The organism is Ectorhizobium quercum, from assembly GCF_026552795.1.
GTDB lineage: Bacteria > Pseudomonadota > Alphaproteobacteria > Rhizobiales > Rhizobiaceae > Ectorhizobium > Ectorhizobium quercum.
In genome coordinates, this window is record NZ_JANFPI010000003.1 from 569,587 (window position 1) to 682,303 (window position 112,717).

Consider the following 112,717-nt stretch of genomic DNA (forward strand, 5'->3'; position numbering starts at 1 on the left):
CGGAAACGGAAAAGCCGGCGACCTCCGGCTTCGCCCGCGTGCTGGACGAAGAAATGAAAGCGCCCCTGCGTGACGCTCCGCGTCCCGTTCCCGCCGCGATCCAGCAGATGCCGCTGCGCACGCCCCGCCCTGCCCCGGCCGAGAAGCCGCCGGAGGAGGAAGCCGATATTCAGGACGAGATCGCCCGCATTTTCGGCGAAAAGCGCTAAGCCGGGAAATCCCATGCACGAAAAAGGGCTGCGGCAACACCGCAGCCCCTTGTTTCAAACATGACGGCCGGAACGGAACACTTGGTCCCGGCTCCGTCCAAGCTTCTTCACTCGTCGCGATAAACCTTCTCGCGCCGCTCGTGACGCTCCTGCGCCTCGATGGAGAGCGTGGCGATCGGGCGGGCGTCGAGACGGCGCAGGCCGATCGGCTCGCCGGTCTCCTCGCAATAGCCGTAGGTTCCGTCCTCGATCCGCTGAAGGGCGGCATCGATTTTCGAAATCAGCTTGCGCTGGCGGTCGCGGGCCCGAAGCTCGATGGCGCGATCCGTCTCGGACGAGGCGCGGTCAGCCAGATCGGGATGGTTGGCGCTTTCCTCGGCAAGATGTTCGAGCGTTTCGCGTGCTTCGCGCAGGATGTCATTCTTCCAGGCGATCAGCTTCGCACGAAAATAGGCACGCTGTTTGGGATTCATGAACTCGTCGTCTTCCGAGAGCACGAAGCCGTCAAGATTGATGTTCTCACTCAACGCGATTCTCCTGAAGCACTACCTCACTGGCCGGCTGTATATCCCAACAGGGATGCTAGGTTCAAGCCTCGTGATGTATTTGAAGGCATTTTTAAATCTGTCGTAAATTTAGGCTAAGTGACTATTTTTGCACCTCTATTTAGTGCTGCATTGCAGTATTTCGCTGCGCCGCATTGCAACTTCGCCGCGACGGACGCCTCCCGGGACGAAATGTGGCAGGACGACGTCGGCCTCACCCGTTGACGGCATCGGTCCGAAAAAGATAGAGGCATTGGCTAGCCGCAACGGGAAAGAGACGGATGACCGCCGCCAGCCTGCCGCTCCAAAGAATTTTTCTGCTCCGGCACGCCCAGGCAGCATGGCCTGCGCCGGGGGAGAGCGATTTCGACCGCGCGCTCGACGATCGCGGCCGCGCGGAGGCCTCCGTCATCGCCGGCCTCATTGCCGGAAAAGGGTACCTCGCCGACCGCGTCGTGTGTTCCGCCGCGCGCCGCTGCCGGGAAACCGCCGAAACCGTCTGCCGCGCCTTCGGGCGCGATTTTCCGATCCGCATCGTAAACGAACTCTATCATGGCGTGACGGACAGCTATCTTGCCGTGATCGATGCCGAAACGGATGCGGCAACGTTGATGATCGTCGGGCACAACCCGACCATAGAAGAGCTTCTGGAAACGCTGGTCGGTTCCGACACCGCATGGGCGGTCATGCCCGGCGGTTATCCGACGGCGGGATTTTGCGTGATCGAGCGCAACCTCGCCTGCGAAACCGGCTGGGCGCTGAGCGATTTCCTGACCCCCTGACCTCTTCCGCCGCCCGGAAGGGCACAATCGACATCGACGGCTTTTCAAGGGCATGCGCGCTTCCTATATCTTGGAAAACGAACCGCAGGAACCTGTTGAAGCGTGCCTTCTCCCTTCTCCACGATTGCCGATAGCGCCCTCATTGCCCTGGATAGCCTGACGGATCGGGCCGCCGGGCTGGTCAATCCCTCGATCCGCCTCGGCGTCACCGGACTGTCCCGGGCGGGCAAGACGGTTTTCATCTCCTCGCTGGTGCATAATCTGCTGCATGGCGGACGCCTGCCGCTGTTCGAACCGCTGCACTCGGGCCGGGTCTCGAACGTCCGCCTCGAACCGCAGCCGGACGACGCCATTCCGCGTTTCCAGTACGAGGACCATATCGACTCGCTGATCCGCGAGCGCATCTGGCCGGATTCCACCCGCGCCATATCCGAGCTTCGCCTGACCCTCGATTACCAGAGCGCGAGCGGCTGGAGCCGTCTCCTGTCGCCGGGCAGGCTTTCCATCGACATCGTGGATTATCCCGGCGAATGGCTGCTGGATCTGCCGCTCCTGCAACAGGATTACCGGACGTTCAGCCAGCGCACCGTCGATCTCGCGCGCACCGGCATCCGCGCCGATCTGTCGCGCGAATGGCTGGCTCTTGCCGAAGCGACCGACATGGACGCCCCGGCCGACGAAATGACCGCACGGCGCCTGTTCGAGGTGTTCACCAGCTATCTGCGCGCCTGCAAGGCGGACGAGCGCTCCCTCTCCACCCTGCCCCCGGGCCGGTTCCTCATGCCGGGCGATCTGGAAGGATCGCCTGCCCTGACCTTCGCCCCCCTTCCCGAAATTCCCGAAACGCCGGCCACGCCCGGCTCCCTGCGGGCGATGATGGAGCGCCGCTACGATGCTTATAAAAGCGTGGTGGTGAAGCCGTTCTTCCGGGAGCATTTCGCTCGCCTCGACCGGCAGATCGTGCTGGTCGATGCCCTTCAGGCCATCAGCCGCGGAGCGGAGGCGGTAGCCGATCTGGAACGCGCCATGCAGGACGTGCTGGAATGCTTCCGCCCGGGCTCGGGCAGCCTGCTGTCGGCGCTGGCCGGGCGGCGCATCGACAGGGTTCTGGTCGCCGCCACCAAGGCGGACCACCTGCATCATGAAGGCCACGACAGGCTCGAAGCCGTCACCCGCCGCCTGGTGGAACGCGCCGTCACCCGCGCCGGACTTGCCGGCGCCGGTATCGACGTCATGGCCATCGCCTCCATCCGCGCGACCCGCGAAGCGACGGTGAAGCAGAATGGCGAGACGCTTCCGGTGATCGTCGGTACGCCGATCGCGGGCGAGACCATTGCCGGAGAAATTTTTGACGGAAACAGGAAAACAGCAGTATTTCCCGGTGACTTACCGGAAAATCCTGAAGCTGTTTTTGAGGACCTGAAACAAGGGTCTCAACCGCGTGTGAACGCGGTCCGCTTCCGGCCGCCCGCAATTCCCGAGGTCAACGGCGTCCGCGTTGCCATCCCCCATATCCGTCTGGACCGCGCCCTTCAATTTCTGCTGGGAGACCGGCTGCAATGAGTGACGACCGCAAGCCCCGCGCCTTTTCCGTCGATGATCCCGCGCCCGCAGCCGAGGAGAAGGCGGCGAGAACCGAACCGCGCCCGCCGCAGAGTTTCGAGGACGGCATCGTCATCACGCCCGAGGCGGAAGATCCCTTCCTCGCCGAAGACCTGCCGCCCCTGCCGGTTGCCGAACCGCGCCGGAGACGCTTCTCCTTCGGCAAGCTGGCGCTCGGCGCCTTCGGCATATTGCTCTCGCTCGCGCTCGGCCTGTGGGCGGATCGTCTGGTCCGGGACCTTTTCGCCCGCTACGAGGCGCTCGGCTACGTCGCGCTTGCCGCCCTCGTCATCGGCCTGATCGGCCTGGCCGTCGTGGTCATACGGGAAATCACCGGCATCATGCGGCTTTCCGCCGTGCAATCGCTCAAGGAGGAGGCCGAGAAGGCGATGACGGAGCGGCGGGCGGAACCGGCCCGCGCCGTGATCGCCCGTCTGGACAGCCTCCTGTCGGCCCGTGCCGACACCGCCCGCGCCCGCGCGCGCCTGAAGGAAACGGACGAGGATATCATCGACGGCCCGCATCTGGTCGAACTCGCCGAGCGGGAACTGATGTCGCCGCTCGACCGACAGGCGCGGGCCCTGATCCTGAACGCCTCGAAGCGCGTTTCCATCGTCACCGCCGTTTCGCCGCGCGCCATCGTCGATCTCGCCTATGTCCTTTTCGAAGTCGTCCGCCTCGTCCGGGCAATGGCCGATCTTTACGGCGGCAGGCCCGGCTCGCTCGGCATGATAAGGCTGACGCGCGACGTGATCGCCCACCTCGCCGTCACCGGCTCGATTGCCGTCGGCGACGGGCTGGCCCAGCAGGTGCTCGGCCACGGCCTCGCCTCGAAGCTCTCTACCCGGCTGGGCGAAGGCGTCATCAACGGTTTGATGACGGCCCGGATCGGCATCGCCGCGATGGACCTTTGCCGGCCGCTGCCGTTCAAGGCGCTGAGGCGTCCGGGTATCGGCGACTTCATCGGCGACATCACGCCCCGGATGAGTGGCGGCAAGGCCCGGGATTGACGCAGCGCGTCCGGACAGTCCTACCCGGACAGTGACGGCGATCAATATTACCAACTATTCACTTCAAAGCCGGGCGCCGTTGTGTCAACACGCAATCTTAAAGTGTTTCGCTTCCGTGAAGACGGCGAAAGAGGGTAAGGCATGAGTTCGACAGACGACAACAGGAACGAAGGCACGACGCCGGACATTGCGGCGGTTCTGGCGGCAGCCGGCGGTTCCGCCCGGCAATCGCGCCGGGGCAAGTATGTGGCCGCATCCCTGTTGGCGCTGGTCCTGGCCGGCGGCGCCTATGCCTGGTACGCAAGCAGTTCGTCGTCGAGCTATCGTTATACGACCGTGCCGGTCGAACGCGGCGACCTCAACGTCATCGTGACGGCCACGGGCTCGGTCCAGCCCACCACCCAGGTCGATATCTCCTCCGAGCTTTCCGGCATCATCCGGTCGGTGAACGTCACCTACAACAGCCCGGTCAAGACCAACGACGTGCTGGCCGAACTCGATACCAACAAGCTGGAGGCGGATGTGCAGAGCGCCCGTGCCAAGCTTGCCTCCGCCAAGGCCAACGTTCTCAAGGCCGATGCGGAACTGAGTGCCGCGAAGGTCAAGCTCGACCGCCTGCGCAGCCTGGTCGACAGCCGCGTTTCCAGCCAGCAGGATCTGGACGCTGCCCAATATGCCTATGACGCTGCACTCGCCACCAGGCAGATCAACGAGGCGACTGTGCTGTCGTCGGAAGCCGATCTCAAGCTTGCCGAAGTCGATCTGGGCAAGGCGAAAATCGTTTCGCCCATTGACGGCGTCGTGCTGACGCGCGATGTCGATCCCGGTGCCACCGTGGCCTCATCCTTTTCCGCGCCCGTTCTCTTCACCATCGCCGGCGATCTTCGGCAGATGGAATTGCAGGTCGCGGTCGACGAGGCCGATGTCGGCCAGGTCGAGGCGGGGCAGAAAGCCACGTTCAATGTCGATGCCTATCCGGACAGAAGCTTTCCGGCCGAAATCGAAACCGTTCGCTTCGCTTCGGAAACCACTTCCAACGTCATCACCTACAAGGCGATCCTGTCGGTCGACAACGAGGACATGCTGCTGCGCCCGGGCATGACTGCCACGGCGGACATAACGGTTCAATCGGTCGAGGACGTTCTTCTCATTCCGAATGCGGCGCTCCGCTATTCGCCGCCGGCAGTGTCGTCCTCGTCCGGCATCAGCCTCAATGCCCTGTTTCGTCCGCCGCGCCCGTCGCGCGCGGGGCGCTCGGCGCAATCGGGCGCGGGATCGGCCGACGAACGCACGGTCTGGGTCATGCGCGGCAATCAGCCCGAGCCGGTGGACGTCCAGACCGGCCCGACGGATGGCCGCAACACCGTATTGCGTTCCGGCGATCTGAAGGAAGGCGACCTGCTCATCACGGATGCCACGGCGGTTTCCAGCTGAGGAAAGGATGTGCCATGATCAGCCCTCCCCTGATCGAATTCCGCCAGGTTTCGAAGATCTACGGCCGGGGTGAGGCCGAGATCCGCGCTCTCGACCGCGTGGACCTCACCATCCGTCAGCATGAATTCGTCGCGATCATGGGACCGTCCGGCTCCGGCAAGTCGACGTCGATGAACATCATCGGCTGCCTCGACGTTCCGAGCGAGGGCGAATATCTGTTCCAGGGCATTCCGACCAGCGGCTTCGACCGCACCCAGCACACGCTGTTGCGTCGGCACATGCTGGGCTTCGTCTTCCAGGGGTTCAACCTCCTGCCGCGCACCTCGGCGATCGAGAATGTCGAACTGCCGCTCGTCTACCGCGGAGTCGAATCCGCGACACGCCGGCGGCTTGCGCGGGAGGCTCTCGCCCATGTCGGCCTTTCGGGCCGCGAGGACCACACGACGCAGGAGCTTTCCGGTGGCCAGCAGCAGCGCGTCGCCATCGCCCGGGCCATCGTGACACGGCCCGCCGTTCTGCTCGCCGACGAGCCGACCGGCAATCTCGACACAAGGACCAGCGTCGAGATCATGGACCTCGTGACCTCGCTCAACCGCGATCAGGGCATCACCGTCATCATGGTGACGCATGAAAACGACATCGCGGACTATGCGCGGCGCGTCATCCGTTTCGTCGATGGCAGGATCGAGTCCGATCATCCGAACGCGGAAAGAGAGGCGGCCCATGTTTCTTGAGACGATCAAGCTCGCCCTGCGCGCCATTCGCCGCAACATCCTGCGCTCGTTCCTGACGGTGCTGGGGATCGTCATCGGCGTGGCGGCGGTGATCGCGATGGTGACGATCGGCAATGGCACGACGGCGCAGGTCACGGCCGAGCTGTCGAGGCTCGGAACGAACATGCTGTTCGTCAGGCCCGGCCAGTTCGGCCCCGGCCGCCCGAGCACGAGCGCACGCGACTTCACCGAGCGCGACCTGGATGCCATCCGCGACCAGATTTCCGGCCTGCGGGCCGTGGCCCCCACCAACAGAAGCACCGTCACGGCGATCTATGGCGGCCAGAACTACTCGACCAGCGTCACCGGCACGACGAACGACTATTTCACGGCCCAGGACTGGCAGATCGTCTCCGGCCGCGACTTCCAGCCCGCCGAGGAGCGCGGCGCGCAGGCCGCCTGCGTGATCGGCCAGACCGTGCGCAGGCAACTGTTCGGCTCGACCGACCCCGTCGGCTCGAAAATCAGGATCGGCTCCGTCTCCTGCCCGGTGGTCGGCCTGCTGGAAGCGAAAGGCGAGTCCGGCATGGGCAGCGACCAGGACGATACGATCATCATGCCGTTCAAGGTCTATCAGCGGCGGATCGGCGGTTCGACCGGCATTTCCTCCATCTCCCTGTCGGCGATGGACGGCGTGTCCACCGCGAAGATCCAGTCCGACGTCGAGAACCTGCTGCGCGAACGCCGCAAGATACAGGCCGGGCGGGACGACGATTTTTCCGTCAACGACATGACCCAGATGGCTGCGGCCATGACTGGCACCACGACACTGCTGACCGGCCTTCTCGGCGCGGTGGCGGCGGTGAGCCTGCTCGTCGGCGGCATCGGCATCATGAACATCATGCTGGTGTCCGTGACCGAGCGCACGCGCGAAATCGGCATCAGGCTCGCCATCGGAGCGCTGGAAACGCAGGTTCTCACCCAGTTCCTGGTCGAGGCGGTCACGCTGTCGGTGCTGGGCGGCATCGCCGGCATTCTGCTCGGCCTCGGCCTCGCCTGGGTCGGCGTCACGCTGATGAGCCTGCCCTTCGTCACCAGCCCGTCGATCATTCTGATCGCCTTCGCCTTTTCGGCCATCATCGGCATGGTGTTCGGCTATTTTCCGGCCCGCCGCGCTGCCCGGCTGAACCCCATCGAGGCACTGCGGCACGAGTGAGAAAACCGGCGGGCGGCGGCCTCGCGCCGTCGCCTGCATCGTTGAACGACTTCTGCGGTCAGGTCTGCTTTACCAGTTCCGCAAGCTGCGTCATCACCACCGCCGCGGCGGCGAGCCGCTTTTCTGCCGTGGGCAGATCGCGCGCCAGATAGACGCTGTGGTCCGGCCTGATCTTCGCCATCGTGCCCTGCCGGGAAATATAGGCGACCAGTCCCGCCGGATTGGGGAATTCCCGGTTGCGGAACTGGATGACGATGCCCTTCGGCCCGGTTTCCAGCTTTTCGACATTGGCGACGCGGCAGAGCGACTTGATGTAGACGACCTTCAGCAGGTGCTGCAATTCGATCGGCATGGGGCCGAAGCGGTCGATCATCTCCGCCCCGAACGCGTCGATCTCCTTGAGTTCGGTGATCTCCCCGAGACGGCGATAGAGGCCCATGCGCAGGTGCAGGTCCGGCACGTAATTTTCCGGAATCATCACCGATGTGCCGACCGAAATCTGCGGCGACCAGCCCCGCTCGGCGAAATCCTCGTCGCCCTTCACCTCCGCCACGGCCTCCTCCAGCATCTGCTGGTAGAGTTCGAAACCGACTTCCTTGATGTGACCCGACTGCTCCTCGCCAAGCAGGTTGCCGGCGCCGCGAATGTCGAGATCGTGGCTTGCGAGCTGGAAACCTGCCCCCAGCGTGTCCAGCGATTGCAGCACCTTGAGGCGCCGGTCGGCGCCGGGCGTCAGGACCTTGTTGACGGGCAGCGTGAACAGCGCGAAGGCACGCACCTTCGAGCGGCCGACGCGGCCGCGGATCTGGTAGAGCTGCGCCAGTCCGAACATATCGGCGCGGTGCACGATCAGCGTGTTGGCCGACGGCACGTCGAGGCCGGATTCGACGATGGTGGTCGACAAAAGAACGTCGTACTTGCCCTCGTAGAAGGCGGTCATGATGTCTTCCAGCTCGCTTGCCGCCATCTGCCCGTGGGCGATGGCGACCTTCAGCTCGGGCACGTCCGACTCCAGGAAGGCGCGGATGTCGGCCAGATCGGCAAGGCGCGGGCAGACATAGAAGCTCTGGCCGCCGCGATAATGCTCGCGCATCAGCGTTTCGCGGATCACCAGCGGATCGAAAGGCGAAATGAAGGTTCTGACCGCCATGCGATCGACCGGCGGCGTCGTGATGAGCGACAGTTCGCGAACCCCGGTCATGGCAAGCTGGAGCGTGCGCGGAATGGGCGTTGCCGAAAGCGTCAGCACATGGACGTCCGACTTCAGTTCCTTCAGCCGCTCCTTGTGCTTGACGCCGAAATGCTGCTCCTCGTCGATGATGAGCAGGCCCAGATTGGCGAACTTGATGCCCTGCCCCAGAAGCGCATGCGTGCCGACGACGATATCCGTCCTGCCTTCCGAGACGTTCTTCTTGACCTGCGCCAGTTCCTTGGGGCCGACGAGGCGCGAGGCCTGCTCGACGCGGACCGGCAGGCCGCGGAACCGTTCGGAAAAGGTCTTGAAATGCTGGCGGGCAAGCAGGGTCGTCGGAACGACGACGGCGACCTGAACGCCGTTCATGGCTGCGGCGAAGGCGGCGCGCAGCGCCACTTCCGTCTTGCCGAAACCGACATCGCCGCAGACCAGCCGATCCATCGGCCGCCCGGCGGCCAGATCCTCGCGCACGGACTCGATGGCGTTCGACTGGTCCTCGGTTTCCTCATAGGGGAAACGGGCGGCAAATTCGTCGTAGAGGCCCTCCGGCGTCGAAAGCACGGGCGCGTGGCGGACAAGACGTTCCGCCGCCACCTTGATGAGACCGCCGGCCATGTCGAGAAGACGCTTCTTGAGCTTGGCCTTGCGCATCTGCCAGGCGCCGCCGCCCAGCCTGTCGAGCTGCGCGTCCGAGGCTTCCGAGCCGTAGCGGGACAGGAGGTCGATGTTCTCGACGGGGAGGAACAGCTTGGCGTCGTCGGCATATTGCAGTTCGAGGCAGGCATGTTCGGCGCCGGCCACCTGAAGCGTGCGCAGGCCGACGAAGCGGCCGATGCCGTGCTCGGCATGGACGACGATGGAGCCCTCGTCCAGCCCGGCGACTTCCGCGATGAAATCGGCTGCGCGCTTGCGTTTGCGGGTGCGGCGCACCATGCGGTCGCCGAGAATGTCCTGCTCGCCGACGACCACGAAATCGCTGGCCTCGAAACCGTTCTCGATGCTGAGCACGGCGGCGCCCGCCTCGCCCCTGCCGAGCTTGGCCAGTTCCGGCCAGGAAGAGACCGGCTCGACCCGTTCGAGGCCGTGTTCGTTCAGCACCTGGAGCAGACGGTCGAGCGAGCCTTCTGACCAGCCGGCGACCAGCACCCTGGCGCCGCCGGCCCGTTTTTCGGCGATGTGCCTGACGGCGAGGTCGAAGACGTTGATGCGCTCGCCCTCGCCCGCCTCCGATACCAGCGGCGCGAAACGGCGGCCGGCGCGGGCGTCGAGTTCCAGAACCCGCGTCGCGCCGGTTTCCGCCTCGTTGAACGGCGTGAGCCGGATGGCGTTGCGCTCGTCGAGCCGCTGGATGAGCTGTTCCGCATTGAGATAGAGTTGACCGGGCGGCACGGGCTTGTAGGGCGCCCCTTGCGCGCCTGCATGCCCCTTGCCGGGCGTGGCGCTGTCGAGGCGCGCCTGATAGTAATCCTGAACCAGCCGGGACCGTTCCGCCGCCGCCTCCCGGGCCGTGTGGTCGGTCACGATGCGGAAACCCTCGAGATAGTCGAAGACCGTTTCGAGCGTCTCGTGGAACAGCGGCAGCCAGTGTTCCATGCCGGCATAGCGGCGGCCTTCGGAAACGGCGACATAAAGCGCATCGTCGCGGGTCGTCGCGCCGAACAGGCTCAGATAGTTCTTTCGGAAACGGCTGATCGCATCCGGCGTCAGCGTGACCTCGCTCATCGGATTGAGGTCGAGGGCGCGGGCCTGTCCGGTCGTGCGCTGGCTGGCCGGGTCGAAAGTGCGGATCGATTCCAGCGTATCGCCGAAGAAGTCGAGCCGCACGGGCTCTTCCGCGCCCGGCACGAAGACATCGAGAATGCCGCCGCGCACCGCGAATTCCCCCACCTCGCGCACGGCGGGCACGCGGTCGAAACCGTTCTTCTCAAGCCGGGCGGCGATGTCCTCCATGCGGATCTGGTTGCCCGGCCGCGCGGAAAAGCCGGATGCCTCGACGACCGCGCGCGGCGCGACCTTCTGGAGCATGGCGTTCACCGTCACGATGACGATGGCGGGATGCGGCTTGCTGGCGTGCCGGGCCAGCCCGCTGAGCGCGGCAAGCCGCCGCGCCGACGTGTCGGCGCTCGGCGACACGCGGTCATAGGGCAGGCAGTCCCATGCCGGAAGCGTCAGCACCGGAATGTCGGGGGCAGCGAAGGACAGCATCTGCTGGAGGTCGGCCAGCCGCTGGCCATCGGAAATGACATAGGCAATCGGCTGGCCGGCGCGCGCCAGCTCCGCCAGCAGGAAAGGTTCCATGCCGGGCGGCACATGCCCGATGGTCAGCGCTTCCTGCGATGCGCCGATCCGCTTTGCGTCGAATCCGGGAATCATCACCGTGCGCCGAGGCTTTCCATCGTCACGACGTCGAACCGGGGTCGTGTCGCCGCGATCCGCCGGAACATCGGCGTGTCCATCCGTTCCGGCACGGGCCTGGAACCGTTGATCCAGCTGATGAGGTCCTGATCCTCCTCGCGCATGACCTCTTCGAGCGCATCCAGCTCTTCCTCACCGAAACCCGCGATCTCCACCTCGGCGAACTGCCCGAGAATCAGGTCCATTTCGCGAATGCCCCGGTGCCAGCAGCGATAGAGAATACGGCGTCGGCGCTCGTCGAGATCGGCGCTGGAGCGGGTCAGTCCTGTCATCGTGTCTACCTTGGGCTTTCGTCGTTGCGCGCGCCGCGCAGAGCCGCTTCACGCTTTCGCGCCATATGCGCGGTTGATACCGGCCTCTATAACCCCTAATTTCGCCCCTGTCAGCCGTTCGCGGCCTCGCTTTTCACGAGAGTTTCCCACCGTCATGCGCCCCGCCCTGCTCGATCCCCTGTTCGCTTCCGTCACGTCGCTGGCCGGCGTCGGGCCGAAGCTCGGCGGCATTCTGGCAAAGCTCACCGGACAGGACGAGGGCGAGGAAGCCCGAGTCGTGGACCTGCTCTTTCTGCCGCCGCATTCGCTGATCGACAGGCGCAACCGGCCGGAGATCGCCTTCGCGCCGGAGGGGACGGTCGTCACCATCGCCGCCCGCGTCGACCGCCACCAGCTGCCGCCGCGCGGCAACCGCGCAGCACCCTATCGCGTCTTCCTCCGGGACGGCACGGGAGAACTGGCGCTGACCTTTTTTCATGCGAAGGGCGACTGGCTGGAAAAGGCCCTGCCCATCGATGAGGATGTGATGGTCAGCGGCAAGGTCGACTGGTTTAACGGCCGCGCCTCGATGGTCCATCCCGATTACATCGTCAAGGCGAGCGAGGCGGCGGACCTGCCTGCGGTCGAGCCTGTCTACCCGCTGACAGCGGGCCTCTCGCCGAAAGTGTTGCGCCGCACTGTCGATGCCGCCGTTGCCCGCCTGCCCGACCTGCCGGAATGGCTGGACGAGGCGCTGGCGCGCAAGCAGGGATTCCCGACTACGACCGAAGCCTTCCACCGCCTGCATGATCCGCGCGACACCGCCGACATGGACCCGCAGGCACCGGCACGGCGGCGGCTCGCCTATGACGAGTTTCTGGCCGGTCAGGTGTCGCTGGCCCTCGTCCGCCGCAACGTCCGGCGTGTGAAGGGCCGTCCGGTGCGTTCGGAAGGGGAGCTCGCCCGGCAGATCCTCGCCAACCTGCCGTTCTCGCCCACCGGCAGCCAGCAGGAAGCCGTCGCCTATATCCTGAAGGATATGGCCGGCGAGGAGCGCATGCTGAGGCTCATTCAGGGCGATGTCGGCTCCGGCAAGACGCTGGTCGCCCTGCTGTCGATGGCCGCGGCAGTCGAGGCCGGCGGCCAGGCCGTGCTGATGGCGCCGACGGAGATTCTCGCGCGCCAGCATCACGCAACGCTCTCACGCTTTCTCAAAAAAACAAATATTTCCGTCGAACTTCTGACAGGAAAGATGAAGGCGAGCGAGCGCAATGCCGCGCTGGCGCGCATCGCATCCGGCGAGGCGCAGGTCGTCGTCGGCACCCACGCCCTGTTTCAGGAGGGCGTGAATTATGCCGACCTGATGCTGGCCGTCGTCGACGAACAGCACCGTTTCGGCGTTCACCAGCGCCTGCGCCTGACGGCCAAGGGGCTCGCGCCGCATATGCTGGTGATGACGGCGACGCCCATTCCCCGCACGCTGGTGCTGGCCGCTTTCGGCGACATGGATGTATCGAAGCTCACGGAAAAGCCGGCCGGCCGCAAGCCGATCCAGACCGTGACTGTTCCCTCCGAACGTCTGGACGAAATCGTTCATCGGCTTCAGAAAGCAGTTGAAGATGGGAAAAAAGCCTATTGGATATGCCCACTTGTGGAAGAATCCGAAGATAGTGATTTAACGTCCGTCGAAGAGCGCCATGCCGTCCTTCGGCAATTCTTCGGCGACCGCGCCGGGCTGATCCACGGCAGGATGAGCGTCGCCGAGAAGGAAGCGGCCATGAGCGCGTTCAGGGACGGCATGACGCGCATTCTGGTCGCGACGACCGTCGTGGAGGTGGGCGTCGACGTGCCGGATGCGACGATCATGGTCATCGAGCACGCGGAACGGTTCGGGCTGGCGCAGCTTCATCAGCTCCGGGGCCGGGTCGGGCGCGGTGACGGCGCCTCGTCCTGCATCCTGCTTTACAAGGGGCCGCTGTCGGAAAACGGCAAGGCGCGGCTCAACATCTTGCGGGAAAGCGAGGACGGCTTCCTGATCGCGGAGGAGGACCTGAAGCTGCGCGGCGAAGGCGAGCTGCTCGGCACGCGCCAGTCCGGCACGCCGGGCTTCAGGATCGCCAGCCTGGAAGCGCATGGCGACCTGCTGGAGATTGCCCGCAAGGACGCCGCCTATCTCATCGAGCGCGATCCGGAATTGCGCAGCGAGCGCGGAGAGGCGATCCGCACCCTGCTCTACCTCTACCGGCGCGACGAGGCGATCCGCTTCCTGCGCGCCGGATGAGCGGCTTAGAGTTTGTCAGGGAAAAGTGAGAACCGGTTTTCCCGAAAAGACAAACGAAACAAAGAATCCTAGAATCCGTCAGGTTCATTCTGAACCTGACGGATTCTAGGGCTTGGCGTCTTTCTCGTCCTTCGCTCCGATCAGCCTGTCCTTGACCTCCGGGTTCACAAGCCCGCCGGAAATCAGCAGCTTGGCCGCGTCCTCCGGTGACATGTCGAGGATGATGACTTTCTCCCGGGGAACGAAAAGGAGGAATCCGGCGGTCGGCACCGGGGTCGGCGGCAGGAAGACGGCGATCATCTCCTGCCCCAGCTCGTTGAAGCGGACGGCCAGCTCCCCCTTGGCCTCCGCCGAGATGAACACGAGCGCATAGGTGCCGGGGCCGGGAAACTCGATCAGGCCCACCGTGCGGAAGGATTGGGTGTTTTCCTTGAGAACCGTTTCGAAGATCTGCTTCACGCCCTTGTAGATCGGGCGCACGAGCGGCGTGCGGTTGAGGATCGATTCCGTGAACGTCACGACCCATTGCCCGAACAGGTTCGAACCGAGCAGACCGATGAGCGTGATGAACACCACCGCGATCAGCAGACCCAGGCCGGGAATGGCAAACTGGAAATATTCCTCTGGATTGTAGTGAAGCGGAATATACGGCTTCACCCAACTGTCCGCCCAGTGGATGAACGTCCAGATCAGCCAGCTCGTGATCACCACGGGCGCACAGATGATGAGCCCGGTGAGGAAGTTGTTCCTTAAACGGGCCGCGAGGGAAATTCTGTCTGGAGTGCCGCTCATGCGTTGTCAGTCGTTCTTGCCGTGAAATAACGGATGGTATGAGACAATGCCGGACGGCACGGGTCCACACAAGGGCGGGCTTCGGAAAAGCTCAGGAGGAACGTGCGACAGAACAAGCGCTTCCCGCGAGACGGCTGCCTCGTCTGCCGCCCTCGCGCGCCGGAGGATCATTCCACCGTGACCGACTTCGCAAGATTGCGCGGCTGGTCGACATCCGTCCCCATGAAGACGGCGGTATGATAGGCGAGAAGCTGGATCGGCAGCGCGAAGACCATCGGCGTGATGATTTCGTCGACGGTGGGAAGAACGATCGTCGCCAGCGTTTCGAGCCTGGAGGCTGCCGCCCCCTTCTCGTCGGTGATGAAGATGATCTTGCCGCCGCGGGCCGCGACCTCCTGCATGTTGGAAACCGTCTTCTCGAAGAAACGGTCGTGGGGAGCGATGACGATCACCGGCATGTTCTCGTCGATCAGCGCGATCGGCCCGTGCTTCAGCTCGCCGGCGGCGTAGCCTTCAGCGTGGATATAGGAGATTTCCTTGAGCTTCAGTGCGCCTTCCAGCGCCAGCGGATAACTCGTGCCCCGGCCGAGATAGAGAACATCCTTGTAGCGCGACAGCTCGCGCGAAAGGTTCTCGATCTGCGGCTGGACCGTATTCAGCACCCGGTTCATGATGCGCGGCATCTCGATCAGCGACCGGACCAGCGCGATCTCCTCCGCTTCGGAAACGGTGCCCCGGGCGCGGCCCGCGGCGATGGACAGTGCGGCCAGAACCGCGAGCTGGCAGGTGAAGGCCTTGGTGGAAGCGACACCGATTTCAGGGCCGGCGAGAATGGGGAAGACCGCATCGGATTCCCGGGCAATGGTCGATTCCCGGACATTGACGACAGCGCCGATCTTCAGCCCTTCCGCCTTGCAGTAACGCAGCGATGCCAGCGTATCGGCGGTTTCGCCGGATTGCGAGATGAAGAGCGCGGCCTGATCCGGCGACAGCGGCATCTCGCGATAGCGGAATTCGGATGCAACGTCGATCTCGACCGGCAGGCGCGCATAACGCTCGAACCAGTATTTGCCGGTCAGTCCGGCGAGATAGGCGGTACCGCAGGCAGAGATGGCGAGGCTGCGCACCTCGGAGAAATCGATGCCCGGCTGGGCGATCACCTTGTTGGAGGTGAAATCCACGTAATGGCTGAGCGCATGCGAGATCACCTCCGGCTGTTCATGGATTTCCTTCTCCATGAAGTGGCGATGATTGCCCTTGTCGACCAGAAAGGCCGCGGCCTGGGTGATCTGGCGCGGACGCTCGACCTCCCGACCGGCGTGATCGATGATTTCCGCGCCGTCTCTGTGCAGGATCGCGCAATCGCCATCGACGAGATAGCTGATCTCGTTGGTGAAGGGCGCAAGCGCAATCGCGTCCGAGCCGATGAACATTTCGCCCTTGCCCCAGCCGATGGCGAGCGGCGGGCCGAACAGGGCACCCATGAGGGTGTCGGGATCGTCCGCGAACATCACCACCAGCGCATAGGCGCCGGTGATGCGGTTGAGCATCCTCAGCATGGCATCGCGATGCGAGAACCCCTCGCGGGTGTATTTCGCCAGAAGCTGCGCGACGACCTCGGTGTCCGTCTGGCTGGTGAAGGTCGCGCCTTCGGCGACCAGTTCGTCGCGGATTTCGGAGAAATTCTCGATGATGCCGTTGTGAACGACGGCCACGCCGTCCACGAAATGCGGGTGGGCGTTGGTTTCGTTCGGCACGCCATGCGTCGCCCATCGGGTATGGGCAATGCCCGTCGTGCCCGGAAGCGGATGTTCGGACAGCTTCTGCTCCAGATTGAAGAGCTTGCCCTCGGCCCTGCGGCGATCCATCGAGCCGTTGTCGATTGTCGCGACGCCGGCGGAATCATAACCGCGATATTCGAGACGTTTCAGAGCATCGACGAGTCGGCCGGCGACCGGCTGCGTGCCTACGATTCCAACAATGCCGCACATGCTGTTTCTTCCATGATCCAGAGGTTGCAGGGCAAAGCCCGCCTTTCTCCGCAATTGCTTTAACGATTGGACCTTAAAGAGCAATCACCGCTCCGGTCACTTTCGGTTTCGATCCGTAACGCGCCCGGTCAGCCCTTTTTCCTGGCCGCCTTGATCGCAAGGTTGCGCTCGCGGATGACGAGCGCTCGGCCCGGCTTCATCTCCTGCCGGGCGCGGCCGAGCGCCAGCGCTCCATCGGGCACGTCCGCCGTGATCACGCTGCCCGAGGCGACCAGCGCATCGTTGCCGACCGTCACGGGCGCGACGAGCGACGAATTGGAGCCGATGAAGGCACGCTCGCCGATCCGGGTCTCGTGCTTGTTCACGCCGTCGTAATTGCAAGTGATCGTACCCGCGCCGATATTGGCCTCCGCTCCGATGAACGCGTCGCCGATGTAGGTCAAGTGGTTCACCTTCGCGCCTGCTCCGATCTCGGCCTTCTTGACCTCGCAGAAATTGCCGACCTTCGAGCCTTCCGCCAGACGCGCGCCGGGACGCAGCCGGGCGAAGGGACCGACCGTGGCACCCGGGGCGATATGGGCGCCCTCGATATGGCAGAAGGCATGGATGACGGCGCCGCCTTCCACCGTGACGCCCGGCCCGAACACGACGTTCGGCTCGATCAGGACGTCCTGGCCGATCACCGTGTCATGCGACAGGAACACGGTTTCGGGTGCGATCATGGTGACGCCCGAGAGCATGATGTCTTCGCGCCTGCGCCTTTGCCACAGGTTTTCGAGAACGGCCAGTTCGGCACGCGTGTTGCAGCCGGTCATTTCCTCCTCCGAGGCCGCGACCATGACGGCATTCCCGCCCGTCAGGCGCACGATCTCGACGAGATCGGTCAGATAATATTCGCCCTTGGCGTTGTTGTTGCCGATGCGCTGCAACAGGTCGAGCGCCTTGCGCCCGTTGATCGCCATGATGCCGCTGTTGCACCATTTGACGGCCCGCTCTTCATCGGTCGCGTCCTTTTCCTCGCGGATGGCGTAAAGGCGGCCGTTTTCGGTCAGCAGGCGGCCGTAGCCGGTCGGCTTTTCCGTATGGAAACCGATGACAGCGACATCGTTGCCCTCCGCCAGCTTGCGGCGCGCCTCGATCAGCGGTCCGGGCGTGATGAGCGGCACGTCGCCATAGACGACGATCACGTCGTCGTATTCGCGGGAGATGGCCTCGCGCGCCGTCAGGACGGCGTGTCCCGTGCCCAGACGCTGTTCCTGGAAGAAGGAAAGGACGGGCAGCCCCTCGCCCGACGCGGCAGCCGTGACCTTCTCCGCATCGCGGCCGACGACGAGCGCGGCATCCTGAACGCCAGCGGCGGCGACCGCGCGCACCACGTGGGAGATCATCGGCAGGCCGGCCACAGGATGCAGGACCTTCGAAAGACCGGATTTCATCCGGGTGCTGTCGCCAGCGGCAAGAATGACGGCCAGACAAGTGCGAGCCATGAAACGTTTCCTTCCCTGCATGCGAGCGCCGCGCCGGAAATCCGGGGCGCTGTTCGGGCTGTTTTCTACCGGGGAAGGCGATTCCCCTGCCCCTTTCTATCAGCAGGTCGGGCAGAGACAAAGACCGTGCGCGGGAGCGCTCAGGGCGGTGGAAAGCCGGAATGCAGGACCGCTTCCATCGCGGCGAAGGCAGCGGGAGCATCGCGCTCGCGGATGGAGCAGGCAAGGTCGCGGTAGGCCCCGGCGGCGCGTTCGGCGATTTTCTCCACGAACGCGGCGTCATAGTGGAAATGACCGACCAGCGCGGCTTTCAACAGGGATTCCGCCGACTGGATGAACACATTGGCCGAGGCGTCGGCGATGGCGGCGTGAACCTCCATCAGCGTCGAAACGACATCCGGCGGGGACAGCGTGCCGGAGAGGAAGGAATGGATCCGGTCCGTGATCGCCTGCACATGCGCGTCGCTGGCATTCGCTGCGGCGAGCGCCGCCGCACGTGGCTCGAAGGCAAGGCGGATTTCCTGTATCTGCCCCAGAAGGCGGGCATCGATGCCGGATTCGATATACCAGAGCAGGACTTCGGGATCGAAATGGTTCCAGTCGCGGCGGCAGCGCACGCTTGTTCCGATCCGCACCCGCGGGCTGATCAGCCCCTTGGCGTCCAGCGTCTTGAGCGCTTCGCGCAGCACCGTGCGCGAGACCTGAAACCGTTGCGCGAGTTCGGCGTCGCCCGGCAGCAGTCCACCGGCCGGAAAGTGGCCGGACACGATATCCTTTCCCAACTGCTGGACGACGCGGGCGTGATTCGTGCCAGCCCGCCGCCCCTTCAGCGCCGCGTCCGGTGTTGGCTTGCGCACGTGATGATCATCCCCTCATATGAATTTCGGATGGCAGGATAACGCATGCGACATGGTTGCAATTTAAAATCGTACTGCGAATAATGACCTGTATCTTATTGTCTTTCGGCGCCAGACGCACGCAAAAACAGGCCCCGCGCCGGAAGACCGGCGCGGGTTCACAGCAAAGGCTAGGCCGGCCGGATCAGTTCGGCAGCGTGTCGTCGACGCCGGCGACGTAGAAGTTCATGCCGAGCAGAACGCCGTCCTCGGCCTTTTCGCCTTCCTTGAGCCATTCGGAACCGTCCTGCTTGTTGATCGGGCCGGTGAACGGATGCAACTCTCCGGACTTGATCTTGGCTTCGGTGTCCTCGGCCAGCGTCTTCACGTCGTCAGGCATGTTGGTATAGGGAGCCATCGTCAGGATGCCGTCCTTCAGGCCGTCCCAGACCGACTCGGTTTTCCACGTGCCGTCGATCAGGGCGTTGACGCGCTTGATGTAATAGGCGCCCCAGGTGTCGACGATGGCGGTCAGCTGCGTGGTCGGCCCGGCCGCGATCATGTCGGACGCCTGGCCGAACGCCTTGATGCCGCGCTCGGCCGCGACCTGCATCGGCGCGGTCGTGTCGGTGTGCTGTGTCAGGATATCGACGCCCTGGTCGATCAGGGCCTTGGCGGCGTCGGCTTCCTTGCCCGGGTCGAACCAGGTGTTGGCCCACACGACCTTGACCTTGAAGTCCGGGTTGACCGACTGCGCGCCGAGCAGGAAGGCGTTGATGCCCATCACGACTTCCGGGATCGGGAAGGAGGCGATGTAACCGGCCACGCCCTTTTCGGAGAGCTTGGCGGCGATCTGGCCCTGAATGTAACGACCTTCGTAGAAACGCGAATTGTAGGTCGCGACATTCTCGGCCGATTTGTAGCCGGTCGCGTGTTCGAACTTCACGTCCGGGAACTTCTCGGCCACTTTCACCGTGGCGTCCATGAAGCCGAAGGAGGTGGTGAAGACAAGATTGCAGCCCGAGCGGGCCATGCGCTCGATGGCGCGTTCGGCGTCGGGGCCTTCTGGAATGTTTTCCAGATAGGACGTCTCGATCTTGTCGCCGAGAGCCTTTTCCAGCTCCAGGCGGCCGATGTCGTGGGCCTGGGTCCAGCCGCCGTCGGTCTTGGAACCGACATAGACGAAGCAGATCTTCTGCTTGTCCTCAGCCGAAGCGGTGGTGGCGAGACCGCCGAGAAGCGCCGCCGATGCGGCCAGGGTAATGAACAGTTTCTTCATGATGACCTCTGCTGGAAGTTGATGACCTGTATGGTTTCGGTGAACCGGCCCGCCGTCAGCGGTCCGGGACGAAGGATTTGCCGAGCGACGCCGGCGTATTGATGAGCGTCATGCGTCGATTATGCGAGATCAGGATCAGGACTACAACCGTTGCGACATAAGGCAATGCCGACAGGAACTGCGACGGAATGCCCAGGCCCAGGGCCTGCGCGTGAAGCTGGCCGATCGTCACCGCGCCGAAGAGATAGCCGCCTGCCAGAACCCGCCACGGACGCCAGGATGCGAAGACGACCAGCGCCAGCGCGATCCAGCCGCGCCCGGCCGTCATGTTCTCGGTCCATTGCGGCGTATAGATCAGCGAAAGCTGCGCTCCGGCCAGACCGGCGCAGGCGCCGCCGAACATCACGGCGAGATAGCGCAGCCTGATGACGTTGATGCCGAGCGCATGCGCCGAGGCATGGCTGTCGCCCACGGCGCGCAGCTTGAGGCCGGCCCGGCTGCTGAAGAGAAACCAGTTCACGCCGATGACCAGCGCGATCGACAGATAGAAGATCAGGTCCTGCCGGAAGAGCAGCGGCCCGACGACCGGGATGTCGCTCAGCAGCGGGATGGCGATCTGCGGCAGCTTGATGCCCGGCTGCCCGACGAAAGGCTCGCCCGCCATGCCGGATACACCAAGCCCGAGGATCGTCAGGGCAAGGCCGGTGGCGACCTGATTGGCGACGAGCGTCAGCGTCAGGAAACCGAAAAGCAGCGAGAACAGCCCCCCCGAAACGATGCCGGCGATCACGCCGAGATAGGGCGAGCCGGTGAGCGCCGTCGCGGCAAATGCCGCCACCGCGCCCATCACCATCATGCCTTCGACCCCGAGGTTGAGCACGCCGGCTCTTTCCGTCACCAGTTCGCCCAGCGAGGCGAGCACGAGCGGCGTGGCGGCGGTGATGACGGTGAGAAGGATGGCTTCGACGATCATTGGGAACCTCCCGCCGCCGCGCTCCGCCCGCGGAAGACGAGCCTGATGCGATAAAGGATGAGCGTGTCGCAGGACAGTACGAAGAACAGCAGCAATCCCTGGAACACGCGCGTCACCTTGTCCGATACGCCGATCGAAAGCTGCGCCGCCTCGCCGCCCAGATAGGTCAGGGCGAGGACGAGACCGGCGGCGACGATTCCGAAGGGGTTCAGACGGCCGAGGAACGCGACGATGATGGCCGTGAAGCCGTAGCCGGGGGAGATGACCGGGCGCAGCTGGCCGATGGCTCCCGATACTTCGGAAATGCCGGCGAGCCCGGCAAGCGCGCCGGAAAACAGCATCGAGAACCAGATCATGCCGCGGGCGGAGAAGCCGGCGAAGCGCCCTGCCCGCTCGGACTGGCCGAGAACGGAGACCTGAAAGCCCTTCAGCGTGTATTTCATCATGAAGGCGACGGCGACGGCGGCGATGATCGCAAAGCCGAAGCCCCAATGGGCGCGGCCGGAGGCGAACATTTCCGGCAGAACCGCGACCTGCGCGAATTGCCGCGTTTCCGGGAAATTGAAGCCGGCCGGGTTGCGCCACGGACCACGCACCAGCCAGTCGAGGAAAAGCTGTGCGACATAGACCAGCATCAGGCTTGTCAGGATTTCGTTGGTGTTGAAATGCGCCTTCAGAAGGGCAGGAATCGCGGCGAACAGCGCACCGCCGATCACCCCCATGACCAGCATGGGCACGAGAAGCCATTCCGGCTGCCAGCCATGCACGACGACCGGAAGGAACGACCCGGCGATCGCCCCGGCGATGAACTGGCCTTCGGCGCCGATGTTCCAGTTGTTGGAGCGATAACAGATCGACAAGCCGACGGCGATCAGGATCAGCGGCGCCGCCTTGATCGCCAGTTCGTGAAGCGACCAGACCTCCAGCAGCGGCTCGATGAAGAACGCATAGAGCGCATCGACCGGGCTCTTGCCGAGCGCTACGAACATGACGGCGCCGGCGACGATCGTCAGCACAAACGCCAGCAGCGGCGAAACCACCATGAAGAATTTCGAAAGGCGCGGCCTTTTTTCCAGCTCAATGCGCATGGGCGCTCTCCGCTTTGCCGCTGTCTTCGTGCATGCCGCCCATCAGGAGACCGATCTTTTCCAGGCTCATCTCGCCCGCCGGGCGGGGTTCCGAAAGCCGCCCCTCGGAAATGACGGCGATCCGGCTGGCCACCTCGAAAATCTCGTCGAGATCCTGGCTGATGACGACCACGGCGGAGCCGCTGCGGGCCAGATCGACGAGCGCCTGACGGATGCGGCTTGCCGCGCCGGCATCCACGCCCCAGGTCGGCTGGTTCACGATCAGCACGGAGGGCTGGCGATCGAGTTCGCGGCCGACGATGAATTTCTGGAGATTGCCGCCCGAGAGCGATCCGGCCGGCGGATCCTCGCTCGCCTTGCGCACGTCCATTTCCTCGCTGATGCGTCTGGAGGCCGCTGCAAGGGTGCCGTGACGGATCACGCCGAGCGGCCCGCCGCCGAGAAAGGCGCGGCGGTCCGACTGGTTTCGCGCCAGAAGCAGGTTCTCTGACAGCGTCATGGCGGCGACGGCGGCATGGCCTTGACGCTCCTCGGGAACGAATCCGGCACCGAGCAGGCGGCGGCGTGTGATGCCGAGATTGCCCGCCGCCCTGCCGCACAGGAAGACCGCTTCATTGTCGGCCTGCGGATATTCGCCGGACAGCGCGTCGAACAACTCGCCCTGGCCGTTGCCCGCCACGCCCGCAATCGCCAGCACCTCGCCGGCGCGCACCGTGAACGAGATGTCCCGGAGCGACACGGCAAAAGGCGTGCGGGCGGGAACGGAAAGGTGGCGCACGTCGAGCTTCACCTCGCCCGGCGCACCGCCTTCGTCACGCTCGACGCTCGCCACCTCGGCGCCGACCATCATGCGGGCCAGCGAAGCCGGTGTTTCGTTCTTCGGATCGCAGGCGCCGTTGACTTTGCCGTGGCGCAGCACCGTCGCGCGGTCGCAGATGCGCTGCACCTCCTCCAGCCGATGGCTGATATAGAGGACGGAACGGCCCTCGGCCTTCAGTTTTTCCAGCGTTTCGAAAAGCCTGTCGGCTTCCTGCGGCGTGAGGACCGACGTCGGCTCGTCGAGAATGATGAGGCGCGGGTTCTGGAGAAGCGCCCGGACGATCTCGATGCGCTGGCGCTCGCCGACCGAAAGATCGGCCACATGGGCGGAGGGATCGAGCGGCAGGCCATATTGCCTCGACAGGGCGGCGGCCTGCTCGGCGATCTTCTGCAACGGAACGGCATCGTCCAGCGAAAGCGCGATATTTTCCGCGACGGTCAGCGCTTCGAAAAGGGAGAAATGCTGGAAGACCATGCCGATGCCCAGACGGCGCGCTTCGCCGGGGGACCCGATGGACACGGCTTTTCCGTTCCAGACGATCTCGCCGGAACTGGGGCTGAGAACGCCAAAAAGCATCTTGACGAGCGTGGACTTCCCGGCGCCGTTCTCGCCGAGAAGCGCGTGGATTTCCCCTGGCTTGATTTCGAGGTCGATACCGTTACACGCGGCGAAAGTGCCGAAAAGCTTCGTCAGCTTGCGAACGGACAACAGCGGGACAGCGGCCGCTTCTGGCATACCTTATCTTTTCCCCTCGGCCGTGGCTGATGAACTCTTGCAGGTTCCTCTTTAAGCGCCGGCATCAATTTGTCCCTTGGAACCTGCCATTATTGACCATTCGGACAAAACTTATGCAAGCCTTTTTTTTAATCACACACCGCATGGACACGTCGGCGCCGACACCGTTCATTTGCGGCCAAGAGCCGGGAAAAGCTGAAGGACCGCTCCGATTCCGTAAAGGTACAGACCACTTGCCGCAATGCCCGCCTTCAACCAGAAGGGGGTCTGGAAACCTGCAAGCAGCGCATAGACGCCAAGTCCCGCCCAGATGAAGAAGACCGTCAGGTTCAGCGCCCGCAGCCGCCTGACGCGGACCGGATGCAGGAAATGGATTGGCAGGAACGTCAGAACCACCGAAAACACCACCACCAGGCTCGCCGTCACCATGTCGGCCTCGACGACGAACAAGGTGAAGATCACCATGTTCCACACGACGGGAAATCCGGAAAAGAAGTATTCGTCGGTCTTCATGCCCATATCGGCATAATAGATGGCGCTGGAGACGACGATGGCGCCGCCGGCGAAAAACGACCAGGGTTCACCGATCATGCCGCTCTGGTAGAGCGCGAAGGCGGGCAGCAGGACATAGGTCACATAGTCGATGATATTGTCCAGCGTATCGCCCGACCAGTTCGGCAGCACTTCCTTGACCCGCACCCGGCGCGCGATCGGCCCGTCGATTCCATCGACGAAGAGTGCGGCCGCCAACCACCAGAACATGGAAACGAAATCCTTCTCCGCCGCGGCGAGAACGCCGAGAAACGCCAGAAACGAACCCGATGCCGTCAGGATGTGAACGGAAAACGCGCGGATCTCCGCATAGGGTACCCGCCTGTAATTGAATATTCTCATGCCTGCCGCCCTTTGAGACGCTGCCCGCCGCGTGTTCCATCTGCTTCTAGAACGAAATCGTCAGGATAGGAAAGGCGCATTGCCGTTTTTCAGCAGGCCCGTACAGGTTGAAAAGTGCGCCGATGCGCGTTTGCCGCATGGAAATTCACCGTCAGGGCGCATAGACTGACTCCTAACGAAACGGTTTGGGAGAGCTAACATGGCGAAGTTCGAAACGGCGGTCGCGGGCGGCGGGCTCGCAGGCTTCATTGCTGCGCTGGCGCTGGCCCGTTCGGGCCGTTCGGTGGCGTTGATCGCGCCGGCCCCCTCGGTCGAGGATCATCGCACCACCGCGCTGATGGACCAGTCGGTCCGCTTCATGGAACGGCTTGGCCTCTGGGACCGCGTCTCGCCGGATGCGGCGGCGCTGTCCACCATGCAGATCATCGACGGCACGTCGCGCCTGATCCGCGCTCCCATCGCCCGGTTCCGCTCGTCCGACATCGGCATTGCCGCCTTCGGCTACAATTTCGTCAACATCAGCCTGCTGAAGGCGCTGGCCGATGCGGTGGCCGCCGAGCCGAACATCGCCCGCCGTACGGCGTTCGTCGAAACGGTGTCGCTCGAACGCGATGCGGTGCATCTGTCGCTGTCCGACGGAGACACCATCGAGGCCGCGTTCGTCGTTGGGGCCGATGGCCGCAAGTCGGCGATTCGGGAGGCCGCCGGCATCGGCGTCAGGACCTGGGCCTATCCGCAGACGGCAGTCGTGCTGAATTTCGCCCACACCCTTCCCCACGGCAACACCTCCACCGAATTTCATACCGAAACCGGGCCGTTCACGCAGGTGCCGCTGCCCGGCAACCGGTCGAGCCTCGTCTGGGTCGTTCGCCCGCAGGAGGCCGAGGAACTCTGCGCGCTGCCCGCCGATGAACTGAGCCGCAGGGTCGAGGCGCGGATGCAGTCCATGCTGGGCAAGGTTTCCGTCGAGGACGGCGTGCAGGCATGGCCGCTTTCGAGCCTCGTCGCCAAGCGCTTCGGCAAGGGCCGAATCGCGCTGGTCGGCGAGGCCGCCCACGCTTTTCCGCCGATCGGTGCCCAGGGGCTCAACCTGTCGCTGCGCGACATCATGACGCTGAGCGAAATTCTCGGCACGGTTCGCGAGCGCCCGGTTCCCGCCGATGCGGGCGACCGCTTCGACCGCCGCCGCCGCCTGGACGTTCTGAGCCGGACCTACAGCGTCGATATCCTGAACCGTTCGCTGCTCTCCGGCTTCCTGCCGGTTCAGATGGTGCGCGCCGCCGGTCTGCACCTGTTGTCCGGCTTCACGCCGCTACGCAACATGCTGATGCGCGAAGGCGTCGAGCCGGGCCGCGGTTTCCGCGCCCTGCCCTCCCTTCTCAAGGAAGCCGTGACCCGGCGCTGATATGCACCTGCCCGCCGGTTCGAAGCCGGCCGGCGTGGAGGAAACCCGATGGCGTCGGGCCGAAAAAGGACATGAGCATCCCGGCGATTCCTGCCATGCACGGCGTTTCCGATTCGGGCCTGCCGCGTTCAGCCGATCCGCATCAGGATCGGGAAGGTCTGCTGAAACCATATGGCGGCATCGGAAACGAAGCCGAAGATGAAGGCCAGGCCGGTGAGAATCAGCAGCACGCCCATCAGCTTTTCCACCACGCCCAGATGTTTGCGGAACCGCACGAGGAAGCGCATGAAGGCGCCGGAAAAGCCGGCGGCGATCCAGAACGGAACCGCCAGGCCGAGGGAATAGATCGCCAGAAGCAGCGCGCCGTCGCCCACTGTTTCCCGGGAGGCGGCAACCCCCAGAATGGCGCCCAGCACGGGCCCGATGCACGGTGTCCAGCCGAATGCGAAGGCGAGCCCCATGATGTAGGCGCCGGATAGCGTTGCCGGGCGCCCGCCCGCCTGGAACCGCGCCTCGCGCGACAGTAATCCGATCCTGAACACGCCAAGGAAGTTGAGTCCCATGACGATGATGATCAGGCCACCGATCTTCGCCAGAATGTCGATGTGCTGGCGCAGCAGGACACCGATGCTCGAGGCGCCGGCGCCGAGCGCCACGAAGACCGTCGCGAAGCCAAGCGTGAACAGAAAGGCCGTCAGCAGAACGGCGCGGCGCGTCGTGCTGGCGGTTGCGACCGCCTCGCCCCCCTCGCCCCGGAACTGGTCGAGAGAGATGCCGGCCATGTAACAGAGGTAGGGCGGCACGAGCGGCAGAACGCAGGGCGACAGGAACGACAGCGCACCGGCCACCAGCGCGCTCAGAAAAGATATGTCCGCGATCATTGCTTCGGAACGCCCCGCACCCTTCGAAAACCGCGCCTTCCTAACGCCCGAATGCCCGAAAATGCAATTCACCTTTTCGCGCCCGCGACTTGAAACCGCAGGAAAGAACCGAAACCGGCGATTTTTCGGTTGACCGCAAACAGGCTCCTGCATATGTTCCGCGCACTTTCGACAGGCGCGCAAACGCCCGACGGGAGAGCGTAGCTCAGCCGGTAGAGCAACTGACTTTTAATCAGTAGGTCCAGGGTTCGAACCCCTGCGCTCTCACCAATAAATTCAAGTCATAGTCCCTCATTGGCGTTACCGGTCTACAAGTCGACACGTATGTGGGACGCCGACTGTGTCCGCATTCCTACAAGAACCTCCACGAAAAATTCGCCTTGCGGAACACAAGCCGAACATATAGTGTCTGTTCTGGATTTGTTTCGAACATCTGGGGTGATCTATGCTGACGCGCAAGCAACAGGAATTGCTGCTTTTCATTCATGAGCGAATGAAGGAATCCGGCGTGCCGCCGTCATTCGATGAAATGAAGGATGCGCTCGACCTCGCGTCCAAGTCGGGCATTCACCGCCTCATCACGGCGCTGGAGGAACGCGGCTTCATTCGCCGCCTGCCGAACCGCGCCCGGGCTCTCGAGGTCATCAAGCTGCCCGAAGCCTATACCCCCTCTCCCCAGCCGCGACGCGGTTTCTCGCCGAGCGTCATCGAAGGCAGCCTGGGCAAGCCCCAGCCCGCCGTTGTCCAGAAGCCGGCGAGCGAAAGCGAAGCCGTTCCGGTTCCCGTGATGGGGCGCATCGCCGCCGGAGTTCCGATTTCCGCCATCCAGCACAACACCCACGAGATCGTCGTTCCCGCCGACATGCTCGGCTCCGGCGAACATTATGCGCTGGAAGTGAAAGGCGATTCGATGATCGAGGCCGGCATTTTCGACGGCGACACGGTCATCATTCGCAATATCAGCAATGCCAATCCCGGCGATATCGTCGTGGCCCTGGTGGACGATGAGGAAGCGACGCTGAAGCGCTTCCGCCGCAAGGGCGCCTCCATTGCCCTCGAAGCCGCCAATCCGGCCTATGAGACGCGGATATTCTCCGCCGACCGCGTCAAGGTTCAGGGCAAGCTCGTCGGTCTCATTCGCCGCTATCACTAATGTCCAGCGACATGGACGCCTCGGCATCGTCGAGGAACCTGTCGCTGCGCCAGTCGTAAAGCCGGTGCAGGTTCCAGGGGCGTTCCGATCCGTTGCGTGCAGTTTCGATCTTCGCTCGCCCTTGGAAGCCGTTTTCAAATCGAATGGCGATCGAGCCGTGTCTGGCTAGTGAAACGCCCGTGAAAAGACGGGGTCGGTTGGCGACACCCGCACCGGTGAGGCTGTCGTCCGCTGCGCCTCTGACAACGGGATCGATTAACGCATCGCCGTTGCCGGTTGAGACCGGATTGAATGGACAGGCCGAACGCCTCAGGCGAACGGGCGTGACGATGATATCGGCGCTCATGCAGGCGGATTCCACAAAGGCCGCATCTTCCACGACGGCGATTTTGATGTCGTCCGTCATGGTCTCTCCGTAACGCGCGATGCACCATAGCCTTTTCAGGCAGGTGAACCGACCGGCTTCTCCCGCGGCAAGCGCGCCCGCCATTGCATGTCGGGCGGCTTCCGCTTCCTCTGCGGTCAGCTCCCGGCGGCGCGGCTGGCTTTCCGCCCGCTTTCCAGCGCCATCCGGCATCATGACCGGCTTGATATGATCCGGACCGTCGAGCGCTCTTCGCCATTGGGAAAAGATGAAGGAGGGCGGATTTTCGCGATTGGTCGCAACGGTGTTCGCACCGACGATACCGACGAGGTCGCCGCTTTCGGAGATGACGATCGATGGCGGCGAACGGTCCTCGACGAGGAAAGTGGCGGCAAAGGTTGCCGCGATGAGGGCCGCACCGATGAAACGCAACTCCGTTTTCAGGATCACCAAAAGAAGAAAGCCGGTCACAACCAGCGGAAAGACGAAAGGCGGAAGGAGACCCGAGGCGCCTTCGCCTCCCCAGGACGAAATTTCCCTGGCGATATCGATCACCAGATCAAGGCCGAATCCCATCACCCGCAGCGGCCAGGCGTCGAGGCCGAACGGCATGAGCAGCATGGCGATGAGGCCCGCCGGCATGACGATGAAGGAAACGACAGGCATGGCCGCCAGATTTGCGGGCAGTCCCCACACGGCAAGCTGCTGGAAATGAGCCACGGAGAATATGGCGGTCGAGACACCGCCGATGATGGAGGTCAACGCGATTCCCCAGAAGAACCGCCAGCTTTTTGTCACAAACGCAACGGACGGCAAGGCGGAAATCTGCCGGTCGTCCTCCTTCCGCTCCCGAAAGAGCGCGTAGCCCGCAACCAGTGCCGCCGTGGCGGCGAAGGACATCTGGAAGCTCGCGCCCATCACGTCCGACGGCGCCATGACGAGAATGACGAGGGCGGAAATCGCCACGTTGCGGATGCTGATCGATGGCCTGCCGATCAGGACGGCGATGAGCATGATGGACATCATCAGCCAGGCGCGCTCGGCGGAGACGGCGGACCCGGACAGCAGATAATAGGCGGTGACGCCTGCCAGCGCGCCGACGGCGGCCAGCTTCTTGATCGGGACGGCTTGCGCGAGGCCTTGATGGAGGCTGAGAAGCATGCGGAAGCCGACGAAGAAGATGCCGGCCGACAGCGCCATGTTGAGACCGGAAATGGCGATGATGTGCGCAAGCCCCGAGAGCCGCAGCGCTTCGGCCGTCTCCCGCGTCATCGCCCGCCTTTCGTCCGTCACCATCGCGGTGGCGAACGCCCCGGCGTCTCCCGGAATGATCGAACGGATCCGCTCGCCGATCACGATGCGAAGATGACCGATCCACGCATAGGCCGATGCAAGCAGCCCCTTGGCCGCGGCTTCCGGCAGGACCGCAGGGCGCGGCGCTCCATAGAAGAATCCGATCGCGCCGATCTCCTGGAAATAGGAGGAGAAGGCGAAGTCCGTCAGCCCCGGCATGGCCGGTCCCGAAGGCGGCGAAAGCCGGGCGCGGCCCACGATCCCCTGCCCGTCCGCGAAGGCCTCGTGAGGGCCCCGCGCGATGAGCGCGACCCGTTCGGGCGGCCGTTTCAGGACCGGTCTCTCGGTCGAAACAACATCGACCGTGTAGCGCCACCCGCCGCCCGTCACCGCTTCGCGCGACACAACGCGGCCGGTCAGGTCGACGGTCACGGGCCCGTCGAGAATGACGGTCGCCTTGCGGGCCGTCTCGCCGGCGGCCAGCCACATGCCGGCGGCGACGAGGGCCGCGGCCGCGGCGGAAAATGCAAGCACGCGGCTGCGGTGACGCAGCAGAACCGCAAGAACAAGGCTGACGAAAAGGCAGGTCTGGTAGATGGCGGGACGCGGCGTTTCATATGCCGAAAACCACAGCACCGAGCCCAGCCCGAGAAAGACGGGCGCGAAGAGAAAGGCGCGGCCGTGGGCGAGTTCGCTCTCCACAAGCGTTACGAATCGCCTTGCGGCGACGCTCGGGTCGAAGCGGGGCCGGTCCTCGGGCCGTGCCGCCGCAACGGTCGTATCCGTGGCGGAAACATCGCCCCGCGACGCTGACGCAGGCAGGTGTGCATCCGGTGGATCAACCCGGAATTCAAGGGCTCCCTCGTCAACCGCCGCCTTCGGCATCCCTTCTCCCCGGAGCCGACGTACTCCTTCGTTTTGATGAATTTGACAGTCCGTCACTCTGTTTCCAGCTTGCCGTGGCCACCGCAAAAGAGCAATATGTCGCAGAGCCGAACAGAAGACGACGGAACGTTGCGGTCGGCTCGCTCCCCGTCCGAAAGCATCGCAATGCCACTTCTCGCACAACCAGCTAAGACACTGTTTACCCAGAAGCAACGGCAACATTTGCCCTTTGGCTAGGTTGGCATGAGGCTTACGATCATATAGCTAACGTCACGGACGCTTAAACCTGCGGCGCCCTGAATGTGCCGTAATCGCACTTGGAGGATCAGCATGACGGATAAATCAACTCTGACACTGGGCGAGAAGACGGTCGATTTCGCCGTTCGCCACGGCACGATCGGTCCTGACGTGATCGATATTGGCGCGCTTTACAAGAATACCGGCGCGTTCACCTATGATCCGGGGTTCACCTCCACGGCGTCGTGCGAATCCAAGATCACCTATATCGATGGCGACATCGGCATGCTGCTGCACCGCGGCTATCCGATCGAGCAACTGGCCGAACAGGGCGACTTCCTCGAAACCTGCTACCTCCTTCTCTACGGCGAGCTTCCGACCGCAGCCCAGAAGAAGGACTTCGACAATCGCGTCACGCGCCACACGATGGTCCACGAGCAGATGACGAAGTTCTTCACGGGCTTCCGCCGCGACGCGCACCCGATGGCCGTCATGGTCGGCACCGTCGGCGCGATGGCTGCGTTCTACCACGATTCCACCGACATCGCCGATCCGCACCAGCGCATGGTGGCGTCCATGCGCCTCATCGCCAAGATGCCGACGATCGCGGCCATGACCTACAAGTACCATGTCGGCCAGCCGTTCGTTTATCCGAAGAACGATCTCGACTACGCGGCCAACTTCCTGCGCATGTGCTTTGCCGTTCCCTGCGAGGAGTATCAGGTGAACCCGGTTCTCGCCCGTGCGATGGACCGCATCTTCATCCTGCATGCCGATCACGAGCAGAATGCGTCGACCTCGACCGTGCGCCTCGCCGGCTCGTCCGGCGCCAACCCGTTCGCCTGCATCGCGGCCGGCATCGCCTGCCTGTGGGGTCCGGCTCACGGCGGCGCGAACGAAGCCTGCCTCAACATGCTCGAGGAGATCGGCACGCCGGACCGCATTCCGGAATACATCGCCAAGGCCAAGGACAAGAACGACCCGTTCCGCCTGATGGGCTTCGGCCACCGCGTCTACAAGAACTACGACCCGCGCGCCAAGATCATGCAGAAGACGATGTATGAGGTGCTGGAAGCGACAGGTCACGCCGACGATCCGCTGATGCAGGTGGCGCTGGAACTCGAAAAGCACGCGCTGTCCGACGATTACTTCATCGAGAAGAAGCTCTACCCGAACGTCGACTTCTACTCCGGCATCACGCTGCGTGCGCTGGGCTTCCCCACCACCATGTTCACGGTGCTGTTCGCCCTTGCCCGCACCGTCGGCTGGATTGCCCAGTGGAAGGAAATGGTCGAAGATCCCCAGCAGCGCATCGGCCGCCCGCGCCAGCTTTATACTGGTGCGGAAAAGCGCGATTACGTGGACATCTCCGGGCGCTGATCGCCGGACCTGTCCCCATTATCGAAAGCCCGGTCGACCGCCGGGCTTTCTTTTTGCGCGCGGCAAGGAACAAAAAAAGACCCCCGGCCTGACGACCGGGGGTTCGTTGTTTCCGAAGGATCGGGTTTAGCCAGTCAGGGCGCCTTGACGGCCTTCTGGGCTTCCTCGAGCTTCTTGCGGGCTTCCTCTGCCTTCTTCTGCATGCTGTCCTGAAGGTTGCGCTGGCTTTCAGCCAGTTCCGACTGCGAGATCGGGGCGCCGTCGAGGGCGGCGGAGAAGCCGCCGAGGCTGATCTTGATCGGGTTCGGAGCGCGGCGGAAGTTGATGGAGGTGAAGACGACCTCGTTACCGCGCTTCAGGCTGTTGACCAGAGCGTCGGTCAGCGGCAGTTCGGCGGTGCATTTGTCGGGAAGGCAAACGGCATAATCGAGCTTCTGGCCCTTGCCGCCATCCACCTGCATGACGATGCCCGGCTGGATCAGGCGGGCGGACGGCACGGACACCTGAAGGAGCCGGCGGTTGACCTTGCCTTCGACGGTAATGATGCCGGCGGCGGTGATGAGCTGGCCGTTCTGCGCGAGAACGACGTTCTGCACGACGCAAACGTCGCTGTCTTCCTGCTTGGCGCAGGTCTTGTACCAGCCGAGCGGCGGCGTTGCGCCACCTTGCGGGGCAGCAGCTTCCTGGGCCATCGCGGCCGGCGCTGCGAGGGCAGCAGAGGAAAGAACAAGCGCGGACATGGCCGTCCGCATGGTTTTCGCTGGCATGAACGTCATAACGTTTCCGTCTCCTGAAATCCGCTCCCGGAGCAGCTTGCGTCGCTCCCTTTGTCGAGGTGGCCTGACCGTGACCTGCGGTGCAAATGAGGCAAATACATGACCCCCCGGCTTCCGGCACCCCTGTTACACGGGCGGGAAAGCAATATCCAGCCTTACTTTGGCTTTTAACCGTGTCGTGAAGCCCGTGTGCCAACAAAATATTGGCATGAAGGCCTCTTATGTTAGCCTCTGGCGATTCGCCCGCCCCGTTTGTCCGGAGAAAATTGGAATGCGCCGTCTCATCGCCTGCCTGGCCTTTTCGCTGGTTTCCGGTCTGGCCGTTGCCCAGCCCGTTCACGGCATCGCCATGCATGGAGAACCCGCCCTTCCGCCGGATTTCAAGCATTTTCCCTATGTGAACCCGGATGTGAAGAAAGGCGGCCGCATCTCCTACGGCGTGGTCGGCACCTTCGACAATCTCAATCCCTTCATCCTGAAAAGCATGCGCACGACGGCGCGGGGAATGTGGGATCCACAATTCGGCAATCTGGTCGTCGAATCGCTCATGATGCGCTCGCAGGACGAGCCTTTCACGCTTTACGGGCTGCTAGCGGAAAGCGTCGAATGGGACGACGACCGCAGCTTCATCCAGTTCAACCTCAATCCGAAAGCCAAATGGGCCGACGGGCAGCCGGTCACGGCGGATGACGTGATCTTTACCTTCGAACTCCTGCGCGACAAGGGGCGCCTGCCGTTCAGCCGCCGGCTCGAATTCGTCTCGAAGATGGAAAAGGTGGCGGAGCGCAGCGTGCGCTTCACCTTCAACGACAAGGCCGACCGCGAAACGCCACTGATCATCGCCTTCGGCACGCCAATCCTGCCGAAGCACGCGACCGACGTCGACAGCTTCGACCAGACGACATTGACACCACCGCTCGGCTCCGGGCCGTACAAGATCAAATCCGTCCGGCCGGGCGAGCGCATCGTCTATGAACGCAACCCCGATTACTGGGCCAGGGATCTGCCGTCCAAGGTCGGTTTCGACAATTACGACGAGATCGCCATCGAGTATTTCCTTCAGGATGCGACGCTGTTCGAGGCATTCAAGAAGGGGGCCGTCGATATCTATCCGGACGGCGACCCCGTCCACTGGGCCCGTGCCTACGACTTTCCCGCCGTCGCCTCCGGTGCGGCCGTGAAGGAAACCTTCAGGCCCGCCGTTCCCTCCGGCATGCTCGGATTCGTGTTCAACACGCGGCGCGGCCAGTTTGCGGACAGGAACGTGCGCGAGGGTCTTTCGACGGCGTTCGATTTCGAATGGGCGAATCGCAGCCTTTACGAGGGCGCCTACACCCGCACGCAGAGCTTCTGGCAGAATTCCGAGCTTTCCAGTTTCGCCATCCCGGCCAGCGCGCGGGAACTGGAACTGCTCGGACCGGCAAAGGACAAGCTGCCGCCCGAATATCTCGACGGCACCTATCGCGTGCCGGCAAGCGATGGAACCGGCCGCGACCGCACCCAGCTTCGCAAGGCGGTCGATCTCCTGAAGCTCGGCGGATACACGATCCGCAACGGCAGGATGTCCGACGCCTCGGGCCGCCAGCTTTCATTCGAGATCATGACGCAGACGCCGGATCAGGAGAAGCTGGCGATTGCCTGGCAGCGCTCGTTGCGGCCGCTCGGAATCGCCGTCTCGATCCGCACCGTCGACGATTCCCAGTTCCAGAGCCGCACCATCGCCTTCGACTACGATGTCATCATCAAGGCTTTCACCTCCTCGCTGTCGCCCGGCTTGGAGCAGGTCAGCCGCTGGGGCAGCGATGCGCGCGACCGCCAGGGCAGCGAGAATTTCGCCGGCGTCGCCGATCCGGATATCGACCGCATGATCTCGGAGATCCTCAACGCGCGTACGCAGGAAGACTTCCGTGCCGCCGTCCGCGCCTATGACAGGTTGCTGATGGCCGGGCACTATGTCGTGCCGCTCTATCACATCGGCGCCCAGTGGGTGGCCCGCAGAGCCGAGATAGAGCGTCCGGAAAAGGTGCCGCTCTACGGTTATCAGCTGCCGGTCTGGTGGGACAGGCGCGTCCAGTAACCCGAACCGGAAAGGGTTTTATCATGGCCTCCATCCGTATCGACGTCGTATCCGATGTAGTCTGCCCCTGGTGCTATCTCGGCAAGGCGCGGCTCGAACTGGCCGTCGCCGAAATCCAGGACGACATCTCGGCGGAAATCCACTGGCAGCCCTATCAGCTCAATCCCGACTATCCGCCGGAGGGCGTCGATCACCAGAAGACGCTCGCCGACAAGCTGGGCGGCGCCGAAAATGTCGGCCGCATCCACGAGAACCTCAGGGCGCTGGGCCGCGAGGTCGGCATCGTCTATGATTTCGAGGCCATCAAAATCGGCCCCAACACGCTCGACGCCCATCGCCTGATTCACTGGGCGGGAATCGAGGGCCCGGAAATCCAGGATGCCGTGGTCACGGCCCTCTTCCGCGCCAATTTCGAGGAAGGCCGAAATGTCGGCGATCCTGCCGTGCTGGTCGGGATCGCCGCCGCCGCCGGCATGGGTGAAAAGGTGATCGCCGCCCTTCTGGCGTCCGACGCCGACAAAGACGTCGTCAGGCAGCACATCGCCGCCGCCCGCCACATGGGCGTATCCGGCGTTCCCTTCTTCATCATCGATGGCAAATATGCCATCAGCGGCGCCCAGACGCCCGACGTTCTCGCCGACGCCTTCCGGCAGATCGCAGCCGACAAGGACGGAAACCGCAAGGACCTGAATTGAGGCAGGAGCCGGCCGACCGGTTCCCCTGAGGCAAGGCAGCCTGCGGCGAAGAACGGTCATGCGCGGGACGTTGTGCCCTGTCTGAATATAGGGTACCCTCCTATACCATGTCGCACACCACGAAGAACAAGACCAGGCTTCTCGCCCGGGTCCGCCGCCTGAAAGGGCAGATGGAAGCCATTGAACGGTCGCTGGAAAACGAGGCGCCATGCGGAGAGGTCCTGAACCTCGTCGCCTCGGTGCGCGGTGCGGTGAACGGCCTGACCGTCGAACTGATCGAGGACCATATCCGGGAACATGTTTCCAACCCCGACAGCGACGACGATGCCGATCGCGCCCAGGGCGCGGCCGAACTGATCGACGTCGTAAGGACCTATCTGAAATGACTGCCGGAACCACCCGCTTCACCACGCCCCACGACCACGTCTTCCTTGGTGACGACCATGATCGCAACGAACGCCGCACATGGCTCGTGATCGCGATCACCCTGACCATGATGGTCGTCGAGATCGCGGCCGGAACCATGTTCGGCTCGATGGCGCTCGTCGCCGACGGCTGGCATATGTCCACCCACGCCACCGCGATGCTGATTGCCGCGCTGGCCTATCGCTACGCCAGAAAGAATGCGCGAAACCCGCACTTCACCTTCGGTACCGGCAAGCTGGGCGACCTCGCCGGTTTCGCAAGCGCGGTCGTGCTGGCGCTCGTCGCGCTGCTGATCGGCTGGGAAAGCATCTCCCGGCTCTACAGTCCGACGTCCATCAACTTCCCCGAGGCGATTGCCGTAGCGGTCGTCGGTCTTGCCGTGAACCTGCTTTGCGCGTGGCTGCTGAATGACGGCCATCACCATCATGGCCATCACGGGCATTCGCACGGCCACACGCACGGCGACCATCATCACCACCACGATCATCACGGCAAGGACAACAATCTCAGGGCCGCCTATCTTCACGTTCTGGCCGACGCGCTGACATCGGTTCTGGCGATCGTCGCCCTGCTTTTCGGCGCCTTCTACGGCTGGAACTGGATGGACCCGATGATGGGCATCGTCGGCGGATGCGTCATCGCCCGCTGGTCGTGGGGCCTCGTCCGCGACTCCGGTCGGGTCTTGCTCGACTATATCCCCGATGGCGAGGACCTGCCGGATGAAATCCGCCGGGCCATCGAGGACGAAGGCGACCGGATCACCGACCTGCATATCTGGCAGCTCGGGCCTGGCCATCACGGGGCGATCGTGGCAATTCGCACGGCCCGGCCACAGGAACCATCCACCTACCGGCAGAAGCTCGCCCACATACACGATCTCTCGCATGTGACCATCGAAGTAGAGAGAGCCGGATGAACCAACGTCACGACCGTCCAATTGTATGACTATTCATTCGAATAAATCCCTCGGCCATGCGCCCGGCCTCTTCAGGTAGGCACGCGGGGATTTGCCGAGCATCCGGCGGAACATGGTGGTGAATGCGGCGATGCTTTCATAACCGGTATCCAGCGCGATATTCGTGACGGGTTCGCCTGCCGCCAGCCGCGGCAGCGAGGCGAAGATGCAGGCCTGCTGCCGCCAGGTGGCGAAGCTCACCCCGGTCTCAGTCCGGAAAAGCCGGGTGAAGGAACGGCGGCTGATGCCGAGCGCGCCGGCCCAGTCGTCGATCTCCGTCCGCGCCGCCGGCGTTTTCAGGAAGCGGCGGCACATAGCCGCCAGCCGCCGGTCCTCGGGAAAAGGCAGGCCGAGCGGCCGCTCGGGAAGACAATTGATCTCGTCGAGCAGCAGATCCGTCACCAGCTTTCGGCGGTGATCCGTCGACGGCCGCTCCTGTGCGGAAATCAGATCGCTTATGAGGCCGGCCGCCAGCGCGGTGATCTCGACGACCCGCGGCCCTTCGGCGCGGACGGCGTCGCGCTCCACATAGATGGAGTGCATTTCCACTCTGCTGATCGTCGACGCCGAATGTTCGAGACCGGCCGGGATGATCAGGCCGTGGCCAGGCGGGATCATCCAGCGGCCATCGGCGGTGCTGACCAGCACGACGCCTTCGCGCGCGCACCAGATCTGCGTCCTGTTATGGCTGTGAAGCGGCACCTTGTGGCCGGGCGGATAGATCCGGCAGAGCGCCAGAACGGGGTCTTCGGCGCTATCGATCAGGCCCAGACTGCGATGATGGTCGTTTTCGCTTCGGTTTGCCGGTGCTGCCGGGTCGATCATGCGGATTTGGCCCACTTGCGAAAAAAGTCGACCAAAACACAAAAGCAGGCCAGCGGCAATCCGTGTAGAGGTGATCGCCATAAGAAACAAAACCCGTCCGGTTGCGGGATCTTCGAGAGGAAACACGAATGGCAAACGTCGCCGCCACCGGCGCCAGCGCTGAAAGAACGGCCTTTGCGGTCATCGCCGCTGCCAGCTTCTGTCACATGCTCAACGACATCATGCAGTCGCTGCTGACCTCGCTCTATCCGCTGCTCAAGGACAACTACGCCCTCGATTTCGTCCAGATCGGGCTTCTGACCTTTGCCTTTCAGGTGACGGCCTCGCTGTTGCAGCCGGCCGTCGGCGTCGTGACCGACCGGTGGCCGATGCCCTTTTCCCTGCCGGTCGCAATGCTCTCGACATGCACCGGGCTGATCACCCTCGCCTTCGCGCACAGCTTTCCGGCTCTCGTCCTCGGCGCCTGCCTGATCGGCATCGGATCGGCCATTTTCCATCCCGAAGCCTCGCGCGTTGCGCGTCTCGCATCGGGAGGGCGCCACGGCCTGGCGCAATCCTTCTTTCAGGTCGGCGGGAATACCGGCACGGCCATCGGCCCGCTTCTGGCGGCCTTCATCGTCATTCCGCACGGCCAGCAGAGCCTGAGCTGGTTCTCGCTGATCGCGCTGGTCGGTTTCGCCGTGCTTTCGTGGGTCGGCATATGGTACAGCCGGCATCGTCGCAGTACGGCAGGCCGCGCGCCCGTCAGCCGCACATTGCCGCTTCCGCGCGGCAAGGTCCTGGCCACGCTCGCGGTTCTGGTCGTCCTCACCGCGACGAAGAACGCTTATCTATCGAGCCTGTCGAGCTATTTCACCTTCTTCACCATCGAAAAGTTCGGCATCGGCGTGCAGGATGCGCAAATCCTTCTCTTCCTGTTTCTCGGCGCATCGGCGGCTGGCGTCTTTCTCGGCGGCCCGATCGGCGACCGCTTCGGTTCCCGCGTGGTGATCTGGTTCTCCATCCTCGGCGTCATCCCCTTCGCACTGCTATTGCCCTATGCGAACCTGTTCTGGACCGCCGCCCTGGTAATCGTCATCGGCTTTATCTTCTCGTCCGCTTTCTCGGCCATTGTCGTCTTCGCGCAGGAACTGGTTCCGGGGCGGGTGGGCCTGATCGCCGGCATGTTCTTCGGCTTCGCCTTCGGGTTCGGGGGCATCGGCGCAGCCGTGCTGGGCGTCTTCGCCGATCGCGAGGGAATCGAATTCGTTTACCGGATCTGCTCCTACTTGCCGCTGCTGGGCCTGCTCACCGTTCTCCTGCCCAGATTGCCGGGCCACCGATGAACGCGGGCATCCCGACAGGTATCCCGGCGGCCGCGGGAGCCTTGTCCGTATCCTCGATATTTCTTTCTTTTTCATCGTTGCGCCGGGGCAAGATGGAACCTGAAAGCGCCGTAACCGTTATCCGCGCATGAGACACACGGAACAAACCAAACGGAAAATCAACAAAAGGATGGTCGCGTTCATCGTGGCCCTTCTTGTCGCCGGAGCCATCGTCGCAACGGCCTATCTTCTGCTTGCCACGCCGGGAGAAGTGCCGGTCGTGCAGTAAAGGCGGTCGATCACGTCGCTGGGATAAGCCCGCAATCAGGGTGTCCGTTAACGGCGGATATCTGTGAAGCCATGAAAACAAAAAACCCGGCCTGAGCCGGGTTTTTGGTGCGGTCGAGAAGACTCGAACTTCCACGGGTTGCCCCACAGCGACCTCAACGCTGCGCGTCTACCAATTCCGCCACGACCGCATCGTGGTAGGCGTCGTCTTGCGGCGACGGGGGTGCATGTAGCAAAAGCCTTTGGGGCGCACAAGGGCGTCCGTGAAGATTTTTTGAAGATAATTCCGCGCTGCTGCAAAAGCCCCGGCCGTGCAAGGGTTCCGCGGAAAAACAATAACTTCCGCGGCCCGGGGATATGCCTGTTTTTTGCCGCGGGAGGCTGTATAAGGAGCGTCTGCACCGCGAATCCGACCTGGACGATTTCGTCGCGGCGCGTTCCGGGAAATCTCGCCATGCTTCGCACAGATCTCGTCAACACCATGTTTCCGGCCGACGGTTCTCCACCGGTCCGCTGGCGCATTTCGGACGAGCTGGTGCCCTACCCGCAGGCGCTTGCCGAAATGGAAGAACGGGCGCTTGCCATTGCCGAAGGCCGGGCGGACGAACTCGTATGGCTTCTCGAACATCCGCCCCTCTATACGGCGGGCACCAGCGCCGAAGCGCGCGATCTGTTACAGCCGGACCGGTTTCCCGTCTACGACGCAGGGCGCGGCGGCGAATACACCTATCACGGCCCGGGCCAGCGCGTGGTCTACGTCATGCTCGATCTCAAGCGACGCCGGCAGGACATTCGCGCCTATGTCTCGGCCGTCGAGGACGTCGTCATCCGGACTCTGGACATGATGAATGTCCGGGGCGAACGGCGCGAGGACCGGGTCGGCGTCTGGGTGCGCCGGCCGGAAAGGCCCCTGCTTCCCGACGGCGCGATGGCGGAGGACAAGATCGCGGCCATCGGCATCCGCCTGAAGCGCTGGGTGACGTTCCACGGCTTCTCGCTGAACGTCGAGCCGGATCTCTCCCATTTCAGCGGCATCGTGCCCTGCGGCATCAGCACCTACGGCGTGACGAGCCTCGTCGATCTCGGCCTGCCGGTGATGATGCCCGATGTCGATATCCGCATTCGCGAAGCGTTCGAGCAGGTATTCGGCTCCACCGTGCGGGATCTCTGACACCATGTCCGAGCGGAAAGCCGAAAACCCGGTCAAGGGCATGGCCCTGATGGCGGCCTGCATGCTGGTTCTGCCGGGCATGGATGCTATTGCCAAATACATGGCGGTGAGAAGCGGCATGGCGCCGGCCCAGGTGACGTTCTACCGTTTCCTGTTCCAGTTCCTGTGCTGCATGCCCCTGCTTCTCCATCTGGCCGGAGGCGCCGCGTTTTCCGCCAGGCGCCCGTTCATGAACCTGCTGCGCGGAGCGCTGCACGCCGCCGCCAGCCTGATGTTCTTCACCGCCGTCAAATACATGCCGCTGGCCGATGTGTTCGCCATCTATTTCGTCGAGCCTTTCATGCTGACGGCGATGTCGGCGCTCTTCCTCGGCGAAAAGGTCGGCTGGCGGCGCTGGAGCGCCATCGCGATCGGCTTCGGCGGCGCGCTGATCGTCATCCAGCCGAGCTGGGAGGTCTTTGGCTGGACCGCCCTGCTGCCGGTTGCCTGCGCTTTCCTGTTCACCCTTTATCTGTTCATGAACCGGGCCATCGGAGAAGGCGATTCGCCGCTGGTGATGCAAACCTGGGCCGGCGCCGGCGGCACGCTTTTCATGAGTGCCGCGCTTCTGGCAGGCCATGCCTTCGGCCATGCCGATTTCGCACCGTCGCTGCCGCAATCGCCCGTCGATCTCGGCCTGCTGGTACTGCTCGGCTCGATGTCGGGCTTCCTGCACCTGCTCGTCGTGCGCGCCTTCCGGCTGGCCTCCCTGTCGCTGCTGGCGCCGTTCCAGTATTTCGAGATCATTTCGGCCACCGTCCTCGGCTATGTGTTCTTTTCGGATTTCCCCAACCTTGGAAAATGGATCGGCATCGCCATCATCGTCGGGTCAGGCCTCTATATCATCTGGCGCGAGCGTGTCCTCGCCCGCGCTGCAAAGGCCGTATCGACCGCAGGTCCCGTAACCTGATCGAAGCGGCATGCCCTCGAACCGGAAGGGACAGACCATGATCTATGTCGATGCCGATGCCTGCCCCGTGAAGGCGGAGATTCTCAAGGTCGCGGAACGGCACGGCCTGAAGGTGACGTTCGTCGCCAATTCCGGCCTGCGGCCCTCGCGCGACCCGATGGTGACGAACGTCATCGTTTCCGCCGGGTTCGACGCCGCGGACGACTGGATCGCCGAGCGGGCCGGTCCCGGCGACATCGTCGTCACGGCCGATGTGCCGCTGGCCGGGCGCTGCGTCGCAGCGGGCGCGCTGGTGACGGGCCCTGGCGGGCGGGTTTTCGACCGGACCAACATCGGCATGGCATCCGCCATGCGCGATCTTTCCGCGCATCTGCGCGAAACGGGCGAAAGCAAGGGATACAATGCCGCCTTCTCGCCGCGCGACCGTTCGGCATTTCTGGAAACGATGGAACGGCTGTGCCGCCGCGCCCGGTCTCAGGGCTGAAAGGCCGCCTCCAGCGCCATCGCCACGGACATGCCGCTCGGCGGCGCGAGCGACAGCGCCTTGCCGGCGATCCAGGCCACCTTCTCCGGCAAGGCCCAGCCATTGGTGGAACGCGCCGAATAGACGCCGACGGCGATCACCGACCCGTCCGCCACGGAAGCGACCTTGACCGTGAAGCGAACATGCTGGCGGTGCCCGAACAGGAAGGGCTTGTGCGTCATCTCGTCGACGCGAAGGGAAACGATGACCCGCGGCAGAGGCTCGGTGCGGACGGTGGCGCGGATCGCCGCCTTGAGATGGGATTCGATTTCGCGGCCGAGCACCGGATCGATACCGCCGGCCACGGTGACAAAGGCGCCGCGAACGTCATAAACGGCCGAATCGGACTTGCCGCCGGACGCCGGCAGTCGGAACGACGACAGGGCAACGACGGCGAGCACAAGAAACAGGGCTGATGCGGCTTTCCTGAACATCGGCGGACGACGACTCCTCTCGTGGAGCCATGATCCGCCTCTATGGTTAGGAAAGCGTTACGCCCTTACGGCCTTACGGCATCGAACACCGCGGCCGCGGCCATCATTTCCGATTTCCGCCAGGCGCGCCGCGCCGCCGCTTCCTCGTCCTCGCCCCAATGTTCGATCGTCCAGTCCTCGTCGATATGGGCGAGCGTCCATGCCGTTTCGGCGTCCAGTTCGCCCTCGGCGAACGCAGCGGCCAGCAAGGCCGAGCCCGTCAGCGTGGTGATCGTGTAGAGACAGGCCAGTTCCAGCGCGTTCCGGTATTTCCGTAACGTAACACCAAAGGCGGCAATCGCCTCGCGCGGCTGCTCCCGATGCATGATGCCTTCGATGCAGATAAACCGCGCACCGAGCGACGTGGCCGCCCAGTCGAGCACCGGGTCCCACCCTTCGGCCTGGCGCGAGACCAGTTCCTGGGGCGAATCGGCGCGGTAGCAGAGAAGATCGCTGGAGGAGAAGCGCAGAACGTCTTCCAGCACGGATTGCGTATCCGCTGAAACGCCGTCGAGCGCCGTATTGACGATGCGCGTCACCGGCATCCTTGCCGGATCGATTTCCTTGTCCTGCGCCCGCCATTCGGCAGCCAGCATCTCGCCCAGCGCCGCGGTCGGCACCGTCAGCGCATTGCGTGCGCGGGTCCTCACCGGCTTGCCGTCGAGCAGCACGGAAAAGCCGGTTTCGGCGTCACCGGAAACCGTAACGTCCTTGTAGAACCGCTTCGGCAAGGGCCGCTTCATCTGGATCTGCGCCCGGCGGGCGGGATCGGGATCGCTCAGAACCTCGCCAGCGTGATCGGCTATCTCGTTCAGGAAATCGCGCATGATGTCAGCCTCGCATCAAAAGATCATTTCATGGAGATCGTCGGCCCGGGCGGCGATGCGGTCGGCCCCCGCCTTCCAGAGATCGTCCACCGACGCATATCCCCAGGAGACGCCGATAGCCTTCGCGCCGGCGGCCTTGGCCATCTGCATGTCGTAGACCGCGTCGCCGATGACGACAGTTTCGGCAGGCTTCACGCCGGTCTCGTCACAGCACTCGCTTACCATAGCCGGATGCGGCTTGGAGGGGCAATCGTCCGCCGTTCTCGATACGATGAAATGCGGAGCGAAGCCGTGCGTTTCAAGAACCGCGTTCAGCCCGCGACGCGATTTTCCCGTCACCGCACCGATGAGAACGTCGTCGCGCGCGGCGAGCTTTTCCAGAAGCGGGGCGATGCCGTCGAACAGCGGCTCGTGAAAACCCGGCTCCGACCGCACCTCCAGAAAGATGGATTTGTAATAGGCCATCATGCGAACGGCCTCCTCGTCCGCGTGCTCCTTGCCCTGAATGCGGGCAATGGCGATATCGAGCGTCAGGCCGATGATCGACTTGGTCTGCGCAAGCGTCGGGCGTTCGTAGCCGAACGTCTCGAAGGTGCGCTCCATGACGGCGTGGATGAGATGCGCGCTGTCGACCAGCGTGCCGTCGCAATCGAAGAGAACCAGCTTCATTCGTCGTCGTTCCCCTCGGGATTCTGATCGAAGCCGAGCAGGTTCCAGCTCTGCACCATGTGCGGCGGCAGCGGCGCGGTGACGCGCAGGCGACCGCCGGAGGGATGCGGAATATCGATGTGGCGGGCGTGCAGATGCAGGCGCTTCTGGATGCCGCCCGGAAAATCCCAGTTCGGATCGTCGATGAAATATTTCGGATCGCCGATGATCGGATGGCCGATATGCAGCGCATGGACGCGAAGCTGGTGGGTACGGCCGGTATAGGGTTCCATCTCCAGCCAGGCGAGGCTGTGGGCCGCCGTTTCCAGCACGCGATAGAAGGAAACGGCATGGTCGGCACCGTCCTCGCCGTGTTTGGCGATGCGCATGCGGTCGCCGTCCGGCGTCTGTTCCTTCACCAGCCAGGTGGAAATCTTGTCCTCGCGCTTGCGCGGCACGCCCTTGACCAGCGACCAGTAGGTCTTCTTCGTGTCGCGCTCGCGGAAGGCGGCGGTGAGCTTCTGCGCCGCGCCGCGCGTGCGGGCAACGACGAGGACGCCGGACGTGTCGCGGTCGAGGCGATGCACCAGACGCGGCTTCTCACCCTTCGGGCTGGTCCACGCCTCCAGCATCTTGTCGACATGGCGGGAAACGCCCGAGCCGCCCTGCACGGCAAGGCCGGCCGGCTTGTTCAGCACGAAAACCTTGTCGTCTTCATGCAGCAGCATGCGGGCGAGCAATTCGGCGTCGCCGGAATGCTTCAGGTCCTTGCCGGCGATCGGGCCGGACTTCGGCGCCCTGGCGTCCACGTCCATCGGCGGAATGCGCACCATCTGGCCCGGCTGCACGCGGGTGTCGGACTTCGCTCGGCCGCCATCGACACGCACCTGGCCGGAGCGCAGCAGCTTCTGCAACGGCCCGAAGCCGAGGCCGGGATAATGGATCTTGAACCAGCGGTCGAGCCGCATGCCCGCTTCGTCCGCCTCGACCCGGATATGGTCTATGCCCGCCATGAATGCCTTGTCCTTGTCACCAGAAGGCGTCCGTTTACCGGCTTTTCGCGCGCGAGGAAAGGCGTTTCGCCCGCATTCAGGAGACGAGCCGCACGGTGAGCAGCCCCGCCCCGGTCGCCAGCAGCGAAAGAACGACGGTTGCCGTAAAGTAAAGCATGGCTTCCGTTACGGCACCGCGCTCATAAAGCACCCAGAGATCCAGCGAGAAGGCGGAAAAGGTGGTGAAACCGCCGATCAGGCCCGTCATCAACAGCAGACGCAGGTCGAGCGGCGCCGAGACGCCGCGCACCAGGGCTTCGGCCACGCAGCCGATGAGATAGGAACCGACGATGTTCACCGCCAGCGTCCCCCAGGGAAAACCGGGTCCGACCAGACGCAGGGCCAGCACGCCGGTGAGATAGCGCAGCACGGAACCGACCGCCCCGCCGGCCGCGACAAGCAGGATATTCGACATCATGGCGCCATTCTTAGAGTCCCGTGCGGCGGAGTCCAGTATCGTGTTTCGGGTTCATGGCTCGTATGCCATCGATTTTTCGAGCCAGCCGTCGACGAAAAGCGCCACCTCGCGCCAGTCGGTGAATTCGCGGTCCGCCGTGCCGGCCGCCCCCTCGTTGGCGGGAGCCTTGGCGGCGATCCGGCGCACCATCCAGCGCTTGAAGAAATCGTATTCCGTGAAGCGCAGCGCGCCGGCCACATGGGCGACCTCGCGCGGCGTCCAGCCGGTTTCGGCAACGAGAAGATCGGCGAAATGCCGCGCCTCGTCACGCTCGTCGGTAAAATCGCTGACGATCATCAGCGACACGGACACGAAGGCGGATGGCACCGAATTCAGCCAATCGCGCTCGCCTCGCACGAACTCGAAGAACGGTGCCGGATAGCGTCCGCCGTGGACCGGGGCGCAGAGGATGGCTGCTTCCGGGCGCTCCAGCGCATATTCCGCCATAGACGCCACATCGAACAGGATGGCGCGATGGCCCCGATCCTCGACCTGCTCCGCAATCGCGGACGCAATCTTGCGCGTCTGCCCTTCAATGCTGGTGTAGCCGACCAGAATGATCATCGTTTTTCCTCCGTCCCTCACGGTCGCCCGGCTGGTCCTCCTCGCCGCTCGACAACAGAAGGCAGGGTAAAACAACGTTGACGTAAAAGGAAGAAAAATTGCGCCACCGAACGACAAAGCCGTCCGTGACGTCAGTCGCGGACGGCTTCGCAAACCATGACGGCCGGATCAGACCAGGCGGCTTTGCTCCAGCGCGGCACCGATGAAGCTTGCGAACAGCGGATGCGGGTCGAGCGGCCGGCTCTTCAGTTCCGGATGGTACTGGACACCGATGAACCACGGATGATCCGCATACTCCACCGTTTCCGGCAGGAGACCGTCGGGCGACATGCCGGAAAACACGAGGCCGCAGCTTTCCAGACGGTCCTGATAATCGGCATTCACCTCGTAGCGATGGCGGTGACGCTCGGAAATCTCGGTCGAACCGTAGATTTCGGCAATGCGCGTGCCCTTCTTGAGCGCGGCCCTGTAGGCGCCGAGGCGCATCGTGCCGCCGAGATCGCCGACGGCCGAGCGCTTCTCGAGCTGATTGCCCTTCATCCATTCTGTCATCAGGCCGACGACGGGTTCGTCGGTCGGGCCGAACTCGGTCGAGGACGCATGCTCGATGCCGGCCAGATTGCGCGCCGCTTCGAGAACGGCCATCTGCATGCCGAAGCAGATGCCGAAATACGGCACCTTGCGCTCGCGGGCGAAGCGGGCGGCGTTGATCTTGCCCTGCGCGCCGCGCTCGCCGAAACCGCCCGGCACGAGAATGCCATGCACCTTTTCAAGCCACGGGGCCGGATCCTCCTTTTCGAAGATTTCCGACTCGATCCATTCGAGGCGAACCTTCACCCGGTTGGCGATACCGCCATGATGAAGCGCCTCGATCAGCGATTTGTAGGCGTCCTTGAGGCCGGTATACTTGCCGACGATGGCGATCGTCACCTCGCCTTCCGGCGTGCGGATGCGGCTTGCCACGTTTTCCCACGCGTCAAGGCGCGGACGCGGCGCGGGCTCGATGCCGAAGGCCGCCAGCACTTCCTCGTCCAGCCCCTCCCTGTGATAGGCCATCGGCACGTCGTAGATGTTGGCGACGTCGAGGGCCTGGATGACGGCGGACGGGCGGACATTGCAGAACAGCGACAGCTTGCGGCGTTCCGCATCCGGGATTTCCCGGTCGGCGCGCACGAGCAGGATATCCGGGTGAATGCCGAGCGCCTGAAGCTCCTTGACGGAATGCTGGGTGGGCTTGGTCTTCAGCTCGCCGGCAGCCGGAATATAGGGCATCAGCGTCAGGTGCAGGTAGATCGCCGAGCCGCGCGGCAGGTCGTTGCCGAGCTGGCGGATCGCCTCGATGAAGGGCATCGCCTCGATGTCGCCGACCGTGCCGCCGATCTCGCAGATGACGAAATCGTATTCGTCATTGCCTTCGATGACGAATTCCTTGATCTCGTTGGTGACGTGCGGGATGACCTGGACGGTCGCGCCGAGATAGTCGCCGCGGCGTTCCTTGTCGATGATGTTCTTGTAGATCCGCCCGGTGGTGATGTTGTCGGTCTTGGTCGCCGAACGCCCCGTGAAGCGCTCGTAATGGCCGAGATCGAGGTCCGTCTCGGCACCGTCGTCCGTCACGAACACTTCGCCGTGCTGTGTCGGGCTCATGGTGCCGGGATCGACGTTCAGATAGGGATCGAGCTTACGAAGCCGCACCCGATAACCACGGGCCTGCAACAACGCTCCGAGAGCCGCAGCCGCAATTCCTTTTCCGAGAGAAGAAACCACGCCGCCTGTGATGAATACATATCGCGCCATGGGAGTCACCGGATACCTTTTTAAGAACGATTCCGCCAGTCTAAAAATTCAGGATTGGAATTTTCAGGCGTGGATAATCTGGACATAAGAAAACCGGCAGGAAGAACCTGCCGGCGGATGAGAGCTGGACGTGCCGGTCAGTTGCCGGTCGGAACGCCCGTGTTGTCCTGCGGCGCCGGTGCGTCCGGTGTCGCCGGCGCCTGCGGAGCCGGGCCGAGCGAATCGAGAATGCCGTTGCCGCTGCCTTCTATCGCCGGAATGCGGTCGAGAATATCGGTCGGCCGGGATTCGTAGCGGGCCAGAAGGCCGAGGCCGAGCGACGTAATGAAGAACAGCGTCGCCAGGATCGCCGTGGTGCGGGTCAGGGCGTTGGCCGTGCCGCGCGCCGACATGAAGCCGGAACCGCCACCGATTCCGAGCCCGCCGCCTTCCGACCGCTGGATGAGCACGATGCCGACCAGCGCGATGACGATCATGAGATGGATGACGATCAATACGTTTTGCATTTCCAGCCTGTCCTGCCCCGCAAAAGCGGGCAAAGTCGAAATGGGTTGGCGGCTCTTTACATGAGGACAACCGCCATTCCAAGACCCCTCGAGCCGTTTTCGGCTCGTTCGGGCGCCTCGTCAGGCGAGCAGATCCTCGTAGACGCCATAGATGGCGAGGAAATCCGCCGCTTTCAAGCTCGCGCCGCCGACCAGTGCGCCGTCGACATTCTCCACCGCCATCAGTTCCTTCGCATTGCCCGGCTTCACCGAACCGCCGTAAAGGATACGCACGGACCGGCCCTCGTCGCCGAGATGGCGGGTCAGTTCGTCGCGCATGAAGGCATGGGCGATCCTGACGTCCTCGACGGTCGGGGTCAGGCCCGTGCCGATGGCCCAGACCGGCTCGTAGGCGATGACCGTGTTGGCGGCCGTGGCCGTCGGCGGCACGGAGCCGGCCAGCTGGCGCTTCAGAACGTCGAGGGTCTGGCCGGCCTGGCGCTCCTCGGCGGTTTCGCCGATGCAGATGATGGCGATCAGGGTGGCGGCATGGGCCGCCTCGGCCTTGGCCCGGACCAGATGATCGGTTTCGGCGTAATCGGTCCGGCGCTCGGAGTGACCGACGATGACGTAGGACGCGAAGACATCGGCGATCATGTCGGCCGAGATATCGCCCGTATGGGCGCCGCTGACGTTCTGATGGCAATCCTGGGCGCCGATTTCGAGCGGGCTGTCCTCGACCAGAGCGGTGGCGACGTAAAGCAGCGTCGCCGGCGGGCAGATCAGCGTATCGACCTTTTCGGACAGCGTGTCGTTCACGCCCTCCGCGATCGCCTTGATCTGGTCGAGCGATTCGCGCGTGCCGTTCATTTTCCAGTTACCCGCCACCAGCGGACGAACATTCACAGTCATGGATTATCCAGTCCTTGTCTTGTCCCTGCCCTCGCCCTCCGGCCGGCAAAGGCCGGAGACCCTGAAAAGCATCCGGCCATTCGGCGAATGACCTTCAATGGGTTTGTCGTAAAAGTCGCCGCAGTTCCGCCCCGGTATCCGGCAAAGGAACAGAAAAATCCGGTTCCCGATCCCGTCTGTTGCGTCCTCGGCAAGTTTTCCCTGCTCCGTCCCCAGCCACGAAGACAACATATCAGGGATCAATCCTTCTATGCGCAAACTATAGCAAAATAAAACCGCAAACTCATCCACCATGACGATTTTTTGCGATTGCCGTGCGAAAATTGAGCCCGCAGGCTCCCATCCGATCACTTTGTCGTCAGAATCCAGTTCAAAACGGCTCTCCAGTCCGTCATCCGCACAGGCGTTCCGTGCGAACCGGTCTCGAACAGGGTGTAACGCACCGGCTGGCCGGCGGAGCGCAGCGCGGTGTAAAGCGCCATCTGTTCTTCCGCGCGATAGGTCGTGTCGTTGCCGCCATGCGTGAACCAGACCGGCAGCTTCGCCTTGAAGGCGGCACTTTTCGGATAATCGCGATCGGCCGCGCCGCCGAGGATCGCCATGCCCTTCAGCCTGGCCACGGTCGCGGCGTCGCGGCTGATGCCCCAGCAGAGAAAGCTGCCCATCGATGCACAGGTCAGGATGACGGGCCGCCCGGGTGAACGCGCCTCGATCTCCGCCACCAGCGCCGCGATCGAGGCCACGCCCTTCGCGTCGAAGGTTTTCACGCTCGGGGCGTAGAAGGTGCCGCCGTTGCGGACGGCCAGGTTCTTCAGCCGGTTGAAGTTGCCGCCGAAACGGTAGTCGTTCATGCCGAGCCGCCTGTCGCCATTGCGCCCGTGGATGAAGATGACGGAAAAGGCGCTGCCCTTCCCCGGTCCGGCCCGGCCGAGATCCATCGGACCGGTCGGCAGGGTCCAGGTCTCCAGAGACTCGGCCTTGCGGACGCCGAGATCGACGTAGCGCCGGCGAACGCGCCGCTCCGGCTCCTCGTCGCGCTGGTTGATGTCGCGCAGTTCCCGGTAATCGACGCGCTCGAAGGCACCGCCGTCGCGGCGCTCGACGATATCCGGCGTGAACAGCTCGTCCTTGAACGGCTGGACGGGTGCCTGCTGGGCGAGCGCCTGCGCGCTCAGGAACAGGGCCAGAAGCCCCGGAACGGCGGCTTTTGCGAAATGAACTGTGGACATGCGCGCTTCCATCGGGTTCAAAAGACGGTACGAGCCTTGCCATCCGGCGTCCGGCAAAGCAATCCTCTGGAACAGATCAGGCCCGTGGCCGGGCATTTGCGGCGTTTTGCGCGAACATCACGGCCCTTCCATGACATGCGCGGCGTTTCGCTTTCTGGCAGAATCGCGGTGATTCGGCTGCCCGGCAACGCGCGCCAGAGCATCCTTCGATCAGGCGGAAGCGCCAGATCGAAAATCGGATGCTAATGAGGTAGAGCATTTCCCGCAAAAGTGCGCCGCGGTTTTGCGTTCGGAAATGGGGAATAACGACGAGGTAGAGCGGTCAGGCAATTCCGTGAAGCGCTGAACCGCTCTGAAGCACGAGAACAAGACGACCCGATGAGCGATAACAGCAACGACCTCTTCTCCAGCATGGCCATGCCCGCCCGACCGGTGAAGGCCCCGGTGCCGGCAACGCCGCCCGAGCAGGCTGCCGCCCCCGCGCGCGCCGCGCCGCAGACGTCATCGGCCGAAAACTACGACGCTTCGGCGATCCGGGTTCTGGAAGGTCTGGAGCCGGTTCGCATGCGTCCCGGCATGTATATCGGCGGCACGGACGAAAAGGCGCTGCACCATCTCTTCGCCGAGGTCATCGACAACTCGATGGACGAGGCCGTCGCCGGCCATGCGAACTTCATCGAGGTTCATCTCGACGCCGAGGGCTTCCTGACGGTGACGGATAACGGCCGCGGCATTCCGGTCGAGAACCATCCGCAGGTTCCCGGCAAGTCGACGCTGGAAGTCATCATGACCAAGCTGCATGCCGGCGGCAAGTTCGATGGCAAGGCCTACGAGACCTCCGGCGGCCTGCACGGCGTCGGCGTCTCGGTCGTCAATGCCCTTTCGGATCTTCTGGAAGTCGAGGTGGCGCGCGGCCGGAAGCTCTACCGCCAGCGCTTTTCGCGCGGTGTTCCCCTTGGCGGGCTGGAAGAACTGGGCGATGTTCACAACCGCCGAGGCACCCGCGTCCGTTTCCATCCGGACCCGCAGATCTTCGGCCCGCATGCGAGGTTCGATCCGGGCCGGCTGTACCGCATGGCACGGTCGAAGGCCTATCTGTTCGGCGGCGTCGAAATCCGCTGGAGCTGCGATCCGTCCGTCGTGCCCGCCGGCGGCGAGGTCCAGGAAAAGGCCGTCTTCCACTTCCCCGACGGGCTGAAGGACTATCTCGCCGCGGCGATCGGCAAGGACTACACGGTTACGCGCGAAATCTTCGCCGGCCGCACCGAGAAGACCGGCGGCCATGGCGCCGTCGAATGGGCCGTCGCCTGGTGGGGCGGCGATCAGGAGGTCCATTCCTATTGTAATACTATTCCGACGCCCGAGGGCGGCACGCACGAGGCGGGCCTGCGCATCGCGCTCCTCAAGGGCCTGAAGAACTATGCCGAACTGACGCAGAACAAGCGCGCCGCGCAGATCACCACCGACGACGTGATGATTTCGGCCATCGGCATGCTTTCGGTTTTCATCCGCGAGCCGGAATTTGTCGGCCAGACCAAGGACCGGCTGGCCACGGGCGAGGCGCAGCGCATCGTCGAAAACGCGCTGCGCGACCCGTTCGACCACTATCTCGCGGGAAATCCGAACGAGGCCGCCAAGCTCCTCGACTGGGTGATCGAGCGCTCGGAAGAGCGCCTTCGCCGCCGCAAGGAAAAGGAAGTCAACCGCAAGACGGCGGTGCGCAAGCTGCGCCTGCCCGGCAAGCTCGCCGATTGCTCGCAGAACACGGCCGAAGGCGCGGAAATCTTTCTGGTCGAGGGCGATTCGGCCGGCGGCTCGGCCAAGCAGGCGCGCAACCGCGCCAATCAGGCAATCCTGCCGCTGCGGGGCAAGATCCTCAACGTCGCCAGTGCCGGACGGGAAAAGCTCGTCGCCAACCAGCAGATCGCCGATCTCATTCAGGCGCTCGGCTGCGGCACGCGCTCGAAATACCGCGAGGAGGACCTGCGCTACGAACGGATCGTCATTATGACCGATGCCGATGTCGACGGCGCGCACATCGCCTCGCTGCTCATCACGTTCTTCTATCAGGAAATGCCCGAGCTGATCCGCGGCAATCATCTCTATCTGGCCGTGCCGCCGCTTTACAAGATCACCCAGGGGCAGAAGAGCGCCTATGCGCGCGACGACGCCCACCGGCAGGAACTGATGGAAACGGAGTTCAAGGGACGCGGCAAGGTCGAGATCAGCCGGTTCAAGGGGCTTGGCGAGATGCTGCCGGCCCAGCTCAAGGAAACCACGATGGACCCGAGGCACCGCACCCTGCTGCGCGTCGCCATCGACATGGAGGACTTCGAGGTAACCCGCGACGCCGTGGAAAGCCTCATGGGCACGAAAGCCGAATCCCGCTTCCGCTTCATCCAGGAGCGCGCCGCCTTCGCGGAGAATCTCGACATCTGATCAGGGCGCGGCTGAGGCGGTTTACGTCATCGCAAAAAAGCCGCGCTTTTCTTGCAAGCGTAACATGGATACCCCATAAAGGGATCAATGTGAATCCGACAACAAAAAGCCCTCATCCATTGCGCGCTCAAAACGACAGCAAATCGAAAGGCCAGCCACGCTGGCTCGGCCCCGCCTCCAGTTCCAACCGTGTGCCGATCATTTCTCCCATTGCCGCTGCGCGCTGGCTGCTCGTCTTCGTGGTTCTGGCGGGCATCTATTTCTTTCACGGCTTTCTGGTGCCGATTCTGGCAGCGCTGGTGATCGGTTTCGCAAGCTGGCCGGTCTATCGCGACATCCTCAAGATGACCCGGGGCAACACGGCGATCGGCGCCACGATAGCGCTGCTGCTCATCCTGTTCTTCATCATCGTGCCGATCATGATCGCCGTGACCTACGCCATCGAGGAGGTGAAGGTCTGGTTCGCCTGGTCGCTCGAGGCGAACCGCGTCGGCGCGGAGGTTCCGCAATGGATCGCCGCCGTTCCCGGCATCGGGGAATGGCTGACCCAGCAATGGGACAAGCATATCGGCGCACCCGGCGCCATCGGCACGCTGATTCAGCTCGTCAGCGGTGCCAACATCGGCAACATCTACCGCGCGGTCATGGCAGCCGGCGGCGGCGCGTTTCACCTGCTGCTGACGCTGCTTTTCATGCTGATCGCGCTGTTCTTCGTCTATAAGGACGGCGCCTCCTTCGTAAAGCAGATCGACCTCATCGGCGAACGCATCCTGCCCGGTCGCTGGGAGCGCATTTCCCGCGTCGTCCCGGCGACGATCAGCTCGACCGTCACCGGAATGACGCTGATCGCCATCGGCGAGGGCATCGTGCTCGGTATCGCCTACTGGATTGCGGGCGTTCCCTCCCCGGTCACGTTCGGTGTCATCACCGGCATCATGGCACTCATTCCCGGCGGCGCGCCGCTCTCCTTCACGCTGGTGTCGCTGTATCTGGTCGCCAACGGCCAGCCGGTGCATGGCCTGGCGCTCTTCCTCTGGGGCACGGTGGAACTTTTCATCGTCGACAAGACGCTGCGCCCGAAACTCGTCGGCGGACCGATCAAGCTGCCCTTCCTGCCGACCTTTTTCGGTCTGGTCGGAGGCGTCAAGACGATGGGTTTCCTCGGCCTCTTCATCGGTCCGGTGCTGATGGCGCTGCTCGTCGCGATCTGGCGGGAATGGCTGCGCGAGGTGAAGGACGAGGAAACGCCCGAGATCATCCGCCCCGAGCGGCTGGAACTGGAAGCCAAGGTCGAATAAGGGATGCGGCGGTCACAGCCGTTTTTCCGCTTCAATTGTGTGGTGAATCCGGGCAATATTCCGTTTTGACAAGGGGCTTTCCCATGCAGGCTGCCGTCATCCTGATGACCATCATGGGCTGCGACGACGCCGCGACCATGTGCCACTACGTCGCCACGCCGGAACAACGCTGGCCGACGATCGCTCTTTGCGAGGCGGCTTCGGAGGAGCAGCTCAGCGCCTATGCGAACCGGAGCAATTACCCGGTCCTGATCGCCGCCTGCCAAGTGCCGGCGGAAACCGTTGCCGAAGCTCCGCCCGCAGAACCGCAAACGCAGGCCGCCGACGAATCGGCGACCACCGCCGTGAACGAGCGGGTCGGCCTGACGAGAAAGGCCATCGAGCGCGCCCGCGGATTGCTTCCGAGCGCCGACGGAATGAAGGAACTCGCCGCCAAGCCGGTGCATGTGGTGTCCGACGGCTATGACTGGGTCGTCAGCGTGTTTCGCAAATAGGCCGCTCAGGCCGCCTCCAGGATCATGGAGCCGACATAATCGCGGGCGGCCCGGCGCTGACGGTCGATCTCGGCCCGTTCGACGATATCGAGCAACTCGCCCGCGGTCGAATGCGGCGGCACCCGGTCGCGAAAACGCCTGACCAGTGTGGCCGCGATTTCACTTTCACCCTTGATGTCGTCGGAGCGACCGGCCTCGCGCCAGAGCATCACCGCCTCGACGAACAGGACGCTCACGTCGCGGGCAAGCCCGACCGATTCGAACAGCGCCCGCACGGCATGCATGCGTCCCGTCGCAAGGATTGACCGCACCCGCCGCTCTTCCAGCCCGGACAGGTTGCGGATCGCCTCGGCGAAGAATTCGATGCGCCCAGCGCAAAGGGCCTGCATCAGGAAAGCCGGGGTCAGCCGGCCGCTGGCGCGCATGTGCTCCACCAGTTCCGGAAGCTCGTCGCGGGCAGCGGTTCCGGCGATCACCACCGCCGCCAGCTCGCAGATTTCGCGGGTCAGGCGGCGCATGCGCAGTCCGCCGATCACATTGCGGACCAGATCCAGTTCCGCCAGCGCGTTGCCGAGTTCGGCGACCAGAATATGCCGGGCGTCAGCAGGCAGATCGCCCCGTTCCAAAAGAGCGGCGCGAATAGCGGCCTCCGCTGCGAAACGCTCCGCCATGCGGCGCAGGCTGATGCGGCCGATCCGGGCCGTGCCGTTTTCGAGAAGGACCGATATCACCTCCGGCTCCCCGACTTCCGCGACCGCGGCCGCCACGGGCGCGCTCAGGCCGGTGCGGGCGGCGATGGCCGCGCGGGTACAGACATCGCCCCGGCCGATGAGATCGATCAGGTCGGCATCGAGCAGCACGGGTGAAGAAGCCAGAACCGTCGCCGCAATTTCCGACTGGTCCTGCGCAAGCGACAGGACGATGGCGCGGGGCGCCTCGGCCGAAACGGCGAGCGCTTCGGCAAGCCCAAGGCGCACGACCGGCGAAGGATCGTCCAGAAGATGCGTGATCGCGATCATGGCGGCCTTGCGCTGTTCTCCGAACAGCGTCGATTGAAGATAGGCCCGGACCAGCGCCTTCGCGGCGGCTGCCCTTTCTGCGGCTTTCGCCGTTTCCGCCCACCGAAGAAATGCCTGTACGATCACGGGAAACCTCATCAGGCAGGCGGTGGTTGATGATTCCGCCTGCGCCCGGTTTCACGCTATCGGGGAAAAGTTTATGATTGGTTCACCATACCCCTTAACCATTGCGTCGCATCCATTCGTATGACTTATGAAGCTCTTCCCTTTCCCCGTTCCTGGCTGCCGGTCGATGGCGATCCGGCGAGAGCGCTGGAATCGCAGGCCGATTGCATCCTCCTGTCGCCGGAAAGCCTGAACCGGGCACGGGAAAACCGTTCGCAGAAGCCGCCTCGGCGCTTCCTGCACATCCTGAACGGCGCGGACGAATCCGCCATCCTGCACGAAATGCTCCGCCTCGCCGTCGCTTGCGATCTGGAGGGCATCTTTCTGTCGGGGCGAATGAACGGCGCCGATCTCCAGAGGATCGACGTTCTGCTTTCGGCCTGCGAGGCGACGGAGGGCAGGCAGCCCGGCTGCACCGCCATCGCCGCCATGCCGGCGGAGGATGCGCCATCCGCCATGACGCTGGGCGGCTTTGCCGGAAAATCGCGCCGCCTTGCCGCGCTCGGCGGCGGCGGCGACGGCATCATCCAGTCCCTCGGCCTCAAAACGGGCGATGCGGAGCCGCTGCGGCTGGTGCGCGGAATGACCGTTCTGGCCGCAGCCGGCGCCGGCGTCCCTGCCCTTGCCGGCCCATCGTCGGGATTGTCTCCCGAAGCATTCGCCGCCGCCTGCCGCCGCGACCGCGCGGACGGCTTCGCCGGCAAGCTGGTTTGCACGCCGGACGAAGCGATCATTGCCAACGGAATATTTGCGTAACCCCGGCCTCAGGGTGCCGGAGGGCGCTCGAGGGTGAAGACCTCCGCGCCGCCGTCGGCGTAATCCATATAACCCAGGCGGGCGACGGAGCGCGCAGTCTTCATGTCGAGACGACCGTCCTTGAGAATCGAGTCGTCGATATGGATGCCGACCACCTGGCCGAAAACCACCGTCGCTTCGACCTCGCGGCCCTCGACGTCGTGCGGCTGCATGATCTGGGTGACGCGGCATTCCAGAACGGCCCGGGCCTCGCCCACATAGGGCGCATCGACCAGCCGCGCGGGAACGGGCGTCAGCCCGGCCAGTTCGAACTCGTTGACGCCATAGGCGGCGGGCGCGGAGCTGGCATTCATCGCCCCAACGAGATCCATGCTGACGAGGCTGGCGGTGAACACGCCCGTTTCCATGCAGTTGCGCAGGCTGTCCTTGGCGTTGGTGGAGGAAAACATCACCAGCTTCGGGCGGTAGGACAGCGCGTTGAAGAAGGAATAGGGCGCGAGGTTCAGCGAATCGTCCCGGCCCTTCGTGCCGATCCAGCCGATCGGGCGCGGGGCGACGATGGCGTTGAACGGATCGTGCGGAAGGCCGTGATCGTTCCTGTCGGTCTCGTAAAACATCAGCTCTCCACCCAGCTCGTGATTTCCTGCACGACAGGGCGCCCGCGGTCGCCCGGATGCGTTTCCATCGTGCCGATATGAATGAAACCGGCCACTTTCTCCCCGGACTGGAGCCCCAGCAGCGGGCGGGCACGGTCGTCATAGGCGAACCATTGCGTCAGCCAGGTGGCGGCATATCCGTGTGCATTGGCGGCCAGCAGCAGATTGTAGCAGACCGCGCCGGCGGACAGAACCTGTTCCCATTCCGGTATCTTCGGGTGCGGCGCGGCCCTCGAAACGACGCCGATGACGACCGGCGCCAGCAAGAGACGATTGCGCTCCAGCGTCACGGCGTCGTCGGAAACATCCGGCCGGTCCTGCCTGACCAGTTGCACAAGCGCCTCGCTGATGCGTTCCCTCGCCGCCCGGGAATAGACGACGAACCGCCACGGGGCGAGTTTGCCGTGATCCGGAACGCGGCTTGCAAGCGCCAGGAGCGCCTCGATCTCTTCCCGGCCAGGACCCGGCGAGGTCATCATAGCGGGCGGGACGGAGCGGCGATTTCGAAGGTATTCGATCAGGTTCTGGTTTTCAGGCATGGCAGGACTCTTTTCCGGCGCGGTCTGGTCTTGAAATTGCCACCGCGTTGGTCTTGAAGTGAACATCATGAACATAGAAGTCAACCGGCTGGATACATGACCCTGCATCCCATTCTCCGCCACGCTGCTCTTGCATGCGCGTTTTCAGCCGTGGCAACGTCGCCGCTCCTCGCACAAAGTCCTGCGCAAGAACCGTTTTCGAGCTTCAGGAACATCGATTCGACGATGAAGTCGCCGAAGATGAATGCCTTCGTGGACCCCGCGCTTGGAAACAATGCGTCCGCGAATATCCACGAGGTGTTCATGGAAGCCCGCCTGACGCCCGACGGCGAGCCGGTGCAGGAAGGTCTTGTGTGGCGGGTGTTCAGCCCCGTCTCCGGCGACGACGGCAAGCTGCCGCTTCTGGCCAGCGCCGAAGGCGGTTCGGCGGACTTTCAGCTCGCCCCGGGCGATTACTATGTGAATGTCACCTTCGGACGGGCCGGCGCCACCAAGAAACTGACCGTTGCCCCGACCGGCGACACCGAGCAGCAGGTTCTCGTCCTCGATGCCGGCGGCGTGGTTCTGAACGGCATCGCCGGCAGCGACTCACGCATTCCGCCGGAAAAGATGAGCTTTTCCATCTATTCCTCCGATGTGCAGGACGATGGCGAGCGCGGCCTCGTCGTTGCCAACGTCCGTCCTAACACCATCGTCCGGCTCAACACCGGCACCTATCACATCGTTTCCGAATACGGCAACGTCAACTCCGTCGTCCGCGCCAACATCCAGGTGGAAGCCGGCAAGCTGACGGAAGCCACCCTTCAGCACCGCGCCGCGCAGGTCTCCCTGAAACTGGTGTCCGACGAGGGCGGCGAAGCCATTGCCGACACGGCATGGTCTGTCCTGACATCCGCCGGCGACTCGGTCAGCGAAAGCGTCTCCGCTTTCCCGACCCTGGTTCTGGCCGAGGGCGAATATGTCGCGATCGCCCGTAACAAGGAGCGCATCTACCAGCGCAACTTCACCGTCGAAGCCGGCCGCAACATCGATGTGGAACTGCTGCTCGACAAGCACCAGATGCGCAAGCAGGATGTTTCTTTCGCAGAGGACCTGTAGATCTCTGCCAAGATCAGGTGAACGAGAAAGCCCCGGAAGCGATGCCTCCGGGGCTTTTTATTGGATGAGCGGCGCCGATCAGGCCGCCTTGCGGGCTTGTGCCTTGCGCTTGATGTCCGGCGGCGTCGCTTCCCAGGCGAGGCTGGAAACCGCCTCGTCGACGGACATCGAGGTCTGGGCCTGCGAACCGAGACGGCGGATGTTGACGGAACGCTCCTCGGCTTCCTTGCGGCCGCAGACGATGATCACCGGAACCTTCGTCACCGAATGCTCGCGGATCTTGTAGTTGATCTTCTCGTTGCGCAGATCGGTCTCGACATGCAGGCCGGCATCGCGCAGGGCTTCCGCCACTTCCAGCGCATAACCGTCGGCCTCGGACGTGATCGTCGCGACGACCACCTGGGTCGGTGCGATCCACAGCGGCAGATGACCGGCGAAGTTCTCGATCAGAATGCCGAGGAAACGTTCCATCGAGCCGCAGATGGCACGGTGGATCATGACCGGTTGGGTCTTCTCCGAATTCTGGTCGATGTAGAAGGCGCCGAAGCGTTCCGGCAGGTTGAAATCGACCTGCGTCGTGCCGCATTGCCAGTCGCGGCCAATGGCGTCCTTCAGCGTATATTCGAACTTCGGACCGTAGAACGCGCCCTCGCCCGGCAGGATGCCGGTCTTGATACGGCCTTCGGACTGGTCCTCGATGGTCTTCAGAACCTCCGTCATCACACTTTCGGCGCGATCCCACAGGTCGTCGGAACCGACGCGCTTGTCGGGACGGGTCGAGAGCTTGACGACGATCTCCTGGAAGCCGAAGTCCTCATAGACCGAAAGAATCAGGTCGTTGATCTTCAGGCATTCGGCGGCCATCTGCTCGTCGGTGCAGAAGATGTGTGCGTCGTCCTGCGTGAAGCCGCGCACGCGCATCAGCCCGTGCAACGCGCCGGATGCCTCGTAGCGATGCACCGTGCCGAACTCCGCCAGCCGGATCGGCAGCTCGCGATAGGACTTCAGTCCGTGCTTGAAGATCTGCACATGCCCGGGGCAGTTCATCGGCTTCAGCGCGAAGACGCGGTTGTCCGCTTCCTTGTCCTCCGGATGCGTGAAGGCATAGGCCGATTTCACCGCGAACATGTTTTCCTGATACCAGCCCCAGTGGCCGGAGGTTTCCCACAGCGAGGCGTCGAGCACCTGCGGTGCGTTCACCTCCTCGTAGTCGCCGGCCAGACGACGGCGCATATAGGCGGTCAGGGTCTGGAAAATGCGCCAGCCCTTGCCGTGCCAGAACACCACGCCCGGCCCCTCCTCCTGGAAATGGAACAGGTCCATTTCGCGGCCGAGGCGGCGATGGTCGCGCTTTTCGGCTTCGGCGAGGATGTGCAGGTAGGTGTCCAGCTCCTCCTGCGTCGCCCAGGCGGTGCCGTAGATGCGGGTCAGCATGGCGTTGTTCGAATCGCCGCGCCAGTAGGCTCCGGCCACCTTCATCAGCTTGAAGGCCGTGCCGATCTGGCCGGTCGAGGCCATGTGCGGCCCACGGCAGAGGTCGAACCATTCGCCCTGATGATAGATCTTCAGGTCCTGTCCTTCGGGGATCGCATCAACCAGTTCCACCTTGTAGTTCTCGCCCTTGGCGGCGAAAACCTTCTTGGCCTTGTCGCGCGACCACACCTCGCGCGTGAACGGCGCGTTGCGGGCGATGATTTCCTTCATCTTCGCCTCGATTTTCGGCAGGTCGTCGGGCGTGAAGGGCTCGTTGCGGGCGAAATCGTAATAGAAACCGTTCTCGATCACCGGGCCGATGGTGACCTGTGTGCCGGGCCACAGTTCCTGCACGGCCTCGGCCATCACATGCGCGGCGTCGTGGCGGATCAGTTCCAGCGCACGCGGATCGGTACGGGTGACGATTTCGATGGAAGCGCCATCGGCAACCGGCGCAGAAAGGTCGGCCAGCTCGCCATTGAGGGCGACGGCGACGGCCTTCTTGGCCAGCGACTTCGAGATCGATTCGGCCACGTCCTTGCCGGTCGTGCCGGCGGGAAAGGCGCGAACGGAACCATCGGGAAATTGAAGGGAAATATCGGTCATTGCTGTCTCCTATCCAGTCCCGCCAACCAATGCGGGTGGTCTTGAAAGGCGCGCGAAAGGGAATGCGGCCTGAACAGGCGGCGTGATAGTGCTTTTCGACGCCTGAGTAAAGACGCGGGCCGTGCCGCTCAGCGATCCGCGATCACGAAGCAGTCGACGTCCTGCCGTTTCAGGCTGGCACAGGCGCTTTCCGCCGCGCTGCCGCTGCCGAACCCGGAAAACTGCACCCGGTAGAAGCTGCTGACGCTGCCCTGGAAAAGCTCGATGAGGCCCTGCGCAGCGGGCGTAGAGGCCCGAACGGCAGGGGCAAGGCGCGCCTGAAGGCGGTCGGCGGACGCCTTGTCGGGCAGAGACCCGACCTGGATGCGCCATTCGCCGCCCAGCGACGCGACGGGATAGCCGCCATCGCCCTGCTCGATCTGTTCCTGCTGCGGAATGAGCGCGGCGATGGCATCCTCGGATGCCGGCCGCTCGCGTGGGACCGGAACCATTGCGGCTTGCAGGCGGGACTGGCTGGAGACGGAAACCTGGGGTTTGGCCGGCACCGCCTTGGCGACGAGCGTTCCCCCGGTCGAAAAGCGCGTCAGCAGGGAGGCCATCAGATCGTCCCGCTTGCGGGCCGACTGGCCGCCGAGCACCGCGCCTACAAGCCTTTGCCCGCCGGAATTCAGCGAGGAAACGAGATTATAGCCCGATGCCCTGGTGTAACCCGTCTTGATTCCGTCCACGCCGTCATAGCGGTACATCAGATTGTTGTGCCCCTTCTTCACCTTGCCGCGGAAGGTGAAGGAAGGCTGGGAAAAAAGCGCGAACTCGCGCGGGAAATTGCGCTGGAGGGCAAGGCCGAGAATGGCCATGTCGCGCGCGGTCGTCACCTGTGTGTCGCGGTCCGTCAGGCCCGAAGGATTCGCGAAAACCGTGTCCCGCATGCCGAGCTGGCGCGCCTTCTGCGTCATGACGCGCGCGAACGCGGCTTCGGAACCGGCCAGATGCTCGCCGACCGCCGCCGCGGTGTCGTTGGCCGACAGGACGACCATGCTGTCCACCGCCTCGCGGACGGTAATCGAATCGCCCGGCCGGACGCCGAGTTTCATCGGAATTTTCGAAGAGGCGTTCGCGGAAAAGGCAATCCGGTCGTTCCATTTCAGCCGTCCCGACTTCAACGCCTCGAAGGTGACGTAGATCGTCATCATCTTGGCAAGCGAGGCGGGCGGATGCAGGCGCTGGCCGCCGTCCTCGCCGACGAAGCGGCCGGTTCTGGCATCGAGCATCGCCCAGGACGTGGCTGCGAAAGCAGCGGACGAACCGGCCAGAACGGCAAGGGAAGTTGCCACCACGAGGCCAAGCCGCCCGCCACGTCCGCTACCGAAATTCATGATGCGCCTCCAGCCGATTCCACCAGTCGACCGGCAAAAATGCCGGACATCGTGTTCTTAATGCGACGATCCACGGCATTCCACCGCGACTTTCACCGATATTACCACTGCAAGCTTAACCGGCGCTTTCCGTCCGCCGGCCCGCCAGCCGATAACGCCAGGGTTTCCACCAGACCAGATCGTCCGGCAATGCCTCCGGCACAGGATCGATACCCCAGCTTCCCCCCGGTCCGCAACGCCCGAGGCGAAAAAGCGTCATAAAGCCGCCGGCCCATAGCCCGTGCCGCGCGATGGCCTCGTAGCCATATTCGGAACAGGTGGGCATATGGCGGCAATGATTGCCGATCAGGCTGGACAGCGTAAGCTGGTAGCCGCGGATCAGCGCCATGCCGGCCAGGCGGTCCGGCGTCTTCCTGAACGGCCCCTGCCAGTTGCGCGAGCGGCGGGGCGTCACAGCCGGATCGTCTCCCTTGCAGGCCCCGCACATCCCGTCACGCTCCGGTGGCGAGAGACCGCCCCGCCCGCGCCGCTTCGATGGCGCCGAGCGTTGCCTCGAACGTCAGCATGGTCGAGGCGTGACGCGCCTTGTAATCGCGAACCGGCTTCAGGAACCGCATGTCCGCGAACCGGCCCTCCGGCCCCTCGCCGCCTTCCTTCAGCATGGACAGCATCGCGTCGCGGGCGGCAGCGATCTCGGCGACGGTCGCGCCGATCACCTGCCGGGCCATGATCGATGCCGATGCCTGTCCGAGCGCGCAGGCCTTCACCTCGTGCGAAAACCCGGTCACGGTATCGCCGTCGAGCCGGACGTGAACGCGGATGCGCGACCCGCAAAGCTTCGACTGCCGCTCGGCGCTGCCGTCCGCATCGGGCAGCACGCCAATCAGGGGCAAATTGCCCGCAAATTCGAGGATTTTGGCGTTGTAGATTTCATCCATGACCGAAATTGTTCCGATTTTCCCCTTATCGGGAAACAGTCCGTCACGATGGCGACGGGTTTCTTCGTTTGTCCTTACATGATATGGAGCCTCCACGCTAGGAAGGTAAAGCTTTCGTCAGCCCTTCGCAGTTTGAAACAGAATGCCTTGAAAATCTTGTGATCCGGGGCCAGATACGCGGGCGTAATGGCCGTCTGGGACGGCTGTGCCCTGATCCAATGCCGCCCGGACCCGGAGACTGAATATGGATGCCGTCGTGAAGAACCTGAAAAGCCTTGCCGCCCATTCGGCACGTCCGACCCGTGAGGAAGCGGAAGAGGCCGTTCGCGTTCTGCTGCGCTGGGCGGGCGACGACCCGACCCGCGAAGGCCTGCTCGATACGCCCAAGCGCGTGATCGATGCCTATGGCGAACTGTTCGCCGGCTACAAGGCCGATCCGGCGGAAGCGCTCGGCCGCACCTTCGACGAGGTGGCGGGTTACGACGACATGGTGCTCGTGCGCGACATCCCCTTCTTCTCGCATTGCGAACACCACATGGTTCCGATCATCGGCAAGGCCCATATCGCCTACCGGCCGGATGGCCGCGTCCTCGGCCTGTCCAAGCTCGCGCGCGTCGTCGAGGTCTACGCACGCCGCCTCCAGACGCAGGAAACCATGACGGCGCAGATCGCAACTGCCATCTCCGAGAACCTGAATCCCAAGGGCGTCGCCGTCCTCATCGAGGCCGAGCATATGTGCATGTCCATGCGCGGCGTGCAGAAGCAGGGTTCGACAACGCTGACGAGCGCCTTCACCGGCATCTACAAGACCGACGCCGCCGAACAGGCCCGCTTCATGATGGCGCTGCGCGGCATTCGATAACCGCCGGCTTCCCGACCGGCACCGGAAGAAACGAATGACCGTGAGCTTTCCCCCTCCGCCCGCGTCCAAAAGCGAACTCGAAGGCGCCGGCGCCTTTACGCCGAAGTTCGACGATAACGGCCTCGTCACCGCCGTTGTGACCGATGCGCATGACGGCGAATTGCTGATGGTGGCGCACATGAACGCCGAGGCGCTGGCGCTGACCATCGAAACGGGCGTGGCCCATTATTACAGCCGCTCCCGCGGCAGGCTCTGGAAAAAGGGCGAGACCTCGGGCAATCTCCAGACGGTCACGGAAATCCGCACCGATTGCGATCAGGACGCCGTGTGGCTCAAGGTCAGCGTGGCCGGTCACGACGCGACATGCCACACCGGACGTCGCTCGTGTTTCTATCGGACCGTGGGATTGCGGGACGGCTCGGCGACCGTCGAGATAACCGACGATCACCGCCATTTCGATCCCGACACGGTCTATACGACGAAAAGCTGAGGACGTTTCGTTCCGGAACGCCGCCGTTCGGTCTCAAAGCGTCCTTAAACCGATTGTCAACGTTGGTCTGCGCTATATATGCAGTAAACGGGTGAACGTTAGCAGCCGGAGGGAAGCGACACATGCTGTTGAGCTGGCCGAGGCCTCGCCAAAATTCGCAGCCGGCAGAAAGACAACACGGGCAGGCGCCCGGACCGGACATGCCGAAGCTCCCCCCGCAGCCCGTCCGCAAAACCCCTATCGCGCTCGCCCTCGGCGGCGGCGCTTCCCGCGGCTGGGCCCATATCGGCGTGTTGCGGGCACTCGACGAAGCGGGCATCGAGGTCGGCATGATCGCCGGAACCTCCATCGGCGCTCTGGTCGGGGGCTGCTATTTCGCCGGAAAGCTCGACCAACTGGAAGAATTCGCCCGCTCGCTCACCGTGCGCCGGATCGCCGGGCTGCTCGACCTGACGATCGGCGGCGGCGGCCTGCTGGGCGGCATGCGCCTGACGCGCCGCATGCAGGAACATCTGGAAGGCCTGCGCATTGAGGATCTCGACCGCCGTTTCGTCGCCGTCGCCACCGAACTGTCGACCGGCCACGAGGTCTGGATCGATTCCGGCTCGCTGATCACCGCGCTCAGGGCCTCCTATGCCCTGCCGGGCATTTTCGAACCGGTTCACTGCAACAACCGCACGCTGGTCGACGGCGCGCTCGTCAATCCGGTGCCGGTCAGCGTCTGCCGGGCGCATGAACAGCTTCTCGTCGCCGCCGTCAACCTGCATTACGATTCCTACGGCCGTTCCGCCGTCATCAAGCATACGGCCGCCATTCCGGACACCGAGGAACACCGCAGGACCAGCAAGCGCGAGCGTCTCGGCCTGACCGGCGTGATGGTGCAGTCCTACAATATCATTCAGGATCGCATTTCCCGCGCGCGGCTGGCCGGCGATCCGCCGGATCTGGCGCTCCAGCCCCGCGTCAGCGATATCGGCCTGTCCGAATTCCACCGCGCCGCCGAAACGATCGACCGCGGCTATCAGGAAGCGCAGATGCGCATCGGCGAACTCAGGCGATTGCAGGAAGTCCTGGCCCGATAGCCCTTACCGGGCGGGTTTTTCCCACGGGTCGAACAGGGCGAAACAGAAAAAGCCGAAGGCGAAGCCGCCGAGATGGGCGTCCCAGGCGATCGCTCCGCCGAGATCGCCGAAAAGCGGAATGCCCAGACCGATCACCAGATTGCCGAACAGCCAGATCGCGATGAAAATCGCGACCGTGCGGTTGCCGAAGGCGGACAGGATGGACTGGCGAGGATAAAGATGCCCGAACTGCGGATTATAAGCGCGACCGGAGGCGGGAAAGGCGAAGCGGCACGCCGCCCCCATCAGCCCGGAAATCACGCCGGAGGCGCCGATCAGCAACGTCACCTCGCCCCAGTTCAGCACCGCGTGCAGGATCGCCGCCGCCACCGCCGAAACGATCCAGAACAGGACAAAGCGGGTTGTCCCGATTCGGCGCACCACAGGTGTGCCAAAAGCGGCCAGCCAGAGTGCATTGAACAGAAGGTGTTCCCATCCGCCGTGCAGGAGCGAATACGTCACCGGCGTCCACAGCCATTCGAGATTCTGGCCCGTTAACGGATATACATAGCGCACGGGGCTGAAGGCGAGGCTGATGACGAAGGCCTCGCTCAGATCGGCAGGCAGCAGATAGGCCGGCAGGACATAGAGCCCGATGATGAGGAGGATCGAAAGGGTGATCGGCGCCGGAAAGTTGAAAACCGGCTCTCGGGGCTGCGGCGGTTCACCTGAATGCTCTGAAAGAACAGGGGGTTCTGTCGCCATCGCCTAAAACTCCGTTGCCACCGCAAAAGCCTTACAGGAGCGCGCCCGGAAAAAAAAGCCGCCAGGCGAAGACCGGGCGGCTTTGGCGAAAATGTGAGATATCGCTACAAGTCGTGTGCTGAAGGCGGGGCCTTCGAAGAGATGACCGAACATGCCACGGCCCGCCGCATCGCCGCAACGTAAACCGATCCTTAACCTTAACGATGGAACGCGCCCGGCGGCGCCTGCGATCTGGCACGCTTTTCGCTGCTCCCTCTGCACACAAGCCGGAAATGCGGCCAGTCACGAGAAACGGAAGCCCACATGTATCAGCATATGGAATGTCATGAGATCTATGCCTACTGGGACAAGTTGCGCGGCGACGCGGGCGCACCGGTGCGCAACCTGATCGAGCCGGCGGCATTGCGATCCGTTCTTCCGGATATCTTCATGCTCCAGATGGCGGAGGACGGCGACCTGACGTTCCGGCTGGCCGGCACGAGAATGTGCGCGCGCTTCGGACGCGAGCTGCGCGGCTGCCCGTTCGAGATGCTGTGGGCCAACGGCCGCCGATGCAACGCGGTGGAAATCGCCCAGGCGGCGGTTCTCTACGAAAACCCGGTCCTCATGAATCTGGTCGGCTTCTTCGAGGACGACGAAACGCGCCGTTTCGACATGCTGCTCCTGCCGCTGCGCTCTCCGGAAGGACGCTGCGACCGCCTGCTCGGCGCCCTCCTGCCGCCGCGCGGTGAAGACCGGCCGGGCCTTCCGTGGACGTTGAAGTATCTAGTCATGGATCGCTCCCGGCCGCTGAAGGGCCATGCAGAAGACGCCTTTCCGGCGGCCTTCCGCGCCGCGGGCCGCTCGGCATCGCCGCTTATCTGACCGCAGCCGCTGCACCGGTCATCCTGTGCGGAAACGGAATGCCCGGCGCTTACTTCCGATGTTGCTTGAGAAACGGCTTCTTAACACCTGACAACTAATTTGCCGCACAGGTCTCTCTGTCGGGAAATTGTTTGGAATGCTTGTGCATCAGCCTGTCCGTGCCGTTTTTGCGAAACGCCCGGAGGTCCAGGAGGTCTTTCACCGGGTCTCGGTGAACCTGCCCGGGCGGATGATGCTGGCCGACCGGACGGAATACGACTGTCTGGCCATCGACATGTCGCCCGGCGATGTGGTCATCGGCTCGGACGCCCTGCCCCGGATGGGAGAGCGCGTGATCGCCTATATCGATCACCTCGGCCGTCTGGAAGGCCAGACCAAGGCCGTTCTGGACCGCGCCTTCATCATGACGATCAACGCCACGGAAAGAAAGCGCGAGAAGCTCGCCGCCCAGCTGACGTGGATCGCCAATCGCCATGAACTCGGCCTGCCGGAAGACCGCCGCCATACCCGCCTGACGCCGCGTACCAGCCTGACAAGACTGACGCTCGAAGACGGCCGCACGATCGCCTGCCGCCTCATCGACCTGTCCCTTTCCGGCGCGGCCATCGATCTCGACGGCCGCCTGCCCATCGGAACGCCGGTCCGCCTCGGCAGCATACGCGCACGGGTGGTCCGCCACTTCGCCGAAGGCATCGCGCTCGAGTTCAGCTCGGTGCAGTCGCGCGAGACGCTGGCGGAATTCCTGTAATCCCCCTAATATCCCGAGGGCAGTAATCCCGAACGCCTCCGATCCTGCGGAGGCGTTTTCGTTTTCGAGGCCATTGCGACCAATTTTTCGGGGTTCCGCCGCTTTTTTTGATGGCGACTTTTACGCTGCAACCCCCGCGGAAATTCCGTCTCCCGCCCGCAAAACCCCGGCGACACGAAGCTTTCAGGCAAAACAACCGAACGGGCGAACCGGTATTGCAGACCCCTCGCCTGCGGAGAAAATCCCTTTTATTTCATGTAAATATCGGAATATCGCTCATATTTTCATTCAATTTTACCGGTATTTTCTACAAATTTTCCTAAAAATTTAATACAATAAAATTCAAATTTATACTCAATTATCTGCGTGTTTTATTTCGTTTTGATCTTAATTTTACTTCGGTATTTTGCGCAACATAAAAGCGCGTCTGCCATCGTCTCACCAAGAAACGGGGAGACGACGCATGAAAAAGACCACCGCATTCCTGAGCGCAGGTCTTCTGGCCGCCTGCATGAACATCGTGCTGCCGCAGCCGGCGGCCGCCATTCCGCCGATCATGCGCATTGCCGGCCTCACCAACCCGCCGATCGGGCATTACGAGTTCTGCAAGGCCAACCCTTCGGAATGCAAGCCGAACGGCGCGGATGCGGGACCGATGACGCTCACCGAACAGCGCTGGCGCAGCATTCTCGACGTCAACTATACGGTCAACGCCGAAATCACGCCGATGACGGACATGGAAATCTACGGCGTTGAGGAATACTGGACCTATCCCACGACGGCAGGCGACTGCGAGGACTTCGTTCTGGAAAAGCGCAAGCGCCTGATCGAGCGCGGCTTCTCCCCGAGCAACCTGCTGATCACGGTCGTCCTCCAGCCGAACGGCGACGGCCACGCCGTCCTGACCGTTCGTACGGATCGCGGCGATTTCGTCCTCGACAACATGCGCAACAAGGTCATGCTCTGGTCGGAGACCGAATATACCTATCTCAAGCGCCAGGCGAGCAACAATCCCGCCCGCTGGATGAAGATCCAGGATGGCCGCACCGTCGCGGTCGGCAGCGTCGGACAGTAAACGTTCCGTCTCACCGGCATCCATCGGATGCCGGTGTTTGAAAAGCCGGCTCCCCCGTGTCCCCGGGAGCCGGCTTTTTACATGCCGGAAGACGGAATTAACGCTCCGTTAAGCACGATGGTCAAACGTCTTCGCCGAGAGACGATCCTGAATCGGGCACGCCCGGCCGGACCGTCGCCGGCAGGACGCAACGACCATGACCACCGATACGCCCGAGGAAGCCCCGCTCTTGTCGAACCGCACCCTGCGGCGCGCAACGGCGGCCGTCGTGCTTCTGGTCGCACTCATGGCCGCCGTCAACCTGGCCGGACACTGGGCCGGGGAGCGCATCGCGCTGGCCGGACACACGGACAGCACCGAAATATTCGCCATAACCGTCGGCCAGGACCGGCTGGAACTGCCCGCCAACGTCATCCGCTTCCCGCAGGCGCGGGTCAGCGGCCCCGCCGACAGGATCGACCTCTATCTGGCATGGCCGGATATGACGGGCTACGGCACGAACAACAGCGCCACCTTCAACGAAACCGACCGGCCCGGCCGCATCATCTTCCTGCACCTCAGCCAGAGCACGATGTCGCGGGACATGTCCGGCCGTCTGGACCCGATCTACAGGGGCCTTTTCGAAGGACAGCCGACCACCTTCGACGCAGGGCTTTCCCTCCACCGGCTGCGGCTGGATAGCGGCTACAACGGCGAGGTCATGCTGACCGGCAAGCGCGACGGCGAGGCCGATTACGCGGTGAGATGTATCCTTGCGACGGAGTATCGCCCCGCCTCCAACGCCGATTGCCAGCGCGACATCTTCGTCGGGCGCGATCTTTCCGTGCTCTACCGCTTTTCGAGCACGCTGCTGCCCGAATGGCGCGAAATCGATGAGGCGGTGCGCCGTTACGTCGAGCAACGGCTTGCGCGGCAATAGCCGGCCGGCACCTCTTCGAATGCGAGGAAAAATCGAAACTTTTTCTTCATCATAAACCAGTTGGTAACGCCGGCCCCACTATTCTCTCTGGAACGGCCGGTGGGGCAGGCCGGAAACATGCGAAACAGTAAATGAGTATGGTAGTGTTCAAAGCTGCATCGAGCGAAACCGCTGGCAGGCGTCTTCATGTAGTTGTGGCGAAATTCGCGGGTATGGCGGCGGCGACGCTCCTCGCGATTTCGTTCATTGCATCCCCCGCCAAGGCCGACCCCAAATATGCAGGCATCGTCGTCGATGCCCGCACCGGCAAGGTTCTCTACAGTGACGACGCCGATACGTTACGGTATCCGGCATCGCTCACCAAGATGATGACCCTTTATCTGACGTTCGAGGCGCTGGAGGCCAAGCGGATCACGCTCGACACGCCTGTTCCCGTCTCCAAGAACGCGGCGGCGGAACCTCCGTCGAAGCTCGGCGTCCGCGCCGGCGGCTCCCTTACCGTCGAACAGGCCATCATGGCGCTGATCACCCGTTCGGCCAATGATATCGCGACCGCGCTCGGCGAATTCATCGGCGGCTCGGAAGCCCGTTTCGCCCAGATGATGACGAACAAGGCCCACGCGCTCGGCATGACGCGCACGACCTATCGCAACGCCCACGGCCTGCCCAATACGGCGCAGATGACCACGGCGCGCGACCAGGCCCGCCTCGGCATGGCCCTTCGCCAGCATTTCCCGCAATATTACGGCTATTTCTCCACCCGCAGCTTCAATTTCGGCAAGCAGGTCATCGGCAATCACAACCGTCTTCTCGGCAATGTCCGTGGGGTCGACGGCATCAAGACGGGCTACACCCGCGCGGCCGGTTTCAACCTCGTCACCTCCGCGCAGGCCGATGGCCGCTCCGTCGTGGGCGTCGTCATGGGCGGCAAGAGTGGCGCCAGCCGCGACCAGCAGATGCGCAAGCTCATCGCCACCTATATGCCGCAGGCCTCGCAGGGGCCCCTCAACGCCAGCGACCAGATCGCCGCGCTGCGTCCCGCCACGCCGCCGAAAAAGGCACCCGTGCCCGTTCCTGCCCCGCTTCCGACCGTCGCCGCTCCGTCGGTGGCCAAGGTGGCCGCCTCTACCGCTGCTGCTCCCCTTCCCGTCGCCTCCATTCCGGTTCCGGAAAGCCGCTACGGCGACGAGAGCATGAAATCGGCCTATGCGGCGCCGCAGAGCCAGGCGCAGATCAAGGCCGCCGCGCCAGTGGCAGCCCTCATGGCGCCGGCGGCACGCGCGCCCGCACAGCTTCCGGCCGTCTCGTCGGCAGGCGAGGTCCCCGGCATCGACCGTACGACGACCGCATCGACCAAACCGGTGGCCGCGAGCAGCGAAAGCGGCTGGGTCATCCAGATCGGCGCAGCCCCCAACGAGAGCTCCGCCATGACCCTCCTCCAGGCTGCGCAGGAAAAGGGTGGACAGGTACTGCGTTCCGCCAAGCCCTTTACCGCGGCGTTCAATGCCAACGGCTCCGAGATCTACCGGGCGCGCTTCGCCGGGTTCGGCGATCAGAAGGCCGCGGTCAACGCCTGCAACGCGTTGAAGAAGAAGGGCATGAACTGCTGGGCGTCGCTGCAATAAGGCGGCGTCCCATGAAAGATCAAGGCGGGTCCGCCGGGCCGTCGATCAACCCGGCATCCGCCCTGATAACCCTCGATCAGTATTGCGTAAACGAGGCATGCAATGGCGAATAACGAAAGCGTTCTGGACAGCAGCCGCCCCCATTCCGGCGGCAGTTTCTCCCTGCACCCCCTTCACGAGGCGGCATTGCGGATTGCGGAATTCGGGCTGGCGAAACCGCGGGCGCGCACCCGGGATCTGGTTGCCCTCCTGGTCAGCCACGGCGCGCGCGCCTGGCGCAGCGGCCAACCGCAGGTGCAGGTGCATCTGCATGTCGCCATCCAGGCCGGGCGTCGCCCGGTCCACCTGCGGCTCCGCTGAGCCCCGCCCTCAGAGCAGGCCGAGTTCGGCCAGTTCCCTGCGCAGGTCCTCGGGCATATCGGCCTCGCCGCTTTGCGATCCGAGATCGCGGGGAACATCCTCCGGCCTGTAATAGCGCCAGCCCTGAAAAGGCCGCTTCGGCTGCGGCGCAGTCTCGATCACGGCAGGCGCCAGAACGATGTCGCAATAGGAAATGCCATCCGCGCTTTTCACCGCCTCGAGCCCCAGTATCTGCTGGCGCGCCGCGACCTGTCCCTTGATGACCCAGTAAAGCGATCCGCCGTCCAGAATCTCCGGTACGCGCTTGGGCATCATGCGGGTCCGGTGGCGGCTATGCGGCTCCTGCCCGGCGGCCATTGCCGTCAGCGCGCGTTCGGCCACCCATTCCTTCAGGTCGGCGACGCTTTCCGCCCCGACGCATAGTTTGATCATGTGAAGGCTCATGGAAACTTTGAAGTCCTTTTCCGCATGGCGGTCAAGTCCGGCCCGACAACGCTCCACAGCGGCCTGCCCCTAGCATTCGACCACATTGACCGCGAGGCCGCCGGTCGCGGTCTCCTTGTAGCGCTCGCTCATGTCGATACCCGTCTGCCGCATGGTCTCGATACAGGCATCGAGCGGCACAAAATGCGAGCCGTCGCCCTTCAGCGCCAGCGAGGCCGCCGTCACCGCCTTTACCGCCCCCATCGCGTTGCGCTCGATGCACGGCACCTGCACGAGCCCGGCCACGGGATCGCATGTCATGCCGAGGTGATGTTCCAGCGCGATCTCGGCGGCGTTCTCCACCTGCGCCGGCGTGCCGCCCAGAACGGCGACAAGACCGGCCGCGGCCATCGCCGCCGCCGAGCCGACCTCCCCCTGACAGCCGACCTCGGCCCCCGAGATGGAGGCGTTGTGCTTGATAATGCCGCCGATGGCCGCCGCGGTCAGCAGAAAATCATGCACCTCGCGCTGTCCCGCCTCGGGGTGGAAACGCAGGAAGTAGCGAAGCGTCGCGGGAACGACGCCGGCCGCACCGTTCGTCGGCGCGGTGACAACACGCCCGCCGGAAGCGTTCTCCTCGTTCACCGCCATCGCATAGACGCTCAGCCAGTCATTCGCCAGCAACGGATTGGGACGGTTGTTGCGCCATTCGGTCTCGAGGCGTTCGAGCATGTCCCGGGCGCGGCGGCGCACCTTCAGCCCGCCGGGCATGATGCCGCCTTCGCGCAAGCCCCGCTCGATGCAGGCGCTCATCGCAGCCCATACGGCATCGAGCCGCCGGTCGAGTTCCGCCGGACTCATGCGACATTCCTCGTTCGCCCGCTTCATGGCGGCGATGCTATGGCCCGAGGCGGCCGACATGGCGAGCATCTCCCGCGCATTGGCGAAGGGAAACGGCACGGAATCGGCAGGCGCCTTGCCGCTTTCGCTGCGCCAGATCTCAAGCTCCTCTTCCGTCAGGACGAAGCCGCCGCCGATGGAATAATAGACCCTCCGCAACAGGTCCGCGCCGGATGCGTCGCGGGCGATGAACGTCATGCCGTTCGCATGGCCTTCGAGCGTCACATGCCGGTCGTAGATGAGATCGCGCGACGGATCGAAGCGGTAGCGGCCATGTCCCGGCGGCTCGACGCATTTGCGGTCCTCGACGGCGGCGACGATGGCGTCCATCGCATCGGGATCGACCGTATCCGGAGCGGCGCCGGTCAGGCCCAGGATGACCGCCCTGCCCGTTCCATGCCCGACGCCCGTATAGGCCAGCGAGCCGTGCAGGCTGACGAAAAGACAGTCGGCCGCGTCCTTCGCTCCGATGCGAACCAGATCGTCGAGAAATCGGTTGGCAGCGGTCATCGGCCCCATCGTATGGGAACTCGACGGGCCGATCCCGATCTTGAAAACATCGAAGACAGAAAGAAACATGCGGGAAGACGCCATCCGGACCGGAATTCGAACGCTTATTCTGCATCAAACACGCCGCCCCTGAAAGCCCCGAAGCGGAGGCAACCGCCGAATGCAAAATGGCGCGGCCACACGGGCCACGCCATCGGGAATTCCTGCTATACCGAAAACTCAGATGCCGCCGAACAGGAACGCGACGGCCATGACGAGCATAAACGCGATCAGGGCGCGGATCGTCACGCCCCAGCAGGATTTCTGTACGGTGTCTTCCATGATGACTCCAGATTCGTAAACGGGCGTCCACACGGAACGCCCTGCGCATCTGACTATTCAAAAAGCATGGCGCTGACAACTGGCGAAAAAGGCAGAACTGTGGCCGATTTTGCGGCCCAGCCATGCGCCTGCTGCATGCTTGCATGACAAAACAAGGGCTTGGCGTTTATATCTCATATTGCTGAAATACCGGCCGCCGCCCCGTTCCGGCCGGAATATTGGCGACGGCGAGGCCTTGCCGGATCGGCACGCCTGCTTCATATCTTGCGATGTCATACATGGGGGGAGGCATGACCACACTCGATTTCGTCGCGCTCGGATTTTTCTTCCTGCTCTGGACCGGATATTCCTGGCTGACGGCCGCGGAGCGGGTTCTGCCGCGGACGAGCCTGACACATGCCATGATCGAGCATCGGCGCGCATGGTTACGCAACGCACTGCGGCGCGACCTGCGCATGATCGACACGCAAATTCTCGCGGGATTGCAGAACGGCACGGCCTTCTTTGCCTCAACGTCGATCTTCGCCATCGGCGGCTGCTTCGCGCTTCTCGGCGCCACCCAGCAGGTCGAGGTCGTGTTCAAGGACCTGCCCTTCGTCAGCTATGCCGGGCGCACGGCCTTCGAACTGAAGGTCATTGGCCTGACCGCCCTGTTCGGCTATTCCTTCTTCAAGTTCGGCTGGTCCTACCGGCTGTTCAACTATTGCACCATTCTCTTCGGCGGCCTGCCCATGACCAGGGACGTGGATAACGACCTGAACGCGGCCGAGGATGCTGTGGAGCGCGCGGTGCAGATGAACATCATCGCCGCCGGCCACTTCAATGCGGGTCTGAGGGCGCTTTTTCTCTCCATCGGCTATCTCGGCTGGTTCATAGGACCGGCTGTCTTCATGGTCTCGACGGCCTTCATCATCGGCGTTCTCGTCAGGCGCCAGTTCTTCTCCCGGGCGCGGCTCGCGCTCTTGAATTGAGGCGTTTCGGAACATTTCGACGGAAAGCGCCGCGCATCGCAGCGGTGCCATGAAATTGCCGCGGTCTCGCCCTTTGAGGGTGCTGCCTGCACTGGCGGGAAACGGGAGCGACCGGGACGCCGCATAAAGGGCACGCGGCTTGCGCGATGCCCATCGGAAGCTCGGGAGGACCCTGCATGACCGGCATGAAGACGACGATATCGCCGAAACGGATTCCTCTGCCCGACGCCGCGCGCGGCCTGGCCCTGCTGGCGATGGCCTCCTATCATTTCACCTGGGATCTCGAATTCTTCGGCTATCTGGCGCCGGGCACCGCCACCCAGGGCCTCTGGAAGCTCTATGCCCGCGGCATCGCATCGTCCTTCCTGTTTCTGGTCGGCTTCAGCCTCGTCCTCGCGCATGTTCACGGCATCCGGTGGAAACCGTTCGGCAAAAGGCTGGCGATGGTCGCCGCATCCGCCGCGGCGATCACCGTGGCGACGCTGTTCGCCTTTCCCGCTACGGCCATCTATTTCGGCATCCTGCATGCGATCGCCGCCGCGAGCGTGATCGGGCTTCTGTTCCTGCGCCTGCCCGTTGCGGTCACGCTGCTGGCCGCCGCCGCCGTGCTCGCCGCGCCGCATTACCTGCATTCCCCGGCCTTCGATTCCTTCTGGCTGCTGTGGCTCGGGCTTGGCGAAACGCCGCCGCGGTCGAACGATTACGTGCCGCTGCTGCCCTGGCTGGCGCCGGTTCTCATCGGCATTGCCGCCGGCCGCCTGAGCATCCGCTTCGGCTTTCTCGAAAAAATGGCGAAGTGGCGCAACATGCCCCGCGTGCTGGTGCTGGCCGGGCAGCACAGTCTTCTCTTCTACCTGCTGCATCAGCCAATACTGATCGGTATCGTCTACCTGGCCTCGCTGGTCTATCCGCCGCCGGCAGCCGATCCCTCGCAATCCTACATCGGTTCCTGCGAAACATCCTGTACCGATGGCGGCAACGAGCCGGGCTTCTGCACGCGCTTCTGCGCATGCACGCTCGACCGCCTCCGCCAGCAGGAACTTCTGTCTCCATTCCTTGCCGGACAGATCAATCCGGGCGAAGACGAGCGTATTGGCGCAATCGCCGAATCGTGTTCTCTTATCGAAGAATAAAGAGGATACGCCAAATGAAAATGGCAGTTGACGCTTATCATATTCGGCCGCAAACCTTCCCTTGGCCGCCCGTTCATTTCGCAACGGCGATCATTGCGGCATTTATTCTTCGACAGGTCGCGCCGCTCGGGCTGACCGGCGGTGTCATGGCCGGCATTACAGGGACAATTCTTCTCTGCCTCAGCCTGTTTCTGGTCTTGTCTGCGGCAATCACTCTTCGCAACGGCGGCATGACCGTTCTGCCCCCGAAGGCCCCGCGCCACCTGATCACGCGCGGGCCGTTCCGCTACACGCGCAATCCCATCTATCTCGGCTATATCATGACGCTCGCCGCCTTCGGGCTGCTGGCGGCTGATGCCTGGTTCTTCATCGCGGCGATCGCTGCGGCTGTGGTGATGACCTTCGCCTCGATCCATCGCGAGGAAATCCATCTCCTCGCCCGCTTCGGCTCGGAATTCGAGCGCTATTGCCGCCGGACGCCGCGCTGGCTCTGAGCCGGTGCGCGGCGAAGGGTACAGGTCAGGTGCCGACGCCGATCTCGGCCATGCGGGTCAGACAGGCTTCCTCGACATTATCCAGTTCCGCCAGCGTTTCCTCGATATCCTTGCGCTTCTGGCGCAGTTCGGCACGTTTCTCGTCGACCTTCTTCATCAGGAGCTTGAGCTGGCCGACCTCGCCCGGAGGCTCCCTGTAAACCTGCACGATCTCGCGGATCTCCGCGACCGTGAAGCCGATACGGCGGCCGCGCAGGATTTCCATGAGCAGGCGGCGGTCGGCGGCACGGTAAAGCCGTGTTCGGCCGCGCCGTTCCGGGTGGATCAACCCCTCGTCCTCGTAGAAACGAAGCGTGCGGGTGGAAACCCCGAACTCTTTCGTCAGTTCGCTGATGCTGTAATATTTGTTCACGACCATGTATTCATCCCGAGCTGCCGTCCGGCCGGAATGCCCGGACCCTGCGGCGCCTGCGGTCAGGGCCGATGACCCGACCGTCGTTTTCAATGACGGGATAATACATTGACTTTTACGTAACAGTCAATTTCCGCAAGCGGCTCTTCAGCTGATGCCGAACCACCAGGTCGCAAGCCCGAGGAAGGCGAAAAAGCCGACGCAATCGGTGATCATCGTCACGAACACCGAAGAGGCAATCGCCGGGTCGGCCCGCAGCTTGTCGAGAAGCAGGGGAACGAGGATTCCGCCGAGCGCGGCAGCCATCATATTGACGATCATCGCGGCGCCGATGACGCCGCCGAGTTGCAGGCTCTGGAACCACAAGGCAGCGACCGCGCCAAGAAGTACGGCGAAAACCGATCCGTTCATCAGGCCGACGCCGGCCTCCCTGCGAATGATGCGGGAGGCGTTGTAGATATCGAGATCCTTCGTGGCCAGCGCCCGCACCGTCACCGTCATCGTCTGCGTGGCGGCATTGCCACCCATCGAGGCGACGATCGGCATGAGCACGGCAAGGGCGATCATCTTTTCGATGGACTCGTCGAAAAGCCCGATGATGCTGGCGGAAAAGAACGCCGTTCCCAGGTTGATCAGCAGCCAGGGCACGCGCGACCGCACCGTCGACAGGGCGCTGTCGGACAGTTCCTCGTCGCCCACACCGGCCAGGCGGCGGATATCCTCGTCGGCCTCCTCGGTGATCACGTCGACCACGTCGTCGATGGTCAGCACGCCGACCAGACGTCCGTTCTCGTCGACGACGGCGGCGGACAGAAGGTCATATTGCTCGAAGATCTGCGCCGCCTCCTCCTGATCCATCGAGGCCGCAATGGAATGCGTCGTCTCGTGCATGATATCCTCGATCCGCACCTGGCGCTTGGTCCGCAGGATACGGTCGAGATCGACGGAGCCGAGCAGCTTGAAGGTGGGGTCGATGACGAAGATCTGCGTGAAGCGCTCCGGCAGATCCTCGTCCTCGCGCATGTAGTCGATCGTCTGGCCCACCGTCCAGAACGGCGGCACGGCCACGAACTCGGTCTGCATGCGGCGGCCGGCGGAGCTTTCGGGATAGTCGAGGGCGCGACGCAGGCGAACGCGTTCGGTGAACGGCAATTGCGCCAGAATGTCTTCCCGATCCTCGTGGTCGAGGTCCTCGAGGATGTAGACCGCATCGTCCGAATCCAGGTCGCCGATGGCGGCTGCGATCCGGGCGTTGGGAAGCTGGTCGACGATCTCAAGGCGAATTGCCTCGTCGACCTCGGTCAGCGCCGTCAGGTCGAAATCGTCGCCCAGCAGATGAACCAGGGCAAGGCGCTGGTCCGGCAACAGGGCCTCGAGCAGATCGCCAAGCTCCGACTCGTGCAACCGGGCGACTTTCTGGCGCAGGAACAGGATATCCCGGTCGGCGATCGCCGCCCCGACGAGCGTCAGGAAATCCTGACGGAGCGAACCGTCTTCGGCATAGATATCGTTGGCCGCCGGCTCCGGCGCGGGCGAGCGCTCGGTCTCTTTCGCGGTTTCCGTCATCAGCCGCCCTTCCCGTTTGCATTCCCTGGACAGGTCCGCCGCCTGCGGACGTGTGGAGAATGGCGTCAAAAAGCATATTGTCAACAACCGGATAGCAAGAAACCCGGGATCGCCCGCGATGTTTGGCGAAAGGCTTGTGCGGCGCAGCGGAATCCGGCAGAACATCGGGCCGAAAGGGAGGTTTTCATGACGGTCCGCCCCATCCTGCGCTATCCCGATCCCGGCCTCGGCCGAGTCTGCTCTCCCGTCACCGCCTTTGATTCCTCCCTGCGCGCGCTCGCCGAAGATCTCGCAGACACGATGCGCGCCGCCCCCGGCGTCGGGATCACCGCGGCCCATATCGGCGTCGATCAGCGACTTTTCGTGCTGGAGCTTTCGAAGGACGACGGGTTGCGGATCTACGTGAACCCGGAAATCCTCGAATTTTCCACAACGACCATGCGCCATGTCGAAGGCAGCGTCTCGATGCCCGGAGCGACGGAGGAAGTCGAGCGCCCCGATGCCGTCATCGTCCGCTATCAGGACCTCGACGGTCGTGCCCTCGAAGAACGCGCCGAGGGTTTCCTCGCCGTCTGCATCCAGCATGAGATCGATCAGCTCGACGGCATTTTCTGGTTGCAGCGCCTGTCCCGCCTGAAGCGGGAACGTCTCTTCACAAGGTGGAAGAAGGCCCGGCGCTGACGGCAAGAAGCGGAAACGCAAAAGGGCGGCACAGCCGCCGCCCCTGTCGCGTCATGTCTCCGAAGGAGGGCGAACGATATTCAGCCGACGAAAGCGCGTTCGATGACGAATTCGGCCGGGTTGTTGTTCGCCCCTTCCGTCAGTCCCGCCTTTTCCAGCAGGGCGGCGGTATCGCGGATCATCGTCATGGAACCGCAGATCATGGCGCGGTCCACCGCCGGATCGAGCGGCGGCACGCCGAGATCGGCAAACAGCTTGCCGCTTTCGATCAGGTCGGTGATGCGTCCCTTGAACGGGTAGTCCTCGCGCGTCACGGTCGCATAATGCTTCAGCTTGTCGCCGACGATCTCGTTCAGCATCTCGTCGGCGCGGATTTCCTCGACCAGATCGAAGCCGTATTTCAGTTCGGCGACTTCGCGGCACGTATGGGTCAGGATGACTTCCTCGTACTTCTCATAGGTTTCCGGATCGCGGATCAGGCTGGCGAAGGGAGCGATGCCGGTGCCGGTCGAGAACATGTAGAGCCGCTTGCCGGGGACCAGCGCATCGAGGACGAGCGTGCCGGTCGGCTTCTTGCGCATCAGTACCTTGTCGCCCGGCTTGATCTTCTGAAGATGCTGGGTCAGCGGGCCGTCCGGCACCTTGATCGAGAAGAACTCCAGTTCCTCCGACCAGGCCGGGCTGGCGATCGAATAGGCGCGGTAGATCGGCTTGTCGCCCACCACCAGCCCGATCATGGCGAACTCGCCCGAGCGGAAGCGGAAGCCGGCGGGCCGGGTCATGGTGAAACGGAACAGGTAATCGGTATAATGCGTCACGCTCAACACGGTCTCGGCATAAACGCCGGCAGGCAGATTGGTGGCGAATTCTTCGGTCTTGGCGGGAGCATTCATAGAAGTCCGGTCCTGTTCGTCTTGGCTTTCCGCCGCCTTTCGGCGGCCGTGATGGGAATGCGTCTGCTCTGATCGTGTTGCAAGAACCCGTTGCGACTACGGAGGTCCCATACAAAACCGGCATGAAAAGGTCAACAAATCTGTCGTTTCCGCCCCGGAAGGCGGTGCGACAAATCGGCAGGACGGCCTGCCGTCCCCTGCCCGTCGCTGATGGCCGTGCCGGACGTCCTGCCGCGTCCGTCCTTACCCCTTGCGGCGCCAGCTATAGCCGGCGCCCGCCGCCTCGTGTTTCACCGACGGCTGGTAATGCTCGGCGATGCCCGGCAGCGTTCCGGCCTCGAGACGGGCGATCGCAACCGGATTGGTGACGGCGAGGCTGGAAAAGCCGGTGCGCAGCATGTGGGGGATCTGGTCGAGCAGAACGTCGCCGACGGCGCGCAACTCTCCCTTGTAGCCGAGCCGGTCGCGCAGCAGGGCCGCCTGGCTGAAGCCGCGCCCGTCGCTGAACGCCGGGAACGTCACCGCCACGAAGGCGATCCGGTCCAGATAGGGCTCCAGCGCCCGCACGTCGTCGGCAGGCTTGAGCACGACCGCGAGATTGGCCTCGTTGCTTTCCGATGCGTGCGCGATGAAATCCTCCAGCCCGAGCACGGCAGTCTCTCCGTCTCCGGCCTTGCGTTCCTCGGTTTCGATCACAAAACGGTCGCTGTCGGCAAAGCCGTCCCGTTCGCTCCAGATGCGTGTCATGCTTTTTCCTTACGCGGCTTCGGCGGACGAGCCGCCATAGAGCGCTTCCTTGAACGGCTTCGGGCCGACGCGGCGGTACGCTTCGAGGAAGGTTTCCGAGGCATTCTGGCGAAGGCCGAGATAGGTGTTGACGATGGTCTCCACCGCGTCCGTGACCTTCTCCGGCTCGAAGCCCCGGCCGATGATCTCGCCGACCGAACTGTGCTCGTCCGCCGAACCGCCGAGTGTGATCTGGTAGAGCTCCGCCCCTTTCTTCTCCACGCCCAGCAGGCCGATATGACCGGCATGATGATGACCGCAGGCGTTGATGCAGCCGGAAATCTTGATCTTGAGATCGCCGATCTCCTTCTGCCGTTCCGCAGCCCCGAAACGTTCGGAAATCTCCTGCGCCAGCGGAATGGAGCGTGCATTCGCGAGCGCGCAGTAATCGAGGCCCGGGCAGGCGATGATATCGGTGATGAGGCCGGCATTGGCCGTCGCCAGCCCCGCGGGCTGAAGGGCACGGTAGACCGGCTCCAGATCGGCGAGCGCCACATGCGGCAGAACGAGGTTCTGCTCATGGGTCACGCGGATTTCATCGAAGGCGTATTCCTCGGCAATCGCCGCCACCGCATCCATCTGCGCATCCGAGGCATCGCCCGGAATGCCGCCGATCGGCTTCAGCGAGATGGTCACGGATGCGTAGTCCGGGTTCTTGTGCGGACGGACGTTGCGGTCCACCCAGCAGGCGAAGCCCTCATCCGCCTTTTTCCAACGGGCAAGGCTTTCCCAGCCTTCCGGGCGCTCGACGAGGGCCGGCGGCGCGAAATAGGCGGTGATGGCGGCGATATCGGCATCCGGCAGCTTCAGTTCGCCGTCCTTCAATGCAGCGAATTCGGCTTCGATCTGGCGCGTCAGTTCCTCGACGCCCGTTTCATGCACGAGGATCTTGATGCGCGCCTTGTATTTGTTGTCGCGGCGGCCGTGCAGGTTGTAAACGCGCAGGATCGCGGTCGTATAGGCCAGAAGATCGGCCTCGGGAACGAAATCGTTGATCTTCTTCGCCACCAGCGGCGTGCGGCCTTGCCCCCCGCCGATATAGAACGCGAAACCGAGTTCACCCCGGTCGTTCTTCTTCAGGTGCAGGCCGATATCATGGAACTGGATGGCGGCGCGGTCGTGCTCGGCGCCGGTGATGGCGATCTTGAACTTGCGCGGCAGGAACGAGAATTCCGGATGCACCGTGGACCATTGCCGGAGAATTTCCGCATAGGGCCGCGGGTCGGCCACTTCATCGGCGGCGGCGCCGGCGAACTGGTCGGAGGTCACGTTGCGGATGCAGTTCCCCGATGTCTGGAGCGCATGCATTTCCACGCTGGCCAGTTCGGCCAGGATATCGGGACAATCCGCCAGCGCCGGCCAGTTGTACTGGATGTTCTGCCGGGTCGTGAAATGACCGTAGCCGCGGTCGTAGCGGCGCGCGATATGCGCCAGCATCCGAAGCTGCCGCGCATTGAGCGTGCCGTAGGGGATGGCGACGCGCAGCATGTAGGCATGAAGCTGGAGATAGACGCCGTTCATCAGCCGCAGCGGCTTGAAGGCATCCTCGGCCAGTTCGCCGCTCAGACGGCGCTCGACCTGATCGCGGAACTGCTCCACGCGCGCCAATACGAAATCACGGTCGAATTCATCGTAACGATACATGGTCTTCCTCAGGAGGCAATGAAATCGGGATCGGCGTGCTCGTAGCCGTTCGAATAGGCGATCGTCGGCCCGGCGGCCCGGATCCGCTCGCGCAGGCGGACGGGCCACAGCTTGCCATCCGTCTCCTGCACATCGATGACGGCGACGTCCACGACGCGGTTGGCGGCGAAATCACGCTTGCCGATGGCCTCCAGCGAAGCGACGGCCTCCTCATGCCGGGCGACCAGCGCCTCCTGGAGGTTTTCGGACCATTGGCCGGATGCGTCGAGCCATACGGCGATGCCGTCGGTCAGGCGGTTGGCCGTCAGGACTTTCGCTGTCATTGCTCTTTCTCCAGAATGGCGGCCACCGCGACATGGCCGGCGGCAAGGTTTTCGGAATGGGTGAAGCGCCCGCCCGCCACGGCTTCGCCGATGATGACCATGACCGGTCCCGCCAGATCGTCGCGGGCGGCCAGGTCCGGCAGGTCCTTCAGCGTGCCGTGCAGAAGGCGGCGATTGGCCCGGCTGGCGTTCTCGACCACGGCGACCGGCGTTTCCCTGGCAAGCCCGACCTGCATCAGCCGGTCGGCCACGGAGGCCGCGACCGTGCTGCCCATATAGACGGCGACCGTGGCGCCGGATACGGCAAGGCTCGCCCAGTCGGGAAGGACCTCCCCGGCCAGATCGTGACCCGTGGTGAAAATCAGCGACGACGCGACGCCGCGCACCGTCAGCGGCAGTTCGAAGTCGGCGGCGGCGGCGAAGGCGGAAGTGATGCCCGGCACGACCTCGTAGGCGATGCCGGCCTGCCGCAGCGCCTCCATTTCCTCCGCCGCGCGTCCGTAGACCAGCGGATCGCCGGACTTCAGGCGCACGACACGCTTGCCCTCGGCGCCCAGCCGCACCAGCAGGCGGTTGATCTCGTCCTGCGTCTTCGAGTGGCATCCCTTGCGCTTGCCGACCGGAAAGCGTTCCGCATCGCGCCGGCCCATGTCGACGAGCGCCTGCGGCACCAGCGCATCGTAGACGATGGCATCGGCCTGCATCAGCAGCCTGTGGGCGCGCAGCGTCAGCAGATCTTCGGCGCCCGGCCCTGCCCCGACCAGAAAGACGCGGCCCGGCTGGACGTGATCGGCCGCCAGCAGACGTCCCGCCTCCGCCCGCGCCACATCGAGGTTGCCATTCTCCACGGCTTCGGCCACGCGGCCGGAAAAAAAGCCCTGCCAGAAGCTACGACGGGCGGAACCGCGCGGCAGGCGCTCGGCGGCGGGACGAAAATCCATCGCCAGACGCGCGAGCCGGCCGAGCGAGGCAGGCAGAAGCCTGTCCACGGTCATGCGGATCATCTGGGCAAGCACCGGCCCGGCCCCCTCCGTGCCGATGGCGACGGCAACCGGCGCGCGGGACACGATGGCGGGCGTGTAGAAATCGCAATGATCCGGCTGGTCGACGGCATTCGCGGGCACGTTGGCCGAGCGCGCGGCCGAAACGATCATCCGGTCGAGACCTTCATCGCCCGTCGCGGCGAAAACGAGCCGGAAATCCGACAGCGACGCCGGTGGCGCGATGTCCTCGATCACCTCGATGCGATGCTCTGCCAGAAAACCCGCATAGGCCGGCTCCGGCTCGTCCGCAAAGGCGATGATGCGCGCCTGCGTGCCGGCCAGAAGCCGCGCCTTGGCATAGGCCTCGTCGCCGTTTCCGAACACGGCGACCTTCTCGCCCGCGACCCGGAAAAAGGCGGGGAAACTCGACAGTTTTTCGTCACCAGCGCTCATGAAACAGGTCCGTGGATAGGGATTTCCGCAGTTTCGCGGAATATCGCGGCAAGACGCGCATTTATGAAGGTACGGAAATCCGCCGACCCGCACCCTGGGGTATTTCTTTTCTCGATAAGGGCAGAACAAGAAAAAATCCCACTACCGAGTCTCTCTCCAGCCCCGTTACACCCGCAAACCGACATTGACAGGCGCGAAATTTGGTCGTGTTGTGCGCCTGCGAAAACACATACCGGAACAAGGCTCGCCCTATGGCAGATACGAAGACCGCCGCCCGCCTTCTCGACGTGATCGAAAAGGACATTCTCCCCCTCACAGTAAAGGGTGTCGCTTTCGGCAACAAGGTGTTCGGTGCGGCCATCCTGAGAAAATCCGACCTGTCGCTGGTCATCGCCGAGACCAACAACGAGCTTGAAAATCCGCTCTGGCACGGCGAGGTGCATACGTTGAAACGGTTCTACGAACTGGGCGAACGGCCGAACGCGAAGGACCTGATCTTCCTTTCCACCCACGAACCCTGCACCATGTGCATGTCGGCCATCACCTGGGCCGGGTTCGACAATTTCTACTATTTCTTCAGCCACGAGGATTCGCGCGACGCCTTCGCCATTCCGCACGATCTGAAGATCCTGAAGGAGGTCTTCGGGCTGGAACCCGGCGGGTATCGCCGCAACAACGCCTTCTGGAACGCCTTTGCGCTGGCCGATCTCGTCGCCGCCGCGCCGGAACCCGACAGATTGGCCCTTCAGGCACAATCGGCGCGCATCGACGCCGCCTATGCGTCGCTCTCCGACAGCTATCAGGCGTCGAAGACCGACAACGCCATTCCGCTGAACTGAGATGAGAAGAGACGGCCTTGAAAGGAAAAACGCGATGGAAGCGTCAAGGGACATTTCACGCCTGATCGAGATCATGGAGCGCCTGCGCGATCGCGAGACCGGCTGCCCGTGGGACATCGAGCAGGATTTCGCGTCCATCAAGCCCTATACGATCGAGGAAGCCTATGAGGTCGCCGACGCCATCGAGCGAAACGACATGGGCGACCTGTGCGAAGAACTGGGCGATCTGCTGCTTCAGGTGGTCTTCCACGCCCGCATGGCCGAGGAAGCCGGGCACTTTTCCTTCGGCGACGTGGTGGAGGCGGTGACGCGGAAGATGATCCGCCGCCATCCGCACGTCTTTGCCCGCTCCGTGGCCGATACGCCCGACAAGGTGAAGGCGCAGTGGGACGAGATCAAGACGCAGGAGAAGGCCGAACGCGCCGAACGGCGCGCCCGCCTCGGCGGCGAGGAGACCTTCAAGATCGGCCATCTCGGCTCGGTGCCGCGCACCTTCCCGGCCCTCATGGAAGCGCTGAAGCTTCAGGAGCAGGCGGCGAAGGTCGGTTTCGACTGGTCGGAGCCCGAACCGATCCTCGACAAGATCGAGGAGGAGATCGCCGAATTCCGCGCGGCGCTGGCGAAGGGCGACAAGGCCCACATATCCGACGAACTGGGCGACCTGATCTTCGCCGCCGCCAATATCGGCCGTCATGTCAAGGCCGATCCCGAAGACGCGTTGCGCGGCACCAACACCAAGTTCCGCCGCCGCTTCGCCCACATCGAAAAGGCCCTCGCCGCAAAAGGCGTTTCGCTGGCGGATGCGACACTGGACGAGATGGAAGCGCTTTGGCAGGCGGCGAAGGAAGAGGAGGCCGTAAGGTAGGGTGGACCCTTCAAGAACGCGCGCGCTCCAGCCTCGTATCCAGCCCCCAACCGATCACAACGCCCACAGGCACGGTGGCGATCAGCTTAAAGAAGGGGGCCGCCATGAAAACGAAGATCGCCCCCAATGAGGCCGATATCCAAAATACATTATAGACGACGCCTATATCAACGACGAACGCCAGCGCACCAATCGCGAAGGCCGCGAATGATCGACTCCGCCACAGAAAGACGCTGAACAACACAATAAAATAGGGCATGCTTCCAAAGCAGAACATCCCCACAAAAAAGGCTTCCGCCCTGCCGGTCGGAGCTACAAGATATATATAGCCGTTCAGCGAAATACCAAAAAGAGAGATGAGAACGGCAAGCGTCACAGAAAAGCGTTTCACCGTCAAACACTCCATTTCGAACACGAACAAAGGCGGCGGCGAAGTATATTGCGAGTGGCGCGTTTCAAACGACGCGATAGTATTATTTCCCGCCGGACGAAAGCGATTTCATCAACTTCACCGCTCCCAGTCTTCCCTTTCCGGCTTTGGACCCATGCCGAGCTTGCGTTCCAGCTCGGTTGCCTGTTCGCCGGAAAGACGCAGGTCGAGGCTGACGGAGCCGTCCTCCATATCCTCGCGGCCATCGACGATCGCGGTGTCGTAAACCCAGGAGAGAAGGCCGAGCTTTTCCGGCGGCAGGATGACGGTCGCTTCCGTCAGCACGCCGGAAAGCCGCGTGGCGATCTCGTCCAGAAGCTCCGGCACGCCTTCGCCCGAAAGCGCCGAAACGGCGATGACGTTTTTCCGTCCCGCCGCCTTGCCGAGAATGGCATCGTGGCTTTCCGCGTCCAGCCGGTCCATCTTGTTCCAGACTTCCAGGATGCGTTCTTCCGCTTCCTTACCGTCGATGCCGAGATCGGCGAGGATGCGCAGGACATCGGCCGACTGGGCCGGGTTATCGGGGTCCGACATGTCGCGCACGTGCAGGATGAGATCAGCTTCCAGCACCTCTTCCAGCGTGGCGCGGAAGGCGGCGACGAGATGCGTCGGCAGATCGGAGATGAAGCCCACCGTGTCGGAGAGAATGACGGTGCGCCCGTGCGGCAGCTTCATGCGGCGAAGCGTCGGATCCAGCGTGGCGAACAGCATGTCTTCCGCCAGAACGCCCGCGCCGGTGATGCGGTTGAACAGCGTCGACTTGCCGGCATTGGTATAACCGACCAGCGCGACGATGGGATGCGGCACCTTGCGGCGCTTGGCCCGGTGAAGCTGGCGGGTGCGCACGACCTGCTCCAGTTCCCGCTCCAGCCGCACGATGCGCTCCTGGAGCATGCGGCGGTCGGCCTCGATCTGCGTTTCGCCCGGACCGCCCATGAAGCCGGCACCGCCGCGCTGGCGCTCGAGGTGGGTCCAGCTACGCACCAGCCGGCCCTTCTGGTAGTTCAGATGCGCCAGCTCGACCTGCAACGTCCCCTCCTTGGTGGAGGCGCGGCGGCCGAAGATTTCGAGAATGAGGCCCGTCCGGTCGATGACCTTGGCGTTCCATTCCTTCTCGAGATTACGCTGCTGGACGGGGGTCAGCGGATGATCGACGATCACCAGGCCCGCACCGTGTTCGTCCAGTGTCTTGCCGATTTCCTCGATTTTGCCGGTGCCGATCAGCGTCGCCGGACGCGGCTCGTTCACCGCCACGATCAGCCCTTCGACCACATCAAGATCGATGGCTTGCGCGAGTCCCCGCGCCTCTTCCAGCCGGCTTTCGCTCGACCGCGTCGGCGGCGGCAAGTCGGCATGGGCCGGCGCCGCGGCCGCTTTGCCGCGTCCCGGCTTCAGAACAGGAACGATAACGACGGCGCGATTGTCGTCCCGCCGCCTGGGCTCGTCCGGAACGATCGATCCGCCTGTGGGTTCACGCATGACTTTCGTCTAGGCCTTTCAGGAAGCCTGATCTTCGCTTTCGAACATCTGCATCGGCTGTCCGGGCATGATCGTCGAGATCGCATGCTTGTAGACAAGCTGGGAATGCCCGTCACGGCGCAACAGAACGCAGAAATTATCGAAGGATGTAACAACACCCGTGAGCTTCACACCATTGATCAGGAAAATCGTGAGCGAAATCTTCTGCTTGCGAACTGTATTGAGAAAAAGATCCTGCAAATTCTGAGAACGTTCCGCCATAGCGCCGCTTCTTTCTTTTTTGCCGGCAAAAGGCCGGTGATTATAACAATTCCAATGTCTGGAGAATTTTGGGAATACCTCGTCCCATGATCCCGGTTTGTGGTATCAAATCAATTGCTTTTCCGCAACGCCGAAAACGGCCCGAGCGGTACGCCCCGTCAAAAGCGTTCAGAAGTACTGGATCGAGACCCGGAAGAGCTGCTCCACATGGCGCACGGCCGCCGCCGCCGCCAGCAGGACCACCCTGTCCTTGGCCTTCACACGGAAATCGCCGTCCGGCCTCAGAACCGCGCCCGCGCGGAAGACCGCACCGATGCGGATGCCTTCGGGAAGGTCCAGATCGCGCAGCGGCTTGCCGACCAGCGGCGAGGTTTCCAGCGCCTCCGCCTCGATCACCTCGCCGGCTCCCCGCTCGATGGCGTAGACGGAGCGGATGCGGCCCTTGCGTACATGCTGGAGCACGCGGGAGATCGTCACCGCGCGCGGGTTGATACAGGCATCGATGCCGAGCGCCTCGACCATTTCCTGCAACGCCGTGTCGTTGATGAGTGCGAGGCTCTTGCGGCATCCGCTCTGCTTGGCCATGACCGACGAGAGAATGTTGATCTGGTCGCTGTTCGTCAGCGACACCATCAGGTCGGCATCGGCAATATCGGCCTGCTTGAGCAGCGACTGGTCGAGCGCCGAGCCGTTCAGCACGATGGTGTGGTTGAGTTCCTCCGACAGCGCCACGGCCCGCGGTCGGTCGCTTTCTATGATCTTGACGCGCGTTTTCGGCTGCAAGGTCTCGATGTTGCGCGCCACGTACTGGCCGATATTGCCGCCGCCGGAAATCACGATGCGGCTCGCGGCCTGCTCGTCATGGCCGAAAAGCCCGAGCGTGCGGCGCACGTGGTCGCGCTGGCAGATCACATAGGCCAGATCGCCCACCTGGAGCTGCTCGCCGGAATCGACGATGGACAGCCTGCCCTGACGGGAAATGCCGACCACGGTCGCCACCAGATCGGGAAAGAGCTGGCTCAACTGCTTCAGCGGCGTGTCGATGACCGGGCAATCCGCCATGCACTCGATGGCGATCATCGACACCGTATCGTCGGCGAAGCGGAAAACGTCTTCCGCGCCGGGAAACGAGATGCGGCGCAGCACCATCTTGCCGACTTCGATTTCCGGCGAGATCGCCACGTCGATGGAAAGATTCTCGCGACTGAAGAGGTTGGAATATTCGGGCTTCAGATATTGCTGGGCGCGGATGCGGGCGATCTTCACCGGCACGTTGAAGAGCGAATGGGCGACCTGGCAGGCCATCATGTTGATCTCGTCGTGAAGCGTCACGGCGATGATCATGTCGGCCTGGTCGGCACCCGCGCGCGCCAGCATGTCGGGATGGGCGCCGTGGCCGACATAGCCGCGCACGTCCAGCTTTTCCGAAATGGCGGTGACGAGCGATGCGGACGTATCGATCACCGACACGTCGTTGTCCTCCTGCGCCAGCCGTTCGGCGATACCGTAGCCGACCTGGCCTGCCCCGCAGATGATGATCTTCATGACGCTCGCTTCCCTCGCCGCCCGCGACCGGCCGTCAGACGCCGAGCGACTTCAGCTTCCGGTGCAGGGCGGATCGCTCCATGCCGACGAATTCCGCCGTGCGGGAAATGTTTCCGCCGAAACGGTTGATCTGGGCAATCAGGTAATCCCGCTCGAACATTTCACGGGCCTCGCGCAAGGGCAAGGTCATGATGTGGTAATCGTTGTGGGCCGAGACCTTGGGCAGCATGTCGCCAAGATCGGTCGGCAGCATGTCCGCGGTGATCGGCGTGTCCGGGCCGTCGCCGCGCGCGAGAATGAGCAGCCGCTCGATATTGTTGCGAAGCTGGCGGATGTTGCCCGGCCAGTCGTTGGCCTGAAGGACGGCCAGCGCATCCTCGGCGATCTTGCGCGGCCGGATGCCGGCCTGCTCGGCCACCTGCCGCATGAACAGATCGATCAGGAAGGGGATGTCCTCGCGGCGCTCGGCCAGCGCCGGCACCTTGACGGGAACGACCGCCAGCCGGTGATAGAGGTCTTCGCGGAAGGTGCCGCCGACGATCAGGTTCTCCAGATTGTAGGCCGTCGAGGAGATGATGCGCACGTCGACCTTGACGCGCTTGGAGCCGCCGACGCGCTCGAACTGCTGGTCGACCAGAACGCGCAGGATCTTGTTCTGCGTCTCGCGCGGCATCTCGCCGATCTCGTCGAGATAGAGGATGCCGCGATGCGCCTCTTCCAGCGCGCCGATGCGGCGCGGCTGGCCCGGAGCCCCCTCCGTTCCGAACAGCGCGATCTCCATGCGCTCGGGCGTGATCGCCGCCGCGTTCAGCGCCACGAAAGGACCGCCGGCGCGCGAGGATTTTCTGTGGATGAGCCGGGCCACCGTTTCCTTGCCGGAACCGGAGGGGCCGAGGATCATCACCCGGCTGTTGGTCGGCGCCACCTTCTCGATCACCTGCCGAAGCTGCGAGACGGCAACCGACGTGCCGATCAACTCTCCGGAATCGCCGGCCCTCTTCTTCAGCTCGGAAACCTCGCGCTTGAGCTTGGAATTTTCCAGCGCGCGCTCGGCGATCAGGATCAGCCGGTCGGCCTTGAACGGCTTCTCGATGAAATCGAAGGCGCCACGCTTGATGGCCGACACCGCCGTTTCGATGTTCCCGTGGCCGGAAATCATCACCACCGGCATTTCGGGGTGGCGGCTGCGGATCTCGTCGAGCAGTGCAAGCCCGTCGAGCCGGCTGCCCTGCATCCAGATATCCAGAAAGACCAGGCGCGGCACGCGGTCGGAAATCGCGGCAAGAGCGCTGTCGGCATCGTGGGCCGTGCGGGTCTCGTGCCCCTCGTCGGACAGAATTCCGGAAACGATCTCGCGGATGTCCGCCTCGTCGTCGACAACCAGAATATCAGAGGCCATGTGTTGTTTCCTTGTCATGCTCTTGCGGAGAGAGTTCCGAATAGATCTGGCGCGGCAACAGCACCCGGATCATCGCCCCTCTTCCGTGGTCGAAATCCGCCGGTGCGTCGTGCAGCTCCAGGATTCCGCCGTGCTCTTCAATGATTTTCTTGACGATGGCGAGGCCGAGGCCCGTGCCCTTCTCGCGCATCGTGATGTAGGGCTCGAGAATGCGATGCCGGTTTTCGGTCGGCAGGCCGCGGCCGTTGTCGATCACGTCGATGACGAAGCGGTCGTGGGCGGCGTCGAAGGCGGCGCGGACCATCACCTTGCCCTCCTCGCGACGTTCGTCCGCCGGCACGGCCTCGATCGCCTCGACCGCATTCTTGATGAGATTGCCGAAGGCCTGGCCGAGCATGCGCGTATCGAACAGGCCGTCCAGCCGCGCCTCGCCGAACGCTTTCGAAAAGGTCACATGAGGCGTGCCCATCTCGCGCAGGAAGACCGCATCGCGCAGGATGTCGCGCAGATCGGCGTTTTCCTTGGAAGGCTTCGGCATGCGGGCAAAGGACGAGAACTCGTCCACCATGCGGCCGATGTCGCCGACCTGGCGGACGATGGTGTCCGTACACTGGTCGAAGACCTTGCGGTCTTCATCCGGCACCATCTTGCCGAAACGGCGCTTCAGGCGCTCGGCGGAAAGCTGGATCGGCGTCAGGGGATTCTTGATTTCATGAGCGATGCGGCGGGCGACGTCGGCCCAGGCCGTCGAGCGCTGCGCAATCACGAGATCGCTGATGTCGTCCAGCGTCAGAACGTGCGATTCCGCACCGCCATGTGCTTCCTCCCGCGTCACCTGAACGGACAGGGTGCGCTCGACACCGCCGCGCATCATGTTGATCTGCTTTCGGAAGTCGCTCCTGTGACGTGAGGCGGCCTCGGCCAGAACCATATCCAGCTCCCGGGAGATATCACAAAGGCGCGCACCGACGAGCTTCTCCGCCGGCAGGCCGAGGAAGCCTTCGGCGGAGGGATTGACGATGGAAATGCGCCCGTCGGCCTCGACGCCGATCACCGCCGCGGTCACGCCGGAAAGCACGGCCTCGATGAAGCGGCGGCGGTCGTCCACCTCGTCCTTCGCCACCAGGATCTCGTTCTGCTGGCTGCGGATTTCCGAAATCATCTTGTTGAAGGTCCGGGAAAGACTGCCGACGTCGCCGTCGATCGCCCTGACCGGCACGACGACGCCGAGATTGCCCGAGGCCACGCTGTCGGCGGCGGAAATCAGCAACCGGATCGGCCGGACGATACGGTCGGCAACCGCGATGGCGGCCCAGATCGCCGCCAGAAGCACGATCAGCGCGAAGCCCAGATAGAGAACCGCGAAGGCGACCTGAAGCGAGGTCCGCCCCGCCTCCATGTTCTTGTATTCGGCGGCGTTTTCCTCCATCAGCCGCATGGCCGCCATCACCTTGGGGTCGACGGCGCGGATCGTGTAGAGGAAGGCCCCGGGGATCGTGTCGAGCTTGATGATGGCGCCGACGAGGTTCGTCACTCCCGGCGGAATGAGCGTCGGCTGGCCGGCCGCGGAGGATTGCAGGGCATTCCTCGGAATTTCCGGCAGCGGCCGCTCCGTCTCGATATCCGCGGCGACGATGGTCGATCCGTCCTCGCGGACCAGAAACGCCCCGAGCAGCCCGCGGCCCCGCGCCTGCCGGGTCAAAAGGTCGGTAAAGCCGGTGCGGTCCAGGTAGAAAAGCGCCCTGCTCCGCTCCAGGTCGTTCGACATCGAAATAGTCTGGCCCTGAAGATAGCTGGCGTTCTCCATCATGTAGGCCTGCGCCACGTTCATGGAGGATTGCACGATCGACTGGGTGCGGAGCGAGAACCAGCGGTCGAGCCCGGCCGACAGCGTGATGGAGGCGAAGATGGCGACGATGATCGCCGGCGCGATGGCAACGACAGAAAACAGCCCGACGATGCGAACGTGGAGACGCGCCGCGGCCCGGCCACGCGAACGGGCCTTCACCAGCCGAGCGACCTCGCGCACCACCTCGTAGATCAGGCCGAGGACGAACAACGAATTGAGGACCACCGAAGTGACGACGACATTCGTCGTCGGCACGATGGGCGTATATCCCAGAAGAACGAGGATCGTCAGCGTTGCGCAGACAAGCGCGCCCCCGGCCAGCAACAGGCCCGGAAGCGAAAAGACGGAGCGGCGATCGTGGACCGGTGAACCTTCCGGCTCCTTTTCCGCGATCGGCTCAACCGTGCCGGTCATCATGCCCGTCAAACTCCCCGCCTGCAGCAGATCCACCCCGACCCGAAGCATCGACGGCGCTGTCATTTCATTAGATTCGGGCAGGTTTCCTTCCGCGCCTCGAAAGAAGCCGCGGGATTCGCCCGGCAGCTTCGGCATCGAAGGCCGCTCACCACGCCCGTCACGCCCCGTTCATACGGACATGAATCAGGTAATCCGTGTCCTTAAAGCAACGCTTTGTGGCGAAAATGCAACGGGCTGGAAACGATTGTCAAGCGCTGCGGGAGGAGCGGTAAACCGAAACACCCAGTTCGCGGATTTTCTTGCGCAACGTGTTGCGGTTCAATCCGAGAAGGTCGGCGGCCTTGATCTGGTTGCCGCGCGTGGCCGTCAGCGCCGCCAGGATCAGCGGATACTCCATTTCGGTCAGCACGCGGTCGTAAAGACCCGGAGGCGGCAGCGCATCGCCGAACGAGGCGAAGTAGCTGCGCATGTTCTCCTCCACCGCCTGGGCGATGGTCAAGTTTCCGCTGCGGATGCCGCCCTTCTCGATGGGGCTGTCGGGCACGTCGGAGCGCAGTTCCTGCTCGATGATCTCGCGGGTGATGACGTCCTGCGGATAGAGCGCCATGAGGCGGCGGACGAGGTTTTCCAGCTCGCGCACATTGCCCGGCCAGGCATAGGACTTCATCACCTCCAGCGCCTCGACGTCGAAACGCTTGGTGCCGAGCCCTTCCTTCTCGCCCTGCTGGATAAAGTGGCGGACGAGATCGGGAATGTCCTCGGCGCGGTCGCGCAGCGGCGGCAGGCGCAGCGGCACGACGTTGAGGCGATAATAGAGATCCTCGCGGAACAGGCCCTGGTTGATCGAGTGCTTCAGGTCCTTGTTGGTCGCGGCGACGATGCGCACGTCGGTGCGGATCGGAGTGCGGCCACCGACGGTGGTGTATTCGCCCTGCTGGAGCACGCGCAGGAGGCGCGTCTGCGCATCCATCGGCATGTCGCCGATCTCGTCGAGGAACAGCGTGCCGCCCTCGGCCTGCTCGAAACGGCCGGTCGAACGGCTTTGCGCGCCGGTGAAGGCGCCTTTCTCGTGGCCGAAAAGCTCCGATTCGATCAGGTCGCGCGGAATGGCGGCCATGTTGATGGCGACGAACGGACCGTTGCGGCGCTTGCCGTAATCGTGCAGCGCGCGGGCGACGAGCTCTTTGCCGGTGCCGCTCTCACCGGTGATCATCAGCGTCAGGTCCGTCTGCATCAGGCGGGCGAGAACGCGGTAGATTTCCTGCATGGCGGCGGAGCGGCCGACGAGCGGCATGCCGTCCTGCATGTCGTCGTCGAGACGGGCCGGCTTCTTCTTCGGCTCGGCCAGCGCCCGGCCGATGATCGCGATCAGTTCCGTCAGGTCGAACGGCTTCGGAAGATAGTCGTAGGCGCCCTTTTCCGACGCCTTGATCGCCGTCATGAAAGTGTTCTGGGCGCTCATCACCAGAACCGGCAGGTCGGGACGCGCCTTCTTGATGCGCGGCAGCAGATCGAACGCATTCTCGTCCGGCATGACCACGTCTGTCACGACCAGATCGCCCTCGCCCGCGGCGATCCAGCGCCACAGTGTCGCGGCGTTGGACGTGATGCGCACTTCGTATCCTGCCCGCGAGAGAGCCTGATTGAGCACGGTACGGATGGCGGCGTCGTCGTCGGCGACGAGAATGGTGGCGGTCATCGGGAGTTTCCTGTCTCGCTCATGGCTTTGACGTTTTCCGGGGCAGTCTCCCTGGAGACCGGCATCAGAACCCGGAACGTCGTGCGGCGGCCCTGGCTGTCGCATTCGATGATGCCGCCATGACCGCCGATGATCTTGGCAACCAAGGCCAGGCCCAGCCCGGAACCGTTGGTTTTGGTGGTGATAAAGGGATCGAACAGATGCGGCAGAAGATCGGCCGGCACGCCCGGACCGTTGTCATGCACGCAGAATTCGAGGGGAAGCGAAATCTTCTCGCGCGAGCCGGCCACGGACAGGCGCATGCCCGGCCTGTAGGCGGTGGTGAGCTGGATTTCGCCGTCCGGCGCATCGCCGATGGCCTCCGCCGCATTCTTCACCAGGTTGAGGAAGACCTGGATCATCTGGTCGCGATTGGCATGGATGGGCGGCAGGGAAGGATCGTAGTTTTCAGTGATCTTGATGTTGCGGGCGAAGCCGGCCTGCGCAATCGCCTTCACATGGTCGAGCACGGAATGGATATTGACGGCGGAGCGGTCCACGGGACGCTCGTCGGAGAAAACCTCCATCCGGTCGACCAGCGAGACGATCCGGTCGGTCTCGTCGCAGATCAGCCGCGTCAGGGCACGGTCGTCGTCGGGAACCGAGCTTTCGAGAAGCTGCGCGGCGCCGCGAATGCCTGACAGCGGGTTCTTGATCTCGTGCGCAAGCATCGAGGCCAGCCCCGTGACCGAGCGGGCCGCCGCCCTATGGGTCAGTTGCCGGTCAATCTTGTCGGCCATCGAGCGTTCCTGAAAGACCACCACGACCGATCCCGGCTCGCTGACCACCGGTGCCACATAGAGGTCCACCAGCTTGTCCTGCCCGAGGCGCGGCGAGGAAAGGTCGACGCGGTATTCGTTGACCGGCGCGCGCCGTTCGCGCACCTGGTCGATCAGCGACAGAAGCGGCGAGCCGAAGGGGATGAAGGTGGAAATACGGTAGCGCGCCAGATGCGTGGCGCTGGCGCCGAAGAAGGCCTCGGCCTCCCAGTTCGCGAAGGCGATGTGGCCGGTCGCATCGACGAGGATCACCGGGTTCTGAACCGAGTTCAGCACCGCCATTGCAAGCGCGCTGCCCGTGGGGGCCGGATTGGCGGAATCGTTGGTCATGCGGCTTCTTTCATCGCTTCGTCATTCGGAACCGCCGAAAGGGCGGAGGTCATCAGCGCGCGGACCTCCGCCGGATGCTTCGAGGTCATCACGGCGGCCCGGATGTCGCCGGAGACCGCGACGCGGGCGCGGTCAAGATACCAGCCGAGATGCTTGCGGGCATGGCGCACGCCGGCGGCCTCGCCGTAGAATTCCAGCATCGCATCGTAATGCTCCACGGCCAGCGCCGGGATCGCCTCCGCAGCCGGCGCCGCCTGCCCGGCCAGCGCGCCCGCATGCCACGGCCGGCCCTGGCAGGCCCGCCCGACCATGACGGCATCCGCGCCGGAACGATGCAGGATGTCGGCGGCATCCTCGGGCGTATCGACATCGCCATTGGCGACGAGCGGAACCGACAGGACGTCGCGCACGGCGCGGATCGCTTCCCAGTCTGCCCGGCCTTCGTAGAACTGCATGCGGGTGCGGCCATGCACGATCACGGCGCTGATTCCCGCGTCCTCCGCCCGCTTGGCCAGAAACGGCGCATTGATGGAGTTCTCGTCCCAGCCCAGCCGCATCTTGAGCGTGACCGGAACGGGTGAAGCCGCCACGACCGCCGCGACGATCCTGAGTGCATGTTCCGGCTCGCGCATCAGTGCAGAGCCGCAATCTCCGCTCGTCACCTTGCGGGCGGGACAGCCCATGTTGATGTCGATGATATCGGCGCCTTGATCGGCGGCGATTCGCGCCGCTTCGCCCATGTAATGCGGATCGCGCCCGGCAAGCTGCACCATGTGCGGCTTCAGGCCGGCGCCTTTCAGGCGGGCCCAGGATTCGTGGCGGTTGCCGACAAGCTCCCGGCTCGCCACCATCTCGGTCACGACGAGCCCCGCGCCGAAGCGCCAGGCAAGCTGCCGAAACGGCAGATCGGTGATGCCGGACATGGGGGCAAGCACCACTCGGTTACGGATGGCGACGTTACCGATCAGGAATGGTGTAGATAAACCCGGCACTGACAAATGGCTATCTTTCAAGCATGAGAGGCATTTGCACTATTTTTAGACAAGCCCGGTGCTTTTGCCAAGTCTTTTTAAAGGGAAGTGATAAATTTCGGGCATATGCTGGAAAAGCAGTATTTCAAACGCTAGAGCAGAAAACATAAAACGTTTTTGCAGGAAGCAGTTGTGCAAATGCCGCAGGATAAGGCGTTGAAAATCGGGGTTGTCATCGTCGCCGCCGGACGCGGGGAACGGGCGGGCAGCTCCGTCGACGGCCCGAAGCAGTATCGCCGCATCGGCGGCAAGCCTGTCATAACCCATACGCTCGACCGGTTCAAAGCCTGGCCGCATGCCGAAGAGATCGTCTGCGTGATTCACGCCGACGACGACCCGTTGTTCGAGGCGGCGCTTGCCGCAACCGGGGAACAAGCGGGTGTGCGAACCGTCATCGGCGGCGCGACACGGCAGCAATCCGTCCTGAACGGCCTGCGCGCGCTCGCCGGAACCGGCGCCACCCACGTCATGATTCACGACGCGGTGCGCCCCTTCCTCGACACCGCCCTGCTGGACCGTATCCGCGCGACGCTCGAAACCGGAGCGGCCGCCGCCCTTCCGGTCGTGCCGGTCTCCGATACGTTGAAACGCGGCGCGGACGGCCTCGTGTCCGAAACCGTGTCCCGCGAGGCGCTTTTCGCAGCCCAGACGCCACAGGCTTTCGGCCTGCCTGCCATTCTGGAGGCGCATGAAAAGGCTGCCGCCTCCGGTCTTGCGCATTTTACCGACGATGCCTCCATCGCCGAATGGGCCGGCCTGGCGGTGGCACTCGTCGAAGGCTCCGTCGATAATATCAAGCTCACCGTCCGGAGGGATATCGAAATGGCCGATGAAAAGCTGTCCCGCCCGGCGCTTCCAGACGTCCGCACCGGCAACGGCTACGATGTGCATCAGCTCGAGCCCGGCGACGGCGTGACGCTGTGCGGCATCTTCATCGCGCACGACCAGAGGCTGAAGGGCCATTCCGACGCCGATGTGGCGCTGCATGCGCTGACCGACGCCCTGCTCGCCACCAAGGGCCTCGGCGATATCGGCGATCATTTCCCGCCCTCCGATCCGCAATGGAAGGGTGCGCCTTCCCGCATCTTTCTCGAACATGCGGCAAGGCTCGTGCGGGAAAACGGCGGCACGATCATGAATGCCGACGTGTCGCTTATCGCGGAAGCGCCGAAGATCGGCCCGCACCGTCAGGCGATGCGGGAAAAGCTCGCGGACATCCTCGCCATCCCGGTGGACCGCTGCTCGGTCAAGGCCACGACCAACGAGACGATCGGCTTCGTCGGCCGCCGGGAAGGAATCGCCGCCATCGCCACCGCAACTGTCGTCTACGGAGCCGGAACATGAGCCTTTTTCCCGCTGAAATCGAGGCGCTCGCCGCCCGGATCGTCACCGAATTCTCGGCGCGCGACGTGACCGTCGCCACGGCCGAATCCTGCACGGGCGGGCTGATCGCCGGCGCGCTCACCGAAATCGCCGGCTCGTCTTCCGTCGTCGACCGGGGCTTCGTCACCTATTCGAATGAGGCCAAGCAACAGATGATCGGCGTGAAGGCGGAAACGCTCGCCCGCGTCGGCGCCGTCTCGAAGGAAACGGCCCTCGAAATGGCTAAAGGGGCGCTCAGAGCGGCGGGAACGCGGCTCGCGGTCGCCGTCACCGGCATCGCCGGCCCCGGCGGCGGCTCACCGGAAAAGCCGGTCGGCCTCGTGCATATCGCGGCGGCCTCGACCGCGGGCACCGTGCTGCACCGGGAAATGCGCTACGGAAACCTCGACCGCGAAGGCATCCGGCTCGCCACCGTGAAAACGGCTCTGGAACTGCTTCTGGAGGTCGTTCGGACGAACCCGACAGGAGAATAGACGCCGGCCCTGCGCCGCTTCCGGGCGTGAGGCCGCTATGCGCCCGTGCCGGGTTCGCCGTAGATCTTCGCCGCCCGCGCCTCGAAAGCCTCCGCGAACATGCGGAAGGCGCGCTCGAACATCGTCCCCATGATCGAGCCGAGCAGCCGATTCCTGAACTCGTAATCGATGAAGAAATGCACGAGGCACCCGCCCTCGCCCCCGGCTTCGAAACGCCAGCGGTTGTCGAGATAGCGGAAAGGCCCGTCGATATATTTCACGTCGATGGCAAGGGCGGCGCGGTTCAGCAGCACCTGCGTCGTGAAGGTTTCCCGGATCGCCTTGTAACCGATCGTCATGTCCGCGACGAGCAGCACCTTGCCGTCGCGCTCCTTGCGTGAGCGGACGGTCAATCCCTCGCAGAGCGGCAGGAATTGCGGATAGCGCTCGATGTCGGCAACGAGATCGAACATCTGTTCAGGGCTGTGCGGGACCGGCCGGCTGGTTTCGAACTGAGGCATGGCGGCAGTTAAGCGGCTGCATCGAGAAGATCAAGGAGTTTGCCGGTCTCCCGATGCGATTTCAGCGTGAGCACGGGCACCTCCGGTCCATAGCGGTCGAGGCTGCGAATCAACGCAGGCGCATGGCGCTTCTCGAATTTCCAGATATAGGTCAGGAACGCACGGTCGGGCAATTGCTCCGGGCATCCCTCGGCCATGTCAGGGCGCGTCTGCCCGTAATGGCGGACAACGCGTTTCGCCACGCCCCAGAGGCACAGCCGGCGCGGCAGCCGCACCCACAGCACGATATCGGTGCGCGGCAGGCGCAGATCGAAGCTCGGGGCATTGTTGCCGTCCATGATCCAGCGGTCCGCCTTGACCGCCTCGGCGATCAGCGCCCGTTGTCCGGCCCGCTCGCGCAGCACCCAGCCCGGCAGCCAGAGGAAATCCCTGTCCATAGAAATATAGGCAAGGGCGAAACGAGCCGCGAGTCGCTGGGCCAGCGTGCTCTTGCCGCCGCCGGAGCAGCCGACGACCAGCACGCGCCCGGCGCTTCGCAGGATCGGAACGGCATCCTCGATGCTGGCAAGATAATTCGGCATGGCAATGGCTCCGGGCGATTCGACGCCGGGAGGATAGTGCGCCGGAACCGGATGGCAAGCCGGCGATCAGCCGGCCAGCGCCTGCTTCGCCGCCCGCGCCGCCTTCAGCCTGGCGAAATCCTCGCCGGCATGGTGGGAGGAACGCGTCAGCGGGCTGGAAGCGACCATCAGGAAGCCCTTGGTGTAGGCCACCGTCTCGTAGGACTTGAACTCATCCGGCGTGACGAAGCTCACCACCTTGTGGTGCTTGCGGGTCGGCTGGAGATATTGGCCGATGGTGAGGAAATCGACGTCAGCCGTGCGCAGGTCGTCCATGAGCTGAAGCACTTCGTTGCGCTCCTCGCCCAGCCCGACCATGATGCCGGACTTGGTGAACATGGTAGGGTCCAGTTCCTTCACCCGCTGAAGCAGGCGGATGGAATGGAAATAGCGCGCGCCCGGGCGAACCGTCAGGTAGTTCGACGGCACGGTTTCCAGATTATGGTTGAACACGTCCGGCCTCGCCGCCACGACGCGCTCCAGCGCGCCCGGCTTGCGCAGGAAGTCCGGCGTCAGGATCTCGATGGTGGTGCCCGGAGACGCGGCGCGGATGGCGAAGATCACCTTCTCGAAATGTTCGGCACCGCCATCGTCCAGATCGTCGCGGTCCACCGAGGTGATGACGACATGGTTGAGGCCCATCTGCTTCACGGCATTGGCGACGTTCTGCGGCTCGTCCGGATCGAGCGCGTTCGGCCTGCCGGTCGCGACGTTGCAGAAGGCGCAGGCGCGGGTGCAGATCTCGCCCATGATCATGAAGGTGGCGTGCTTCTGCTCCCAGCAGCCGCCGATGTTCGGGCAGCCCGCTTCCTCGCACACCGTCACCAGCTTGTTGGTGCGCACGATCTCGCGCGTCTCGGCATACCCCTTCGAGGTCGGCGCCTTGACGCGGATCCATTCCGGCTTGCGCATCACCTCCGTATCCGGGCGGTGCGCCTTTTCCGGGTGGCGGACGCGCTTCGGTTCGGGCGCGGCGGTTCTGTCGAGGATCGTGACCATGTTCAACCTGCTTTCAGCGCCTTACGAGGCGGGCGACGAATATCAGAAGGGAAGCGCCGAGGAAACCGGTCACGAAGAATGCGAGCCGGCCATCTTCCGGAATAATGTTGAACTGCCGGAGCAGCGTCGTGGCAACCGCCGAGCCGACAATGCCCAGAACGATGTTCATGAGCACGCCGAAACGGGTCTGCATGAACTTGCCCGCCAGCCAGCCAGCAAAGCCGCCGATGACGATCATCCAGAACCAGCCGAGTTGAATCGTTTCCATATCCCGCTCCTCCATTGACCTTTCCGGCAGGAATACGGGGTCCGCCCGGGCGACGCGCCGGGCGGAACCCACGTTATCATGCGTTCAGCACGCGTCCGTAGGCGTCGAGAACGCTTTCCTTCATCATTTCGGAGAGCGTCGGATGCGGGAAGATCGTGTGCATCAGTTCTTCCTCGGTCGTCTCAAGGTTCATGGCGATGACGAAGCCCTGGATGAGTTCCGTCACCTCCGCGCCCACCATGTGGGCGCCGATGAGTTCGCCGGTCTTCTTGTCGAAGATCGTCTTGATCAGGCCGTTGTCCTCACCGAGCGCGATCGCCTTGCCGTTGGCGGCGAAGGAATAGCGGCCGACACGGATCTCGCGCCCCTCGGCCTTGGCCTTCGCTTCCGTCAGCCCGACAGACGCGACCTGCGGGTTGCAATAGGTGCAGCCCGGAATCTTGCCCTTGTCCATCGGATGGACATGCGGCAGACCCGCGATCTTCTCGATGCAGATCACGCCTTCGTGCTCGGCCTTGTGGGCGAGCATCGGCGGGCCGGCGACGTCGCCGATGGCGTAGAGCCCCGCCACGTTGGTCTTGCCGTAGCCGTCGATCACGATGCAGCCGCGATCCGTCTTGACGCCGAGCGCCTCAAGGCCGAGATTCTCGATATTGCCCTGCACGCCGACGGCGGAGATCAGGCGGTCGGCGGAAATCTTCTCGACCTTGCCGTCCTTGGTCTCGACATGGGCGGTGATGGAGTTGGCACCCTTCTCGACCTTGGACACCTTCGCGCCGGTGATGATCTTCAGGCCGCGCTTTTCCAGCGCCTTGCGGGCGATGCCGGAGATTTCGGCATCCTCGACCGGCATGATGTTGTCCATCAGCTCGACGACCGTCACGTCGACACCCATCGAGCGGTAGAAGGAGGCGAACTCGATGCCGATGGCGCCCGAGCCCATGACGACCAAAGACTTCGGCATGAAATCCGGCTTCATCGCCTCGAAATAGGTCCAGATCAGCTTGCCGTCCGGCTCGATGCCCGGCAGGGCGCGCGGACGGGCGCCGGTGGCGACGATGATGTGCTTGGCCTTGTACGTCCCTTCGCCCAGGACACCCTTCGGAACCGGGTTCTGCGGCTGGACCGCCGGCTTGGACGACTTGGCCACGACGATCTCGCCGGGCTTCGTCAGCTTCGCCTCGCCCCAGATGACGTCGATCTTGTTCTTCTTCATCAGGAAGGCGACGCCGCCGTTGAGGCGGGCGGACACGCCGCGCGAGCGGGCGACCACATCCTTCACATCCGCCGTCATCTTGCCGTCCAGCGTCAGGCCGTAGCTCTTGGCGTGGTTGGCGTGGTCGAGGATTTCGGCGGAGCGCAGCAGCGCCTTGGTCGGAATACAGCCCCAGTTCAGGCAGATGCCGCCCAGATGCTCGCGCTCGACGATGGCCGTCTTCAGGCCGAGCTGCGCGGAGCGGATTGCCGTCACATAGCCGCCCGGCCCCGAGCCGATGATGATGACGTCGTAGGTATTGTCGGCCATTTGCCTTCGTCTCCTTGTCTCGGGGCCGCTGGCGCCTGCCTGGAACCCGGCCCTGTGCGGACGGCGCCGAAACATCCGGCCGGCCGTCCTCTGAAATCCCGTCTTTCAACGTCGTGCGGATCGGTCCCGACCGATCCGGAATGTCCGAAACGGCCTGCTCAGAGGCCGAGCATCATGCGCAGGACGGGTTCGAGGCCCCGCCCCAGCGCCCTGGTATTCGCCGCGTCGAGATGAACCCCGTCGACCGGCGTCGTGACGCAGACGGAGGCCGCATCGAAGAACCCGCATCCCAGATCGTCCGCCAGGTCGCGGTAGAGCGAACCGAGCATCGCCGACTCTTCCACCGCCCCCTGATACATGGCCGCGAAGACCGGATTGGCCGTCTCGCATATCCTGGGCGGGGCGACGATCAGGACATCCGGCCCGTCCGTGTCGCCGAACGGCCACGGATGGTGGCGGATGATCTGGACCAGCCGCTCCATGCCGCGCGCTGCCGCGGAGGCCGAACCGCCGGGCCCGCGCTTCAGGTCGTTCGTGCCGAGCATGACGGCCACCAGATCGAGCGGCGCATGCGTGTGCAGGATCGACGGCAGCAGCCGCGCCCCGTTTCGGTCGGCGGCCGACAGGTGATCGTCATAGGCGGTGGTGCGGCCGTTCAGCCCCTCGGCGACGACGTGAACGCCGGAACCGAGCGCCCTTTGCAGAACGCTCGGCCAACGGTCCTCATAGGCGTGGCGCCCCTGGCCTTCGGCATCGAAGCCCCAGGTCAGGGAATCGCCATAGCAAAGGACGGTTTTGGTCATCGCCCGGTCCGCAACCTCACACCAGCATGCTCATCGGGTTTTCGATGTAGCGCTTGAAGGCGGAACCGAGTTCCGCGCCGAGCGCGCCGTCGATCACGCGATGGTCGAAGGCGAAGGTCGCCGTCATCACGGTCGCGACCTTGATCTCGCCGTTCTTCACCACCGGCTTCTCGATGCCCGCGCCGATGGACACGATGGAGGCATGCGGCGGGTTGATGATCGAGGTGAAGTTCGACACGCCGAACATGCCGAGGTTCGACACGGCGGATGTGCCGCCCTGATATTCCTCCGGCTTCAGCTTCTTGTCGCGGGCGCGGCGGCCGAGATCCTTCATCTCGTTGGAAATGACGGAAAGCGGCTTGAGTTCGGCCTTGCGGATGATCGGCGTGATCAGCCCGTCCGGAATGGCGACGGCGACGCCGACATCCGAATGCTTGTGCACAACACGGGCCGAGGACGTCCACGAGGCGTTCGCCAGCGGAACGTCGCGCAGCGCCAGCGCCAGCGCCTTGATGATGAAGTCGTTGACGGAAAGCTTGAAGGCCGGAACCTCGCCCTTCTCCGTCTTCTTCATCGGCACGCCGCGGTTGATCTCGCCGCGCAGCGCATTGAGCGCATCCAGTTCGCAATCCATCGACAGGAAGTAGGACGGAACGGTCTGGTGCGATTCCGTGAGGCGCGAGGCGATGACGCGGCGCATGCCGTCATGCGGCAGCAGTTCGTAGGAGCCTTCCTCGAACAGCTTCAGCACGGCGTCGTCGGACAGCGGTGCCGCAACAGGAGCCGGAGCGCCGGCTGAAGCCGCAGCCGGTGCGGCCCCAGCCTTCGGAGCACCGCCGGCGACGGCCTTTTCCACATCCGACTTCACCACGCGGCCATGCGGGCCGGAGCCGGAAATCGCCGAGAGTTCGACACCCGCTTCCTTCGCCAGACGGCGGGCCAGCGGCGAGGCGAACACACGCTCGCCCTTTTCCGCGGACGGAGCCGAAGGCGCGGCGGCGGGAGCCGGCGCAGGCGCCGGAGCGGCAGCAGCGGGCGCTTCCGCCTTGGTGGCCGGCGCGGCGGCCGGAGCCGCCTTCGGGGCTTCGCCGGCAGCGGCGGCGGCGACATCCTCGCCTTCCGCGGCCAGAATGGCGATCAGCGCGTTTACCTTCACGCCCTGCGTGCCGGCCGGAACGACGATCTTCGCGACCGTGCCCTCATCGACGGCTTCCACTTCCATCGTCGCCTTGTCGGTCTCGATCTCGGCGATCACGTCGCCGGAGGAAACCGTGTCGCCTTCCTTGACCAGCCACTTGGCGAGGTTGCCCTCCTCCATCGTAGGCGACAGGGCCGGCATCGTAATGTTGATGGGCATCGAAACAGCCCTCCCTTACTTGTAGCAGACGGTCTTCACCGCCTCGACGACTTCCGCCACCGATGGCAGCGCCAGCTTTTCGAGGTTGGCGGCGTAGGGCATCGGAACGTCCTTTCCGGCAATTGTCAGGATCGGCGCGTCGAGATAGTCGAAGGCCTGCTGCTGGACCCGCGTGGCGATTTCCGTGCCGACCGACGACTGCGGGAAACCTTCCTCGACCGTGACCAGACGCCCGGTCTTCTTCACGGATTCGATGATCGTCGGCAGGTCCATCGGGCGGATGGTCCTCAGGTCGATCAGCTCGACATCTATGCCTTCCTTTTCCAGCTCGGCGACGGCCTTCGTGGCGTAGGACATGCCGATGCCGAAGGAAACGACGGTCGCGTCCTTGCCTTCGCGGTGGATGCGGGCCTTGCCGATCGGCAGGACGAAATCGTCCAGCTTCGGGACCTCGAAGCTCTGGCCGTAAAGGATTTCGCTTTCGAGGAAGATGACCGGGTTCGCATCGCGGATCGCCGCCTTGAGCAAGCCCTTCGCGTCAGCGGCGGTGTAGGGCATGACGACCTTGAGGCCGGGGATCTGGCTGTACCAGGCCGCATAGCACTGCGAGTGCTGTGCGCCAACGCGCGCCGCCGCGCCATTCGGGCCGCGGAACACCATCGGCGCGCCCATCTGGCCGCCCGACATGTAGAGCGTCTTGGCGGCGGAGTTGATGATCTGGTCGATCGCCTGCATGGCGAAGTTGAAGGTCATGAACTCGACGATCGGCCGCAGGCCGGTGAAGGCCGCGCCGACGCCGACGCCGGCAAAGCCGTGCTCTGTGATGGGCGTGTCGACCACGCGGCGCGGGCCGAATTCCTGGAGAAGCCCCTGCGTCACCTTGTAGGCGCCCTGGTATTCGGCCACTTCCTCGCCCATGACGAAGACGGCCTCGTCGCGGCGCATTTCCTCGGCCATCGCGTCGCGCAGCGCTTCGCGAACCGTCTGCGTGACAAATTCGGTGCCTTCCGGAATGGCCGGATCGGCAAGAGCCTCGGTCTTCGGCGCAGCCGGCGCCGGCGCGGCAGCCGGCTTTTCGGCAGCGGCCGGGGCGGGCTCCGCCTCGGCAGCCTTCGCGGGTGCCGGCGCGGAAATGTCGGAGGCGCTTTCGCCCTCCTGCAACAGGACGGCGATCGGCGTGTTCACCTTGACGTTCTGCGTGCCGGCTTCGATCAGAATCTTGCCCAGAACGCCCTCGTCCACGGCCTCGACTTCCATCGTCGCCTTGTCGGTTTCGATCTCGGCGATCACGTCGCCGGAGGAAACCTTGTCGCCTTCGTTCTTCACCCACTTGGAAAGAGTGCCCTCTTCCATCGTCGGAGAAAGAGCAGGCATGAGAATTTCTACGGTCATCTTATCTCCCTCCCCGGATCAGGCCAGAATGTCGGTATAGAGTTCGGACACATCCGGTTCCGGATCGGCCTGGGCGAAGTCGGCGCTGTCTGCAACGACATCGCGCACGTCCTTGTCGATCTGCTTCAGTTCGTCCTCGGAAGCCCAGCCCTTCTCCTGAAGGCGGGCCTTGACCTGTTCGATCGGGTCGTGCTCGGAGCGCATCTTCTGCACTTCGTCCTTGGAGCGGTACTTGGCCGGGTCCGACATGGAATGGCCGCGATAGCGGTAGGTGAGCATTTCGAGGATGATCGGGCCCTTGCCGGCGCGGCACCACGCGGTCGCCTCGTCCGCCGCGGCCTTGACGGCGCGCACGTCCATGCCGTCCACCTGAACGCCCGGAATGTTGAAGGAAAGGCCGCGCTGCGAGAAATCCGTCTGGGCGGAGGCGCGCGAAACCGAGGTGCCCATAGCGTAGCGGTTGTTCTCGATGATGTAGATCACCGGAAGCTTCCACAGGGCGGCCATGTTGAAGCTCTCGTAGACCTGCCCCTGGTTGGCGGCGCCGTCACCGAAATAGGCGAGCGACACATTGTCGTTGCCGCGGTAGCGGTTGGCGAAGGCGAGCCCGGTACCAAGGGAAACCTGCGCGCCGACGATGCCGTGGCCGCCGTAGAAATGCTTCTCCTTGGAGAACATGTGCATCGAGCCGCCCTTCCCCTTGGAAAGGCCGCCGCGACGGCCGGTCAACTCGGCCATGACGCCGCGGGCGCTCATGCCGGCGGCCAGCATGTGGCCGTGGTCGCGATAGCCGGTAATGACCTGGTCGCCTTCCTTCAGCGCCATCTGCATGCCGACGACGACAGCTTCCTGACCGATGTAAAGGTGACAGAAACCGCCGATGAAGCCCATGCCGTAAAGCTGGCCGGCCTTCTCCTCGAAACGGCGGATGAGCAGCATCTCGCGATACGCGTTGAGATCTTCATCCTTGTTGAAATCGGCGATCGCGCCGACAGTAAATTCCTTGCCGCCGGCCTTGGCCGTGGACTTGCGACCGGAAGTGGACGCGGATTTTCTCGGCGCCATACAACCCTCCCTCAAGATTGGTGCTTGAATTCCATCGGGGCTAACATAGCAAGAAAAAACAGTTCGGCAATGCCAGAAACGCATAACTAACATTTCACGCAAGCGCATGAAATTCATATGTTATTTCTGATTAACAAGATTTAAGTTAATGGAAATATGAATTAAAGATGACGATTTCGTCGCTGCGGGAAAGGTTGAGCTGGTATCGCGCCTTCTCGTCAAGGATGTCGTGCTCGAGAGAGCCGTCCGACAGCAATTCCACCTGCCGCTCCAAAGCCTTGCGCTTCTGGGTCAGGTCGGCGAGTTCGTCTGCCCGCGCCACGCGCTGGCGCTCGAATTCCTCCGTCGCCTCGAGCCCGTAGGCGCCATGCACGGAATGGTAGCCGAAATAGGAAAGGAAGGCGATGGTGATGGCGGGAACAATGAGACGGCCGAGTTTTCTCTGCCTATGATGCTTCGTCCACATGCGGCGACAACCTGAAACGCAATACGATTTCGCTCACACTAGCGGCGATTGATTAACCATCCGTTTCCCATGTTCCCTGCCGTCGAAAAATGATCGCCTTCCCCCGCACTCGCTCTGCCTATGCGGCTTCGTTTGCGTCGTCCCGGCCGTAAACAGCCGCACGGATATCGGCGGGCAAAACCCCTGCCATGCCTTCGAAAGCGGTATTGGTCAGCAGCACTGCGGTCAGGCCGTTGGCGCGGTCGACGAACCAGCTGTGACCGTAGATCCCTCCCCAGGTCAGCGTTCCCTCGGCATGCGGCACGGCTGCGGCCTGCGGATCGACCAGCACGGCCCAGCCGTAGCCGAAACCCCAGCCCGGGCGCTGCGCCGCCACATGAGCCCCGACATGATCGCGCATCATGGTCGCGACCGTTTCCGGCGTCAGGAAGGGCGCGCCGCCGGTGCGAATCGCCTCCAGAAAGCGCAGCACGTCATGGGCGGTTCCGGCCATTCCGGCGCCACCCGACGGGTAGGAGGCCGGATCGAGAATGCGGCCGGGCGCGAAGATCGCAGCCGTACCGTTCATGGGCACGGAGATACCGTCCGTCATGCGCACCGGTTCCGGCTGGTCGTTCGCATAGGGCACGGCCAGCCGCAAGCAATCGGCGACGCTGAAGTCCGTATCTTTCATCTCCAGTGGCCCGGTGACGGCGCGCCGGACCAGATCCGGCAGCGGCATACCGGCAGCGCGCTCCATGATGCCGCCGAGAACATCGAGACCGAGCGAATAGCACCAGCCCTGGCCGGGAGCGAAGGCAAGCGGCACCCCCGCGATCCGCGACAGGTTTTCGGCCAGCGACAGGCCCGGCTGGTCCAGACCGTCCGACACATCGAGCGTGTGATAGGGGCTGCCCTCCCCCTCGAGGAAGCGATACCCCAACCCGGATGTGTGGGTCAGCAGGTGATGGACGGAAATTTCAGGCGACGATCCATCCGGCAGGCGCGGACGAAAGTCGGGCAACCAGCGCGTCACGGGATCGCCGGGGGACAGCACGCCCTCCTCGACCAGCTTCATCGCCGCCGCCGTCACGATGGGCTTGGTGATCGAGGCGAGACGGAAGATCGCGTCCGCGCGCATCGGCAACCCCGCTTCCCGGTCCGCCAGCCCGGCCGCCCGGGAGTACACGATCTCGCCGTCCTTCGCCACGAGCACCACGGCGCCCACCACCCGCTTTTCCGCAAGGGCGGCATCGATCGCCGCATCCAGACGGCGCGTGCGATCCGCGCCGGAACAATTCGCATGACTCATCGCTGTTCGCCTTCTATAATCACAGTGATCACTCCTGAATAAATCAGGACGACGAATATTTCCAGAGCGATCACTGTGAAAAATATTGAACCATCCCCTCGCCGGCGCGGACGGCCCCGCGGCTTCGACCGCGACGAGGCCCTCGCCAGGGCTGTGGAAGCCTTCTGGCAGCGAGGCTACGAAGGCACCTCCATCGCCGATCTGACGGAGGCGATGAACATCACGCCGCAGAGCCTTTACGCAGCCTTTTCGTCGAAGGCCGAACTCTATGCGCAGGCGCTCGCCTGGTATCAGGAGCATATCGGGTCCGCATCGGTGCGGGCGCTGTCGCAGGAGCCGCATGCCGTGGCGGCGCTCGCCGGCATGCTGCGCGAGGCGGCCGGCGAATTTGCCCACCCCGGCCGGCCGCATGGCTGCATGGTCTCCACCGCCGTCCTCGGCTGTGCCGTCGAGAACGAGCCGGTGGCGCGGCACGTCGCGGCGCTGCGCAATGCCACGCTCGCGCACCTGCGCACGCGCATCGAACAGGGCGTCCGCGACGGACACCTGAAACCGGAGACCGATCCGGGCGCGCTGGCCCGCTTCGTCGGCGCCATCATTCAGGGCATGTCGGTGCAGGCGCGCGACGGCGCCACGCAATCCGACCTGCGCGCCCTCGCCGAACACGCGGTCAGCGAGATCGCCCGCCACCGCGCCTGAAACGCAGGAACCCGCGCCGGTGAGAGCGCGGGTCCCGTCATTGCGTTCCTGAACGGATCGATCAGCCCTTGAGGACCGAGCGGCCTGCGTAGGCAGCCTGCACGCCGAGCTGCTCCTCGATGCGGATGAGCTGGTTGTACTTGGCGAGACGATCCGAACGGGCCAGCGAACCGGTCTTGATCTGGCCGCAGTTGGTGGCGACCGCGAGGTCGGCGATCGTGTAGTCCTCCGTCTCGCCAGAGCGGTGCGACATGACGGCGGTGTAGCCGGCCTTATGGGCGGTTTCCACGGCGTCGAGCGTCTCGGAAAGCGAGCCGATCTGGTTGACCTTGACGAGGATCGAGTTGGCGGTGCCCTTCTCGATGCCCTGGCGCAGGCGCGTGGAATTGGTCACGAACAGGTCGTCGCCGACAAGCTGGACCTTGGAGCCGATGGTGTCGGTCAGGAGTTTCCAGCCCTCCCAGTCGTCTTCGGCCATGCCGTCCTCGATGGTGATGATCGGGTACTTGGCCGTGAGATCGGCGAGGTAGGCGACCTGCTCCTCAAGCGAGCGGGTCACGCCTTCGCCCTCGTAGACGTATTTTCCGTCCTTGAAGAACTCGGTCGAGGCGCAGTCGAGACCGAGGAAGACGTCCTCGCCCGGCTTGTAGCCGGCCTTCTCGATGGCGGATACGATGAAGTCGAGGGCCACCGGCGCGCTTTCGAGGTTCGGCGCGAAACCGCCTTCGTCACCGACCGAGGTGGAGAGGCCCTTGGCATGGAGCTGCTTCTTCAGCGTGTGGAAGATTTCCGCGCCGGCGCGGACGGCTTCGCGGATGTTGTCCGCGCCGACCGGCAGGATCATGAATTCCTGGAAGTCGATCGGGTTGTCGGCATGGGCGCCGCCGTTGATGATGTTCATCATCGGAACCGGCAGGACGCGGGCGTTCGGGCCGCCGACATAGCGGTAGAGCGGCAGGCCGGCGGATTCGGCGGCGGCCTTGGCGACGGCGAGCGAAACGCCGAGGATGGCATTGGCGCCGAGGCGGGCCTTGTTCGGCGTGCCGTCCAGCTCGATCATCAGCTTGTCGATGAGGATCTGGTCTTCGGCATCGTGCCCGCCGATGGCGTCGAAGATTTCACCGTTGACGGCATCCACGGCCTTTTCGACACCCTTGCCGAGATAGCGGCTACCGCCATCGCGCAGCTCGACGGCCTCGTGTGCGCCCGTCGAGGCGCCCGACGGAACGGCGGCGCGGCCGAACGAACCGTCTTCGAGGAACACGTCGACCTCGACGGTCGGGTTGCCACGGCTGTCGAGAATTTCGCGGGCGATAATATCGGTGATTGCGGTCATGTCGTCTCCTCGGACTAGGACAATCGGTCAGTTCCGGCTTTGTCTTACCCGATGGAGACGAAATTTCAATGGCAGCCCCGACTGCCGGCCCCTCTAAAATCGATTGTAAAACAGCCGATTGCGTTTCGGGCCAAGGCCTTCGTTTCAAACTCCCTTGGAAAGCGCGTCGAAAGCCAGAAGTTTTTCCAGAAGCGCCGGCATCTTTTCGATCGGCACCATATTCGGGCCGTCCGACGGCGCATTGTCCGGATCTTCGTGCGTTTCGATGAACACACCGGCCACGCCGACGGCAACGGCGGCGCGCGCCAGCGTTTCCACGAATTCGCGCTGGCCGCCGGAAGAGCCGCCCTGCCCGCCCGGCTGCTGCACGGAATGGGTGGCGTCGAAGATCACCGGCGCGCCGGTCGCTGCCATGATCGGCAGCGAGCGCATGTCGGAGACCAGCGTGTTGTAGCCGAAGGACGCGCCGCGCTCGCAGGCCATGACGTTCGGGTTGCCGCTGTCCACCACCTTGGCAAGCACGTTCTTCATGTCCCAGGGCGCGAGGAACTGGCCCTTCTTGATATTGATCGCGCGGCCGGTCTTCGCGGCGGCGATCAGAAGGTCGGTCTGGCGGCACAGGAAAGCCGGGATCTGGAGAACGTCCACCACCGGCGCGACAAGGCCGCACTGTTCCTCGGTATGCACGTCGGTCAGCACCGGAAAACCGTATTCCGTCTTCAGGTCGGCGAATATCTCCATCGCCTTGTCGAGGCCGATGCCGCGTTCCGCCTTCAGCGAGGTGCGGTTCGCCTTGTCGAACGACGACTTGTAGACCAGGCCGACGCCCAGCGACTTGCAGATTTCCGTAAGCTTTCCGGCGATCATGAAGGCATGCTCG

General features: G+C 63.8%; 106 protein-coding genes, 2 tRNA genes and 1 pseudogene (2 of these 109 running past the window's edge). 43 read left to right on the forward strand and 66 right to left on the reverse strand.

All coding sequences use genetic code 11. The features are described from left to right. On the forward strand, positions 1-209 hold the 3' end of the coding sequence (locus NOF55_RS11220; protein WP_306411452.1) for a flagellar biosynthetic protein FliO. Its footprint begins 700 nt before the window's first position; the window shows 209 of its 909 coding nt (coding positions 701-909); its start codon lies off the left edge, out of view; its stop codon occupies positions 207-209. Positions 210-316: 107 nt separating this feature from the next. On the opposite strand, the gene dksA is transcribed toward NOF55_RS11220, so the two are convergent. Beyond that, positions 317-736, reverse strand: a complete 420-nt coding sequence (dksA, locus tag NOF55_RS11225) for an RNA polymerase-binding protein DksA (RefSeq protein WP_306411453.1) — start codon at positions 734-736, stop codon at positions 317-319. Positions 737-1,035: 299 nt separating this feature from the next. Between dksA and NOF55_RS11230 the strand changes: the two genes are divergently transcribed. The 6 genes from NOF55_RS11230 (at position 1,036) to NOF55_RS11255 (ending at position 7,511) form a co-directional block, all read left to right on the forward strand. After that, positions 1,036-1,536: a SixA phosphatase family protein gene (locus NOF55_RS11230; RefSeq protein WP_306411454.1), complete on the forward strand. Its 501-nt coding sequence runs from the start codon at positions 1,036-1,038 to the stop codon at positions 1,534-1,536. Between the two features lie 102 nt (positions 1,537-1,638). After that, positions 1,639-3,099 carry a YcjX family GTP-binding protein gene (locus NOF55_RS11235; protein ID WP_306411455.1) on the forward strand — a complete coding sequence of 487 codons (1,461 nt, stop codon included), beginning with the start codon at positions 1,639-1,641 and terminating at the stop codon, positions 3,097-3,099. Beyond that, on the forward strand, positions 3,096-4,148 hold the full coding sequence (locus tag NOF55_RS11240) for a YcjF family protein (protein WP_306411456.1): 1,053 nt from the start codon (positions 3,096-3,098) through the stop codon (positions 4,146-4,148). The genes NOF55_RS11235 and NOF55_RS11240 overlap by 4 nt, the downstream gene beginning before the upstream one ends. 141 nt (positions 4,149-4,289) lie before the next feature. Continuing rightward, on the forward strand, positions 4,290-5,582 hold the full coding sequence (locus NOF55_RS11245; RefSeq protein WP_306411457.1) for an efflux RND transporter periplasmic adaptor subunit: 1,293 nt from the start codon (positions 4,290-4,292) through the stop codon (positions 5,580-5,582). 14 nt (positions 5,583-5,596) lie between these two features. Next, positions 5,597-6,316, forward strand: a complete 720-nt coding sequence (locus NOF55_RS11250) for an ABC transporter ATP-binding protein (RefSeq protein ID WP_306411458.1) — start codon at positions 5,597-5,599, stop codon at positions 6,314-6,316. Further along, entirely contained in the window at positions 6,306-7,511 is a 1,206-nt protein-coding gene (locus NOF55_RS11255; protein WP_306411459.1) for an ABC transporter permease, read from the forward strand. Before NOF55_RS11250 ends, NOF55_RS11255 begins: the two co-directional genes overlap by 11 nt. Positions 7,512-7,569: 58 nt before the next feature. On the opposite strand, the gene mfd is transcribed toward NOF55_RS11255, so the two are convergent. Together mfd and NOF55_RS11265 are read right to left on the reverse strand one after the other, a co-directional pair. Beyond that, positions 7,570-11,079, reverse strand: coding sequence for a transcription-repair coupling factor (gene mfd / locus NOF55_RS11260; protein ID WP_306411689.1), 3,510 nt, complete (start codon positions 11,077-11,079; stop codon positions 7,570-7,572). Next, positions 11,079-11,393 (reverse strand): succinate dehydrogenase assembly factor 2, encoded by a 315-nt coding sequence (locus NOF55_RS11265; RefSeq protein WP_306411460.1) that lies wholly within the window; start codon positions 11,391-11,393, stop codon positions 11,079-11,081. Before NOF55_RS11265 ends, mfd begins: the two co-directional genes overlap by 1 nt. A 154-nt stretch (positions 11,394-11,547) precedes the next feature. Between NOF55_RS11265 and recG the strand changes: the two genes are divergently transcribed. Beyond that, positions 11,548-13,653, forward strand: coding sequence for an ATP-dependent DNA helicase RecG (gene recG, locus NOF55_RS11270; RefSeq protein WP_306411461.1), 2,106 nt, complete (start codon positions 11,548-11,550; stop codon positions 13,651-13,653). Between the two features lie 105 nt (positions 13,654-13,758). On the opposite strand, the gene NOF55_RS11275 is transcribed toward recG, so the two are convergent. The 9 genes from NOF55_RS11275 to pcsA form a co-directional block, all read right to left on the reverse strand. Beyond that, positions 13,759-14,445 (reverse strand): DUF502 domain-containing protein, encoded by a 687-nt coding sequence (locus NOF55_RS11275; protein WP_306411462.1) that lies wholly within the window; start codon positions 14,443-14,445, stop codon positions 13,759-13,761. 167 nt (positions 14,446-14,612) lie between these two features. Further along, positions 14,613-16,436 (reverse strand): glutamine--fructose-6-phosphate transaminase (isomerizing), encoded by a 1,824-nt coding sequence (gene glmS, locus NOF55_RS11280; RefSeq protein WP_306411463.1) that lies wholly within the window; start codon positions 16,434-16,436, stop codon positions 14,613-14,615. A gap of 128 nt (positions 16,437-16,564) precedes the next feature. After that, positions 16,565-17,923: a bifunctional UDP-N-acetylglucosamine diphosphorylase/glucosamine-1-phosphate N-acetyltransferase GlmU gene (gene glmU, locus NOF55_RS11285; protein WP_306411464.1), complete on the reverse strand. Its 1,359-nt coding sequence runs from the start codon at positions 17,921-17,923 to the stop codon at positions 16,565-16,567. Between the two features lie 140 nt (positions 17,924-18,063). After that, positions 18,064-18,780 carry a FadR/GntR family transcriptional regulator gene (locus tag NOF55_RS11290; RefSeq protein WP_306411465.1) on the reverse strand — a complete coding sequence of 239 codons (717 nt, stop codon included), beginning with the start codon at positions 18,778-18,780 and terminating at the stop codon, positions 18,064-18,066. A 184-nt stretch (positions 18,781-18,964) separates the two neighbouring features. Further along, a complete protein-coding gene (locus NOF55_RS11295; protein ID WP_306411466.1) occupies positions 18,965-20,038 on the reverse strand; it encodes a BMP family ABC transporter substrate-binding protein in 1,074 nt (357 codons plus the stop codon). Positions 20,039-20,093: 55 nt separating this feature from the next. Beyond that, a complete protein-coding gene (locus NOF55_RS11300; protein ID WP_306411467.1) occupies positions 20,094-21,011 on the reverse strand; it encodes an ABC transporter permease in 918 nt (305 codons plus the stop codon). Next, positions 21,008-22,099: an ABC transporter permease gene (locus NOF55_RS11305; RefSeq protein ID WP_306411468.1), complete on the reverse strand. Its 1,092-nt coding sequence runs from the start codon at positions 22,097-22,099 to the stop codon at positions 21,008-21,010. The genes NOF55_RS11300 and NOF55_RS11305 overlap by 4 nt, the downstream gene beginning before the upstream one ends. Next, the gene (locus NOF55_RS11310) at positions 22,089-23,654 is read right to left on the reverse strand and encodes an ABC transporter ATP-binding protein (protein ID WP_306411469.1); all 1,566 of its coding nucleotides are present in this window, start codon (positions 23,652-23,654) and stop codon (positions 22,089-22,091) included. The genes NOF55_RS11305 and NOF55_RS11310 overlap by 11 nt, the downstream gene beginning before the upstream one ends. Before the next feature lie 168 nt (positions 23,655-23,822). Beyond that, on the reverse strand, positions 23,823-24,548 hold the full coding sequence (gene pcsA / locus NOF55_RS11315) for a phosphatidylcholine synthase (RefSeq protein WP_306411470.1): 726 nt from the start codon (positions 24,546-24,548) through the stop codon (positions 23,823-23,825). A gap of 199 nt (positions 24,549-24,747) precedes the next feature. Here pcsA and NOF55_RS11320 point away from each other — a divergent pair, with 199 nt between their 5' ends. After that, on the forward strand, positions 24,748-25,953 hold the full coding sequence (locus NOF55_RS11320; RefSeq protein ID WP_306411471.1) for a UbiH/UbiF family hydroxylase: 1,206 nt from the start codon (positions 24,748-24,750) through the stop codon (positions 25,951-25,953). Positions 25,954-26,081: 128 nt separating this feature from the next. Here the strand turns inward: NOF55_RS11320 and NOF55_RS11325 are convergent, their stop codons facing one another. Next, positions 26,082-26,834, reverse strand: coding sequence for a cytochrome c biogenesis CcdA family protein (locus tag NOF55_RS11325; protein WP_306411472.1), 753 nt, complete (start codon positions 26,832-26,834; stop codon positions 26,082-26,084). Positions 26,835-27,028: 194 nt separating this feature from the next. Between NOF55_RS11325 and NOF55_RS11330 the strand changes: the two genes are divergently transcribed. Together NOF55_RS11330 and lexA are read left to right on the forward strand one after the other, a co-directional pair. After that, positions 27,029-27,104: transfer RNA gene (locus tag NOF55_RS11330), tRNA-Lys, on the forward strand. A 175-nt stretch (positions 27,105-27,279) separates the two neighbouring features. Continuing rightward, the gene (gene lexA, locus NOF55_RS11335) at positions 27,280-27,987 is read left to right on the forward strand and encodes a transcriptional repressor LexA (protein ID WP_306411473.1); all 708 of its coding nucleotides are present in this window, start codon (positions 27,280-27,282) and stop codon (positions 27,985-27,987) included. On the opposite strand, the gene NOF55_RS11340 is transcribed toward lexA, so the two are convergent. Beyond that, complete coding sequence (locus NOF55_RS11340; RefSeq protein ID WP_306411474.1) at positions 27,968-30,529, reverse strand: ComEC/Rec2 family competence protein; 2,562 nt, start codon at positions 30,527-30,529, stop codon at positions 27,968-27,970. The genes lexA and NOF55_RS11340 overlap by 20 nt on opposite strands. Positions 30,530-30,859: 330 nt before the next feature. On the opposite strand from NOF55_RS11340, the gene gltA reads away from it, so the two are divergent. Further along, positions 30,860-32,146 (forward strand): citrate synthase, encoded by a 1,287-nt coding sequence (gltA, locus tag NOF55_RS11345; RefSeq protein ID WP_306411475.1) that lies wholly within the window; start codon positions 30,860-30,862, stop codon positions 32,144-32,146. Between the two features lie 134 nt (positions 32,147-32,280). Here the strand turns inward: gltA and NOF55_RS11350 are convergent, their stop codons facing one another. Continuing rightward, positions 32,281-32,922: an invasion associated locus B family protein gene (locus NOF55_RS11350; protein ID WP_306411476.1), complete on the reverse strand. Its 642-nt coding sequence runs from the start codon at positions 32,920-32,922 to the stop codon at positions 32,281-32,283. 271 nt (positions 32,923-33,193) lie between these two features. On the opposite strand from NOF55_RS11350, the gene NOF55_RS11355 reads away from it, so the two are divergent. The 4 genes from NOF55_RS11355 to dmeF all read left to right on the forward strand — a co-directional run bounded on the left by NOF55_RS11355 (position 33,194) and on the right by dmeF (position 37,036). Further along, the gene (locus tag NOF55_RS11355) at positions 33,194-34,999 is read left to right on the forward strand and encodes an extracellular solute-binding protein (RefSeq protein WP_306411477.1); all 1,806 of its coding nucleotides are present in this window, start codon (positions 33,194-33,196) and stop codon (positions 34,997-34,999) included. A gap of 23 nt (positions 35,000-35,022) precedes the next feature. Next, positions 35,023-35,694: a DsbA family oxidoreductase gene (locus NOF55_RS11360; RefSeq protein WP_306411478.1), complete on the forward strand. Its 672-nt coding sequence runs from the start codon at positions 35,023-35,025 to the stop codon at positions 35,692-35,694. A 107-nt stretch (positions 35,695-35,801) separates the two neighbouring features. Further along, entirely contained in the window at positions 35,802-36,080 is a 279-nt protein-coding gene (locus NOF55_RS11365) for a metal/formaldehyde-sensitive transcriptional repressor (RefSeq protein ID WP_306411479.1), read from the forward strand. Further along, positions 36,077-37,036, forward strand: coding sequence for a CDF family Co(II)/Ni(II) efflux transporter DmeF (gene dmeF / locus NOF55_RS11370; RefSeq protein ID WP_306411480.1), 960 nt, complete (start codon positions 36,077-36,079; stop codon positions 37,034-37,036). Before NOF55_RS11365 ends, dmeF begins: the two co-directional genes overlap by 4 nt. A 33-nt stretch (positions 37,037-37,069) precedes the next feature. Here the strand turns inward: dmeF and NOF55_RS11375 are convergent, their stop codons facing one another. Beyond that, entirely contained in the window at positions 37,070-37,900 is an 831-nt protein-coding gene (locus NOF55_RS11375) for an AraC family transcriptional regulator (RefSeq protein WP_306411481.1), read from the reverse strand. A 128-nt stretch (positions 37,901-38,028) separates the two neighbouring features. On the opposite strand from NOF55_RS11375, the gene NOF55_RS11380 reads away from it, so the two are divergent. After that, on the forward strand, positions 38,029-39,225 hold the full coding sequence (locus NOF55_RS11380) for an MFS transporter (RefSeq protein ID WP_306411482.1): 1,197 nt from the start codon (positions 38,029-38,031) through the stop codon (positions 39,223-39,225). Between the two features lie 373 nt (positions 39,226-39,598). Here NOF55_RS11380 and NOF55_RS11385 read toward each other — a convergent pair. Then, positions 39,599-39,683, reverse strand: a tRNA-Leu gene (locus NOF55_RS11385). Positions 39,684-39,946: 263 nt separating this feature from the next. Here NOF55_RS11385 and lipB point away from each other — a divergent pair. From lipB to NOF55_RS11400, 3 genes are read left to right on the forward strand one after another with little or no spacing between them, the layout of a single operon-like run. Beyond that, positions 39,947-40,663 carry a lipoyl(octanoyl) transferase LipB gene (lipB, locus tag NOF55_RS11390; protein ID WP_306411483.1) on the forward strand — a complete coding sequence of 239 codons (717 nt, stop codon included), beginning with the start codon at positions 39,947-39,949 and terminating at the stop codon, positions 40,661-40,663. Positions 40,664-40,667: 4 nt separating this feature from the next. Then, the gene (locus NOF55_RS11395) at positions 40,668-41,612 is read left to right on the forward strand and encodes a DMT family transporter (RefSeq protein WP_306411484.1); all 945 of its coding nucleotides are present in this window, start codon (positions 40,668-40,670) and stop codon (positions 41,610-41,612) included. A 37-nt stretch (positions 41,613-41,649) separates the two neighbouring features. After that, complete coding sequence (locus tag NOF55_RS11400) at positions 41,650-42,096, forward strand: YaiI/YqxD family protein (RefSeq protein WP_306411485.1); 447 nt, start codon at positions 41,650-41,652, stop codon at positions 42,094-42,096. Here the strand turns inward: NOF55_RS11400 and NOF55_RS11405 are convergent. From NOF55_RS11405 to NOF55_RS11450, 10 genes and pseudogenes are all read right to left on the reverse strand, one after another. Continuing rightward, positions 42,087-42,569, reverse strand: coding sequence for a hypothetical protein (locus tag NOF55_RS11405; protein WP_306411486.1), 483 nt, complete (start codon positions 42,567-42,569; stop codon positions 42,087-42,089). The two genes, NOF55_RS11400 and NOF55_RS11405, sit on opposite strands and share 10 nt — an antisense overlap. A 65-nt stretch (positions 42,570-42,634) precedes the next feature. Next, the gene (locus NOF55_RS11410) at positions 42,635-43,435 is read right to left on the reverse strand and encodes an ATP12 family chaperone protein (RefSeq protein ID WP_306411487.1); all 801 of its coding nucleotides are present in this window, start codon (positions 43,433-43,435) and stop codon (positions 42,635-42,637) included. A 15-nt stretch (positions 43,436-43,450) separates the two neighbouring features. After that, the gene (locus NOF55_RS11415) at positions 43,451-44,104 is read right to left on the reverse strand and encodes an HAD-IA family hydrolase (RefSeq protein ID WP_306411488.1); all 654 of its coding nucleotides are present in this window, start codon (positions 44,102-44,104) and stop codon (positions 43,451-43,453) included. Further along, positions 44,101-45,096 carry an RluA family pseudouridine synthase gene (locus NOF55_RS11420; protein WP_306411489.1) on the reverse strand — a complete coding sequence of 332 codons (996 nt, stop codon included), beginning with the start codon at positions 45,094-45,096 and terminating at the stop codon, positions 44,101-44,103. The genes NOF55_RS11415 and NOF55_RS11420 overlap by 4 nt, the downstream gene beginning before the upstream one ends. Positions 45,097-45,172: 76 nt before the next feature. Continuing rightward, positions 45,173-45,550 (reverse strand): fluoride efflux transporter CrcB, encoded by a 378-nt coding sequence (gene crcB, locus NOF55_RS11425; RefSeq protein ID WP_306411690.1) that lies wholly within the window; start codon positions 45,548-45,550, stop codon positions 45,173-45,175. Positions 45,551-45,604: 54 nt separating this feature from the next. Continuing rightward, on the reverse strand, positions 45,605-46,156 hold the full coding sequence (locus NOF55_RS11430; protein ID WP_306411490.1) for a flavodoxin domain-containing protein: 552 nt from the start codon (positions 46,154-46,156) through the stop codon (positions 45,605-45,607). A 168-nt stretch (positions 46,157-46,324) separates the two neighbouring features. Continuing rightward, entirely contained in the window at positions 46,325-47,962 is a 1,638-nt protein-coding gene (gene pyrG, locus NOF55_RS11435; protein WP_306411491.1) for a CTP synthase, read from the reverse strand. 131 nt (positions 47,963-48,093) lie between these two features. Then, positions 48,094-48,459, reverse strand: a pseudogene (secG, locus tag NOF55_RS11440) (preprotein translocase subunit SecG); the annotation flags it as partial. Between the two features lie 120 nt (positions 48,460-48,579). Beyond that, complete coding sequence (gene tpiA, locus NOF55_RS11445) at positions 48,580-49,350, reverse strand: triose-phosphate isomerase (protein ID WP_306411492.1); 771 nt, start codon at positions 49,348-49,350, stop codon at positions 48,580-48,582. A 347-nt stretch (positions 49,351-49,697) separates the two neighbouring features. Next, positions 49,698-50,579 carry an alpha/beta hydrolase gene (locus tag NOF55_RS11450; protein WP_306411493.1) on the reverse strand — a complete coding sequence of 294 codons (882 nt, stop codon included), beginning with the start codon at positions 50,577-50,579 and terminating at the stop codon, positions 49,698-49,700. 378 nt (positions 50,580-50,957) lie between these two features. Here NOF55_RS11450 and parE point away from each other — a divergent pair, with 378 nt between their 5' ends. From parE to NOF55_RS11465, 3 genes are all read left to right on the forward strand, one after another. Next, positions 50,958-53,018, forward strand: a complete 2,061-nt coding sequence (gene parE / locus NOF55_RS11455) for a DNA topoisomerase IV subunit B (RefSeq protein ID WP_306411494.1) — start codon at positions 50,958-50,960, stop codon at positions 53,016-53,018. 119 nt (positions 53,019-53,137) lie between these two features. Further along, a complete protein-coding gene (locus NOF55_RS11460; RefSeq protein WP_306411495.1) occupies positions 53,138-54,316 on the forward strand; it encodes an AI-2E family transporter in 1,179 nt (392 codons plus the stop codon). Between the two features lie 83 nt (positions 54,317-54,399). Further along, the gene (locus NOF55_RS11465) at positions 54,400-54,810 is read left to right on the forward strand and encodes a hypothetical protein (protein WP_306411496.1); all 411 of its coding nucleotides are present in this window, start codon (positions 54,400-54,402) and stop codon (positions 54,808-54,810) included. Positions 54,811-54,815: 5 nt separating this feature from the next. Here the strand turns inward: NOF55_RS11465 and NOF55_RS11470 are convergent, their stop codons facing one another. Then, entirely contained in the window at positions 54,816-55,955 is a 1,140-nt protein-coding gene (locus NOF55_RS11470) for a DUF2336 domain-containing protein (protein ID WP_370868970.1), read from the reverse strand. 120 nt (positions 55,956-56,075) lie between these two features. On the opposite strand from NOF55_RS11470, the gene NOF55_RS11475 reads away from it, so the two are divergent. Further along, the gene (locus NOF55_RS11475) at positions 56,076-56,750 is read left to right on the forward strand and encodes an aldolase/citrate lyase/malate synthase family protein (RefSeq protein WP_306411497.1); all 675 of its coding nucleotides are present in this window, start codon (positions 56,076-56,078) and stop codon (positions 56,748-56,750) included. Positions 56,751-56,758: 8 nt separating this feature from the next. Here NOF55_RS11475 and NOF55_RS11480 read toward each other — a convergent pair whose 3' ends face one another. Continuing rightward, positions 56,759-57,367, reverse strand: coding sequence for a flavin reductase family protein (locus NOF55_RS11480; protein WP_306411498.1), 609 nt, complete (start codon positions 57,365-57,367; stop codon positions 56,759-56,761). Further along, on the reverse strand, positions 57,367-57,945 hold the full coding sequence (locus tag NOF55_RS11485; protein ID WP_306411499.1) for a nitroreductase family protein: 579 nt from the start codon (positions 57,943-57,945) through the stop codon (positions 57,367-57,369). The genes NOF55_RS11480 and NOF55_RS11485 overlap by 1 nt, the downstream gene beginning before the upstream one ends. A 102-nt stretch (positions 57,946-58,047) precedes the next feature. On the opposite strand from NOF55_RS11485, the gene NOF55_RS11490 reads away from it, so the two are divergent. Then, positions 58,048-59,043 (forward strand): RgsD C-terminal domain-containing protein, encoded by a 996-nt coding sequence (locus NOF55_RS11490; RefSeq protein WP_370868975.1) that lies wholly within the window; start codon positions 58,048-58,050, stop codon positions 59,041-59,043. A gap of 78 nt (positions 59,044-59,121) precedes the next feature. On the opposite strand, the gene thrS is transcribed toward NOF55_RS11490, so the two are convergent. The 4 genes from thrS to NOF55_RS11510 all read right to left on the reverse strand — a co-directional run bounded on the left by thrS (position 59,122) and on the right by NOF55_RS11510 (position 63,436). Then, a complete protein-coding gene (thrS, locus tag NOF55_RS11495; RefSeq protein ID WP_306411500.1) occupies positions 59,122-61,122 on the reverse strand; it encodes a threonine--tRNA ligase in 2,001 nt (666 codons plus the stop codon). A gap of 128 nt (positions 61,123-61,250) precedes the next feature. After that, positions 61,251-62,498: a D-alanyl-D-alanine carboxypeptidase gene (locus NOF55_RS11500; RefSeq protein ID WP_306411501.1), complete on the reverse strand. Its 1,248-nt coding sequence runs from the start codon at positions 62,496-62,498 to the stop codon at positions 61,251-61,253. Positions 62,499-62,613: 115 nt separating this feature from the next. Further along, entirely contained in the window at positions 62,614-62,985 is a 372-nt protein-coding gene (gene yidD / locus NOF55_RS11505; RefSeq protein WP_306411502.1) for a membrane protein insertion efficiency factor YidD, read from the reverse strand. A gap of 4 nt (positions 62,986-62,989) precedes the next feature. Continuing rightward, positions 62,990-63,436, reverse strand: coding sequence for an iron-sulfur cluster assembly scaffold protein (locus NOF55_RS11510; RefSeq protein WP_306411503.1), 447 nt, complete (start codon positions 63,434-63,436; stop codon positions 62,990-62,992). A gap of 244 nt (positions 63,437-63,680) precedes the next feature. On the opposite strand from NOF55_RS11510, the gene folE reads away from it, so the two are divergent. The 3 genes from folE (at position 63,681) to NOF55_RS11525 (ending at position 65,870) form a co-directional block, all read left to right on the forward strand. Next, positions 63,681-64,298, forward strand: coding sequence for a GTP cyclohydrolase I FolE (gene folE, locus NOF55_RS11515; protein WP_306411504.1), 618 nt, complete (start codon positions 63,681-63,683; stop codon positions 64,296-64,298). A gap of 34 nt (positions 64,299-64,332) precedes the next feature. Next, complete coding sequence (gene hisI / locus NOF55_RS11520) at positions 64,333-64,788, forward strand: phosphoribosyl-AMP cyclohydrolase (RefSeq protein WP_306411505.1); 456 nt, start codon at positions 64,333-64,335, stop codon at positions 64,786-64,788. A gap of 125 nt (positions 64,789-64,913) precedes the next feature. Beyond that, the gene (locus NOF55_RS11525) at positions 64,914-65,870 is read left to right on the forward strand and encodes a patatin-like phospholipase family protein (protein ID WP_370868976.1); all 957 of its coding nucleotides are present in this window, start codon (positions 64,914-64,916) and stop codon (positions 65,868-65,870) included. A 3-nt stretch (positions 65,871-65,873) separates the two neighbouring features. Here the strand turns inward: NOF55_RS11525 and NOF55_RS11530 are convergent, their stop codons facing one another. Beyond that, on the reverse strand, positions 65,874-66,614 hold the full coding sequence (locus NOF55_RS11530) for a rhomboid family intramembrane serine protease (RefSeq protein WP_306411507.1): 741 nt from the start codon (positions 66,612-66,614) through the stop codon (positions 65,874-65,876). A 303-nt stretch (positions 66,615-66,917) separates the two neighbouring features. On the opposite strand from NOF55_RS11530, the gene NOF55_RS11535 reads away from it, so the two are divergent. The 6 genes from NOF55_RS11535 (at position 66,918) to NOF55_RS11560 (ending at position 72,205) form a co-directional block, all read left to right on the forward strand. Beyond that, positions 66,918-67,478, forward strand: coding sequence for a PAS domain-containing protein (locus NOF55_RS11535; RefSeq protein ID WP_306411508.1), 561 nt, complete (start codon positions 66,918-66,920; stop codon positions 67,476-67,478). Between the two features lie 136 nt (positions 67,479-67,614). Next, positions 67,615-68,226: a PilZ domain-containing protein gene (locus NOF55_RS11540; protein WP_306411509.1), complete on the forward strand. Its 612-nt coding sequence runs from the start codon at positions 67,615-67,617 to the stop codon at positions 68,224-68,226. Positions 68,227-68,737: 511 nt separating this feature from the next. Then, entirely contained in the window at positions 68,738-69,301 is a 564-nt protein-coding gene (locus NOF55_RS11545; protein ID WP_306411692.1) for a transglutaminase-like cysteine peptidase, read from the forward strand. Between the two features lie 196 nt (positions 69,302-69,497). Further along, entirely contained in the window at positions 69,498-70,220 is a 723-nt protein-coding gene (locus tag NOF55_RS11550) for a hypothetical protein (protein WP_306411510.1), read from the forward strand. Positions 70,221-70,432: 212 nt separating this feature from the next. Then, the gene (locus NOF55_RS11555; protein ID WP_306411693.1) at positions 70,433-71,845 is read left to right on the forward strand and encodes a D-alanyl-D-alanine carboxypeptidase; all 1,413 of its coding nucleotides are present in this window, start codon (positions 70,433-70,435) and stop codon (positions 71,843-71,845) included. A gap of 102 nt (positions 71,846-71,947) precedes the next feature. Continuing rightward, positions 71,948-72,205, forward strand: a complete 258-nt coding sequence (locus NOF55_RS11560; protein WP_306411511.1) for a hypothetical protein — start codon at positions 71,948-71,950, stop codon at positions 72,203-72,205. 9 nt (positions 72,206-72,214) lie between these two features. On the opposite strand, the gene NOF55_RS11565 is transcribed toward NOF55_RS11560, so the two are convergent. Both NOF55_RS11565 and NOF55_RS11570 read right to left on the reverse strand, forming a co-directional pair. Next, a complete protein-coding gene (locus NOF55_RS11565; RefSeq protein ID WP_306411512.1) occupies positions 72,215-72,649 on the reverse strand; it encodes a DUF1489 family protein in 435 nt (144 codons plus the stop codon). Between the two features lie 69 nt (positions 72,650-72,718). Next, positions 72,719-74,107, reverse strand: a complete 1,389-nt coding sequence (locus NOF55_RS11570) for an L-serine ammonia-lyase (RefSeq protein ID WP_306411513.1) — start codon at positions 74,105-74,107, stop codon at positions 72,719-72,721. 542 nt (positions 74,108-74,649) lie between these two features. Between NOF55_RS11570 and NOF55_RS11575 the strand changes: the two genes are divergently transcribed. The 3 genes from NOF55_RS11575 (at position 74,650) to NOF55_RS11585 (ending at position 76,957) form a co-directional block, all read left to right on the forward strand. Continuing rightward, complete coding sequence (locus tag NOF55_RS11575; RefSeq protein WP_306411514.1) at positions 74,650-75,330, forward strand: DUF599 domain-containing protein; 681 nt, start codon at positions 74,650-74,652, stop codon at positions 75,328-75,330. 176 nt (positions 75,331-75,506) lie between these two features. Next, the gene (locus tag NOF55_RS11580) at positions 75,507-76,463 is read left to right on the forward strand and encodes an acetyltransferase domain-containing protein (RefSeq protein WP_306411515.1); all 957 of its coding nucleotides are present in this window, start codon (positions 75,507-75,509) and stop codon (positions 76,461-76,463) included. 146 nt (positions 76,464-76,609) lie between these two features. Beyond that, on the forward strand, positions 76,610-76,957 hold the full coding sequence (locus NOF55_RS11585) for a methyltransferase family protein (RefSeq protein ID WP_306411516.1): 348 nt from the start codon (positions 76,610-76,612) through the stop codon (positions 76,955-76,957). 25 nt (positions 76,958-76,982) lie between these two features. Here the strand turns inward: NOF55_RS11585 and NOF55_RS11590 are convergent, their stop codons facing one another. Continuing rightward, entirely contained in the window at positions 76,983-77,375 is a 393-nt protein-coding gene (locus NOF55_RS11590) for a MerR family transcriptional regulator (RefSeq protein ID WP_306411517.1), read from the reverse strand. A gap of 141 nt (positions 77,376-77,516) precedes the next feature. Continuing rightward, the gene (mgtE, locus tag NOF55_RS11595) at positions 77,517-78,935 is read right to left on the reverse strand and encodes a magnesium transporter (protein ID WP_306411518.1); all 1,419 of its coding nucleotides are present in this window, start codon (positions 78,933-78,935) and stop codon (positions 77,517-77,519) included. A 186-nt stretch (positions 78,936-79,121) separates the two neighbouring features. Between mgtE and NOF55_RS11600 the strand changes: the two genes are divergently transcribed. Beyond that, a complete protein-coding gene (locus tag NOF55_RS11600; protein WP_306411519.1) occupies positions 79,122-79,616 on the forward strand; it encodes a peptide deformylase in 495 nt (164 codons plus the stop codon). Positions 79,617-79,696: 80 nt separating this feature from the next. Here the strand turns inward: NOF55_RS11600 and NOF55_RS11605 are convergent, their stop codons facing one another. The 5 genes from NOF55_RS11605 to cysG all read right to left on the reverse strand — a co-directional run bounded on the left by NOF55_RS11605 (position 79,697) and on the right by cysG (position 84,698). Then, the gene (locus tag NOF55_RS11605) at positions 79,697-80,509 is read right to left on the reverse strand and encodes a ferredoxin--NADP reductase (RefSeq protein WP_306411520.1); all 813 of its coding nucleotides are present in this window, start codon (positions 80,507-80,509) and stop codon (positions 79,697-79,699) included. A 243-nt stretch (positions 80,510-80,752) separates the two neighbouring features. Beyond that, entirely contained in the window at positions 80,753-81,256 is a 504-nt protein-coding gene (locus NOF55_RS11610; protein ID WP_306411521.1) for a DUF934 domain-containing protein, read from the reverse strand. A 9-nt stretch (positions 81,257-81,265) separates the two neighbouring features. Next, on the reverse strand, positions 81,266-82,939 hold the full coding sequence (locus NOF55_RS11615; protein ID WP_306411522.1) for a nitrite/sulfite reductase: 1,674 nt from the start codon (positions 82,937-82,939) through the stop codon (positions 81,266-81,268). Between the two features lie 8 nt (positions 82,940-82,947). Then, positions 82,948-83,262, reverse strand: coding sequence for a DUF2849 domain-containing protein (locus NOF55_RS11620; protein WP_306411523.1), 315 nt, complete (start codon positions 83,260-83,262; stop codon positions 82,948-82,950). Beyond that, a complete protein-coding gene (gene cysG / locus NOF55_RS11625; RefSeq protein ID WP_306411524.1) occupies positions 83,259-84,698 on the reverse strand; it encodes a siroheme synthase CysG in 1,440 nt (479 codons plus the stop codon). The genes NOF55_RS11620 and cysG overlap by 4 nt, the downstream gene beginning before the upstream one ends. 251 nt (positions 84,699-84,949) lie before the next feature. Between cysG and NOF55_RS11630 the strand changes: the two genes are divergently transcribed. Next, complete coding sequence (locus NOF55_RS11630) at positions 84,950-85,537, forward strand: nucleoside deaminase (RefSeq protein ID WP_306411525.1); 588 nt, start codon at positions 84,950-84,952, stop codon at positions 85,535-85,537. 34 nt (positions 85,538-85,571) lie between these two features. Beyond that, positions 85,572-86,402, forward strand: a complete 831-nt coding sequence (gene mazG, locus NOF55_RS11635) for a nucleoside triphosphate pyrophosphohydrolase (protein ID WP_306411526.1) — start codon at positions 85,572-85,574, stop codon at positions 86,400-86,402. Between the two features lie 10 nt (positions 86,403-86,412). On the opposite strand, the gene NOF55_RS11640 is transcribed toward mazG, so the two are convergent. From NOF55_RS11640 to dusB, 9 genes are all read right to left on the reverse strand, one after another. Further along, entirely contained in the window at positions 86,413-86,793 is a 381-nt protein-coding gene (locus NOF55_RS11640; protein ID WP_306411527.1) for a hypothetical protein, read from the reverse strand. Between the two features lie 117 nt (positions 86,794-86,910). After that, positions 86,911-88,311, reverse strand: coding sequence for a GTPase HflX (hflX, locus tag NOF55_RS11645; protein ID WP_306411528.1), 1,401 nt, complete (start codon positions 88,309-88,311; stop codon positions 86,911-86,913). An 18-nt stretch (positions 88,312-88,329) separates the two neighbouring features. Then, the gene (gene hfq / locus NOF55_RS11650) at positions 88,330-88,572 is read right to left on the reverse strand and encodes an RNA chaperone Hfq (RefSeq protein WP_306411529.1); all 243 of its coding nucleotides are present in this window, start codon (positions 88,570-88,572) and stop codon (positions 88,330-88,332) included. 168 nt (positions 88,573-88,740) lie between these two features. Continuing rightward, the gene (trkA, locus tag NOF55_RS11655) at positions 88,741-90,117 is read right to left on the reverse strand and encodes a Trk system potassium transporter TrkA (RefSeq protein WP_306411530.1); all 1,377 of its coding nucleotides are present in this window, start codon (positions 90,115-90,117) and stop codon (positions 88,741-88,743) included. A 34-nt stretch (positions 90,118-90,151) separates the two neighbouring features. Next, a complete protein-coding gene (gene ntrX, locus NOF55_RS11660; protein ID WP_306411531.1) occupies positions 90,152-91,516 on the reverse strand; it encodes a nitrogen assimilation response regulator NtrX in 1,365 nt (454 codons plus the stop codon). Then, positions 91,506-93,779 (reverse strand): sensor histidine kinase NtrY-like, encoded by a 2,274-nt coding sequence (locus tag NOF55_RS11665; RefSeq protein ID WP_306411694.1) that lies wholly within the window; start codon positions 93,777-93,779, stop codon positions 91,506-91,508. The genes ntrX and NOF55_RS11665 overlap by 11 nt, the downstream gene beginning before the upstream one ends. 250 nt (positions 93,780-94,029) lie before the next feature. Continuing rightward, a complete protein-coding gene (gene ntrC / locus NOF55_RS11670) occupies positions 94,030-95,481 on the reverse strand; it encodes a nitrogen regulation protein NR(I) (RefSeq protein WP_306411532.1) in 1,452 nt (483 codons plus the stop codon). Beyond that, a complete protein-coding gene (locus NOF55_RS11675) occupies positions 95,478-96,629 on the reverse strand; it encodes a two-component system sensor histidine kinase NtrB (protein WP_306411533.1) in 1,152 nt (383 codons plus the stop codon). Before NOF55_RS11675 ends, ntrC begins: the two co-directional genes overlap by 4 nt. Then, the gene (dusB, locus tag NOF55_RS11680) at positions 96,626-97,642 is read right to left on the reverse strand and encodes a tRNA dihydrouridine synthase DusB (RefSeq protein ID WP_306411534.1); all 1,017 of its coding nucleotides are present in this window, start codon (positions 97,640-97,642) and stop codon (positions 96,626-96,628) included. Before dusB ends, NOF55_RS11675 begins: the two co-directional genes overlap by 4 nt. Positions 97,643-97,798: 156 nt before the next feature. On the opposite strand from dusB, the gene NOF55_RS11685 reads away from it, so the two are divergent. Together NOF55_RS11685 and NOF55_RS11690 are read left to right on the forward strand one after the other, a co-directional pair. Then, on the forward strand, positions 97,799-99,004 hold the full coding sequence (locus NOF55_RS11685; protein WP_306411535.1) for a bifunctional 2-C-methyl-D-erythritol 4-phosphate cytidylyltransferase/2-C-methyl-D-erythritol 2,4-cyclodiphosphate synthase: 1,206 nt from the start codon (positions 97,799-97,801) through the stop codon (positions 99,002-99,004). Then, positions 99,001-99,516: a CinA family protein gene (locus NOF55_RS11690; protein WP_306411536.1), complete on the forward strand. Its 516-nt coding sequence runs from the start codon at positions 99,001-99,003 to the stop codon at positions 99,514-99,516. Before NOF55_RS11685 ends, NOF55_RS11690 begins: the two co-directional genes overlap by 4 nt. A 35-nt stretch (positions 99,517-99,551) precedes the next feature. Here the strand turns inward: NOF55_RS11690 and NOF55_RS11695 are convergent, their stop codons facing one another. From NOF55_RS11695 to NOF55_RS11745, 11 genes are all read right to left on the reverse strand, one after another. Continuing rightward, entirely contained in the window at positions 99,552-100,016 is a 465-nt protein-coding gene (locus NOF55_RS11695) for a type II toxin-antitoxin system RatA family toxin (protein WP_306411537.1), read from the reverse strand. 8 nt (positions 100,017-100,024) lie between these two features. Beyond that, positions 100,025-100,597, reverse strand: coding sequence for a P-loop NTPase family protein (locus NOF55_RS11700; protein ID WP_306411538.1), 573 nt, complete (start codon positions 100,595-100,597; stop codon positions 100,025-100,027). A gap of 66 nt (positions 100,598-100,663) precedes the next feature. Next, positions 100,664-101,635, reverse strand: a complete 972-nt coding sequence (gene lipA, locus NOF55_RS11705) for a lipoyl synthase (protein ID WP_306411539.1) — start codon at positions 101,633-101,635, stop codon at positions 100,664-100,666. A gap of 13 nt (positions 101,636-101,648) precedes the next feature. Beyond that, positions 101,649-101,903 (reverse strand): GlsB/YeaQ/YmgE family stress response membrane protein, encoded by a 255-nt coding sequence (locus NOF55_RS11710; protein WP_306411540.1) that lies wholly within the window; start codon positions 101,901-101,903, stop codon positions 101,649-101,651. Between the two features lie 76 nt (positions 101,904-101,979). Further along, positions 101,980-103,428 carry a dihydrolipoyl dehydrogenase gene (lpdA, locus tag NOF55_RS11715; RefSeq protein ID WP_306411541.1) on the reverse strand — a complete coding sequence of 483 codons (1,449 nt, stop codon included), beginning with the start codon at positions 103,426-103,428 and terminating at the stop codon, positions 101,980-101,982. Between the two features lie 158 nt (positions 103,429-103,586). After that, positions 103,587-104,231, reverse strand: a complete 645-nt coding sequence (locus tag NOF55_RS11720; RefSeq protein WP_306411542.1) for an SGNH/GDSL hydrolase family protein — start codon at positions 104,229-104,231, stop codon at positions 103,587-103,589. A 16-nt stretch (positions 104,232-104,247) separates the two neighbouring features. Beyond that, a complete protein-coding gene (locus NOF55_RS11725; RefSeq protein ID WP_306411543.1) occupies positions 104,248-105,588 on the reverse strand; it encodes a pyruvate dehydrogenase complex dihydrolipoamide acetyltransferase in 1,341 nt (446 codons plus the stop codon). A gap of 15 nt (positions 105,589-105,603) precedes the next feature. Continuing rightward, positions 105,604-106,980 (reverse strand): pyruvate dehydrogenase complex E1 component subunit beta, encoded by a 1,377-nt coding sequence (locus tag NOF55_RS11730; protein ID WP_306411544.1) that lies wholly within the window; start codon positions 106,978-106,980, stop codon positions 105,604-105,606. 18 nt (positions 106,981-106,998) lie between these two features. Next, a complete protein-coding gene (gene pdhA, locus NOF55_RS11735) occupies positions 106,999-108,045 on the reverse strand; it encodes a pyruvate dehydrogenase (acetyl-transferring) E1 component subunit alpha (RefSeq protein ID WP_306411545.1) in 1,047 nt (348 codons plus the stop codon). A 145-nt stretch (positions 108,046-108,190) separates the two neighbouring features. Continuing rightward, on the reverse strand, positions 108,191-108,511 hold the full coding sequence (locus NOF55_RS11740) for an FtsB family cell division protein (RefSeq protein ID WP_306411546.1): 321 nt from the start codon (positions 108,509-108,511) through the stop codon (positions 108,191-108,193). Positions 108,512-108,629: 118 nt separating this feature from the next. Then, positions 108,630-109,802, reverse strand: coding sequence for a serine hydrolase domain-containing protein (locus tag NOF55_RS11745; protein WP_306411547.1), 1,173 nt, complete (start codon positions 109,800-109,802; stop codon positions 108,630-108,632). A 75-nt stretch (positions 109,803-109,877) separates the two neighbouring features. On the opposite strand from NOF55_RS11745, the gene NOF55_RS11750 reads away from it, so the two are divergent. Further along, the gene (locus NOF55_RS11750; RefSeq protein WP_306411548.1) at positions 109,878-110,501 is read left to right on the forward strand and encodes a TetR/AcrR family transcriptional regulator; all 624 of its coding nucleotides are present in this window, start codon (positions 109,878-109,880) and stop codon (positions 110,499-110,501) included. A gap of 61 nt (positions 110,502-110,562) precedes the next feature. Here the strand turns inward: NOF55_RS11750 and eno are convergent, their stop codons facing one another. Both eno and kdsA read right to left on the reverse strand, forming a co-directional pair. After that, positions 110,563-111,837 carry a phosphopyruvate hydratase gene (eno, locus tag NOF55_RS11755; protein WP_306411549.1) on the reverse strand — a complete coding sequence of 425 codons (1,275 nt, stop codon included), beginning with the start codon at positions 111,835-111,837 and terminating at the stop codon, positions 110,563-110,565. A 144-nt stretch (positions 111,838-111,981) separates the two neighbouring features. Beyond that, positions 111,982-112,717: the 3' portion of a 3-deoxy-8-phosphooctulonate synthase gene (kdsA, locus tag NOF55_RS11760; RefSeq protein ID WP_306411550.1), read on the reverse strand. It continues 113 nt past the right edge of the window; the window shows 736 of its 849 coding nt (coding positions 114-849); its start codon lies off the right edge, out of view; it ends in the stop codon at positions 111,982-111,984.

Bases quoted from the DNA above. Each gene is read 5' to 3' on its own strand.
- NOF55_RS11230 (WP_306411454.1), top strand. From the start codon at position 1,036: ATGACCGCCGCCAGCCTGCCGCTCCAAAGAATTTTTCTGCTCCGGCAC.
- NOF55_RS11240 (WP_306411456.1), top strand. From the start codon at position 3,096: ATGAGTGACGACCGCAAGCCCCGCGCCTTTTCCGTCGATGATCCCGCG.
- NOF55_RS11245 (WP_306411457.1), top strand. From the start codon at position 4,290: ATGAGTTCGACAGACGACAACAGGAACGAAGGCACGACGCCGGACATT.
- NOF55_RS11250 (WP_306411458.1), top strand. From the start codon at position 5,597: ATGATCAGCCCTCCCCTGATCGAATTCCGCCAGGTTTCGAAGATCTAC.
- NOF55_RS11255 (WP_306411459.1), top strand. From the start codon at position 6,306: ATGTTTCTTGAGACGATCAAGCTCGCCCTGCGCGCCATTCGCCGCAAC.
- mfd (WP_306411689.1), bottom strand. From the start codon at position 11,079: ATGATTCCCGGATTCGACGCAAAGCGGATCGGCGCATCGCAGGAAGCG.
- NOF55_RS11265 (WP_306411460.1), bottom strand. From the start codon at position 11,393: ATGACAGGACTGACCCGCTCCAGCGCCGATCTCGACGAGCGCCGACGC.
- recG (WP_306411461.1), top strand. From the start codon at position 11,548: ATGCGCCCCGCCCTGCTCGATCCCCTGTTCGCTTCCGTCACGTCGCTG.
- NOF55_RS11275 (WP_306411462.1), bottom strand. From the start codon at position 14,445: ATGAGCGGCACTCCAGACAGAATTTCCCTCGCGGCCCGTTTAAGGAAC.
- glmS (WP_306411463.1), bottom strand. From the start codon at position 16,436: ATGTGCGGCATTGTTGGAATCGTAGGCACGCAGCCGGTCGCCGGCCGA.
- glmU (WP_306411464.1), bottom strand. From the start codon at position 17,923: ATGGCTCGCACTTGTCTGGCCGTCATTCTTGCCGCTGGCGACAGCACC.
- NOF55_RS11295 (WP_306411466.1), bottom strand. From the start codon at position 20,038: ATGAAGAAACTGTTCATTACCCTGGCCGCATCGGCGGCGCTTCTCGGC.
- NOF55_RS11300 (WP_306411467.1), bottom strand. From the start codon at position 21,011: ATGATCGTCGAAGCCATCCTTCTCACCGTCATCACCGCCGCCACGCCG.
- NOF55_RS11305 (WP_306411468.1), bottom strand. From the start codon at position 22,099: ATGCGCATTGAGCTGGAAAAAAGGCCGCGCCTTTCGAAATTCTTCATG.
- NOF55_RS11310 (WP_306411469.1), bottom strand. From the start codon at position 23,654: ATGCCAGAAGCGGCCGCTGTCCCGCTGTTGTCCGTTCGCAAGCTGACG.
- pcsA (WP_306411470.1), bottom strand. From the start codon at position 24,548: ATGAGAATATTCAATTACAGGCGGGTACCCTATGCGGAGATCCGCGCG.
- NOF55_RS11320 (WP_306411471.1), top strand. From the start codon at position 24,748: ATGGCGAAGTTCGAAACGGCGGTCGCGGGCGGCGGGCTCGCAGGCTTC.
- NOF55_RS11325 (WP_306411472.1), bottom strand. From the start codon at position 26,834: ATGATCGCGGACATATCTTTTCTGAGCGCGCTGGTGGCCGGTGCGCTG.
- lexA (WP_306411473.1), top strand. From the start codon at position 27,280: ATGCTGACGCGCAAGCAACAGGAATTGCTGCTTTTCATTCATGAGCGA.
- NOF55_RS11340 (WP_306411474.1), bottom strand. From the start codon at position 30,529: ATGCCGAAGGCGGCGGTTGACGAGGGAGCCCTTGAATTCCGGGTTGAT.
- gltA (WP_306411475.1), top strand. From the start codon at position 30,860: ATGACGGATAAATCAACTCTGACACTGGGCGAGAAGACGGTCGATTTC.
- NOF55_RS11350 (WP_306411476.1), bottom strand. From the start codon at position 32,922: ATGACGTTCATGCCAGCGAAAACCATGCGGACGGCCATGTCCGCGCTT.
- NOF55_RS11355 (WP_306411477.1), top strand. From the start codon at position 33,194: ATGCGCCGTCTCATCGCCTGCCTGGCCTTTTCGCTGGTTTCCGGTCTG.
- NOF55_RS11360 (WP_306411478.1), top strand. From the start codon at position 35,023: ATGGCCTCCATCCGTATCGACGTCGTATCCGATGTAGTCTGCCCCTGG.
- NOF55_RS11365 (WP_306411479.1), top strand. From the start codon at position 35,802: ATGTCGCACACCACGAAGAACAAGACCAGGCTTCTCGCCCGGGTCCGC.
- dmeF (WP_306411480.1), top strand. From the start codon at position 36,077: ATGACTGCCGGAACCACCCGCTTCACCACGCCCCACGACCACGTCTTC.
- NOF55_RS11375 (WP_306411481.1), bottom strand. From the start codon at position 37,900: ATGATCGACCCGGCAGCACCGGCAAACCGAAGCGAAAACGACCATCAT.
- NOF55_RS11380 (WP_306411482.1), top strand. From the start codon at position 38,029: ATGGCAAACGTCGCCGCCACCGGCGCCAGCGCTGAAAGAACGGCCTTT.
- lipB (WP_306411483.1), top strand. From the start codon at position 39,947: ATGCTTCGCACAGATCTCGTCAACACCATGTTTCCGGCCGACGGTTCT.
- NOF55_RS11395 (WP_306411484.1), top strand. From the start codon at position 40,668: ATGTCCGAGCGGAAAGCCGAAAACCCGGTCAAGGGCATGGCCCTGATG.
- NOF55_RS11400 (WP_306411485.1), top strand. From the start codon at position 41,650: ATGATCTATGTCGATGCCGATGCCTGCCCCGTGAAGGCGGAGATTCTC.
- NOF55_RS11405 (WP_306411486.1), bottom strand. From the start codon at position 42,569: ATGTTCAGGAAAGCCGCATCAGCCCTGTTTCTTGTGCTCGCCGTCGTT.
- NOF55_RS11410 (WP_306411487.1), bottom strand. From the start codon at position 43,435: ATGCGCGATTTCCTGAACGAGATAGCCGATCACGCTGGCGAGGTTCTG.
- NOF55_RS11415 (WP_306411488.1), bottom strand. From the start codon at position 44,104: ATGAAGCTGGTTCTCTTCGATTGCGACGGCACGCTGGTCGACAGCGCG.
- NOF55_RS11420 (WP_306411489.1), bottom strand. From the start codon at position 45,096: ATGGCGGGCATAGACCATATCCGGGTCGAGGCGGACGAAGCGGGCATG.
- crcB (WP_306411690.1), bottom strand. From the start codon at position 45,550: ATGTCGAATATCCTGCTTGTCGCGGCCGGCGGGGCGGTCGGTTCCGTG.
- NOF55_RS11430 (WP_306411490.1), bottom strand. From the start codon at position 46,156: ATGATCATTCTGGTCGGCTACACCAGCATTGAAGGGCAGACGCGCAAG.
- tpiA (WP_306411492.1), bottom strand. From the start codon at position 49,350: ATGACTGTGAATGTTCGTCCGCTGGTGGCGGGTAACTGGAAAATGAAC.
- NOF55_RS11450 (WP_306411493.1), bottom strand. From the start codon at position 50,579: ATGTCCACAGTTCATTTCGCAAAAGCCGCCGTTCCGGGGCTTCTGGCC.
- parE (WP_306411494.1), top strand. From the start codon at position 50,958: ATGAGCGATAACAGCAACGACCTCTTCTCCAGCATGGCCATGCCCGCC.
- NOF55_RS11465 (WP_306411496.1), top strand. From the start codon at position 54,400: ATGCAGGCTGCCGTCATCCTGATGACCATCATGGGCTGCGACGACGCC.
- NOF55_RS11475 (WP_306411497.1), top strand. From the start codon at position 56,076: ATGACTTATGAAGCTCTTCCCTTTCCCCGTTCCTGGCTGCCGGTCGAT.
- NOF55_RS11480 (WP_306411498.1), bottom strand. From the start codon at position 57,367: ATGTTTTACGAGACCGACAGGAACGATCACGGCCTTCCGCACGATCCG.
- NOF55_RS11485 (WP_306411499.1), bottom strand. From the start codon at position 57,945: ATGCCTGAAAACCAGAACCTGATCGAATACCTTCGAAATCGCCGCTCC.
- thrS (WP_306411500.1), bottom strand. From the start codon at position 61,122: ATGACCGATATTTCCCTTCAATTTCCCGATGGTTCCGTTCGCGCCTTT.
- NOF55_RS11500 (WP_306411501.1), bottom strand. From the start codon at position 62,498: ATGAATTTCGGTAGCGGACGTGGCGGGCGGCTTGGCCTCGTGGTGGCA.
- yidD (WP_306411502.1), bottom strand. From the start codon at position 62,985: ATGTGCGGGGCCTGCAAGGGAGACGATCCGGCTGTGACGCCCCGCCGC.
- NOF55_RS11510 (WP_306411503.1), bottom strand. From the start codon at position 63,436: ATGGATGAAATCTACAACGCCAAAATCCTCGAATTTGCGGGCAATTTG.
- folE (WP_306411504.1), top strand. From the start codon at position 63,681: ATGGATGCCGTCGTGAAGAACCTGAAAAGCCTTGCCGCCCATTCGGCA.
- hisI (WP_306411505.1), top strand. From the start codon at position 64,333: ATGACCGTGAGCTTTCCCCCTCCGCCCGCGTCCAAAAGCGAACTCGAA.
- NOF55_RS11530 (WP_306411507.1), bottom strand. From the start codon at position 66,614: ATGGCGACAGAACCCCCTGTTCTTTCAGAGCATTCAGGTGAACCGCCG.
- NOF55_RS11535 (WP_306411508.1), top strand. From the start codon at position 66,918: ATGTATCAGCATATGGAATGTCATGAGATCTATGCCTACTGGGACAAG.
- NOF55_RS11540 (WP_306411509.1), top strand. From the start codon at position 67,615: ATGCTTGTGCATCAGCCTGTCCGTGCCGTTTTTGCGAAACGCCCGGAG.
- NOF55_RS11545 (WP_306411692.1), top strand. From the start codon at position 68,738: ATGAACATCGTGCTGCCGCAGCCGGCGGCCGCCATTCCGCCGATCATG.
- NOF55_RS11550 (WP_306411510.1), top strand. From the start codon at position 69,498: ATGACCACCGATACGCCCGAGGAAGCCCCGCTCTTGTCGAACCGCACC.
- NOF55_RS11555 (WP_306411693.1), top strand. From the start codon at position 70,433: ATGGCGGCGGCGACGCTCCTCGCGATTTCGTTCATTGCATCCCCCGCC.
- NOF55_RS11560 (WP_306411511.1), top strand. From the start codon at position 71,948: ATGGCGAATAACGAAAGCGTTCTGGACAGCAGCCGCCCCCATTCCGGC.
- NOF55_RS11565 (WP_306411512.1), bottom strand. From the start codon at position 72,649: ATGAGCCTTCACATGATCAAACTATGCGTCGGGGCGGAAAGCGTCGCC.
- NOF55_RS11570 (WP_306411513.1), bottom strand. From the start codon at position 74,107: ATGTTTCTTTCTGTCTTCGATGTTTTCAAGATCGGGATCGGCCCGTCG.
- NOF55_RS11575 (WP_306411514.1), top strand. From the start codon at position 74,650: ATGACCACACTCGATTTCGTCGCGCTCGGATTTTTCTTCCTGCTCTGG.
- NOF55_RS11580 (WP_306411515.1), top strand. From the start codon at position 75,507: ATGACCGGCATGAAGACGACGATATCGCCGAAACGGATTCCTCTGCCC.
- NOF55_RS11585 (WP_306411516.1), top strand. From the start codon at position 76,610: ATGGCCGGCATTACAGGGACAATTCTTCTCTGCCTCAGCCTGTTTCTG.
- NOF55_RS11590 (WP_306411517.1), bottom strand. From the start codon at position 77,375: ATGGTCGTGAACAAATATTACAGCATCAGCGAACTGACGAAAGAGTTC.
- mgtE (WP_306411518.1), bottom strand. From the start codon at position 78,935: ATGACGGAAACCGCGAAAGAGACCGAGCGCTCGCCCGCGCCGGAGCCG.
- NOF55_RS11600 (WP_306411519.1), top strand. From the start codon at position 79,122: ATGACGGTCCGCCCCATCCTGCGCTATCCCGATCCCGGCCTCGGCCGA.
- NOF55_RS11605 (WP_306411520.1), bottom strand. From the start codon at position 80,509: ATGAATGCTCCCGCCAAGACCGAAGAATTCGCCACCAATCTGCCTGCC.
- NOF55_RS11610 (WP_306411521.1), bottom strand. From the start codon at position 81,256: ATGACACGCATCTGGAGCGAACGGGACGGCTTTGCCGACAGCGACCGT.
- NOF55_RS11615 (WP_306411522.1), bottom strand. From the start codon at position 82,939: ATGTATCGTTACGATGAATTCGACCGTGATTTCGTATTGGCGCGCGTG.
- NOF55_RS11620 (WP_306411523.1), bottom strand. From the start codon at position 83,262: ATGACAGCGAAAGTCCTGACGGCCAACCGCCTGACCGACGGCATCGCC.
- cysG (WP_306411524.1), bottom strand. From the start codon at position 84,698: ATGAGCGCTGGTGACGAAAAACTGTCGAGTTTCCCCGCCTTTTTCCGG.
- NOF55_RS11630 (WP_306411525.1), top strand. From the start codon at position 84,950: ATGGCAGATACGAAGACCGCCGCCCGCCTTCTCGACGTGATCGAAAAG.
- mazG (WP_306411526.1), top strand. From the start codon at position 85,572: ATGGAAGCGTCAAGGGACATTTCACGCCTGATCGAGATCATGGAGCGC.
- hflX (WP_306411528.1), bottom strand. From the start codon at position 88,311: ATGCGTGAACCCACAGGCGGATCGATCGTTCCGGACGAGCCCAGGCGG.
- hfq (WP_306411529.1), bottom strand. From the start codon at position 88,572: ATGGCGGAACGTTCTCAGAATTTGCAGGATCTTTTTCTCAATACAGTT.
- trkA (WP_306411530.1), bottom strand. From the start codon at position 90,117: ATGAAGATCATCATCTGCGGGGCAGGCCAGGTCGGCTACGGTATCGCC.
- ntrX (WP_306411531.1), bottom strand. From the start codon at position 91,516: ATGGCCTCTGATATTCTGGTTGTCGACGACGAGGCGGACATCCGCGAG.
- NOF55_RS11665 (WP_306411694.1), bottom strand. From the start codon at position 93,779: ATGACCGGCACGGTTGAGCCGATCGCGGAAAAGGAGCCGGAAGGTTCA.
- ntrC (WP_306411532.1), bottom strand. From the start codon at position 95,481: ATGACCGCCACCATTCTCGTCGCCGACGACGACGCCGCCATCCGTACC.
- NOF55_RS11675 (WP_306411533.1), bottom strand. From the start codon at position 96,629: ATGACCAACGATTCCGCCAATCCGGCCCCCACGGGCAGCGCGCTTGCA.
- NOF55_RS11685 (WP_306411535.1), top strand. From the start codon at position 97,799: ATGCCGCAGGATAAGGCGTTGAAAATCGGGGTTGTCATCGTCGCCGCC.
- NOF55_RS11690 (WP_306411536.1), top strand. From the start codon at position 99,001: ATGAGCCTTTTTCCCGCTGAAATCGAGGCGCTCGCCGCCCGGATCGTC.
- NOF55_RS11695 (WP_306411537.1), bottom strand. From the start codon at position 100,016: ATGCCTCAGTTCGAAACCAGCCGGCCGGTCCCGCACAGCCCTGAACAG.
- NOF55_RS11700 (WP_306411538.1), bottom strand. From the start codon at position 100,597: ATGCCGAATTATCTTGCCAGCATCGAGGATGCCGTTCCGATCCTGCGA.
- lipA (WP_306411539.1), bottom strand. From the start codon at position 101,635: ATGGTCACGATCCTCGACAGAACCGCCGCGCCCGAACCGAAGCGCGTC.
- NOF55_RS11710 (WP_306411540.1), bottom strand. From the start codon at position 101,903: ATGGAAACGATTCAACTCGGCTGGTTCTGGATGATCGTCATCGGCGGC.
- lpdA (WP_306411541.1), bottom strand. From the start codon at position 103,428: ATGGCCGACAATACCTACGACGTCATCATCATCGGCTCGGGGCCGGGC.
- NOF55_RS11720 (WP_306411542.1), bottom strand. From the start codon at position 104,231: ATGACCAAAACCGTCCTTTGCTATGGCGATTCCCTGACCTGGGGCTTC.
- NOF55_RS11725 (WP_306411543.1), bottom strand. From the start codon at position 105,588: ATGCCCATCAACATTACGATGCCGGCCCTGTCGCCTACGATGGAGGAG.
- NOF55_RS11730 (WP_306411544.1), bottom strand. From the start codon at position 106,980: ATGACCGTAGAAATTCTCATGCCTGCTCTTTCTCCGACGATGGAAGAG.
- pdhA (WP_306411545.1), bottom strand. From the start codon at position 108,045: ATGGCGCCGAGAAAATCCGCGTCCACTTCCGGTCGCAAGTCCACGGCC.
- NOF55_RS11740 (WP_306411546.1), bottom strand. From the start codon at position 108,511: ATGTGGACGAAGCATCATAGGCAGAGAAAACTCGGCCGTCTCATTGTT.
- NOF55_RS11745 (WP_306411547.1), bottom strand. From the start codon at position 109,802: ATGAGTCATGCGAATTGTTCCGGCGCGGATCGCACGCGCCGTCTGGAT.
- eno (WP_306411549.1), bottom strand. From the start codon at position 111,837: ATGACCGCAATCACCGATATTATCGCCCGCGAAATTCTCGACAGCCGT.